The 111,004-nt window shown below is 58.8% G+C and carries 108 protein-coding genes, 3 tRNA genes and 1 pseudogene (2 of these 112 only partly in view); 56 read left to right on the top strand and 56 right to left on the bottom strand.

Going from position 1 to position 111,004, the window contains the following annotated elements; genetic code table 11:
- The 3 genes from FVE67_RS08340 to FVE67_RS08330 form a co-directional block, all read left to right on the top strand.
- Positions 1-66, top strand: partial view of a histone deacetylase family protein gene (locus tag FVE67_RS08340; protein ID WP_168720140.1) — the 3' end only. 966 nt of this gene lie to the left of the window's left edge; 66 of the gene's 1,032 nt are visible here — the last part of the coding sequence; its start codon lies off the left edge, out of view; it ends in the stop codon at positions 64-66.
- Positions 67-162: 96 nt separating this feature from the next.
- On the top strand, positions 163-1,347 hold the full coding sequence (locus FVE67_RS08335; RefSeq protein WP_168720139.1) for a pyridoxal phosphate-dependent aminotransferase: 1,185 nt from the start codon (positions 163-165) through the stop codon (positions 1,345-1,347).
- Between the two features lie 2 nt (positions 1,348-1,349).
- A complete protein-coding gene (locus FVE67_RS08330) occupies positions 1,350-2,615 on the top strand; it encodes a phenylacetate--CoA ligase family protein (protein WP_168720138.1) in 1,266 nt (421 codons plus the stop codon).
- On the opposite strand, the gene FVE67_RS08325 is transcribed toward FVE67_RS08330, so the two are convergent.
- The 12 genes from FVE67_RS08325 to FVE67_RS08270 all read right to left on the bottom strand — a co-directional run bounded on the left by FVE67_RS08325 (position 2,612) and on the right by FVE67_RS08270 (position 15,926).
- Positions 2,612-2,953: an energy transducer TonB gene (locus FVE67_RS08325; RefSeq protein WP_168720137.1), complete on the bottom strand. Its 342-nt coding sequence runs from the start codon at positions 2,951-2,953 to the stop codon at positions 2,612-2,614. The genes FVE67_RS08330 and FVE67_RS08325 overlap by 4 nt on opposite strands.
- Before the next feature lie 385 nt (positions 2,954-3,338).
- Entirely contained in the window at positions 3,339-3,752 is a 414-nt protein-coding gene (locus FVE67_RS08320; protein WP_168720136.1) for an ExbD/TolR family protein, read from the bottom strand.
- Between the two features lie 16 nt (positions 3,753-3,768).
- Complete coding sequence (gene cbiB / locus FVE67_RS08315; protein WP_168720135.1) at positions 3,769-4,674, bottom strand: adenosylcobinamide-phosphate synthase CbiB; 906 nt, start codon at positions 4,672-4,674, stop codon at positions 3,769-3,771.
- Positions 4,675-4,685: 11 nt separating this feature from the next.
- The gene (carB, locus tag FVE67_RS08310) at positions 4,686-7,955 is read right to left on the bottom strand and encodes a carbamoyl-phosphate synthase large subunit (protein ID WP_168720134.1); all 3,270 of its coding nucleotides are present in this window, start codon (positions 7,953-7,955) and stop codon (positions 4,686-4,688) included.
- On the bottom strand, positions 7,955-9,826 hold the full coding sequence (locus FVE67_RS08305; RefSeq protein ID WP_168720133.1) for a SurA N-terminal domain-containing protein: 1,872 nt from the start codon (positions 9,824-9,826) through the stop codon (positions 7,955-7,957). The genes carB and FVE67_RS08305 overlap by 1 nt, the downstream gene beginning before the upstream one ends.
- 33 nt (positions 9,827-9,859) lie before the next feature.
- A complete protein-coding gene (locus FVE67_RS08300; RefSeq protein ID WP_168720132.1) occupies positions 9,860-10,837 on the bottom strand; it encodes a glycoside hydrolase family 3 protein in 978 nt (325 codons plus the stop codon).
- Entirely contained in the window at positions 10,834-11,694 is an 861-nt protein-coding gene (locus FVE67_RS08295) for a molybdate ABC transporter substrate-binding protein (protein ID WP_168720131.1), read from the bottom strand. The genes FVE67_RS08300 and FVE67_RS08295 overlap by 4 nt, the downstream gene beginning before the upstream one ends.
- The gene (locus FVE67_RS08290; protein WP_168720130.1) at positions 11,691-12,797 is read right to left on the bottom strand and encodes a cysteine desulfurase family protein; all 1,107 of its coding nucleotides are present in this window, start codon (positions 12,795-12,797) and stop codon (positions 11,691-11,693) included. The genes FVE67_RS08295 and FVE67_RS08290 overlap by 4 nt, the downstream gene beginning before the upstream one ends.
- Positions 12,797-13,927 (bottom strand): tRNA sulfurtransferase, encoded by a 1,131-nt coding sequence (locus FVE67_RS08285; protein ID WP_168720129.1) that lies wholly within the window; start codon positions 13,925-13,927, stop codon positions 12,797-12,799. Before FVE67_RS08285 ends, FVE67_RS08290 begins: the two co-directional genes overlap by 1 nt.
- Positions 13,920-14,831, bottom strand: a complete 912-nt coding sequence (locus FVE67_RS08280; protein ID WP_168720128.1) for an NAD(P)/FAD-dependent oxidoreductase — start codon at positions 14,829-14,831, stop codon at positions 13,920-13,922. Before FVE67_RS08280 ends, FVE67_RS08285 begins: the two co-directional genes overlap by 8 nt.
- Positions 14,818-15,012 carry a DNA gyrase inhibitor YacG gene (locus FVE67_RS08275; protein ID WP_168720127.1) on the bottom strand — a complete coding sequence of 65 codons (195 nt, stop codon included), beginning with the start codon at positions 15,010-15,012 and terminating at the stop codon, positions 14,818-14,820. The genes FVE67_RS08280 and FVE67_RS08275 overlap by 14 nt, the downstream gene beginning before the upstream one ends.
- Positions 14,997-15,926, bottom strand: a complete 930-nt coding sequence (locus tag FVE67_RS08270) for a universal stress protein (RefSeq protein WP_168720126.1) — start codon at positions 15,924-15,926, stop codon at positions 14,997-14,999. Before FVE67_RS08270 ends, FVE67_RS08275 begins: the two co-directional genes overlap by 16 nt.
- Before the next feature lie 72 nt (positions 15,927-15,998).
- Between FVE67_RS08270 and tpx the strand changes: the two genes are divergently transcribed.
- The gene (gene tpx / locus FVE67_RS09630; protein ID WP_210534591.1) at positions 15,999-17,021 is read left to right on the top strand and encodes a thiol peroxidase; all 1,023 of its coding nucleotides are present in this window, start codon (positions 15,999-16,001) and stop codon (positions 17,019-17,021) included.
- Here the strand turns inward: tpx and FVE67_RS08260 are convergent.
- Genes FVE67_RS08260 through FVE67_RS08245 form a run of 4 tightly spaced genes read right to left on the bottom strand, consistent with a single transcriptional unit; the run spans position 16,979 to position 22,035 of the window.
- On the bottom strand, positions 16,979-18,364 hold the full coding sequence (locus FVE67_RS08260; protein ID WP_168720125.1) for a B12-binding domain-containing radical SAM protein: 1,386 nt from the start codon (positions 18,362-18,364) through the stop codon (positions 16,979-16,981). The genes tpx and FVE67_RS08260 overlap by 43 nt on opposite strands.
- Positions 18,361-20,268, bottom strand: a complete 1,908-nt coding sequence (locus FVE67_RS08255; RefSeq protein ID WP_168720124.1) for a transglutaminase TgpA family protein — start codon at positions 20,266-20,268, stop codon at positions 18,361-18,363. Before FVE67_RS08255 ends, FVE67_RS08260 begins: the two co-directional genes overlap by 4 nt.
- Positions 20,261-21,109, bottom strand: a complete 849-nt coding sequence (locus tag FVE67_RS08250; protein WP_168720123.1) for a DUF58 domain-containing protein — start codon at positions 21,107-21,109, stop codon at positions 20,261-20,263. Before FVE67_RS08250 ends, FVE67_RS08255 begins: the two co-directional genes overlap by 8 nt.
- Entirely contained in the window at positions 21,106-22,035 is a 930-nt protein-coding gene (locus FVE67_RS08245; protein ID WP_210534590.1) for an AAA family ATPase, read from the bottom strand. Before FVE67_RS08245 ends, FVE67_RS08250 begins: the two co-directional genes overlap by 4 nt.
- Positions 22,036-22,116: 81 nt before the next feature.
- Here FVE67_RS08245 and hisF point away from each other — a divergent pair, with 81 nt between their 5' ends.
- From hisF to FVE67_RS08230, 3 genes are all read left to right on the top strand, one after another.
- Entirely contained in the window at positions 22,117-23,694 is a 1,578-nt protein-coding gene (gene hisF, locus FVE67_RS08240; protein ID WP_168720122.1) for an imidazole glycerol phosphate synthase subunit HisF, read from the top strand.
- Positions 23,687-24,214, top strand: coding sequence for a nucleotidyl transferase AbiEii/AbiGii toxin family protein (locus FVE67_RS08235; RefSeq protein WP_168720121.1), 528 nt, complete (start codon positions 23,687-23,689; stop codon positions 24,212-24,214). The genes hisF and FVE67_RS08235 overlap by 8 nt, the downstream gene beginning before the upstream one ends.
- A gap of 134 nt (positions 24,215-24,348) precedes the next feature.
- Positions 24,349-25,665, top strand: a complete 1,317-nt coding sequence (locus FVE67_RS08230) for an amidohydrolase (RefSeq protein ID WP_168720120.1) — start codon at positions 24,349-24,351, stop codon at positions 25,663-25,665.
- Positions 25,666-25,669: 4 nt separating this feature from the next.
- Here FVE67_RS08230 and FVE67_RS08225 read toward each other — a convergent pair whose 3' ends face one another.
- On the bottom strand, positions 25,670-26,929 hold the full coding sequence (locus FVE67_RS08225) for a glutamate-5-semialdehyde dehydrogenase (RefSeq protein WP_168720119.1): 1,260 nt from the start codon (positions 26,927-26,929) through the stop codon (positions 25,670-25,672).
- An 81-nt stretch (positions 26,930-27,010) separates the two neighbouring features.
- Here FVE67_RS08225 and FVE67_RS08220 point away from each other — a divergent pair, with 81 nt between their 5' ends.
- A complete protein-coding gene (locus FVE67_RS08220; RefSeq protein ID WP_168720118.1) occupies positions 27,011-27,505 on the top strand; it encodes a hypothetical protein in 495 nt (164 codons plus the stop codon).
- Between the two features lie 37 nt (positions 27,506-27,542).
- Here FVE67_RS08220 and FVE67_RS08215 read toward each other — a convergent pair whose 3' ends face one another.
- Entirely contained in the window at positions 27,543-28,784 is a 1,242-nt protein-coding gene (locus tag FVE67_RS08215) for a multiheme c-type cytochrome (protein ID WP_168720117.1), read from the bottom strand.
- A gap of 141 nt (positions 28,785-28,925) precedes the next feature.
- Between FVE67_RS08215 and FVE67_RS08210 the strand changes: the two genes are divergently transcribed.
- Together FVE67_RS08210 and FVE67_RS08205 are read left to right on the top strand one after the other, a co-directional pair.
- Positions 28,926-29,696: a slipin family protein gene (locus FVE67_RS08210; RefSeq protein WP_168720116.1), complete on the top strand. Its 771-nt coding sequence runs from the start codon at positions 28,926-28,928 to the stop codon at positions 29,694-29,696.
- Positions 29,693-30,163: an HAD family hydrolase gene (locus FVE67_RS08205; RefSeq protein WP_168720115.1), complete on the top strand. Its 471-nt coding sequence runs from the start codon at positions 29,693-29,695 to the stop codon at positions 30,161-30,163. The genes FVE67_RS08210 and FVE67_RS08205 overlap by 4 nt, the downstream gene beginning before the upstream one ends.
- Here FVE67_RS08205 and pabB read toward each other — a convergent pair.
- Complete coding sequence (gene pabB, locus FVE67_RS08200) at positions 30,160-31,902, bottom strand: aminodeoxychorismate synthase component I (protein WP_168720114.1); 1,743 nt, start codon at positions 31,900-31,902, stop codon at positions 30,160-30,162. The genes FVE67_RS08205 and pabB overlap by 4 nt on opposite strands.
- Before the next feature lie 54 nt (positions 31,903-31,956).
- Here pabB and FVE67_RS08195 point away from each other — a divergent pair, with 54 nt between their 5' ends.
- The 3 genes from FVE67_RS08195 to FVE67_RS08185 are packed head-to-tail and all read left to right on the top strand — an operon-like array spanning position 31,957 to position 35,793.
- Positions 31,957-33,066 (top strand): radical SAM protein, encoded by a 1,110-nt coding sequence (locus FVE67_RS08195; RefSeq protein ID WP_246167884.1) that lies wholly within the window; start codon positions 31,957-31,959, stop codon positions 33,064-33,066.
- 40 nt (positions 33,067-33,106) lie between these two features.
- Positions 33,107-34,663 (top strand): bifunctional aminoglycoside phosphotransferase/ATP-binding protein, encoded by a 1,557-nt coding sequence (locus FVE67_RS08190; RefSeq protein WP_168720113.1) that lies wholly within the window; start codon positions 33,107-33,109, stop codon positions 34,661-34,663.
- Positions 34,660-35,793, top strand: a complete 1,134-nt coding sequence (locus FVE67_RS08185) for a putative DNA modification/repair radical SAM protein (RefSeq protein ID WP_168720112.1) — start codon at positions 34,660-34,662, stop codon at positions 35,791-35,793. Before FVE67_RS08190 ends, FVE67_RS08185 begins: the two co-directional genes overlap by 4 nt.
- 1 nt (position 35,794) lies before the next feature.
- Here the strand turns inward: FVE67_RS08185 and FVE67_RS08180 are convergent, their stop codons facing one another.
- From FVE67_RS08180 to FVE67_RS08165, 4 genes are read right to left on the bottom strand one after another with little or no spacing between them, the layout of a single operon-like run.
- A complete protein-coding gene (locus FVE67_RS08180) occupies positions 35,795-36,118 on the bottom strand; it encodes a c-type cytochrome (protein WP_168720111.1) in 324 nt (107 codons plus the stop codon).
- Positions 36,115-36,723, bottom strand: coding sequence for a ribosome biogenesis GTP-binding protein YihA/YsxC (yihA, locus tag FVE67_RS08175; RefSeq protein ID WP_168720110.1), 609 nt, complete (start codon positions 36,721-36,723; stop codon positions 36,115-36,117). Before yihA ends, FVE67_RS08180 begins: the two co-directional genes overlap by 4 nt.
- A gap of 1 nt (position 36,724) precedes the next feature.
- Positions 36,725-37,672 (bottom strand): DUF362 domain-containing protein, encoded by a 948-nt coding sequence (locus FVE67_RS08170; RefSeq protein WP_168720109.1) that lies wholly within the window; start codon positions 37,670-37,672, stop codon positions 36,725-36,727.
- Between the two features lie 2 nt (positions 37,673-37,674).
- Complete coding sequence (locus FVE67_RS08165) at positions 37,675-38,082, bottom strand: hypothetical protein (RefSeq protein ID WP_168720108.1); 408 nt, start codon at positions 38,080-38,082, stop codon at positions 37,675-37,677.
- Between the two features lie 68 nt (positions 38,083-38,150).
- Between FVE67_RS08165 and FVE67_RS08160 the strand changes: the two genes are divergently transcribed.
- The 3 genes and pseudogenes from FVE67_RS08160 to FVE67_RS09280 all read left to right on the top strand — a co-directional run.
- Complete coding sequence (locus FVE67_RS08160; RefSeq protein WP_168720107.1) at positions 38,151-39,014, top strand: AAA family ATPase; 864 nt, start codon at positions 38,151-38,153, stop codon at positions 39,012-39,014.
- A complete protein-coding gene (locus FVE67_RS08155) occupies positions 39,015-40,826 on the top strand; it encodes a DUF5682 family protein (RefSeq protein WP_168720106.1) in 1,812 nt (603 codons plus the stop codon).
- Between the two features lie 57 nt (positions 40,827-40,883).
- Positions 40,884-41,315, top strand: a pseudogene (locus FVE67_RS09280) (flavodoxin family protein); the annotation flags it as partial.
- 38 nt (positions 41,316-41,353) lie between these two features.
- On the opposite strand, the gene FVE67_RS09415 reads toward FVE67_RS09280, so the two are convergent.
- From FVE67_RS09415 to FVE67_RS08140, 3 genes are all read right to left on the bottom strand, one after another.
- Positions 41,354-42,217 carry an acyl-CoA dehydratase activase gene (locus tag FVE67_RS09415; RefSeq protein ID WP_168720105.1) on the bottom strand — a complete coding sequence of 288 codons (864 nt, stop codon included), beginning with the start codon at positions 42,215-42,217 and terminating at the stop codon, positions 41,354-41,356.
- On the bottom strand, positions 42,214-43,473 hold the full coding sequence (locus tag FVE67_RS08145; protein WP_168720104.1) for a double-cubane-cluster-containing anaerobic reductase: 1,260 nt from the start codon (positions 43,471-43,473) through the stop codon (positions 42,214-42,216). Before FVE67_RS08145 ends, FVE67_RS09415 begins: the two co-directional genes overlap by 4 nt.
- Positions 43,474-43,504: 31 nt before the next feature.
- Positions 43,505-43,590: transfer RNA gene (locus tag FVE67_RS08140), tRNA-OTHER, on the bottom strand.
- A gap of 98 nt (positions 43,591-43,688) precedes the next feature.
- On the opposite strand from FVE67_RS08140, the gene galE reads away from it, so the two are divergent.
- Positions 43,689-44,678, top strand: a complete 990-nt coding sequence (galE, locus tag FVE67_RS08135; RefSeq protein ID WP_168720103.1) for a UDP-glucose 4-epimerase GalE — start codon at positions 43,689-43,691, stop codon at positions 44,676-44,678.
- A 53-nt stretch (positions 44,679-44,731) separates the two neighbouring features.
- Here the strand turns inward: galE and FVE67_RS08130 are convergent.
- The 9 genes from FVE67_RS08130 to FVE67_RS08090 all read right to left on the bottom strand — a co-directional run bounded on the left by FVE67_RS08130 (position 44,732) and on the right by FVE67_RS08090 (position 50,540).
- Positions 44,732-44,807, bottom strand: a tRNA-Ala gene (locus tag FVE67_RS08130).
- 42 nt (positions 44,808-44,849) lie between these two features.
- Positions 44,850-46,397 (bottom strand): glutamine-hydrolyzing GMP synthase, encoded by a 1,548-nt coding sequence (gene guaA / locus FVE67_RS08125; RefSeq protein WP_168720102.1) that lies wholly within the window; start codon positions 46,395-46,397, stop codon positions 44,850-44,852.
- Positions 46,387-46,875 carry a phosphate-starvation-inducible PsiE family protein gene (locus tag FVE67_RS08120; RefSeq protein ID WP_168720101.1) on the bottom strand — a complete coding sequence of 163 codons (489 nt, stop codon included), beginning with the start codon at positions 46,873-46,875 and terminating at the stop codon, positions 46,387-46,389. The genes guaA and FVE67_RS08120 overlap by 11 nt, the downstream gene beginning before the upstream one ends.
- On the bottom strand, positions 46,872-47,477 hold the full coding sequence (pth, locus tag FVE67_RS08115) for an aminoacyl-tRNA hydrolase (protein ID WP_168720100.1): 606 nt from the start codon (positions 47,475-47,477) through the stop codon (positions 46,872-46,874). Before pth ends, FVE67_RS08120 begins: the two co-directional genes overlap by 4 nt.
- 6 nt (positions 47,478-47,483) lie before the next feature.
- The gene (locus FVE67_RS08110) at positions 47,484-48,095 is read right to left on the bottom strand and encodes a 50S ribosomal protein L25/general stress protein Ctc (RefSeq protein WP_168720099.1); all 612 of its coding nucleotides are present in this window, start codon (positions 48,093-48,095) and stop codon (positions 47,484-47,486) included.
- 21 nt (positions 48,096-48,116) lie between these two features.
- Entirely contained in the window at positions 48,117-49,064 is a 948-nt protein-coding gene (locus tag FVE67_RS08105; RefSeq protein WP_246167882.1) for a ribose-phosphate pyrophosphokinase, read from the bottom strand.
- Positions 49,046-49,891 (bottom strand): 4-(cytidine 5'-diphospho)-2-C-methyl-D-erythritol kinase, encoded by an 846-nt coding sequence (gene ispE, locus FVE67_RS08100; RefSeq protein WP_168720098.1) that lies wholly within the window; start codon positions 49,889-49,891, stop codon positions 49,046-49,048. The genes FVE67_RS08105 and ispE overlap by 19 nt, the downstream gene beginning before the upstream one ends.
- Positions 49,888-50,157 carry a DUF1844 domain-containing protein gene (locus FVE67_RS08095; protein WP_168720097.1) on the bottom strand — a complete coding sequence of 90 codons (270 nt, stop codon included), beginning with the start codon at positions 50,155-50,157 and terminating at the stop codon, positions 49,888-49,890. The genes ispE and FVE67_RS08095 overlap by 4 nt, the downstream gene beginning before the upstream one ends.
- A gap of 14 nt (positions 50,158-50,171) precedes the next feature.
- On the bottom strand, positions 50,172-50,540 hold the full coding sequence (locus FVE67_RS08090) for an FmdB family zinc ribbon protein (protein ID WP_168720096.1): 369 nt from the start codon (positions 50,538-50,540) through the stop codon (positions 50,172-50,174).
- Between the two features lie 71 nt (positions 50,541-50,611).
- Here FVE67_RS08090 and FVE67_RS08085 point away from each other — a divergent pair, with 71 nt between their 5' ends.
- The 6 genes from FVE67_RS08085 (at position 50,612) to FVE67_RS08060 (ending at position 56,645) form a co-directional block, all read left to right on the top strand.
- Positions 50,612-51,619, top strand: coding sequence for a hypothetical protein (locus tag FVE67_RS08085; RefSeq protein WP_168720095.1), 1,008 nt, complete (start codon positions 50,612-50,614; stop codon positions 51,617-51,619).
- Positions 51,616-52,362: a rhomboid family intramembrane serine protease gene (locus FVE67_RS08080; protein WP_168720094.1), complete on the top strand. Its 747-nt coding sequence runs from the start codon at positions 51,616-51,618 to the stop codon at positions 52,360-52,362. The genes FVE67_RS08085 and FVE67_RS08080 overlap by 4 nt, the downstream gene beginning before the upstream one ends.
- Before the next feature lie 9 nt (positions 52,363-52,371).
- On the top strand, positions 52,372-53,238 hold the full coding sequence (locus tag FVE67_RS08075) for an SDH family Clp fold serine proteinase (protein WP_168720093.1): 867 nt from the start codon (positions 52,372-52,374) through the stop codon (positions 53,236-53,238).
- 61 nt (positions 53,239-53,299) lie between these two features.
- Positions 53,300-54,712, top strand: a complete 1,413-nt coding sequence (locus FVE67_RS08070) for an aminopeptidase (RefSeq protein ID WP_168720092.1) — start codon at positions 53,300-53,302, stop codon at positions 54,710-54,712.
- On the top strand, positions 54,712-55,482 hold the full coding sequence (locus FVE67_RS08065) for a tRNA (adenine-N1)-methyltransferase (RefSeq protein WP_168720091.1): 771 nt from the start codon (positions 54,712-54,714) through the stop codon (positions 55,480-55,482). Before FVE67_RS08070 ends, FVE67_RS08065 begins: the two co-directional genes overlap by 1 nt.
- Entirely contained in the window at positions 55,479-56,645 is a 1,167-nt protein-coding gene (locus FVE67_RS08060; RefSeq protein WP_168720090.1) for a pyridoxine 5'-phosphate synthase, read from the top strand. Before FVE67_RS08065 ends, FVE67_RS08060 begins: the two co-directional genes overlap by 4 nt.
- A 5-nt stretch (positions 56,646-56,650) precedes the next feature.
- On the opposite strand, the gene FVE67_RS08055 is transcribed toward FVE67_RS08060, so the two are convergent.
- Entirely contained in the window at positions 56,651-56,878 is a 228-nt protein-coding gene (locus FVE67_RS08055; RefSeq protein ID WP_168720089.1) for a hypothetical protein, read from the bottom strand.
- A 99-nt stretch (positions 56,879-56,977) separates the two neighbouring features.
- Between FVE67_RS08055 and FVE67_RS08050 the strand changes: the two genes are divergently transcribed.
- Positions 56,978-57,220: a hypothetical protein gene (locus FVE67_RS08050; protein WP_168720088.1), complete on the top strand. Its 243-nt coding sequence runs from the start codon at positions 56,978-56,980 to the stop codon at positions 57,218-57,220.
- A 28-nt stretch (positions 57,221-57,248) separates the two neighbouring features.
- Positions 57,249-57,325 (top strand) — tRNA-Arg (locus FVE67_RS08045).
- Here FVE67_RS08045 and FVE67_RS09560 read toward each other — a convergent pair.
- The gene (locus FVE67_RS09560) at positions 57,284-58,318 is read right to left on the bottom strand and encodes an Lcl C-terminal domain-containing protein (protein ID WP_168720371.1); all 1,035 of its coding nucleotides are present in this window, start codon (positions 58,316-58,318) and stop codon (positions 57,284-57,286) included. The genes FVE67_RS08045 and FVE67_RS09560 overlap by 42 nt on opposite strands.
- Here FVE67_RS09560 and FVE67_RS08035 point away from each other — a divergent pair.
- The 15 genes from FVE67_RS08035 (at position 58,317) to FVE67_RS07965 (ending at position 72,009) form a co-directional block, all read left to right on the top strand.
- The gene (locus FVE67_RS08035; protein ID WP_246167878.1) at positions 58,317-58,658 is read left to right on the top strand and encodes a PqqD family protein; all 342 of its coding nucleotides are present in this window, start codon (positions 58,317-58,319) and stop codon (positions 58,656-58,658) included. The genes FVE67_RS09560 and FVE67_RS08035 overlap by 2 nt on opposite strands.
- On the top strand, positions 58,651-59,679 hold the full coding sequence (locus FVE67_RS08030; protein ID WP_168720087.1) for an ATP-grasp domain-containing protein: 1,029 nt from the start codon (positions 58,651-58,653) through the stop codon (positions 59,677-59,679). The genes FVE67_RS08035 and FVE67_RS08030 overlap by 8 nt, the downstream gene beginning before the upstream one ends.
- Positions 59,676-61,019, top strand: coding sequence for an alanine racemase (locus tag FVE67_RS08025; protein ID WP_168720086.1), 1,344 nt, complete (start codon positions 59,676-59,678; stop codon positions 61,017-61,019). Before FVE67_RS08030 ends, FVE67_RS08025 begins: the two co-directional genes overlap by 4 nt.
- A complete protein-coding gene (locus tag FVE67_RS08020; protein WP_168720085.1) occupies positions 61,016-63,103 on the top strand; it encodes an urea transporter in 2,088 nt (695 codons plus the stop codon). The genes FVE67_RS08025 and FVE67_RS08020 overlap by 4 nt, the downstream gene beginning before the upstream one ends.
- Positions 63,087-63,956 (top strand): hypothetical protein, encoded by an 870-nt coding sequence (locus FVE67_RS08015; protein WP_168720084.1) that lies wholly within the window; start codon positions 63,087-63,089, stop codon positions 63,954-63,956. Before FVE67_RS08020 ends, FVE67_RS08015 begins: the two co-directional genes overlap by 17 nt.
- Before the next feature lies 1 nt (position 63,957).
- The gene (locus FVE67_RS08010; protein WP_168720083.1) at positions 63,958-64,578 is read left to right on the top strand and encodes a tetratricopeptide repeat protein; all 621 of its coding nucleotides are present in this window, start codon (positions 63,958-63,960) and stop codon (positions 64,576-64,578) included.
- A 5-nt stretch (positions 64,579-64,583) separates the two neighbouring features.
- Entirely contained in the window at positions 64,584-64,859 is a 276-nt protein-coding gene (locus FVE67_RS08005) for a ferredoxin (RefSeq protein WP_425505355.1), read from the top strand.
- 117 nt (positions 64,860-64,976) lie between these two features.
- On the top strand, positions 64,977-65,189 hold the full coding sequence (locus tag FVE67_RS08000) for an HP1242/YdcH family protein (RefSeq protein WP_168720081.1): 213 nt from the start codon (positions 64,977-64,979) through the stop codon (positions 65,187-65,189).
- Positions 65,190-65,204: 15 nt separating this feature from the next.
- The gene (ilvB, locus tag FVE67_RS07995) at positions 65,205-66,911 is read left to right on the top strand and encodes a biosynthetic-type acetolactate synthase large subunit (RefSeq protein ID WP_168720369.1); all 1,707 of its coding nucleotides are present in this window, start codon (positions 65,205-65,207) and stop codon (positions 66,909-66,911) included.
- 9 nt (positions 66,912-66,920) lie between these two features.
- Positions 66,921-67,418: an acetolactate synthase small subunit gene (ilvN, locus tag FVE67_RS07990; protein WP_168720080.1), complete on the top strand. Its 498-nt coding sequence runs from the start codon at positions 66,921-66,923 to the stop codon at positions 67,416-67,418.
- 77 nt (positions 67,419-67,495) lie between these two features.
- On the top strand, positions 67,496-69,445 hold the full coding sequence (locus tag FVE67_RS07985) for a transketolase (protein ID WP_168720079.1): 1,950 nt from the start codon (positions 67,496-67,498) through the stop codon (positions 69,443-69,445).
- Complete coding sequence (gene tatC, locus FVE67_RS07980; RefSeq protein WP_168720078.1) at positions 69,442-70,182, top strand: twin-arginine translocase subunit TatC; 741 nt, start codon at positions 69,442-69,444, stop codon at positions 70,180-70,182. Before FVE67_RS07985 ends, tatC begins: the two co-directional genes overlap by 4 nt.
- 11 nt (positions 70,183-70,193) lie before the next feature.
- Complete coding sequence (locus FVE67_RS07975) at positions 70,194-70,397, top strand: twin-arginine translocase TatA/TatE family subunit (protein WP_168720077.1); 204 nt, start codon at positions 70,194-70,196, stop codon at positions 70,395-70,397.
- On the top strand, positions 70,397-71,089 hold the full coding sequence (locus FVE67_RS07970; RefSeq protein WP_168720076.1) for a nucleotidyltransferase family protein: 693 nt from the start codon (positions 70,397-70,399) through the stop codon (positions 71,087-71,089). The genes FVE67_RS07975 and FVE67_RS07970 overlap by 1 nt, the downstream gene beginning before the upstream one ends.
- A complete protein-coding gene (locus FVE67_RS07965; protein ID WP_168720075.1) occupies positions 71,086-72,009 on the top strand; it encodes an aminoglycoside phosphotransferase family protein in 924 nt (307 codons plus the stop codon). The genes FVE67_RS07970 and FVE67_RS07965 overlap by 4 nt, the downstream gene beginning before the upstream one ends.
- 69 nt (positions 72,010-72,078) lie before the next feature.
- Here the strand turns inward: FVE67_RS07965 and FVE67_RS07960 are convergent, their stop codons facing one another.
- The 6 genes from FVE67_RS07960 to FVE67_RS07935 all read right to left on the bottom strand — a co-directional run bounded on the left by FVE67_RS07960 (position 72,079) and on the right by FVE67_RS07935 (position 79,383).
- Positions 72,079-72,321: a dissimilatory sulfite reductase D family protein gene (locus tag FVE67_RS07960; protein WP_246167876.1), complete on the bottom strand. Its 243-nt coding sequence runs from the start codon at positions 72,319-72,321 to the stop codon at positions 72,079-72,081.
- Between the two features lie 57 nt (positions 72,322-72,378).
- The gene (dsrB, locus tag FVE67_RS07955; RefSeq protein WP_343036325.1) at positions 72,379-73,503 is read right to left on the bottom strand and encodes a dissimilatory-type sulfite reductase subunit beta; all 1,125 of its coding nucleotides are present in this window, start codon (positions 73,501-73,503) and stop codon (positions 72,379-72,381) included.
- 155 nt (positions 73,504-73,658) lie between these two features.
- Entirely contained in the window at positions 73,659-74,957 is a 1,299-nt protein-coding gene (dsrA, locus tag FVE67_RS07950) for a dissimilatory-type sulfite reductase subunit alpha (protein ID WP_168720073.1), read from the bottom strand.
- A gap of 141 nt (positions 74,958-75,098) precedes the next feature.
- Positions 75,099-77,114 (bottom strand): chemotaxis protein CheA, encoded by a 2,016-nt coding sequence (locus FVE67_RS07945; RefSeq protein ID WP_168720072.1) that lies wholly within the window; start codon positions 77,112-77,114, stop codon positions 75,099-75,101.
- A 15-nt stretch (positions 77,115-77,129) separates the two neighbouring features.
- Positions 77,130-78,347, bottom strand: coding sequence for a response regulator (locus FVE67_RS07940; protein ID WP_168720071.1), 1,218 nt, complete (start codon positions 78,345-78,347; stop codon positions 77,130-77,132).
- Positions 78,319-79,383 (bottom strand): response regulator, encoded by a 1,065-nt coding sequence (locus tag FVE67_RS07935; RefSeq protein ID WP_168720070.1) that lies wholly within the window; start codon positions 79,381-79,383, stop codon positions 78,319-78,321. Before FVE67_RS07935 ends, FVE67_RS07940 begins: the two co-directional genes overlap by 29 nt.
- A 74-nt stretch (positions 79,384-79,457) precedes the next feature.
- Here FVE67_RS07935 and FVE67_RS07930 point away from each other — a divergent pair, with 74 nt between their 5' ends.
- The 4 genes from FVE67_RS07930 to FVE67_RS07915 are packed head-to-tail and all read left to right on the top strand — an operon-like array spanning position 79,458 to position 84,074.
- Positions 79,458-79,841: a roadblock/LC7 domain-containing protein gene (locus tag FVE67_RS07930; protein ID WP_168720069.1), complete on the top strand. Its 384-nt coding sequence runs from the start codon at positions 79,458-79,460 to the stop codon at positions 79,839-79,841.
- Positions 79,842-80,456 carry a GTP-binding protein gene (locus tag FVE67_RS07925; protein WP_168720068.1) on the top strand — a complete coding sequence of 205 codons (615 nt, stop codon included), beginning with the start codon at positions 79,842-79,844 and terminating at the stop codon, positions 80,454-80,456.
- Between the two features lie 3 nt (positions 80,457-80,459).
- The gene (locus tag FVE67_RS07920; RefSeq protein WP_168720067.1) at positions 80,460-81,767 is read left to right on the top strand and encodes a hypothetical protein; all 1,308 of its coding nucleotides are present in this window, start codon (positions 80,460-80,462) and stop codon (positions 81,765-81,767) included.
- Positions 81,768-84,074 carry a Wzy polymerase domain-containing protein gene (locus FVE67_RS07915; RefSeq protein WP_168720066.1) on the top strand — a complete coding sequence of 769 codons (2,307 nt, stop codon included), beginning with the start codon at positions 81,768-81,770 and terminating at the stop codon, positions 84,072-84,074.
- Here FVE67_RS07915 and FVE67_RS07910 read toward each other — a convergent pair.
- Genes FVE67_RS07910 through FVE67_RS07880 form a run of 7 tightly spaced genes read right to left on the bottom strand, consistent with a single transcriptional unit; the run spans position 84,071 to position 91,421 of the window.
- The gene (locus tag FVE67_RS07910) at positions 84,071-84,994 is read right to left on the bottom strand and encodes a DUF4340 domain-containing protein (RefSeq protein ID WP_168720065.1); all 924 of its coding nucleotides are present in this window, start codon (positions 84,992-84,994) and stop codon (positions 84,071-84,073) included. The two genes, FVE67_RS07915 and FVE67_RS07910, sit on opposite strands and share 4 nt — an antisense overlap.
- Positions 84,991-87,366 (bottom strand): Gldg family protein, encoded by a 2,376-nt coding sequence (locus tag FVE67_RS07905; protein ID WP_168720064.1) that lies wholly within the window; start codon positions 87,364-87,366, stop codon positions 84,991-84,993. Before FVE67_RS07905 ends, FVE67_RS07910 begins: the two co-directional genes overlap by 4 nt.
- Complete coding sequence (locus FVE67_RS07900) at positions 87,363-88,268, bottom strand: ABC transporter ATP-binding protein (RefSeq protein ID WP_210534588.1); 906 nt, start codon at positions 88,266-88,268, stop codon at positions 87,363-87,365. Before FVE67_RS07900 ends, FVE67_RS07905 begins: the two co-directional genes overlap by 4 nt.
- 46 nt (positions 88,269-88,314) lie before the next feature.
- Complete coding sequence (gene nusB / locus FVE67_RS07895) at positions 88,315-88,734, bottom strand: transcription antitermination factor NusB (protein WP_168720063.1); 420 nt, start codon at positions 88,732-88,734, stop codon at positions 88,315-88,317.
- A complete protein-coding gene (locus tag FVE67_RS07890) occupies positions 88,725-89,747 on the bottom strand; it encodes a glycosyltransferase family 4 protein (protein WP_168720062.1) in 1,023 nt (340 codons plus the stop codon). The genes nusB and FVE67_RS07890 overlap by 10 nt, the downstream gene beginning before the upstream one ends.
- Positions 89,744-90,205 (bottom strand): 6,7-dimethyl-8-ribityllumazine synthase, encoded by a 462-nt coding sequence (gene ribH / locus FVE67_RS07885; RefSeq protein ID WP_168720061.1) that lies wholly within the window; start codon positions 90,203-90,205, stop codon positions 89,744-89,746. Before ribH ends, FVE67_RS07890 begins: the two co-directional genes overlap by 4 nt.
- Positions 90,206-90,215: 10 nt before the next feature.
- Positions 90,216-91,421: a bifunctional 3,4-dihydroxy-2-butanone-4-phosphate synthase/GTP cyclohydrolase II gene (locus FVE67_RS07880; protein ID WP_168720060.1), complete on the bottom strand. Its 1,206-nt coding sequence runs from the start codon at positions 91,419-91,421 to the stop codon at positions 90,216-90,218.
- 43 nt (positions 91,422-91,464) lie between these two features.
- Here FVE67_RS07880 and murJ point away from each other — a divergent pair, with 43 nt between their 5' ends.
- From murJ to FVE67_RS07860, 4 genes are read left to right on the top strand one after another with little or no spacing between them, the layout of a single operon-like run.
- On the top strand, positions 91,465-93,042 hold the full coding sequence (murJ, locus tag FVE67_RS07875) for a murein biosynthesis integral membrane protein MurJ (protein WP_168720059.1): 1,578 nt from the start codon (positions 91,465-91,467) through the stop codon (positions 93,040-93,042).
- Entirely contained in the window at positions 93,017-93,718 is a 702-nt protein-coding gene (locus FVE67_RS07870; protein ID WP_168720058.1) for a GGDEF domain-containing protein, read from the top strand. Before murJ ends, FVE67_RS07870 begins: the two co-directional genes overlap by 26 nt.
- Positions 93,708-94,787 (top strand): chorismate synthase, encoded by a 1,080-nt coding sequence (gene aroC / locus FVE67_RS07865; protein ID WP_168720057.1) that lies wholly within the window; start codon positions 93,708-93,710, stop codon positions 94,785-94,787. Before FVE67_RS07870 ends, aroC begins: the two co-directional genes overlap by 11 nt.
- Positions 94,771-95,289: a flagellar basal body-associated FliL family protein gene (locus FVE67_RS07860; protein WP_168720056.1), complete on the top strand. Its 519-nt coding sequence runs from the start codon at positions 94,771-94,773 to the stop codon at positions 95,287-95,289. Before aroC ends, FVE67_RS07860 begins: the two co-directional genes overlap by 17 nt.
- On the opposite strand, the gene FVE67_RS07855 is transcribed toward FVE67_RS07860, so the two are convergent.
- Positions 95,249-95,491, bottom strand: a complete 243-nt coding sequence (locus FVE67_RS07855) for a DUF4911 domain-containing protein (RefSeq protein ID WP_168720055.1) — start codon at positions 95,489-95,491, stop codon at positions 95,249-95,251. The genes FVE67_RS07860 and FVE67_RS07855 overlap by 41 nt on opposite strands.
- Positions 95,492-95,532: 41 nt before the next feature.
- On the opposite strand from FVE67_RS07855, the gene recJ reads away from it, so the two are divergent.
- From recJ to FVE67_RS07840, 3 genes are read left to right on the top strand one after another with little or no spacing between them, the layout of a single operon-like run.
- A complete protein-coding gene (gene recJ / locus FVE67_RS07850) occupies positions 95,533-97,260 on the top strand; it encodes a single-stranded-DNA-specific exonuclease RecJ (RefSeq protein WP_168720054.1) in 1,728 nt (575 codons plus the stop codon).
- A 4-nt stretch (positions 97,261-97,264) separates the two neighbouring features.
- Positions 97,265-98,629 (top strand): phosphomannomutase/phosphoglucomutase, encoded by a 1,365-nt coding sequence (locus FVE67_RS07845; RefSeq protein ID WP_168720053.1) that lies wholly within the window; start codon positions 97,265-97,267, stop codon positions 98,627-98,629.
- Entirely contained in the window at positions 98,630-99,073 is a 444-nt protein-coding gene (locus FVE67_RS07840) for a DciA family protein (protein WP_168720052.1), read from the top strand. It abuts the gene before it with no gap.
- Here the strand turns inward: FVE67_RS07840 and FVE67_RS07835 are convergent.
- From FVE67_RS07835 to recN, 4 genes are all read right to left on the bottom strand, one after another.
- Positions 99,024-99,761: a tRNA1(Val) (adenine(37)-N6)-methyltransferase gene (locus FVE67_RS07835; protein ID WP_168720051.1), complete on the bottom strand. Its 738-nt coding sequence runs from the start codon at positions 99,759-99,761 to the stop codon at positions 99,024-99,026. The genes FVE67_RS07840 and FVE67_RS07835 overlap by 50 nt on opposite strands.
- A gap of 64 nt (positions 99,762-99,825) precedes the next feature.
- Positions 99,826-100,590 (bottom strand): SAM hydrolase/SAM-dependent halogenase family protein, encoded by a 765-nt coding sequence (locus tag FVE67_RS07830; RefSeq protein WP_168720050.1) that lies wholly within the window; start codon positions 100,588-100,590, stop codon positions 99,826-99,828.
- The gene (locus FVE67_RS07825) at positions 100,587-101,525 is read right to left on the bottom strand and encodes a hypothetical protein (RefSeq protein WP_168720049.1); all 939 of its coding nucleotides are present in this window, start codon (positions 101,523-101,525) and stop codon (positions 100,587-100,589) included. The genes FVE67_RS07830 and FVE67_RS07825 overlap by 4 nt, the downstream gene beginning before the upstream one ends.
- Positions 101,518-103,119 carry a DNA repair protein RecN gene (gene recN / locus FVE67_RS07820; protein WP_168720048.1) on the bottom strand — a complete coding sequence of 534 codons (1,602 nt, stop codon included), beginning with the start codon at positions 103,117-103,119 and terminating at the stop codon, positions 101,518-101,520. Before recN ends, FVE67_RS07825 begins: the two co-directional genes overlap by 8 nt.
- A gap of 356 nt (positions 103,120-103,475) precedes the next feature.
- Between recN and recA the strand changes: the two genes are divergently transcribed.
- The 4 genes from recA to FVE67_RS07800 are packed head-to-tail and all read left to right on the top strand — an operon-like array spanning position 103,476 to position 107,040.
- Entirely contained in the window at positions 103,476-104,501 is a 1,026-nt protein-coding gene (gene recA, locus FVE67_RS07815) for a recombinase RecA (protein WP_168720047.1), read from the top strand.
- Between the two features lies 1 nt (position 104,502).
- Positions 104,503-105,480, top strand: a complete 978-nt coding sequence (gene rfaE1 / locus FVE67_RS07810) for a D-glycero-beta-D-manno-heptose-7-phosphate kinase (protein WP_246167873.1) — start codon at positions 104,503-104,505, stop codon at positions 105,478-105,480.
- A gap of 1 nt (position 105,481) precedes the next feature.
- Positions 105,482-106,750 carry a phosphopyruvate hydratase gene (gene eno / locus FVE67_RS07805; RefSeq protein ID WP_168720046.1) on the top strand — a complete coding sequence of 423 codons (1,269 nt, stop codon included), beginning with the start codon at positions 105,482-105,484 and terminating at the stop codon, positions 106,748-106,750.
- Complete coding sequence (locus tag FVE67_RS07800; RefSeq protein ID WP_168720045.1) at positions 106,747-107,040, top strand: HU family DNA-binding protein; 294 nt, start codon at positions 106,747-106,749, stop codon at positions 107,038-107,040. Before eno ends, FVE67_RS07800 begins: the two co-directional genes overlap by 4 nt.
- Here the strand turns inward: FVE67_RS07800 and alaS are convergent.
- Positions 107,026-109,665 carry an alanine--tRNA ligase gene (alaS, locus tag FVE67_RS07795; RefSeq protein WP_168720365.1) on the bottom strand — a complete coding sequence of 880 codons (2,640 nt, stop codon included), beginning with the start codon at positions 109,663-109,665 and terminating at the stop codon, positions 107,026-107,028. The genes FVE67_RS07800 and alaS overlap by 15 nt on opposite strands.
- A 296-nt stretch (positions 109,666-109,961) precedes the next feature.
- On the opposite strand from alaS, the gene lpxD reads away from it, so the two are divergent.
- Positions 109,962-111,004: the 5' portion of a UDP-3-O-(3-hydroxymyristoyl)glucosamine N-acyltransferase gene (gene lpxD, locus FVE67_RS07790; RefSeq protein ID WP_168720044.1), read on the top strand. It continues 4 nt past the right edge of the window; only the first 1,043 of its 1,047 coding nucleotides appear in the window; the start codon lies at positions 109,962-109,964; its stop codon lies off the right edge, out of view.

Raw genomic sequence — 111,004 nt, 5'->3', positions numbered from 1 at the left:
GCCAAATTCCGAGAATACTTAGAAGACGTTAAGCGCTTTTTCAGCCGTTACTGGCCTCTTTCCTAACCGCAAGACCCGGGAGCTCTCCCCCTCCAGTCTTTATTTTTGCCCACTTTTGTAATAAAAGAACATCCGGAAATCCTGGACCCAAGGAGGAAGCTCGTGATCGCCACCCAGATCAAAGGCTATCTGGAAAGGGCCTCCTGGATAAGGAAGATGTTTGAAGAGGGGGCCCGGCTTAAGGCCCAATACGGGCCCGAACGGGTCTGCGATTTCAGCCTGGGCAATCCCGATGTGCCTCCCCCCCCGGAGGTGCGCAAGGCCCTAGAGGAGATCCTGGCGGAGGATCGTCCGGAACTCCACGCCTATATGCCTAACGCCGGCTTTCCCTTCGCCCGAGAGGCCATGGCCCGCAAGGTAAGCCGCGAGCAAGGGGTGTCGGTCTCTGCGGAAGAAGTGGTTCTCACCTGTGGGGCCGCCGGGGGGCTCAACATCATCTTCAAGACCCTGCTTGAGCCCGGAGACGAAGTGGTCTTCCCCTCGCCTTTCTTTGTGGAATACGTCTTTTATGTGGAAAATCACCGGGGGGTGCCCCGACCGGTAGCCACTCGCGAGGACTTTTCCCTGGACCTGGAAGCCCTGGAAGCGGCTATCGGGAAAAAGACCAAGGCCGTTCTCCTGAACTCTCCCCACAATCCCACGGGTAGACTCTATCCGGAAGAAGACCTGGCGGCCCTTTCCGAACTCTTGCGGGGGAAGAGCCAGGCCCTAGGCCGGCCCGTCTACCTGGTCTCCGACGAGCCCTACCGTAACCTGGTCTTCGACGGAAAGCGTACTCCGACGATCTTCCAGCATTACGAAGCCAGTTTCGTGGTGGGGAGCTTTTCCAAGGAACTAAGCCTTCCGGGAGAACGGATCGGCTTTGTGGCCGTACACCCGGAAATGCCGGGAAAGGAAGAAATTCTGGCCGCCCTCATCTTGGCCAACCGCATCCTGGGCTTCGTTAACGCCCCGGCTCTGGCCCAGCGTATCGCCGCCCGGTGTGCGGAGACCCTGGTGGAAGTCTCGGTCTATCAGCGCCGGCGGGATCTTCTCTGTGAAATTCTGGCCGAAGCGGGCCTGGAATTCGTGCGTCCGGAAGGGGCCTTTTACGTCTTTCCCAAGACCCCGGTGGATGATGTGGAGTTCTGTCGGCTGCTTCAGGAAGAGCTTATTCTGGCCGTGCCCGGACGGGGCTTCGGGGCCCCGGGGCACATTCGCCTGGCCTTCTGCGTTGACGAAAGGGTGATTGAAAGGTCCCGCGAGGGTTTTAAGCGGGCCGTAGAAAAAGCTCGGAAGGGAGGTTAGGGATGTATCAGCCGCGTCTGGAGACCATGCCCCGTGAAGAACTGGAAAGACTCCAACTGGAGCGTCTGCGCCGGACCCTGGCCCATATCCAAAGGAACAATCCCCGCTACGCCCAGAGATTTTCCGGAATAGCCCCGGAGGACCTGCAGGATCTCTCGCAGGTAAAAGAACTCCCCTTCATCACCAAGGATGAATTGCGGGAGGCCTATCCCTTGGGCCTGGCCTGTGCTCCCAAGGAGGCCTTCGTACGTTTTCATATGTCTTCCGGGACCACGGGCACCCCGGTCATTAATCCTTACACCCGGGCGGATGTGGAACAGTGGGCGGAAATCATGGCCCGGTGTCTGGCCGCGGCAGGAGTGACCGCTGCGGACGTGCTCCAGATCACCCCGGGATTTGGCCTTTTCAATGGAGGCTTCGGCTTCCACTACGGGGCCGAACGCCTCGGCTGCTTTGTGGTGCCCATCGGCCCGGGCCGCACCCTTATGCAACTTAAATTCATCAAGGATTTCAGGACCACGGCCCTGGGAGCCATCGCCTCCTACCCCCTGCGCCTTATCGAAGTAGCCCGGGAGGAGGGTTTTGACTTTCGGGAGACCGCCCTCCGGGTGGGCATCTTCGGAGCCGAGGTCTGGAGCGACGAGACCCGCCGTTACATCGAAGAGGCCATGGGCATCGAGACCTTCGATATCATCGGCATGACCGAGACCGGAGGCGTAGGCCTGGGTATAGACTGCCGCGCCCATGAGGGGATCCACGTCTGGGAGGATCACTATCTGGTGGAGATTGTGCACCCGGAGACCGGAGAGGTCCTACCGGACGGAGAGGAGGGGGAAATGGTGGTCACCACCCTTACCCGGGAGGGCCTTCCTCTCATCCGTTACCGCACCCGGGACATCACCCGCATCCTCTCTCGGGAGCGTTGCAGCTGCGGACGCACCATGCTCCGGGTGGACCGCATCAAAGGTCGCACCGACGACATGCTCAAGGTCAAGGGGGTAAACTTCTACCCCCGACAGATCGAAGAAATCCTCATGCGACATCCGGAGACCACCCCCGAATATCTCATCCGCATCGGAAAACGCGCCGGAAAGGACTTCGTGGAGATCCTGGTGGAGTGCCGCCAGCGCGACGAAAGTCTGCGGGAAAAACTGGCCGAAGAGATTTACAATTTCCTGGGCTTCCACGCAGAGGTAAAACTCCTTTCCGAAGGGGAACTTCCCCGGCATCCGGGCAAGGCCAAACGGGTGGAAAGGGTGGAGGGCTAGCTCAGGCCCTCGGGCCGAAAAAGGACCCGGATCTCCAGGGGTCTTCCGGGGGGAGGATAGGGACTGGCCGCCTTAAGGGCGGCCTCCACCGCCCGGTCAAAAAGGGGATTCCCGGAAGAGCGGAGGAAGCGATACCCGAGAAGTTCCCCGGTGGACGAAAGACGCAACACCACCAGGGCCGAAAGATCTCTGCGACCGGAAAGGGAGGCCGGAATTTCCCAAAAGCTCTGAAGATGGGTCCTTAAAAGGGCCCCGAAGTTTTCAGGGATCTCTCTCCCCCCTCCGGAGGCCTCTTTCTGGGAAACCTCCTTCTTGAGCGCTTCCAATCTCCGACGCAAAGAGAGCTCCGCCAGACGCTCCTCCAGGAGCCTTTCCTCCCCGGCAGCTACTTCTGTTCCAGTATTTTTTATTTTTTTTCGTTTATTAGCCCAATTGTGTTTAACTATTGAAGCTTTTTTTGAAATCACTTTTTTTCTTCTGGGGGCCCTTCGGGTCCTTTTCTTTTGGGAGAGGACCTTTTTTCTTTTAAGGGATTTTTGGGGCTTGGAAGGGGGCTTCTTTTCCGGGCGGGAAAGACTCAAGGGAGAGCTTTTCGGAGGAGATTTCACCTCCAGCCGGGCCAAACGTATTTCTACCGTCCGGGGTTGGGGTTTAGTAGCCAGCCCTCGGGTAAAGACTCCCAGAGCCAGGAGGTGGAGGACCAGGCTCAAAAGGAAAAATTTTTTAAGACCCTTCATGCTCCAGGGGTTGGGTCACCAGGGCCACGGAGGTGATGCCTGCGGCCGAGAGTTCTCCCAGGACCCGGGCCACTACCTCGTAGGGCACACGACGGTCGGCCTGGAGCTGGACCTCTTTAATGAGGCCGGCGGAGCGGGCCTCCGCAAGCCAGCGGGAAAGCCTTTTTAGAGAAAGGACCTTCCGGCCCACCAAGATCTTCCCCTCCCGGGTGATCACAATCACCAGAGGCTTTCCGGTAGCCTGCAGTTCTCCCGCCTGGGTCTCGGGGAGGTCTACCTTAAGGCCGGTGGTAAGAAGGGGCGCGGTGATCATAAAGATGATCAAAAGGACCAGCATGACATCCACCAGAGGGGTCACGTTGATCTCGGAAAGGAGTCCTTTTCGGGAAATCCCGGCCATATCTTATAGCATAACCTCAAAAGAAAAAGACCAAAAGCGCCGTAGCCAGGGCCCAAAGGGCCGCTAGGCGAGTGAGCCGCAGGGCGCAAGAATAATCCTCCAGACGGGGAGCCCGCAGCCCTTCCCCGAGCCAGGCCCGCTCCTCCCACCCCCGGGGATAGGGAATGGGGCCTCCCAGGGAAATACCCAGGGCTCCGGCTAAGGCAGCCTCCGGCCAGCCGGCGTTGGGGGAAGGGTGGGCCGGGGCGTCCCGCAGGGCCACCCGCAGGGTCTCGAAAAAGGAACCTCCGCAAAAGGGAGCCGCAAGGGCTAGAAAAACCGCAGAAAGCCGGGCCGGGACCAGATTCAGAAGATCATCCAGACGGGCTATAGGCCAGCCGAAGGCCCGATAAGGACCGTAAGGATAGCCGAACATAGAATCTAGGGTTTCCACCACCTTGTAAAAGGCCGTCCCGGGAAGTCCGCCCACCACATACCAGAAAAGCGGGCCACAGAACCCGTCGTTGAAATTTTCGGCCAGGGTCTCCAGCGCCCCGCGGATCACCCCGGTCTCATCCAGAAGTTCCACCCGACGGGAGACCAGATACCGCAGGCGCTTGCGGGCCGCAGAAAGCCCCTCCCCCTTCAGGGCCTCAAAGACCTGGCCCACCTCTCTTTCCAGAGAGGTCAAGGCCAGAAAATAAAAGAGCCACAGGGGTTCAAGCCAGGGGACCCCCTTTACCGAGCCCCAGACCAATCCCACAAAAAGTCCCCCGCAGAAAAAGAGGGTCAAGAGCCCTCCCAGGGCCCTTAAAGATTTGAAAACCCGGAAGCCCGCTTCTCCTAAAAACCCGATGAGTCTTACCGGATGCCCGAAGGAGGGATCTCCCAACAGGCGATCAAGGAGCACCGCTAGGAGAAGATAAAGGCCCCTTCCTCCCACGCCTGGCAAGCTTAAAGAAGACCCCGGCGGGCGTAGTAACAGTCCGGAATCTCGCGGTAGTAATCCTGAAGGGCCCGCACCCGGAAACCTCCGATTTCTTTGAGGCGGCGGATGGCGCAGGCCATAGCCCGGGCCCCGGAGATGGTAGTGGCGTAAGGGATGTCAAGTTCCATGGCGTAGCGCCGGATGAGATAGGCGTCCTCCCGGCTCACCTTGCCTTCCGCAGTGTTGATCACCAGGTGAATCTCGCCGTTTTTAAGGTAATCCACAGCGTTGGGTCTCAGGCCTTCGGAAATCTTGGGGATCACCCGGGCGGAAAGTCCGCAACTGCGGAGATACTCCGCCGTGCCCCGGGTGGCCAGGATTTCAAAACCCGCCTCCGCTAAGGTCCGGGCTACCTCCACCACCTTGTCCTTGTCCCGGTCTTTCACGGAGATAAAGACCCGTCCCTCGGTGGGCAGCCGCATTCCGGCCGCAAACTGGGCCTTGGCGTAGGCCAAGGGGAACTCCCGATCGATCCCCATGACCTCTCCGGTGGATTTCATCTCCGGGCCCAGCATGACGTCCACCCCGGGAAAGCGCCGGAAGGGAAAGACGGCCTCCTTGACCGAAAGGTGCCGGGGTTCGATCTCCCGGGTAAAACCCAGGCTTTTCAGACTTTGGCCCAGCATGATGCGGGTGGCCAGGCGGGCCAGCGGCACCCCGATGGCCTTGGAGACAAAAGGCACCGTACGGCTGGCCCGAGGATTGACCTCCAGAACATAGAGTTCCCCGTCCTTGATGGCGTACTGCACATTCATGAGGCCCACCACTTGCAACTCCCGGGCCAGGGCCCGGGTGGCCTCCTTGATCTCCTCGATGAGGGGAGAGGGAATATGGACCGGAGGGAGCACGCAGGCCGAATCCCCGGAGTGCACCCCGGCCTCCTCGATATGTTCCATGATCCCGGCCACCACGGTGATCTCTCCGTCGGAGATGGCGTCCACATCCACCTCGGTGGCGTCCTCCAGGAACTTGTCGATGAGGACCGGGTGTTCGGGGTTGACCTGCGCGGCCTCGGCCATATAACGCCGCAGCTCCTCTTCGGAATAGACGATCTGCATGGCTCGGCCCCCGAGAACATAGGAGGGCCGCACCAGTACCGGATAGCCGATTCTTTCCGCCACCTCCACCGCCTCTTCCACGGTAAAAGCCGTGCCGGCCGGGGGCTTCTTGAGCCCCAGCTTGTCCAGCAGTTCCACAAAGCGCTCCCGGTCCTCGGCCCGGTCGATGCTGTCCGGGGAGGTCCCCAGAATGGGCACCCCGGCCCGGGAAAGAGGCACCGCCAGATTGAGCGGAGTCTGCCCCCCGAACTGCACAATGACCCCCTCGGGCTCCTCCTCTTCATAAATGTTGAGCACATCCTCCAGGGTGAGAGGCTCAAAATAGAGGCGGTCGGAGGTGTCGTAGTCGGTGGAGACGGTCTCTGGATTGGAATTCACCATGATAGACTCGATCCCCATCTCTCGCAGGGCAAAGGAGGCGTGCACGCAACAGTAATCAAATTCGATTCCCTGGCCGATGCGGTTGGGGCCTCCGCCCAGGATCATGACCTTGCGCTTTTTAGAACTGCGGGCCTCGTTTTCCACCTCGTAGGTGGAGTAATAATAAGGGGTATAGGCCTCAAATTCCGCGGCACAGGTATCCACCAGCTTGTAGGTGGTTCGGACCTCCAGGGAAAGACGCCGGCGGCGCACCTCTTCTTCCGAGGAACCGGTAAGAAAGGCGATCTGGCGATCGGAAAACCCCGCCTGCTTGAGTTCCCGCAGATCTTCGGCGGAAAGGTCGGAAAGCGCGCGCCCCCGGTAACGATCTTCAATCTCCAGGATCTCCGCCAGTTGCCAGAGGAACCACCGGTCGATCCGGGTGAGTTCATAGATTTCGTCTACGGAAAAGCCGGCCCGTAAAGCCTCCCGCAGGAAGAAGATGCGCTGGCTGTTGGGCCGGGCAAGCTTTTCCACAAGGAGTTCCCGGGGAAGGACCTCTCCCCGATCCGAAGGGGACTTTCCGTCGGCCCCGAACCCGAAACGCCCAATCTCCAGTCCCCGCAAGGCCTTCTGCAGGGCCTCTTTAAAGGTGCGCCCGATGGCCATGGTCTCCCCCACCGAGCGCATGGAAGTGGTGATCTCGTCCCGGGTCTCGGGAAATTTTTCAAAGGTAAACCGGGGGCATTTCACCACCACGTAGTCGATGGTGGGCTCAAAGGCGGCCTTGGTCTCCCGGGTAATGTCGTTGGGAAGTTCATCCAGGGTATAGCCCACGGCCAGCTTGGCCGCCATCTTGGCGATGGGGAAGCCGGTGGCCTTGGAGGCCAGAGCCGAAGAGCGGGAGACCCGGGGATTCATCTCGATGACCACCATTTCCCCGGTCTCCGGATGAATGGCAAACTGGATATTGGAGCCCCCGGTCTCCACCCCAATCTCCCGGATGACCGCGATAGCCGCGGTCCGCATACGTTGATATTCGCGATCGGTCAGAGTCTGGGCCGGAGCCACGGTGATGGAGTCCCCGGTATGCACGCCCATGGGGTCGAAGTTCTCGATGGAACAGATGATGACCACGGAGTCCTTGCGGTCGCGCATGACCTCGAGTTCGAACTCCTTCCAGCCCAGAACAGACTCCTCCAGCATGACCTGATGGATCAGGGAAAGCTCTAGCCCCTGCTCCACGATCTCTCGCAACTCCTCAATGTTGTAAGCCACACCGCCCCCGGTCCCTCCTAGGGTGAAACTCGGCCTTATGATGAGGGGAAAGCCGATCTTGCGGGCCGCGGACTCGGCCTCCGAGAGGCTGCGCACGATCTCGCTCCGGGGGACCTTAAGACCGATGCGGGCCATGGCCTCCCGAAACTTTTCCCGGTCTTCGGCCTTTTCGATGACCTCGGCCTTGGCCGCCAGCAACTCCACCCCATAGCGTTCCAAAACCCCTCGACGGGAAAGCTCAAAGGCCAGATTAAGCCCGGTCTGTCCTCCCAGGGTGGGAAGAAGGGCGTCTGGCCGTTCCTCTTTGATGATCTCCGTAAGGACCTCCGGAGTTAAGGGCTCGATGTAGGTACGGTGAGCCATCTCCGGATCGGTCATGATGGTGGCCGGGTTGGAATTCACCAGGACCACCTCGTAGCCCTCCTCCCGCAGGGCCTTCACCGCTTGGGTGCCGGAATAGTCGAACTCACAGGCCTGTCCGATAACGATGGGACCAGAGCCGATGATGAGGATTTTTTTAAGGTCCGTACGCTTGGGCATTACTTGGGCCACTCCTTCAAGAGTTTTACCCGGGCCTTCCGGCGCAGATCCTCGTACCAGGCCCGATAAAAGGCCGCCTTTTTCTGCTGACGGAGAACGTGTTTTAAGGTCTCAAATTCCTTTTGGTCTATCTCTTTAGGATTTTCGATTCGAAGGACCCTTGCGAAATAGCAGGCCTTCGCCCCGCAGGCCGGCTCTTTCAACCAGCCCCCTTCCCCCCTTCCCAGAAGGGCCCTTCCCAAGGCCTGAGGGAGGTCTCCAGCCAAAAGTTCTTTCCGGCTCAAAGTCCTCTTCCGGAAGCGATATCCCTTAGCCTTTAAAAATCTTTCCGGGGAGCTTCCTTTTAGGGCCGTCTCTAGCAGGTCCTTGGCCTTCTTGCGACAGAGTTCCGCAGCCTTCTCCCTCCTGAAGTCCCGAAGGACCTCCTTGCGAGCTTCTTTAAAAGTAAGAAGCCTTTCGGGGTCCTTCTTTTTGACCTGAAAGAGATAGACCGCCTCCTGGTGCTCGATGGGGGCCGAGATTTCTCCCTCATCCAGGGCCAGGGCCGCCTCCAGAAGGTCCTTATCGGTGAAAGGTTTGGCCGGTTTTTCCCGGGTAAAAAACGGGGTTTCCTTGAGAGAAAGGCCTTCCTTGCGGGCCGCGGCGGCCAGATCCCCAGAAAGTACGGCCTCCTGATAGATCTTGTCCGCTACCTCGAAGGCCTTCTCCCGGGCCTTGCGGGCCAGGAGTTCTTTTCGGAGTTGGGCCTTCACCTTGGCAAAGGGTTTGGGCCCTGCGGGACGAATATCTTCGATCATAAAAAGGTAATATCCTCCCGGGCCTTCCACCGGCCCCACGATCTCTCCCTTGGCCGCAGAAAAGACGGCCTCTTCCGCCGCCGGGAAGAGTTCCCCCGCCTTGACCCACCCCAAAAGCCCTCTGGAGGCCGCCAGAGCCCGGTCTCGGGAGTATTTCCGGGCCAGACGTTTGAAATCTTCGGGGCCTTTGATCTTCTTGAGGAGCCCTTCGGCCTCTTTCAGGGCCTCGGCCTTCTTCCCCGGGCGGGCCCGAACAAAGATCTCCCGCACCTTCCGGGCCTCGGGCTCCATAAAGCGTTCCTTCTCGCTCTCGTAATAGGCCCGCAACTCCTCCTCGGTCACCGAGACTCCCTTTTCGTACTCACGGTAGGGGAAAAGGAGATAGACCAGTTTTATCCGGGAGGGGGCCCGATAGCGACTGCGGTGCTCTTCAAAATAGGCCTTAAGCTCCTTCTCGCTGGCCTTTACTTCTCCTTCACAACTCTCATAGGGGACGGCGGCGTAAGAAAAGGTGAGCTTTTGATTTTCAAAACGATAGCGCTCCTCCACCTCCGGGGTGGGGGCCAGGATGGCCGCGGTGAGAAAGTGTTTGATCCGGGCCTCCAGAAGATCCGCGCGCACGTTTTCTTCAAAGTCCTTGGGAAGCAATCCCAAATCCCGGAGGACCGCCCGGTAACGTCGGAAGCTGAAACGCCCCCCTTCCTGAAAGGCCGGAAGCTGGGCGATGGCCAGTCGCACCTCTTCCGGATGCACCGAAAGCCCCATCCGCTCGGCCGCTTCCTCCAAAAGTCTGCGTTTCACTAGCTCTTCCAGGACCTGCTCCCGAAAGTGCAACTTCTCCAGAAACTCGTCATTTAAAGATTCCCCAAACATCTGTCGGAGTTGACGATAGCGGAATTCGTAGAGGGTCTGGTATTCCCTTACCGTAATGGGCCGGCCGTTGACCGTGGCCAGGACATCTACCCGCGAGGCCCGAAAGGTCCCCACCCCCCAGAAGACGAAAACCAGAATGATAATGGCAAAGAGGATCTTGACCGCGGTAGACTGTGCCCCCTTGCGCAAAAAGTCGAGCATACGGGCCTCCTTTTTCTATGCGGGGTCGGCCTATTATAACGAAGCTTCGAAGGAGGAAAAAGTCTTGAGAAAGCTCTTCTGACGGCCCTCAAGGACCACAAGCCTTTCCCGCAACACCCGGCTGGCCTCCACTTCCCTGGAAAGGGCTTCTAAAGGCTCAATTATTTCCCGCACCTCCACGGCTATCAGCCAGAGGTCGTGCCCGGAAAGGAGGGCCTCAAGAAGCCTTTCGGCGAGCTCCCAAGCGGAAAGGGCCCCCATGGCAAGATCGTCGGTAAGGACCAAACCCCCAAACCCCAAATCCTCGCGCAGGATGCGCAGGGCCCTTTCCGAAAAGGTGACCGGCCTCGGGTCCCAAGCCTCCACCACCAGATGAGTGGTCATCACTAGGGGGACCCCGGCTTCTGTCGCCCGTTTAAAGACCCGGAGTTCGGCCTCCGAGGGGCTTTCCTTTTGCGGAAGTTCCCGATGGGGATCCGGGAAAACCCCGCCGAGGCCCGGAAAATGTTTGGCACAGGGAAGGACCCCCGCTTTCAGGTGCTCCCGAATAAAGACCTCCGCAAGTTCCCCTACCCTTTCGGGGTCCTCTCCAAAGGTTCTTTCCCGGAGCCAGTCCGGGGCCTCCTCTCCGGCCAAATCCACCACCGGGGCCAGATTAACGTTGAGCCCCAGAGCCTTGAGCCCCCGGGCTATCTCCTGGGAAATACGGGAAACCTCCTCCGGCCCCTTTCGGGCTAGCTCATAGGGAGCAGGGTAGTCCGGAAGAAGCGGCGGCCCAATGCGCTGGACTCGGCCTCCCTCCTGGTCCACCATAAAAAACCCCTTAGGCGGCCCCAGTCCCAGGCGACCGAGCTCCTCCCGCAAGGTGCAAATGGCCTCCGCCTCCTCAAAGTGCCGGGAAAAAAAGATCAAATGCCGCAGACCAAAATCTCTGAGGATCTCTCGCTCCTCCGGAGTGATCTCCGCTCCGGAAAGGGTGGGGACCAGAAAGGCGGAAAGTCTGCGGATCATCCCTCAAAACCGTATGAGGCGTAGATCTCCCGAGCCCGAGGGGTAAGAAGAAAGTCTCTAAAAGCCTGGGCCAGGGAATTCTGCGCCGCCTCTCGATGAAGGGCCACCTGGTATTCGTTCTTTACCGCCGCACCTTCAGGAAATTCCACGTAGTCAAAGAGAGGCTCGGCGAAAAAGCGCGGGTCCTGATAGTAGCGGGCGAAATGATAGTAAAGAGGGGCCACGTCCGCCAGGCCGTGATAGAGAAGGGCCGGGATTTCCCGATGATGGATCTGACGACTCTTGAGGGCCTCGCGCTCTATCTTTTGGGAAAGGCCCGGAACATGTCTGAGGGCCGAGATATAAGTCCGGTAAGAATTGACCTCGGTTTCCGGATTGGAGATAGCCAGGCGCACCTCGGGTCGCAGGAGGTCCTCCGGCCCGGAAATCCCCAGGGGATTTCCCTTCTGGACCACCAGTACCACTCCCCGATTGCGGACAAAGGTCCGGGGCTCGGTAATTAGTCCGGCTTCGAGAAGGCCGGACATGAACTCCGGGGGGCCCATGACCACCTGAGGTCTTACGGAAAGCACAAGGTTGCCCACGGCCAGCTCTCCTCCCTCCACCAGGGGGCGAAAACGGGGAGGAGGAAGGGTCACGTAAAAGACCTCTACGGGGCGCCCCAAGGCCTCTTGAAAGGCCCTCAGCAATTCCGGGATGACCATGAACTGATTGCCTTCCATGACTACGATCAGTTCCGCCCGGCAGGGATCGCCGTGAAAGTCATAGACTATGTTCGAGCCCGGCAAAAAGAGTCCCCTTGCGGGGTCCCGTCCTGGATCCAGGGGCCATGGTAGAAAGAGGGCTTCCTTCCTCATCGCAGGGCCTCATTTAATAGGTCTAGAGCCCGGTCGAGATCCTCCCGGGTGGTAAAGCGGCCCAAGGAAAAGCGGATGGTCCCCTGAGCCAGCTCTGGAGGCACTCCCATGGCTGAAAGCACATGAGAGAGGGCCTTTCGGCGGTCGTGACAGGCCGCCCCGGTGGAGGCGCAGAGCCCCTCGGCCCGGGAAAGAATCTCCGAGGCCGCACGCCCGGGAAAGGCCACGGAAAGGGTGTTGGGGAGGGTGCGGTCCGGATCCCCATGACGGACCACTTGCGGTTCGATCTCTTGCAGGCCTTCCCAGAGATACTCCCGGAGGGCCTTCTGCCGTTCGGCCTCTGCCGGAAGGTCCAGAAGAGCAAACTCTGCCGCTGCCCCTAAGGCTGCGCACAAGGGCACCGGCTCCGTTCCCGGACGCAACCCCCTTTCCTGCCCGGCCCCGTGCATTATCCGGGAAAGGGCTATCCCGCGGCGCACATAAAGGGCCCCGATCCCTTTGGGGGCGTACATCTTGTGTCCGGCAAGGGTCAAAAGATCCACCCCTAGGCTTACCGAGACCGGAATCTTGCCCACGGCCTGAGCGGCATCGGTATGAAAGAGGACCCCGGCCTCCCGACAGATCCGGGCGATCTCCGCCACGGGCTGGAGGGCCCCGGTCTCGTTATTGGCCAGCATCACCGAAACCAAAATGGTCTCCGGCTTAAGACGCCGGCGCACCTCCTCCGGATCTACATAACCCTGGCCGTCCACCGGCAGGAAGTCCACGGAAAAACCCTGCTCCAGGAGTCGCAGGGCCGGCTCCAGCACCGAGGGATGCTCGATACGGGAGACCAGGATATGCCCCGAGCCCCGGGAAAGGGCTACCCCCATGAGGGCCAGGTTGTTGGCCTCTGTGCCCCCGGAGACAAAGATGATCTCCTCGGGCTGAGCCCCAAGAAGGTCCGCCACCTGCCTCCGGGCCTCCTCCAGGACTTCCCGGGCCCGGCGGCCGGCCGCATGCCCGGAGCCGGGATTCCCAAAGGCTTCTGTCGCCGCCCGGCGAAAGGCTTCCAGCGCCTCGGGAAGGACCGGTGTGGTAGCGTTATAGTCCAGATAGACCATCAACCTTTCCTTGACAAAATTTTCCTTTCGATCTTTTTAACCCTTTTCCGGATCGCGGGCCAGAGGCTACCCAGGGTCTCCGGACGGGAACGGGGAAGGGTATGGGGATGATCCGGGGCCCAGGGGCAGGCCGGCAGTCTGCGGAAGGCGGCCTCCTTAAGCCCCAGCGCGGAAAGCCTTTCGAAGACCTCTTCCTTGTTTAGCCCCAGAAGAGGGCGCAGAAGGGGAACTCCTGCCGCCCGGGCGGTAAAAAGCAGGGCCGGAAGGGTCTGGCTGGCCTGCTCCCCCAAGATCTCTCCCGTGGCCACCACCGAAAACCCTTCCTGAGAAAGAATCTCTCCGGCCAGACGCAACATGGCCGCCTTGCAGAAAAAGCACCGCTCCCGGGTCGCCACCCGGGAGGCAATGAATTCCAAAGCCTCTCGAAACTCCACCTGAAAGAACTCCACGGCCATCTCCGGAAAGAAGAAGGCCACTTCCCGGACAAGTTCCTGTACCGCCTCCGCCCGGCCAGCCTCTCCGTCGTCGAAAAAGATGAGGGCGGGAAGAAGCCCCCGGCGCAGGAGAAAAAGGGTAGCCAAGAGGGAGTCCGGGCCTCCGGAAAAAAGCACCAGGCCTCGTCCCGAAGCCCCCGGGGGAAATCCCCCCAGGGCCGGCCGAGGATTGATCAGGTAAAAGAGCCGCCACCGCCGGACCTCCAGGCGGATTTCAAGCCGTTCTGGAGGATAATTGTCCCAGGAGGAAAGGTTTCTTCGGGCTTCCTTTTCGAGGAGTTCCAGGAGGGCCCGTTTTTGGGCCAGGGCTTCGGAGAAGGACTCCCGGGGCTCAACCCGATCCACATAGACCACATAGGTAAAGGGCCGCTCCGGAAGAAGCGTCGGGTCCCAGGTCTCCCGAAAATATCCCCAACGACCGAAACCCGCCTGGGTGGCCAGGAGTCTTTCCAGGTCCCGGGGGCCGGAAAGGAGAATCCGGCCCCAAAAGGGTTCTACCTTGGGGGAAAGCCCCAGGACCCCGGCCCGGGTAAGAAAGCTCTTGAGGGTTAACTCTTCCAAGGCCCGACGAGTGGCCGGGGCCTTGATCCCTATCTCCCCGGAAAAGCTTACTAGATAGGTTTCCGTATCAGGCACCGGCGGCCCGTTTCTTTTCCGCCAGCCAATCCGCAGCCGCAAGGGCGGCCACACAGCCCTCCCCTACGGCCTTGGCCACCTGAAAGGGAGGGCCGGTGACATCCCCGGCGGCAAAGACTCCGGGGACATTGGTGGCCTGTCGACGATCAACCTGGATGTAACGCATGTTTTCCGGATCCAGGGCCACGCCCAGGGCGGTGGCCAACTCCAGGGCCCCCTTGGCCCCCTCCTCGAAAAAGACCCCTTTTACGGAGAGCACTTCTCCGGTGGAAAGTCGGAGTCCGGTTACGGATTCCTCGCCCAGGACCTCTTCGGCCCGAGCCCGATGCCAGATGACCGGCGAGGCCTTGAGTTCCCGGCGCAGGGCCTCGGAGACCCGAAGATCTTCCGCTACCAGGTGGACTTCGGAGGCGATCTTCGAGAGGGTAAGGGCTCCATGGACGGCGGCACTCCCCTCCCCCACCACCGCCACCGGCTCGCCCCGGAAGAAAAACCCGTCGCAGTCCACACAATAGGAGACCCCTTTGCCCACCAGAGGGTCTTCCCCTTTAATCTTCTTTTTGCGCCGGCTCACCCCCAGGGCCAGGATAAGGGCCCCGGCCCGAATCTCCTCCCCTCCTTCAAGTTTCACCCGGAAGCCCTCCGGGTCCATCTCCAGGGCGACCACGTCCTCCGGGCGGTGTTCGGCCCCAAAGCGCAGGGCCTGCTCCAGACCCGTGCGCAGCAGTTCCTCCCCGGAGACCTTTCCCGAAAGACCAAAATAGTTCTCCATATGGGCCCGAAAGAGGGCGCTGGCCTCAAGCTTTCCCAGAACCAGGGTCCGGAGCTTGCGCCGGGCGGCATGGATGGCCGCCTGTAATCCTGCCGGCCCGCTTCCCACAATCACCAGGTCATAGTTTTTCATCCTCCACCTCCTCCGGTTCTTCCTCCAGGACCTCCCGAGGCATGGAGATACGATAATCCTCTGAGAGCCAGTGATCCAGATCCACCAGTTTGCAGCGTGCGGAACAGAAGGGCCGGTAAGGGTTGCCTTCCCAGGACACCCGTTTTCCGCAGACCGGACACCGGATCAGCTTACCAGCCATACCGCCCGATCCTTGAGGGTGGCGATGATCTTGGAGGAGACCGACCCTAAAAGGAGGCCCTTAAAGCCCCCTCTTCCCCTCCGGCCCACCACCACCGTGCCGTAGCCTCCCCGGCGGGCCTCCTTTAAGATGGCCGAGGCCGGGCCAAAAAGTGAACGCACAATCTTCACCCGTACCCTCTCCGAAGGAAACCCGCTCTTTTCAAAATGCTCCCGGGCCCTCTCGAAAAAGGCCTGGGCCTCCTCCTCTTCCGCTTTCACCAGCTCCCTTTCCATCTCCTTTAGGGTCTTCGTCCGAGGCCCCGGGCCGGTCCAGGGATAGACGGCATGAAAAAGGGTGATTTCTACTTGAGGATCTCCCGCAAAAATAAAGGACACGTGATCCACCACCCGAAAGCCCGGCCCTCCGAGATCTACCGGGACCAGGACCTTGTGGTTCCAGGCCTTTCCGGCCACCATCCACACCGGACACGGGGCATGCTCGGCCAGCTTGTAAGAGACACTCCCCATGAAACCCTGGGTGGTGCGGGAAAGCCCTCGTCGGCCCACCACTATGGCATCGTAGCGGCCGGATTCCGCCTCCCGAATGATCTCGTAAGCCAGGTCCCCGGTCTGGAGACAGACCCGGAGATCCACCTTCTCTTTGGGAAAGACGGCCAGAAGCTCCCGTCCCCTTTCGGCTACCCTTCGGGCTTGGGCCAGATTTTCGGAGACCGCCTTTTCGAAAAGCTCCTCCCTTTCCAAAAAGGAACGCCCCCCTCCAGACTGCAGGAGATAGGAAGGGGGCTTCCGGGCAATCACGCAGACGGTGATCTCAAAATCTCTCCGGTGGCCGAAGACCTGCCCCAGATACTCCGCGGCCTTGCGGGAGGGAGTGGTGCCGTCATAGGCCAAGAGAACTTTTTTGGGAAGCATCCTTTACCCCTGGCGCTCAAACTCCATCAAACTTATTATGAAAACAAGATCTTTCAAAGGAGGGAAAAGCCCATGGAAAGGGTCCTTATCTTGAGTGCCGATCAGTTTGAAGACAGTGAGCTCCTGGTGCCTTATTATCGCCTCAAGGAGGCGGGCCTGGTGCCCCTTATAGCCTCGGTGGAGAAGAAAAAGATCAAGGGCAAACGGGGCTATGAGGTGGCCGTAGATCTCACGGTGGAGGAGGTGCACCCTGAAGAATTCCGGGCTCTGGTCCTTCCCGGGGGCAAGGCTCCGGCCAAACTCCGGGAGAACCCTCGGGTACTGGAGATCGTCCGGGAATTCGCCCGGCAGGGAAAGCCTCTGGCGGCCATCTGTCATGGCCCCCAGATCCTGGCCGCAGCCGGGCTCCTTTCCGGACGCCGGGTCACGGCCTACCCTAAAATCCGTGAAGAAATAGAGGCCGCAAGGGCGGAATTCGTGGACGCCGAGGTGGTGGTGGACGGAAACCTCATCAGCTCGCGTGTGCCTGCGGATCTTCCGGCCTTTTTACGGGCCCTCATGGAAAAGCTCACCGGAGCCCCGGAAAGGCCCGGGGCGGTAACCTTTCAGGGCCGCCCCCTCACCCTAGTTGGCCCCGAACTCAAGGTGGGAGACCCGGCCCCGGATTTCACCCTGGTGGACCAGGATCTCCGTCCGGTATCCCTCAAGGATTTTTCCGGAAAAATCAAAGTCCTCAGTGTGACCCCCTCCCTGGACACTCCGGTCTGCGACCTTCAGGCCCGGCGCTTCAATCAGGAGGCCGCGGCCCTGAGCCCAGAGATCGTAGTCCTCAATGTGAGCGTAGATCTGCCCTTTGCCATCGCCCGCTTCTGTGCCCAGGCCGGGATCGACCGGGTGCAGGCCCTTTCCGACTACCGCGAGCGGGCCTTCGGTCGGGCTTACGGACTGCTCATCAAGGAACTCCAGCTTCTTTCCCGGGCGGTCCTGGTGTTGGATCAAGAGAACCGCCTAAGGTACTTCGAACTGGTGCGCGAGATTACCCAGGAGCCGGACTATGCCGCAGCCCTTTCGGCGGTGCGGGCCCTGAGTTCCTGAAAGAATTCCCGGTTTTCCTCCTCCCAGCGCTTGACGAAACGCCGTCCCATAAAGCGGAGATAAGCCCCGTACTTGTCTCCCCGGAGGAGGAAACGCAGGGCCTCCCGCAGACTGTAAAACCGGGCATGCAGCTCGGCGGAAAGCTCCTGAAGACGCAGAGGGCTGAGATTCCGGGGCTCGAAGACCACATGATGTCCGTCGTAAAGCTCCCAGCGGTAGTCGAAGATCCGCCCCTCCTTACGATAGTTTTCGAAGAGCTTGGAGCCCGGAATAGGGGTCAGGATGAGGAACTGGGCGGAGTCCAGGCGCACGCGGCGGGCAAAATCCAGAGTGGCCCAAATGGTCTCCTCGGTATCGGTATCAGCCCCAATAACGAACATGCCGTGCACCCGAATGCCGTAGCGGTGCAGGGTCTCCACCCCTTCTAGAATTTCCTGGTAGGTGATCCCCTTACGGAAGGCCTTGAGAGTCTCCGGATTTACGGACTCAAGCCCGATATAGACCACGAAACAGCGGCTGCGGCGCATGAGCTCCAGGAGCTCCCGATCCCGGTAAATGTCGATGCGCACCTGGGAGGACCATTCTCCACGGAACCCCCGGCGCACCATCCCTTCAAGGAGGGCCTTGGTGCGCTCCAGGTTGGCGGCAAAATTGTCGTCATAGATAAAAACGTGCTGGCCGGGCTCGATGCGGGAAAGCTCCTCCAGGACCAGTTCCGCAGACCGGAAGCGGTATTTGCGGCCGAACATGGCAATTACCGAACAGAAGACGCATCCGTAAGGGCAGCCCCGGGAGGTGGCCGTAGGATAGATCCGCAACCTTTCCGGACTCACTCCGGGCACCAAGGAAAAATCGGGAATAGGAAGGTCGTCCAGCGAGGCAAGGGCCTTACGCGGGGGGTTATGGATCTTTTCACCGTTTTTTCGAAAGGAAAGGCCGGCAATACCTTCAAAGCCTCCGCCGTCCTGGAAGGCTTCTACCAATTCCACCAGGGTCTCCTCCCCCTCTCCCCGGACCACGAAATCCGCATAATCCAGGGCCTCATCCGGGAGAAAGGTCACGTGTGGCCCCCCCATGACTACCGGTTTTCGGAATTCCTCCCGAATACGCCGGGACCAGGCATAGGCCCGGGGGGCCGTGGGGGTAATGGTGGAGATCAAGACCAGATCCGCCTCCCGGAGGGCCGACTCCGAGACCGGTCCCCATTCCTCAAGAAAGACCGTGACCTCGTGGCCCCGGTGGCGCAGAATGGTCCCCAGAAGGGGCATGGCCAAACGGGGGAGTTTGAAGGCCGAAAAGACATGCGTGTGCGGATTGCGGGGCTCAATACAGACGATCCTCATAGTTTGAAAGGCCTTTTCTTTTTGAAGGACTTTAATCCCTGAGAGACCTCAATGTCAAGGCGGGCCCGAAGGTTTTCAAGGAGTTCCTGCTGGGCCTTGCGGGTCTTTTCCTGGCCGTAGGCCTCCCGATAGTAAAGTTCCACAAAACGGGAAATTTCTTGAGAAAGGTGGGGGAAGATCCGGCAGAGGCGCTCCGCATAAGTCTTGAGGGTTTCGCCCGGAAGGCGCGCCAGGCCCCTTCTTTCAAAGAGGCACAGAAATTCCTCAACCGGACTCCGGGGCCTGGGGCGGCGCCAGAGAAGGATTCCCAAAAGGGGCAGAACGAGGAGGAGAGCCGCTTGCGGCCAGAGGTGAGGGTGCCAAGCCGAACGGGGAAGGCCCTCAAGCCCCCGGCCCACCTTCAAAAAGAGCCGGCGCTGTTTCAGAAAGTCATATTCCAGGACCCAGTAGTACCACTTGAATTCCAGATAATCCCAGAGGAGACGCCAACGGGAAGGAGGGACTTGGATCCCTCCCGAGGCCGGGGTGGGGTCCACCGAAAGCCAGCCCCGGGCGGGATCAAAGTATTCCACCCAGGTGTGGGCCTGGTTCTGCCGGAGGAGGTAATAGCCTCCCAGGGGGTTCCACTCGCCTCCGGCATAGCCTCCCACCACCCGGGCCGGAATACCCAGGGTGCGCAGGAGGAAGGTGAGCGCCCCGGCAAAATACTCGCAATGTCCCTTACGGGAGGAAAAAAGGAACCAGAGGAGGGGTTCTCCCCGGGGCTTTCCCGGAGAAAGGGTATAAGTGTAGTGTTTCTGGAGATAGGCCACCGCCGCGGCCACGGTCTCCGGGAGGGAGGTCCGCCGCAGGCGTAAAGCCAGCCCTACCAGGGCCCGGCGGATCTCCGGGGGCACATAAAGAAATTCCTCCGGGGGAAGATCTGCGGGATAAGGACCTAAGCGGCCTTTAAGGCGGTATAGGCTTGGCTCCAGGACCTCCTCCCGGGTACGGACCAGTCCCTCGGAAAGCACCTCCGCCTGAGGCCCCTTGAGGGTAGCCACCTCCAAGGCGTAGCCCGGCACAGGAAGCCCCCGCCCGAGGGCCTCCGGGAGGACCTCCACCTCGAAATCCGCGGGCTCGTTTCGCCCCCTTTTGCGCCTGGGAAGCCGGCTCTCCCAGACCCCTTGCCGATAGACATTGTACACATAAATCCGAAAGTAGGGCCTTTGGGGGCGCCTTCCTCGAAGCCAGCGCACCCGGAAGGCCACGGCCTGATCCTCTTTGAGGGCCGAAATCTCCCCCGGAGCCACCCGATCAGAGACCCCGGTGAGACCGCGGCCCCGGGCCAAGGAAAAGAGGGTGAACCGGGCTCGGGGGAGAACCAGGAAATAAAAGCCCGAAAAGAAAAGGACCGCCACCGAGGCCCCGAAAGAAGCCAAGGCCAAGGCTTTAGCGGAGGGCTCCGGAAGTCTCGAGCTCTCCCGGGAGGCAAAGAGGAAAAAGAGCCCGGAAACGGTAAGTAAGACCTCAAGGAAAAAGACTCCGGCATAGAGAAGATCAAAGCGCAGAAGGGCTGCTCCCACCAGAAGGAGGGTATTTAGCAGAAAGCTCTGGAGGAGGTCCCGGGGAGTGCGCGGCCCCAAAAATTTGGCCGTCTGAAGGACCAAAAGAAATCCCGAAAGCACGGGAATCAGGGTCTCCACCGAAAGACGAAGCACGGTATAGGCCAGGGCCGGAAGGGCGAGGAGGGCCTGGATCCTCAGAGAAAGCTCCCGCCGCTCGCGGAAGAGGGCCGCGAGCCCGAGGAGGCCGCAGAAGAAAAAGTAGGCCGGGGGGATCTCCCGGAAGACGAGTAAGCCCGGGAGGAAAAAGCCCGCCAGAGCACAGAGATAGGCTATATTTAAGGGACGGACCTCACGCACAGGCCAGGGCCTCCAGGAGCCGTCGGCGCTGATCCGGACCGCGGCCCGGGGCGATCTCTAGCCCCGGAAGCCTCAAGCCCACGGAAAGCCCCCGGGATAGTCCTTCGAGCACCGCCCCGGTGGCCCGGCAAAGGCCCTCCTCGTCGAAACCCTGCGAAAGATCGAGGACTAGGCTCTCCCCGCCCTCTCCCCGAAATTCCTTGGCCAGGAGGCGTCCGCGAAGGGCCGAGGCCCGCCAGGCGATCCTCCCTGCAGGTTCCCCCTCCCGGAAAGGACGCAGCCCCCAGAGGTCCTCCGGGGCCTCTTCTGGCCCGGAGGCCCCCTCCCCGGAGCCCAGGAAGCGGGCCCCGAAACGGCCCCCTTTGAGCGGACGGGGATAGACCAGAAGATCAAGATCCAGAGGAATCCAGCGGATGCGTACGAAAAAACCCAGGGGATAGGCCGAGGAGATCCGAAGTCCCTTGAGAGGGACCCTCCCTCGCCTGGGAAATTTCAAAAAGAGTTTTCCCTCAAACTGTCGCCGGAAATAGGGACACCGCAGGCCCCCTCCTTCTCCCTGAAGATGCAGAAAAAATACCGGGAAAGGAGGCCCGTAAAGACGGACCCGGAAAGGGGCCGGCAGCCCGGAAAAGACCTCCTCCGGGGGCTCGATCTCCACCCGCACCAGGGCCAGGTTCCAGAAGGAAAGGAGACCGGAGACGGTCATAAGACCCAGGAGGGCCGAAGTGCACAGATAAAGGAGGTTGTTTCCGGTATTGACCGCGGCCAGGGCCACCGCCAGGGTGAAGGCGATAAGAAGCCCGCCGGGAAGAGTGATCCTTACCTGATAGCGCCTTTTCACAGAGGAACCGGCACCCTTTCCAGAAATTCCACCAGAAGGGTCTCCCGGACCTCCGGGGAGAGTTCCTCCCGGGGAAGGAGCCGGTGATAGGCCACCGGCAGGAAGACGGCCTGAACGTCATCGGGCACCACATAGTCCCTTCCCCGAAGAAAGGCCAGGGCCCGGGCCGCAGCCTTCAAGGCCAGCAGACCCCGAGTGGAAAATCCGAAACGGAAGGTCCGACTGCGGCGGCTGGCCTCCCCCAGATTGAGGAGATAATCGAGAAGTTTCTCCGAGACCCGCACCTGACGAGCGGCCTCCTGCAGGGCCCGGGCCTGAACGGGATCGGCCAGAGGTTCAAGCCCCCGGGCGGTCTCGTAAAAGCCATCGGCCGCCAGCACCGCCCGCTCTTCCTCCCGCGGGGGGTAGCCCAGGGAAAGACGCATGAGAAAACGATCGAGCTGAGATTCGGGAAGGGGATAGGTCCCGTAAAGATCGAGGGGATTCTGGGTGGCGATCACGAAAAAGGGTCGGGGAAGCTCGTAGGTGCGCCCGCTTACCGAGACCCGACCCTCGGCCAGGGCCTCCAGAAGGGCGCTCTGGGTGCGGGGACTGGCCCGGTTGATCTCGTCGGCCAGGAGCACATGGGTAAAGACCGGACCCGGACGGAACTCAAAGCGTCCTTCTTCGGCCCGCCAGACCTCGGCCCCCAGGATGTCTGCCGGAAGGAGATCGCTGGTGAATTGCACCCGCCGGAATTCACACCCCAGGGCCCGGGAAAGGGCCAGGGCCAGGGTGGTCTTTCCGGTGCCGGGGAGATCTTCAAGAAGAAGGTGTCCTCCGGCCAGAAAAGAGACCAAGGCCAGTTCCACCTCCCGCTCCTTTCCCCGAAGGATCCCCTGGAGGGTGGTCAAGATCCGATGGCAAAGTTCCTTTTCCTCGGACACGCCTTAAGTTTACCTGCAAAATCCCTTCCCCTCCATAAGATTCCTTGGAAAAGAGGGCCTCTGGAGTTAAAATGTAGGGCCATGCGGGTGACCCTTCTCGACTACGGAGCCGGAAATGTCCGCAGCGTGGTCAACGCCCTGACCAGTCTGGGGGCCAAAGTCCACTTTGTGGAAGGCCCGGAGGACATCCTCTCAGCCGAACGTCTGGTTTTTCCGGGGGTGGGCCATTTCGGAAGTATCATGCAGGCCCTCCGCGAAAAGGGACTTCTGGAGCCCCTGCGGGAGTATCTCCGCTCCGGCCGTCCCTTCCTGGGGATCTGTCTGGGACTCCAGGTCCTTTTTGAGGGGAGCGAAGAAGCCCCGGGAGTGGCTGGCCTGGGAGTCTTTCCAGGCTTTGTGCGCCGGTTCCGGGTAAATCTTCCGGTCCCGCATATCGGCTGGAACGGCCTCCGGCCCCAAAAGCCCTCCCGGCTCTTCCAGGGCCTCTCCGGGGAGGAAAAATTTTATTTCGTGCACTCCTACTATGTGGAGCCCGCAGACCCTTCCCTGGCCCTCACCTTTACCGACTACGGGGTGAGCTTCGTGAGCGCCATCGAGGCCGGCCCGGTGGTGGCCCTCCAGTTCCATCCGGAAAAAAGCGGCCCTGCGGGTCTCAAGATCCTGGAGAACTTCCTCCGGGGGGAGGGGGAGGCGGTGAAACCCCCCAGGGTTCCGCAACGCACCCGCCTGGCCAAGCGGATCATCGCCTGTCTGGACGTGCGTTCCGACGACCAGGGACGGCTGGTGGTCACCAAGGGGCTCCAGTACGACGTGCGGGAGGCCGGCCGCGTACGGGACATGGGGGACCCGGTGGAGCTGGCCCAGCGCTATTATGAGGAAGGAGCCGACGAGATCACCTTCCTCAACATCACCGGCTTTCGACACTTTCCCCTCCAAGATCAGCCCATGCTGGAGGTTCTCCGGCGCACCTCGGAAAGGGTCTTCGTGCCCCTGACCATCGGCGGAGGCATCCGGGATTTCACCGATCGGGACGGACGCTCCTACACCGCCCTTGAGGTGGCCTCGGCCTACTTCCGGGCCGGGGCGGACAAGGTCTCCATCGGCTCCGATGCGGTCTACATCGTGGAGGACTATCTGCGCCGGGGGCCCTCGGGAAGGTCCTCCATCGAGACCATCTCCCGGGTCTATGGCCGCCAGGCGGTGGTCATCTCCATTGATCCCAAAAGACATTACGTAAAGGATCCCTCGGAGACCCCTCATCCGGTGATCGAAACCGCCCTTCCCGGTCCTAACGGGGAACGCTACTGCTGGTTTCAGTGCACGGTTAAGGGGGGGCGCGAGGCCCGGGATGTGGACGCCATCACCCTGGCCCGGGTCTGCGAGGAACTGGGGGCCGGGGAAATCCTTCTCAACAGTATTGACCGCGACGGGACCAACCTGGGCTACGACCTGGAACTCATCCAGGCGGTCTCCGAGGCGGTCTCCATCCCGGTGATCGCCTCGAGCGGCGCCGGCTGCGAGGAACATTTCTACGAGGTCTTTGCCCGTACCCGAGCCGAGGCCGCCCTGGCCGCGGGGATCTTTCACCGCCGTCAGGTAGAGATCCCTGCGGTCAAGCGTTATCTCCGGGAGAAGGGCATCGAGGTCCGCCTTGTTTGACCTTCGGGCACTCCTTCGGACCCTGGCCGAATTTTCTAGCAAAGAAAAAGTTCCCCTCTTTCTGGCCGGGGCCTTCGCCCTCCAGGCCTACGGCCTTTCCCGGGCCACCGCCGACCTTGATCTCTTGAGCGGAAAGGCCTTCCGCCCCAGGGTGACCTCTTTCTTTGAAGGATTGGGCTTTGAGGAACATTCTCAGGCCCCGGGGTTTTCGGCCTACCTTCATCCCCTGGGAGGGAGGGTGGACCTCATCTGGGTGGATGAGGAAACCCTGGAAAAGATCGAGAAAGAAGCTAGACCGTGCCAGCTCTTTTCGGAAGCGGAGTTTCGAGTGCTTTCGCCGCGGCATCTGGCGGCCCTTAAAATCTTTGCCGTAAAGAACGATCCCCGAAGGATTTTTAGAGAATGGCCAGATCTCCTCTGGCTTTTAAAAAACAATCTGGTATCCTGGGAAGAAATGAAAAAAATTGCGGAAAAATATGGGGTGCCGGCAATCCTCCGCAGACTGGATTCCGAACTTTAGGGGGCTTAAGGGGCTGAGGACCCCGCCCTCTCCCCGGCTCACTTTCGAGGAGTACCTTTCTTTTCTGGAGGCCCTGGGTTTTTGGGAAAAGAAAAAAGAGCCTCCCCAAATTTTCAAAGAGGAGTTTCGTCTCGATGAGAGAAGAAAAGTTGATTAAGGCCACCTGGGTCCTTCCGGCCTGGGATCGGGAACCCCTTTACCAAGGGGCCATCTTCATTCGTAAAGAACGCATTATAGAAGTGGGGCCGGCCCAGGAACTTAGGGAGCGCTACCCCGCGGTTCCGGTAGAGGACCTGGGGGAGGCCCTGATCTTCCCCGGCCTGGTGAACGCCCACACCCACGCCTCCATGACCATCTTTCGGGGACTGGCCGAAGACCTTCCCCTTATGACCTGGCTTCACGAATACATCTTCCCGGTAGAAAGCCGGCTCCGGAGCGAATGGGTTTACTGGGGGGCCAAGCTGGCCTTGTGCGAAATGCTCCGGTCCGGGATAACGGCCGTCTGTGATATGTATCTCTTCGAACCCTACGTCATTCGGGCTGTAGAGGAGGCCGGGGTCCGGGCCGCCCTGGGAGAAGGACTTTTTGACTTTCCCTCCCCGGGCTACGGACCGCTGGAGGAGGGCCTGCGTCTTACCGAAGATCTGCTCCGGGCCTTTGCGGGCCATCCCCGCATCCGGGTCATGGTCATGCCCCATGCGGTCTATACCTGTTCACCCGAGACCCTGAAAAAGGCCGCCCGACTTGCCGAACGCTACGGGGCCCGGCTTCATATCCATCTTTCGGAGACCGCGGAGGAGGTCTCTCAGTGCCTTGAACGCTACGGGCGCCGTCCGGTGGCCCATCTAGAGGTCCTGGGTCTCCTTGGGGAAAACCTCCATGTGGCCCATGCCGTGGAACTCACCGATGAAGAGATAGAACTTCTGGCCCGAAAGGGGGTTTCGGTGGCCCACTGTCCGGAAAGCAATCTCAAACTGGGCTCCGGAGTGGCCCGGGTGCCGGAAATGCTGGAGGCCGGGGTAAGGGTCACCCTGGGCACCGATGGTCCGGCCAGCAACAACGATCTTGATCTCCTTTCGGAGATGCGCACTGCGGCCCTCCTCCAGAAGGGCTTGCGGCGAGACCCCACCGTCCTTCCGGCCCGAGAGATCCTGAGGATGGCCACCGAGGAGGGGGCCCGGGCTCTGGGCTTTGAGCGCTGCGGAAGGCTTGAGCCCGGCTACGAGGCCGATCTTGCGGTCCTGGATCTTACCCGGCCCGATCTGGCCCCGGTCCACGACCCCCTGGCCCTTCTGGTCTATAGTGCCCGGGCCGGGGCCGTGCGCGAGGTCATGGTGGCCGGACAATGGCTCATGCGGGAAGGCCAAATCCTTACCCTGGATGAAGAAGAAACCCGCCACTGGGTGGCAGGCATCGCCCAGGAAATCCGGGAATTTCTGGGCAAGAGCTGAGCCCCTATTTCCGGATCTGGCCCTCCCCGAAGACGATGAACTTGAGAGCCGTAAGCTCCTCCAGGGCCATGGGGCCATAAGCGTGGAGCTTGGTGGTGGAGATTCCGATCTCCGCTCCCAGGCCCAACTCCCCTCCATCGTTAAAGCGCGTGGAGGCGTTGACCATGACCACCGAGGCGTCCACCTCGCGCAGGAAACGCATGGCCCGGCGATAGTCCTCGGTGACGATGGACTCTGTGTGGTTGGAGCCGTAGCGGGCAATATGCTCTAAGGCCTCTTCCATAGAGCCCACCACCCGCACCGCCAGGATGAGATCCAGATACTCGGCCTCCCAGTCCTCCTCCGTGGCCTCCTTGGCCCAGGGGATAAGGCGTCGGGTCTCGGGACAGCCCCGAAGCTCCACCCCATGGGCCTTAAAGTCTTCGGCCACCAAGGGGAGAAAACTTTCGGCCACCTGGCGATGTACCAGAAGGGTCTCCATAGCGTTACAGACCCCGGGGCGCTGAACCTTGGCGTTTACCGCGATCCTCCGGGCCATCTCCAGATCGGCGTATTTGTCCACATAGACGTGGCAGACGCCCTTGTAGTGCTTGAGGACCGGGATCCGGGAGTTCTCGGTCACGAAGCGGATAAGCCCCTCTCCTCCCCGGGGGATGATGAGGTCTATATACTGGTCGAGTTTCAGGAGCACATTTACCGCCTCCCGATCCGTGGTAGGGATAACCTGGACGGCTTCCTCCGGGGCCCCGGCGCTCCTCAAGGCCTCCTGAAAGATGCGGGCCAGAGCCAAGTTAGAGTGCAGAGCCTCCGAGCCCCCGCGCAGGAGGACCGCGTTTCCGCTCTTAAAACACAGACCGGCGGCATCGATGGTCACATTAGGCCGACTTTCATAGATCATGGCGATCACTCCCAGAGGGATGCGCATCCGGCCCACCCAGAGGCCGTTGGGCCGGCGCCACATCTTGACCACTTCCCCTACCGGGTCAGGCAGGGCCGCCACCTCTTCCAGCCCTCGGGCCATGCCCTCGATGACCTTGTCCGAGAGGGTGAGACGATCGATCAGGGCCGCGGAAAGTCCTTTTTCTCGGGCGAAGGAAAGGTCTTTTTCGTTTTCCGCCTGGAGCCGGGCCTTTTCCTCCCGCAGACGACGCGCCGTCTCCAGAAGGACCCGGTTTTTGACCTCTGTGGAAAGCGAGGCCAGAGAGCGGGAGGCTTCCCGGGCCTTGCGGGCCATCTCCGTGACCATCTTCTCTATCTCGCTCATTCCGGACCTCCTCCCGGGGAGTTTTTCCTATTTAAACCCGCCCCTTTTCAAAGGCAAGACTTGCGTGCTAGTTTAAAAAAGATGCCCGTTTTCCTCCACCACTTTCTGGTACGGGCTCCCTCCCTGGAAAAGGCCCAGGAGAAAGTGCGCCTCTTTCTCGAGCGCTATGAACTCCTTTCCTACGAAAATCTGCGGTTTCCGGAAGGAGGAGCCCTTCGAGGAGACGCTCCAGATTTCTGGCCCCGCCTCCGGGCACTAGAGGCCGAAAACCGCAAGGCGGTACGCGAAATCCTCTCCGAGATCTCCCGGGAAGGATACCGGGAACTCTTGGAGCTGGCCGATCTCCCCCAGGGCTATCTCTCCAAGCTCCTGCACACCGCGGTCCATATCCTGGACGGTTTCCTGGGAATCGACTCCCGCTTTTACAACCTGGAGGAGGACTCCCATGGAGTGAGCCCGGCCCTTCGAGGCCGGATCCTGGCCGAACCTGCTTCCTGGTGGCTGGTGGCTGCCGAGGGCTACACCCCTTCCCCGGAGCCCATGTTCGAGTTCCTGAGACCTCCCTTCAAAAGATAAAGGGCGGGGCTTCGGCCCCGCCCTCGGCGAAAGAACCCTACTTGGCTGCGTGCCTTTCTTCCATCTCCCGGGCCAATTCTTTGATCTCCGCCAGGGTCTTTTTCATTTCCGCCCAGCCGTACCAGTGGGAGTAGTCCGGATTCATATGGAAGGCCCCCTGGAAGGCACGCATGCGATACTCCATGAACATCATGTAAAGCTTCTGCTCAATCTCGTAAGGGGTGTCGTAGAAGCGCAGGAGGTCCGGATATGGATTCCCGTCAGGGTGTTTGATGATGCCCTTGCGGGCCAGATCGGCCACGATCTCAATAGCCTCGGCCATCACCTGGTCCGCAGCCCGAAGCATCATGTCCGCCTGGTGAAGCTGTTCCTTCACGAAATTCATGTTGTGGCACTGGTGGCAGATCTTTTCCATGCGCTGGCGTTCGGCCTGCCACTCCTCCTTGGTAAGCCGGGCCACCTTTCCGGCCTTGACCACATTAATACGGTCGGTGAACTTGCCGTCCGGGGTAAGTACGTGCAGGGCCTTGAGGATGGAGACCCGCCACTGCCACCACTCCTGGTCATCCTCCGGCACCCGCAGCCCCAGAAATCCCCAGGCGGTCATCACCCGGTGATCCCCGTTGGGCATGTGGCAGGTCTGACACCGCGGCCCCCGGCGCTCCTCAATGGGGATCCCCAGGAGGCGATCTATCTGGTAGGCCGCCCCGTGCTTGGAGGTGGACCACATCTCCCACTGAGGATGGTCAAAGCCCATATGGCAGGTCATGCAGGCTTCGGGCTCCCGGGCCTCTTTCACGGAGAAGGTGTGCCGGGTGTGGCAGTTCTGACAATCCATGGCGTACCTGGGATAGTATTTGCTGGCCTTGGCCTCCTTAGTGGCCCCGAGAGAGTGGCAGCCTCCGCAGCCCTTCCGTCCCTTGGTTACCGGATCGGGCTGCATGTGGATGGTGGGCATGGCCTCCATGGCCACCCAGCCCAGAAAGTGCTTACCGCTCATGTACTGCTTGGCTTGCTTGGCATGACAGCGCTTGCAGGTCTCAATGGTGGGAAGCTTGGCCTTGTCCACATCGGCCTCACTCTGGTGGCTCTTTCCGTGGCAAGAAGCGCAGGTCAGGGTTTTATACATCTTGGAACGCTGGAACTGTTTGACGATCCCCGGGGTGATCTTGGCGTGACATTCCTCACACTTTGAGGGACGAGCCCACAGCTTACCTGTGAGGAAAGGGCCCAAGCCCAAAAACAATAACCACAAAACCACATACCGCGCATACTTCATGTCTCTCACCTCCTCCTGGATTTAACTGAATTTTCCCATAAGGAGGATACCTTCGGCAGGCGGGACCTGTATTTGACTTGAGTCAAATAATCCAGATGGTCCCCGTTCTAGTATAATCTTAAAAAACTCTGGAGGTGCGCTATGCCTTTATCTTTTCCTCTGATAGTTCTTCTGGCCATCTTTTTCCTGGCTTCGGCCCTCAAGGTCCTCAAGGAATACGAACGGGCGGTGGTCTTTCGCCTGGGGCGTTTCATCGGGGTTAAGGGGCCCGGACTGATCATCCTCATCCCGGTCATCGATAAGATGGTCAAGGTGGACCTCCGGGTGGTCACCCTGGATGTCCCCACCCAGGAGGTCATCACCCGGGACAATGTCTCGGTAAAGGTGAATGCCGTGGTCTATTTTCGGGTGATCGAACCGGAAAAGGCGGTGATCCAGGTGGAGGATTACTACTACGCCACCAGTCAGCTGGCCCAGACCACCCTGCGGAGCATATGCGGGCAGGCGGAGCTGGACGAGATCCTGGCCGAAAGGGAGAAGCTGAGCCTAGAGATTCAGCGTATCCTGGATGCGGACACCGACCCCTGGGGGATCAAGGTCTCCAAGGTAGAGATCAAGGAGATCGATCTTCCGGAGGAGATGAAGCGGGCCATGGCTCGACAGGCCGAGGCCGAGCGGGAACGGCGGGCCAAGATCATCAACGCCGAGGGCGAGTACCAGGCGGCCAAGACCCTCGCTGAGGCGGCCCGCATCATGGCCGAAAGCCCCGCGGCCCTCCAGCTGCGCTTTCTCCAGACCCTGCGCGAGGTGGCCGCAGAGAACAATTCCACCCTCATCTTTCCTCTACCCATCGACCTGGTAAGACCCCTCCTGGAAAACCTGGAGGCCCGCAAGGAGATCAAAAGCGTATGATACGACTGGAGATTCCGGGCTTCGGCCCGGTAGAGCTCCAGCACCTGGTCTCGGATTTCACCGGGACCCTTTCGGTGGACGGCCGACTGGTGGAGGGAGTGCGCGAGCGGCTCCTCCGGCTCTCCCAAAATCTTGAAGTGCACATCCTCACCGCCGACACCTTTGGCACCGCGGAAAGGGAACTCTCCGGAGTGCCCTGCCGGTTCCATCGGCTGGCGGAACCGCACCTCGACCGCCAGAAGGAGGCCTATGTGCGGGAGCTCGGTCCGGAAAGGGTGATGGCCTTGGGAAACGGCCTAAACGACCGTCTGATGTTGCGCATCGCCCGGGTGGGCGTGGCGGTGATGCTTCCCGAAGGGGTGGCCGTAGAGACCTTAAAGGCGGCGGATATCCTGGTGCGCAGCCCCCTGGAGGCCCTGGATCTCCTTCTTGAGCCCCGGAGACTCAAGGCCACCCTTCGTTTTTAAAGGAAATAGAGGGCCTCCACCAGGGCGAGCCCCCGGGCGGAATTTCCCAGGTAAAGTCGGCCGGAAAGGAGATCGGTCAGGGTGAGGACGGCCTCCTCGGCCTCTCCCCGGGCCAGAAGCTCCTCCCGCAGGATGCCCGGAAGAAGCCCCAGGGAAAGGGGCGGAGTGTAGAGACGCCCCTGCCTTTCCAAAAAGATGTTGGTGATGGTGCCTTCCAGAAGGCGCCCGGCCTCATCGTAAAAGACGATCTCCGAAAGGCCCAGAGCCTGGACCCGGCGCCGGGCCTCCTCGTACCAGGGCCGATAGGTGGTCTTGTGAAAAAGATAGACCGGATCCGGCACCCGGGGTCTCCGGGCCAATCCCACCCGCACCGGCCGAGGAAAGTCCTCAAGCGGCGCGGTCTCCACCCGCACCTCCGCCCATTCCGAAAGGAGAAGCCTTACCCGCGAAGGACGGGAGAGACCCCGGGTAGCCTCGGCCAGGGCCTGGCGGACCCTGGATTCTGGAAAGGGCCGTACCAGGTGGGCCGCCGAACGGGAAAGCCGGGCCAGGTGCCTTTCCAGGCGCCTCAGACCCTCTCCCGGAGAGAAACGCAGGGTTTCCACCAGATCGAACTCCGGAGGGCTTTCCGTAAGAAAGCGGGCCTTGAGGAGACACTCCCGCCACTCGGCCTCGGGATCACTATCCCAGACCACCCCGGAACCGATCCCGAATTCCCCCCTCCCCTTCCGGATCTCTACGGTGCGGATGGCCACGTTAAAAAGAAAATCCCCGGAGGGTTCCATAAATCCCACGGCCCCGGTGTAGATCCCCCGGGGATGGGGCTCAAGCTCGGCAATGATCTCCATGGTGCGTATTTTGGGGGCCCCGGTCACCGAGCCGCAAGGGAAAAGGCTCCCCAGGATCTCGTAAAGAGAAATCCCCGGGGGGAGCTCTCCTTCCACAGTGGAGATCATCTGGTGCACGGTGCGGTAGGGCTCCACCTTGAAAAGTTCCGGAACCCAGACCGACCCCGCCTGACAGATCCGCCCCAGATCGTGGCGCAGAAGGTCCACGATCATTACGTTTTCGGCCCGGTTCTTGGGATCGCCGAAAAGCCATCGGGCCACCTCTCGGTCTTCTTCCGGAAGGGGCCTCCGGGCGGCGGTGCCCTTCATGGGAGAGGTCCGGAGGAGGGGCCCCTGGCGCCGAAGGAAAAGCTCCGGAGAAAGGCTGAGCACCACCCAGCCCTCTCCTTCCACCAAGGCCGCATAGCGCACCCGTTGCTTGCGCAAAAGTTCCCAGAAAAGCCCCTCCGCAGAACCCTCAAAGGCAAAACTATACTTGAGGGTGAAATTCACCTGGTAAGTGTCTCCTGAGGCGATATAGGCCTTGATCTTCTCGAGGGCCTCCCGATACTCCTCAAAGGTGAGCGAAAGGGCAAGCTCCCGGAGGACAAAAGGCCTTCTCTCTGGGGGCCTCAAGCCCGAAAGCCTATGAGGCTCCTTGAAGACCCCTAAAAGGGCCAGCGGCCAGGCCGGAACTCTTCCGGAAAGCGGCCGGAGTCTTTCCTCCAGGAAATAACCCAGCTCGTAGGTCAAAAACCCGGCCAGATAGAAGCCCTGCCGAAGATACTCCTCACAGGAGGCGAAAAATTCTTGAGGGTCCCCACCCTCAAAGGAAAGGACTTCCACCGGGTCCTCAAAAAGGAGGACTTCTTCTGGCCAATCGTAGGCGTTGACCCACAAGAAGCGCCGCATGCCGGCTCTATTTTGCCCGCCCTGCCCTTCTTGGCAAGTCTCAGAGGGAATAAAATGGGAAGGATGGGGACCTGTCGGCGCTGCGGGAAGGAAGCGGTAACCATCTCCCGTCGTTTGGGCTTTTGTGCTCCTTGTATTCGAGAGCATTTCCAGGAAGTGTGGCCGGAAATCGCCCGGGTCCATGCGGAAAGTCGGCGGGCCTTCGGACTTCCGGAAAGTCCTCCGCAAGGCCCAGGCCTCCCCTGCAACCTCTGTTTCCACCGCTGTCGCCTTCCGGAGGGAGAAAGGGGCTACTGCGGACTCTGGGAAAATCGCGGCGGACGTCTAGTGGGGGCCGGGCCGGAGGAGGCCCGGGTCTCTTGGTATTTGGATCCTCTCCCCACCAACTGTGTGGCGGACTTTGTTTGTCCCGGAGGCACGGGGGCAGGCTATCCCCGTTTTGCCCGGCGTCCGGGACCGGAATACGGCTGTTACAACCTGGCCGTATTTTACGAGGCCTGTAATTTTAACTGCCTCTATTGTCAGAACTGGCACTTCAAGAAGGTCCCTCCGGAAAGACGCCGGGGCAGCAGGGAAATGTTAAAGGCCCTCACCCCGGAGGTGACCTGTATCTGTTATTTCGGGGGCGATCCCGGCCCTCAGGCCCCCCACGCCCTGGCCTTCTCCCGCAGGGCCCTCAGGGAAAAGACCCACCGGCCCCTGCGGATCTGCTGGGAGACCAATGGGGCCGAAAACCCCCGTATCCTCAAAGAAATGTTCCGGCTGAGCCTGGAGACCGGAGGCATACTCAAAGTAGATCTTAAGGCGGCCAGCCCCGAAATCCACCGGGCCCTCTGTGGGGTCTCCAATGAGGCAACCCTTTCTAACTTTCGCGAACTGGCGGCACTCTGGGAAAAGCGGCCGGAGCCTCCACCGCTTACGGCCTCTACCCTCCTGGTCCCCGGCTATGTAGACGAGGAGGAGCTCTGGGCCCTGGCCCGCTTCCTGGCAGAGTTAAACCCGGAAATTCCCTGGTCCCTTCTCGCCTTCTATCCCACCTTCTGGCTCGACGATCTGCCTACCACCTCCGCTCGCCATGCCCGCCAAGCGCTAGAGATCGCCCGGGCCGCAGGCCTGCGCCGGGTCCATTTGGGAAACCGCCATCTTCTGGGCTCTGCCTATTGAACTTGAGAGAGGGAAGCAGGCGTGGTATAGCCTCTCTAAGATGCTCAAAATAGAAGATCTCCTGCGGCCCGAGGCCTATCCCCATCGACCCCAGAAGGTCGAACTCCGTCAGACCCATATTTCTTGGGTCTTCCTGGCCGACCACCTGGTTTACAAAATAAAAAAGCCGGTCAACTTCGGCTTTCTGGATTTTACCACCCTGGAAAAACGCCAATATTACTGCGAGCGGGAGGTGGTCCTCAACCGCCGGCTCTGCCCGGAGATCTATCTCGGAGTAGTCCCGGTGATGGAGACCGAAAGGGGGCTGGTTTTGGAGGCCGAGGGCCGGGTGGTGGACTGGGCGGTAAAAATGCGCCGGCTTCCGGAAGAGGGCATGATGGGACGCCTCATCGCCGAAGGTCGCCTCCGTCCGGAACACATCGATCTCCTAGTACGCAAGCTGGTCCCCTTCTTTCAGAAAGCGGAAACCGGTCCGGAGGTCAACCGTTACGGTTCTCTGGAGACCGTGCGCTTCAACGTGGAGGAAAACTTCGCCCAGACCCGGGATTTTGTGGGTCGGGCCCTCTCCCGCCTGCGCTACGAGCACATCGTCTCCTGGTCGCGAAGGTTTATGGAGGAAAAAGCGGAGCTTTTCGCCCGCCGTATCCGCGAGGGGTTCATCCGGGACGGACACGGAGACCTCTATTCGGCCAATGTCTGCTACGACGACCTGCGGGAGGTCTATGTCTTTGACTGTATCGAGTTCAACGAGCGCTTTCGCTGCGGAGACGTAGCCCAGGATCTGGCCTTCATGGCCATGGATCTCGACTTTCACGCCCTTCCGGAACTCTCTCGGCGCTTCATCGAAGGTTATGTAGAGCTTTCCGGGGATCAAGGACTTTACGAAATTCTCGATTTTTACAAGTGCTATCGGGCCTATGTCCGGGGAAAGATCGGCTGTTTCACCTGGGCCGATCCCGGGGTCCCGGAGGATGAACGGGAAAAGGCCCTGGCCGCCGCCCGGCGTTATTTCGATCTCGCCTATGGTTACGCCGGAGGCCGGCCCTTCCTCCTGGTGGTCTTTGGCCTTTCAGGAACGGGCAAAAGCCTCCTAGCCCGGACGCTTGCGGAAAGACTTCTGGCCGTCCATTACAATTCCGACGTGGTGCGCAAGGAACTGGCCGGGCTTTCCCCCACAGAACACCGCTACGAGCCCTTCGAGTCGGGTCTTTACTCCCCGGAGATGACCGAGCGCACCTACGAGGAACTCCTCCGGCGGGCCGCCAGGGACCTTTCCGCCGGCTGGGACGTGATCCTGGACGCCACCTATCGTTCGCGCGCCCATCGCCAGGCCCTCCTGGAGCTGGCCCGGCGGCTAGAGGTGCCGGTCCTTTTCGTGCTCTGCGAGGCCCCGGAGGAGGTGGTGCGGGAAAGACTGGCCCGGAGGTCCAGGGAGGAGGGAGAACCTTCGGACGCCCGCTGGGAGATCTATCTGGCCCAAAAGGCCCGCTTTGAGCCCCCGGAAGAGCTCCCTCCAGAAAATCTCCTGCGCCTTATCACCCTCGATCCCCCGGAGACCCTCGCCGAACGCCTGGAAGCCCGGCTCTCCCGGCTATGACGCCCTGGGAAAAACTGGAGATCCTGGGTGCGGCGGCAAGCTACGATCACTCCTGCACCGGAACAGGACTTTCCCCGGAACTTCCGGCCACCCTTGAAGGCCGCCGCCGGCTTCCCGGAATCTACTTGGCCCAGACCTCTTCGGGCCGCAAGCTCCCCCTTCTCAAAGTCCTCCTCACCAACCGCTGCCGCTTCCACTGTGCCTACTGTGTAAATCGGGCGGGGGCCTCCGGTCCTCGGGCAGCCTTTGAACCCCGGGAGCTGGTGGAGGTGGCCTTGGAGCTCTGGCGGCGGAGACTCATCCAAGGCGTTTTTCTTTCCGCCGCGGTAGAGCGTTCAGCCGACGAGACCATGGAGCGCATGCTGGCTACGGCCCGGCTTCTCCGCCGGAGCTACGGCTTTTCCGGCTACCTCCACCTGAAGATCCTTCCCGGGTCTTCCCCGGAATTAATAAAAGAAGCCGTACACCTGGCCACCCGGGTAAGTGCCAATCTGGAGTTCGTCCGTGGGGCCACGCTGAGGCGCCTGGCCCCGGAGAAAGAAAAGCGCCGGCTGGTGGCGGCCCTGGTCCAGGCCCGGGAGGCGGCCCTGGAGGCCGGGAAAAGCCCCTCCCTAACCACCCAGGTCATTGTAGGAGCCGGCCCGGAGACGGACTACGACTATCTGCGCCTGGCCCAGAATCTTTACCGTCAAGGGCTCCTTTCCCGCATGTATTTTTCGGCCTATCTCCCGGTGAGCCGCCATCCCGCGCTCCCCTCTCCGGAGACCCTACCGCCGGTGATCCGGGAGCGCCGACTCTATCAAGCCGACTACCTCCTGCGCCTTTACGGCTTCACCTACGAAGAGTTGCTGGCCCCGGGAGAAAACCTCCCCCTGGATCGGGATCCCAAAGAGGCCTGGGCCGAAAGACACCCGGAATTTTTCCCCGTGGATCTGGCCCAGGCCCCCTATGAGGAACTGCTACGAGTCCCGGGTTTGGGTCCCAAAACCGCCCGGCGCATCCTTCAGGCCCGACGGGAAGGGGGCCTCACCTTCGAAGGCCTGCGTCGGCTGGGAGTAAGACTTTCCCGGGCTGCGCCCTACATCCTCCTGCGCGGAAGACGACCCCCCACCAATCTCCACCTCTTCTGAGTTATTTCTTTTTGAAGGTCTCCCAGACGTATTCGGCGATGGCCCGGGCCTCCTCGTCCGAAAGCCTCTTTTCCGAAAACCGAGGCATTCCCGGACCGGGATTCCGCATCTTCTCCACGATACCCTCCGGACCCTGGATACCATTTTTGAGAAGGGTCTCCCGGTCGAGAGTCTTTTTGGGGTGAATCACGTTGCGCCCCCCGGGATGACAGAAACCGCAATTCCGGGAAAAGAGGGCCTTTCCGTCAGGCTTGCCCCCTCCACAAAAGCCCGGAGAGACTATCACCAGAGTAGCCAACAACCCTGCCCCTAAGAATCTTTTCATCTTTTACCTCCCAATTCTTTCTTAATTTCTAGGGCTTCTAAAATTTTATTTTTTACAGATAACACTCCCTCTCCGGTACGACAAGAGGTAAGGAAAATTTTCTCCGGTGGGAGTTTAAGGGTAGCCTCCCAGCGCTGACGGGCCCGGGGGATCTCTGTCTTGCGCAGGCGATCCATCTTGTTAAGGACGGCAATGTGGGGACGCCCTAAGGCCCTCACGTACTCCAAGAGGCTCTGGTCCAGGGCATCCGGCTCCCGCCGCAGGTCAAAGATAAGGACCAGGAGTCTGAGGGGGCGAGGGGCCGAAAGATAGCCCTCCACCAGGTACTTCCAGGCCTGTTGCACCCGGGGAGGAACTCGAGCAAAACCGTAGCCCGGAAGGTCCACCACCAAAAAGCGATGGTCCACCCGGAAAAAATTGAGGGCTCGGGTAAAACCCGGGGTGGAAGAAACCCGGGCCAGCTTTTTCCGCCCCAGGAAGGCGTTGATCAGGGAAGATTTCCCCACATTGGAGCGGCCCAAAAAGGCCACCTCCGGAAGGCCCGGCACCGGAAGCTCCTCCGGCCGAACCACGCTCTTTACGAACTGAATCTCCCGGAAAGACATCCTAGGAAAATTCCTTAATTCCCAAAAAACCGGACCGCAAGCGCAGGAGAAGGCGGCGAAGCATTCCCCGCAGGAGACGCAGGGGATGAAAGGTTACCGGGGAAAGCCTCAAGGGAAGTTGGAAATCCGAAAGATCCGGAAGATCCCCTTCCACCACTGCCTCCTCGGGACGGGCTCCGAAAAGCCGAAGATCCAGGGCCGTCTTCCACAGAGGGACCTTCTCTGGAGAAAGGCCCAGGGCCTGATAGAGGACGGTATCTAAGGCCAGGGGATGGCCGGAAGCAAAAAGGTAGCCTAGTTTCCGAGGCCGCCCCCCGGTGGGACCCTGGCCCTCCATAGCTACCACGGCATCCAGCAGATTGAGCCCCACCGGCAAAAGCTCCGCCACCTCAAGAATCATGCGAAAAAAGAGATCTCCTCTTTCTCCCAGGCGCGCGTGCAGCAGGGGTTTCTCAAGCCCCACCACACAGCCGAAAAGATTTTTCACCGCTGCGGTAAGAAGGAGCTGATTGTGGGCCTTAAGCCGGGGAAGATTCACCAGGAGATCCGCACACAGGGCCTCCCGGGCCAAGCCTACGGTAAGGCCACAGGAAAGGGCCACCCGGACCTTCTTTCGGAAGGAGACCAGACGCACCGGAAGCCCTTTAAGGGCCGCAAGGAGCCCCGCGGCCCGGGCCACGGAGCGGGTGGTGCCGAAGGCCGGGGAGTCCCCTACCCGGACCTCCGCCCCCCGCGCCAAAAGCCCCTCACAGACCGCACGCACGGTGGCCGGATGGGTACAGGAAAGGGAGGCCTGCCGAGGGGCCACCAGATTGGGCTTTACCAGGACCCGAGCCCCGGAAAGATCTCCCGGTAAAAATTGTTCAAGGGCGACCTCCACCGCCCTCCGGAGACTTTCTTCGGTGTAGTCCTCACAGGGGAGGACCAGGACCTTTTCCGGAGCAAGCAAGCCTAGTCTTCCCAGGGAGGGCCGTGCTTACACTTGTGCTTGTGCTTCCACTTCTTGCATTTACACTTGTACTTCTTGAGGAGTCCGGGAGGAATGCGCTTAGGCTCAGCTACCTCCCAAGGACCTTCAAGGCTTGCGGCCATCCACCAGTGGTCTCCCTCGAACTTAAAGAAGAACCCCTCCCAGAAATAGATCCCCTGCCGCCCGATCACCACATAAACCCCGAGATCCCGATCGAACTCCAGCTCCACTCCGCTGGGGTGTTTCTTCCGGTAGCCCCAGGCCGGGGCGTGGGGTGGAGGCCCGGGTTTGACCGTGGGCTGGTTATAGATGACCACGGTCTCCGGAGAGCCAAAACAGCCACAAAGCATCCCCAACAGGAGTCCCCCTACAAGGTAGCGGACCTTCATACAACGCCTCCTCCGAACGGCCTTTTCGCATTATACTATAAAAAATCCCGAAAGAGCCGAGGAGCAAAATGGAGAAAGTAACTCTGGAAGGCGTAACCCTTCATCTGGCCCATCCTGACGAACTTCCCCTGGTATGCGTGGGGCAGGAAGATATTTTGGGACAGATCCTGGCGGCCTGGATGGTGGTGGACGAGCGGGACTTGCCTCTCAACCCCCGCCTGGTGGGCAAACCCGGGGCCGGAAAAACCACCTTGGCCTATGCGGCCGCTAAACGGCTCGGCCGCGAGGTTTATATCTTTCAAGCTACGGTGGACACCCGCCCGGAGGACCTCCTAGTCACCCCGGTAATCTCCGAAGAAGGGCGCATCAAATACATGGCCAGCCCCATCGTCACGGCCATGATTCGCGGGGGAGTGGCCATCATCGACGAGGCCAACCGCATGAGCGAGAAGAGCTGGGCCTCTCTGGCCCCTCTCCTTGACGCCCGGCGCTATGTGGAATCCATCGTGGCCGGGGTCAAGATTAAAGCCCACCCGGATTTCCGGCTCTGCGTGACCATGAACGAGGACGCCTCCACCTTCGATCTTCCGGAATATATCGACTCCCGCCTTAAGCCCATCATCTACGTGGATTTTCCGGAGGCGGAGGAGGAAAGGGAGATCCTGAGGGCCAATCTACCCTTCGCCGAGGAAGACCTCCTGAACTACCTGGTGACCTTTCTCCAGGCCGCCCACCGCCATGGAGAACCCTACAGTGTGCGGGACGGAGTCAACATCGGCCGCTATGCCCTCAAACGCCTGCGGAGCCTTGCCGGCCATCGCACCCTCAAGGAAGCCCTCCGAGAGGCCGTGGTGGCCGTACTGGGGCCCGAGGCCTTAAATTATTTCCCGGGAGAGGAAAGGTCTCAGCCCTCCCGCCTGCGCCCGGTCTAGATGCTCGAACAGACTCTCCGGGGAGCTCGAGTCCGCATCTTTCCGGTGCTCCATGGGCGTCTGGAGTTTGCCCAGGCCGTGCGGGCAGAGTTGCGGGCCTTTCGCCCGGAGGCCGTAGCCCTGGAACTGCCCACCTTTTTCGAAGGTCCTCTGCGCAGGGCCCTCAAAAGACTTCCCCTCCTTTCGGTGATCGCCTTCCGGGACCCCGAGGGGACCGAGGTCTATTTCGTGGTGGAACCTGCCGAGGCCCTAGTAGAAGCGGGACGCACAGCCCTGGAAGAGGGGTGGGAGATCTTTCCGGTGGACGCCACCGCCCCGGACTACCCGGAAAATACAGAACCCCTTCCGGACGCCTATCTGGTCTCGCGCCTCGGCTATGGGCGCTATGTGGAGGAGGCCCTGCAGGTAGACTTTCCGGCCACCGAGGCCGACCACCGGCGAGAACTCTTCATGGCCCGCAGGATTCAGACCCTGGCCGGACGCTTTCGACGGGTGGCGGTAGTCTGCGGGCTGGCCCATGCCCGGAGGCTTGCCGAGCTTCTGTCTCGAGAAGACCTTCCCGAGCCTCTTCTACGGGCCAAGGCCGAGGGCCTGGCCCTTTTTCATCTAAGTGCCGAGAGCTCCCGGGAGGTGCTCTCCGAGCCGGCCTTTTTCCAGGGTTGTTACGAGGAAGCCCGAAGGGAGGATCGGCTCCCTCTAGATCGTCTGGACCTTCAAGAAAGACTGATCGAAGAGGCCGAAAGGGCTTTGGAGCGCGAGTTCCGGGAACGTTTGAGTCCTCAGGCCCGCAGGGTCCTGCGACAGTTTGCCCGCAATCAGGCCCTTCTTTCCGGACGCCTCACCCCGGACTTCTACCAGCTCGTGGTGGCCGCCCGGGGAGCCGGAGGAGACGATTTTGCCTGGCACCTCTGGGAGGTGGGCACCCGCTATCCCTACCAGACCGAAACTCCGGAAATCGTCCCCCTGGACCTGCGCCTGGAGGATCTCCAGCGTCCGCACCGCCGGGTGCGCTTCCTCAAGCGTATGCGCCCCCTCCATCTCCGCCGCCGGCTCCGGCCCCTTAAGCGGCGCCCGGAAAAACGTCCCGGTGAATTTAAAAAGGCCTGGAGGGGAGAGATCATCTGCTCCTTTCCCCCCGAAGACCTGGTTATCGAAAACTTCGGCCGAGAGGCCATGCGCCGGGCCCTGCGCGTGGTCTCCGAAGAACTGCGCCGGGTGGAACCCTTCACCGCCTCTCTCAAAGATGGACCGGATCTGCGGGAGACCATCCGCCGCTGGCATGAAGGAAGGCTCTACGTGGTGGATGCCCCGGTGGCCCCGGGCCGGGCCGGCTCGGTGGTGGTCATCTTCGAAGAGGACGAAGGCCCGGAAGAAAAATATCCCTGGAAACTCACTTGGCACGGAGAACACGAAGAAGAATCCGATATGGCCTTCTACGCCACCCCACCCGGAGAGGTGGTTATCGGCCCCGGGATCTCCCGCTGCGTTTACGGAGGCTTTATGCTCACCTACCCTCCCATGCGGGTCTACGACATCTGGACCGACCCCTTCTTTGAATTCGCCCGCACCAAGGCGGAACGCCTTCTGGTGGCGGCCATTGATTACTCTCTGGAACGTTTCGTGGTCTATGTGGCCCGCAGGCCCCCTTCGGCCCTGGCCAAAAGATTTGCCGCCCGTCAAGGCAAACGGGTCATCTACCTCCCCTTGGGTTCCTTTTCCGCCCTTTACCTGCGGCGTCTGCGTACCTTTCACGTCCTCGAAGGGTATCACGTGCGGACCTACGCCCACGAATACATCGGCGACCGCTCTTAGGCCTTCCCAAGGATCTCCTTTTAGTTTAGAATTTTTCAAAACTTAAAGGAGAGGGCCATGAGGATTTTGGCCTTTAACGGGAGCCCGCGAAGGGGAGGCAACACCGACCTTCTCCTGGCGGCCTTTGTGCAGGGGGCGAAGGATGCGGGGGCGGAGGTCCGGCGGTTTGATCTCTACCAGATGGACTTTCAGGGCTGTATCGAGTGCGGAGGGTGCGACCGTACGGGAGAGTGTGTCCTTGAGGACGATCTCGCGCCCCTCTATCCCGAATTGCTCGCCGCCGAAGTCATCGTCCTGGCCTCGCCTATTTTCTTTTACAACCTTACCTCTCGGACCCAAGCCTTGATCGAACGTTCCCAGGCCCTTTGGGTCCGGAAATATGTCCTGAAGAACCTTCCGGAGGGCCGGCGCCAGGGACTCTTTCTCTCCTTGGGGGCCACCAAAGGGAAAAAGCTCTTTGAGGGCGTCCAGCGGGTAGTGCGCTACTTTTTCGACGCCCTAGGGGCGGAATACCAGGGAGGACTCTTTTATCGCGGGGTGGAAAAACGCGGGGCCATCAAGGAACATCCCTCGGCCCTGTCCGAGGCCGAAGCCTTGGGGCGGGCCGTAGCCGGGGGAGAGCCTCCAGAGGCCTGGCCCACGATCCGCTCTTCAGCCCCATAAAGGGCCGCCCCCAGGGCCCCGGTCATCTGGGGAGCCTCCGGAACCAGGACGGCAAACCCCAAAGCCTCCTCGAGGCCTTTCACCACCGCCTGGTTCAGGGCCACCCCTCCGGTAAAGACCAGCGGGGCCTCCGCCCCTACCCTTTTGAGAAGGCCCAGGGCCCTTTTAACGATGGCGGTGACGATTCCCCGGGCGAGGCGCTCCGGGGCCTCCCCTCTTCCGATAAGACCCACCACCTCGCTTTCGGCAAAGACCGTACAGAGGGCGCTGAGATTCACCCCTTGATCCGCAGAAAGGGCCCATTGCGCAAGCTCCGCCAGGGAGACTCCCAGGGCCGCGGCCATAACCTCTAGAAAGCGCCCGGTACCCGCGGCACAGCGGTCGTTCATCTCGAATTTCACTACCCGTCCGGAATCATCCAGGCGCAGGGCCTTGCTGTCCTGTCCTCCGATATCCAGGATGGATCGGACCTCCGGAAAGAGGTGTTTCACCCCCAAGGCATGGGCCCGGATCTCGGTGAGGGTCTCGGCCCCAAAAAGCTCCCGGGCCAGGTTGCGCCCGTAACCTGTGGCCACCAGACGTTCGAACTCCAACCCCGAAAGGAGGGCCCGCAATTGCTCCGGAAGGCGGGCCGTGGTCTCCTCCCGGTGGGCCTCCACCACCCGCCCCTCTTCCAGCACCACTATTTTTACCGTCCGCGAGCCTACGTCCAGCCCTACCACCTTCATGAGAGCATCTCCAGGAAGGCTTCAATCCGCGTGCGCAACTGCTCCCGATCCTCGGGACTGTAGTCGGTCTCCAGCCGAAGGACCGGAACCGGACTTTCCCTTTCCACGAGGTAGGACTCTACGGTGTAGGGATCGCAGAACTTGAGGGCGTAGTGGATCACCCCCTGGGCCCCGCTCTGAGCGACCATGGAGGCCAGGTGCCGGCGTCGCTCCGGGTTGGGGGTAAAGATGGCACAGTCGATCTTGAAGTATCTCTCGGCCAAGGCCCGCAGGAGCCCCTTTCTGGAGGTCTCAGAGACGGCCACAAGCTCTCCCACATACCGGGAACCCACACAGGATTCCTCTCCCACCACCACCGCCCCGGAGGTTTCCACTAGATGGGTGACCTTCCAGTTGGGAATAGCCATGGGACAGCCGGAAAGGATGATCCGTGGGGTCCCCGGAGGGCAGACTCCCTCTCCAGCCTTTACTCGCTCCTCCAGTTCATCACATAGAGCCTCCAGCCGAGAGGAAAATCTTTCGGGGTCGTCAAAGAAGGCCAATTGATGGATGAGGAGGGCGTCCCGCCCGGAAATAGGAGGAGGATCGTTGAACCGCAAGCGATTCAGCCGCGCCAGGGCCTTTCGTTTGCGATTGATGAGTTCAATGGCCTCCCGCAGCTTTTGAGGCGAAAGGGCTTTCCCCAAAACCTCCTCCAGATGATTCACAAAGCGCCGGATCTCTTCCAGCCAAAGGGTGAAGCTCGCCTCATCCTTACGCTGCGGGACCTGCATCACGTAGAGGGGTTTATAGGCCTCGAAGATCTCGTAGGCCTTCTTCTTACCGTCACAGGTGGTCTCCCCCACCAGGAAATCACAGACCTCCATATAGGGGCAGAGGCGGGCTAGCTTGAAGCCAAAAAAGGCCTTGATGAGGGGGCATAGATTCCGGGGCAGGAGCTCCTCTACCTTTTCTGTGGCCACCTCCACCCCGGCACACAGACCCACACAGGCCCCTCCGAGAGCCCAGATCACCTCCTTGGGCACGAAGACACAAAAGGTTCCCACCACCGGGCGCCCGCTTTCCCGGATCTGCAAAAGCTCCGCCACCCGGGCCCCGTGGATGTCCGCCACCACAGAATCGAAATAACCCATACCTTCCGGACGATTCTCCTGGGAGAGAAAGACCTCCTGGTAAAGGGGACCCAAGGCCTCAAGGAGCGCCCCATGGGCCTCTAAATCCAGTCCCAGAGCTCGCCAAAGATCCTCCCGGTCCATCTCCGATCCCTCCTTTGTCCCTCTTTCAGGCCGGGGCTGGAATCGAACCAGTCAGCACCCCTCTCTCCGGGGGCCCACGGGGTTTGCAGCCCCGGGGGAGCACCAGCCCCCTCTCCCGGGCAATTGATCCCAAATTTTTATTACAGAAATAGACTTTGTCAATAGATATTAGGATCGGTTCCCTTTTCTTTGGGGCAGGGTTATGTTTAGGGACCATGAAGGGCGCAAGGGTCTTGGTTGCCGGAGGGGCGGGCTATATCGGCTCCCACGTGGTGAAGCTTCTGGGAGAGGCGGGTTGCGAGATCCTGGTCTACGATAACCTCTCTACCGGAAAGGAAGAGGCCGTCCTTTACGGCCACTTAGTAAAAGGCGACCTGGGAGACCGCAGGACCCTAGAGAAGGTCTTCCGAGAATTCCGGCCGCAGGCGGTCATGCACTTTGCGGCCTCCATCGTGGTCCCGGAAAGTGTAAAGTTTCCCCTCCGATACTACCGCAACAACGTGGTTCATACCCTAAATCTTCTTGAGGCCCTGGAGGTCTCGGGCTGCAAACTTTTCCTCTTTTCTTCTTCAGCAGCGGTTTATGGAATTCCCAAAGAGATCCCCGTCACCGAGGAGGCTCCGCTTGCGCCCATCAATCCTTACGGAGAGACCAAGGCTACGGTGGAAAGGATGCTGCGGGATCTTGCGGCCTCGGGTTGCGGCTTCCGTTACGTGTCGCTGCGTTATTTCAATGTGGCCGGGGCCGACCCGGAGGGGCGCATAGGTTTTAACTATCCTGAACCCACCCATCTCGTTATCCGGGCCCTCAAAGCCGCCAAGGGCGAAATCCCGCAGCTGGAGATCTACGGAACGGACTACCCCACCCCCGACGGCACCTGCATCCGGGATTATATCCATGTAACCGATCTGGCCGAGGCCCACCTGGTGGCCCTGGACTACCTCCTTTCCGGAGGCGAAAGCGAGGTCTTCAACTGCGGCTATGGCCACGGATACTCCGTAAGGGAGGTGGTGCGCACGGTCAAGGAGGTCACGGGAAGGGATTTCCCGGTGGTGGAGGCCCCCCGCCGGCCCGGAGATCCCCCCATTCTAGTGGCCGATTCCCGAAAGATCCGGGAAAAACTGGGCTGGAAGCCCCGCTACGACGACTTGGCCTTCATCGTAAAGACCGGCTGGGAGTGGGAAACTCGCCTCTCCGCAAGCTAAAAGAAAATCCGGGCCAGATCTGCCTTTGGGCTATAAAAGAGGACATCGAGGACTGGTGGAGCCGGTGGGACTTGAACCCACGACCTCGTGAATGCCATTCACGCGCTCTCCCATCTGAGCTACGGCCCCACGCGTTTCAAAGTTAACCGGCCCCTTTCCCCCTGTCAAGCGCTATTCCCATTCGATAGTGGCCGGAGGCTTGGAAGAGATATCGTAAACTACCCGGTTTACCCCCTGGACCTCGTTGATAATGCGGTTGGAAAGGCGGGCCAGAAGGTCATAAGGGAGCCGGACCCAGTCGGCGGTCATGGCATCCTGACTTTCCACACACCGGATGGCCACTACATACTCATAGGTTCGATAGTCGCCCATGACCCCCACCGTTTTTACCGGTACCAGGACGGCAAAGCTCTGCCACACCTTGTAATACCAGCCGCTTTCCAGCATCTCTTCGGTGACAATGGCGTCGGCCTCCCGGAGGATGGCAAGCCTCTCCTCGGTGACCTCCCCAAGGATGCGGATGGCCAGCCCCGGACCGGGAAAGGGCTGGCGCCAGACCACCTTTTGGGGAAGCCCCAGTTCCCGGGCAATCTCCCGCACCTCATCCTTGAAAAGCTCCCGCAGGGGCTCAAGAAGCTTGAGCTGCATTCGTTCGGGAAGTCCGCCCACATTGTGATGGGTCTTGATGGTGGCCGAAGGCCCCTTGAAAGAAACGCTCTCAATGACGTCCGGATAAAGAGTCCCTTGAGCCAGCCAGCGCACATTTCCGATCTTGCGGGCCTCCTCCTCAAAGACCTCGATAAAAGTGTGGCCGATAATCCGCCGCTTTTCCTCCGGATCGGTCACCCCCCGCAATCTCTCCAGGAATTTCTGCGAGGCATCTACATAGCGCACCTTAAGCCCCAAGGAGCCCATAAGTTCCAGGACCTCTTCCGGCTCGTTCTTGCGCAAGACACCATTGTTTACAAAGATGGGGACCAGGCGCTCTCCAATGGCCCGATGGACCAGGAGGGCGGTGACCGTAGAATCGATACCCCCGGAAAGGGCGCAGACTACCCGCTCCTCCGGCCCTACCTTCTCCCGGATCTCCCGCACGGCACTCTCAATAAAGGATTCCATAGTCCAGGTGGGAGAACAGCCGCAGATGCGCAGGACAAAATTGGCTAGCACCTCCCGGCCGATCTCCGTATGGGCCACCTCAGGATGGAACTGCACCCCAAAGAGGGGTTTTTGGGTATGACGCATGGCCGCATAAGGGGAGTTTTCACTTTCGGCAAGGGACACAAAGCCCGGAGGGAGCTCCTCAAGGCGGTCCCCGTGGCTCATCCAGACCCGATAGGTACGTCCAGGGTCCAATCCATAAAAGAGGTCTTCCGTAGAGAGGATCCGGAGTTGCGCCGGTCCGTATTCTCGCTTGAGACTCCGCTCTACCCGGCCTCCGAGGAGGTGGGCCATAAGTTGCATACCGTAGCAGATCCCCAGGATCGGAACCCCGAGATCGAAGATTTCCGGAGACACGGTGGGCGCTCCCTGGTCGTAGACGCTTGAAGGACCTCCGGAAAGGATGATCCCCTTAGGGGCGAAGGCCCGGATCTCCTCAACCGAGGCCGTGCAGGGCTTGATTTCACTGTAGACCTTGAGCTCCCGCACCCGGCGGGCGATAAGCTGGGTGGTCTGGGAGCCGAAATCCAGGACCAGAATGGCTTCTTCAGGACGCATCTTTTCTCTCCCTCCGACGTCTCCTGAGCATCATCACCGCCCCCACCAGGGCCAGGATGAGGACCCCCACCAGGGCCATTTCCACCAAATAGAGTTTGACCTTTCCCGGACCCACCGCCCCGTGAGAGATCTCAAAGGAGAGAATAAGGAGCCTCCGCACCAGGGCGATGATGGCCACCATAAGAAAGGGCTCCACGCACTGGAGGTGGTACTCCTCCCCAAAGACAATCTGCACTGTGTAGAGGATCTCCAGAAACATGAGGGCAATGAGAAAACGGTCGATGACTTTGAGGACCCCCAGGGCGAAATCTTCATAAGCGAAGGCCTGAAGGAGGGCGTGGTAGCCGTCGTAGATCACCTCCAGGGTGGCCAGGATCAGGCCCACGGCCACCAGGATGTAAAGCACGCGCTCGGCCTTAAGAAAGGTGTCCTGAAACCAGATGTCTAGACGAGATCTTCCCTTTCTTCTGGGGTTCATAGGAACTCTCCTACGCCTTGAGGCCCTTTTTTATTTTGGGGGGCTTCCCGGCGATTGTAAAGACTCATGACCTTGAGAAGGCCTTTTTCCGGAAGATCTTTGAGAGCTGCCAGGGCAAGATGAACCATTCTCTCCACCCGGGCCCATTCCTCCGGCTCAAACTCCGAAAGTACATAATCCCGCACCGGAACCCCGGCCGGGGGACGACCGATCCCGAGCTTGAGACGCGGGAACTCCTCGCTGCCCACCGCGGAGATCACCGAAAGAACCCCCCGATGGCCCCCAGCCCCTCCCTTGGGGGCAAATTTGATACGCCCGAGGGGTAGATCCAGATCGTCGTGGATCACCAAGAGTCTTTCCCGCGGAATAGCGAAATGCTCCAGGGCTGGAGCCACAGCCTCTCCGGAAAGATTCATGTAAGTAAGAGGAAGAAGAAGCCAGGCCCGACCGGGCCATTCCCCTACCAGGGCCTTAAGGGCCGGGACCTCCCTCCAGGAAAGTCCCAGCTCCTCGGCCAGGGCCTCCAGGACTATCCAGCCCAGGTTGTGACGGGTGCGGGCATACTTCGGGCCGGGATTCCCCAGCCCCGCATAAAGCCACATGTCCCCTTAGGCAGATTCTCCGGTCTCCTCCTCGGCGGTCTCTTCGGCTTCGGCCTCCACCTCTACCACCGTGACCACCGGCTCGTCCGGATCCTCGGCAAACTTTACCCCCTCCGGGGGAGTAAGATCGCGCACGTGGAGGGTATCCCCGAGGTCCAGCTCCGAAACATCGATCACGATCCGGTCCGGAATGCGGTCCGGCAAACAGGAGACCGTAATCTCGTGCATGATGATCTCCAGCAGACCCCCTTTCTGCACCCCCTTGGCCTTTCCGGTAATCTCCACCGGGACATCCACCTCCACCGGCCGATCCATACGGATTTCGTAAAAATCCGCGTGAAGGATCTCGTCGGTCACCGGATGATATTGGAGCTCCTTGATCAGGGCCAGGTGCTGTTCCCTTTCTCCGTTCTTCTCCACCGTAAGATTGAAGATCAGCTGTTCGCCCCGGTGACGCTGAAGAACCCGTTTGAGCTCGCTTAGTTTGACCGTAAGGGGTAAGGGGTCGGTCTGGGGCCCGTAGAGGATGGCCGGAACCAGGCCCTGTTTGCGCAATTTCTTGGCCACTTCCTTTCCGGTGCGGGCACGATATTCCGCGGTAAAGGGCACCTGTCTCATGGCTCAAAACCTCCTCCCGTATTAGACAAAAAGCGAACTTACGGAATCATCCGCATGGATGCGGCGAATGGCCTCGCCCAGGAGCTTGGCCACCGAAAGAACCTTGATCTTTTTAACCTTTTTGGCCTCTTCCCGCAAGGGGATGGTGTCGGTGACCACCAGGGACTTGAGGGCCGATTTTTCAATGCGCTCCACCGCCGGTCCCGAAAGCACGGGATGGGTGGCCATCCCGTGGACCTCCTTGGCCCCCCGCTCCTTTATGGCCTCGGCGGCTTTACACATGGTGCCTGCAGTGTCCACCATGTCGTCCAGGATAATGGCCACCTTGCCCTTCACCTCGCCCACCACGTGCATGACCTCGCTCTGATTGGGTCCGGGACGGCGTTTGTCCACGATGGCGATCCCCGCATCCAGACGCTTGGCATAGGCCCGGGCCCGTTCCACCCCACCGGCATCCGGAGAGACGATGACCAGATCTTCGTCCCGGAAGTGCTCCCGAAGGTATTCCAGAAGGACCGGAGCGGCAAAGAGATGGTCTACCGGGATATCGAAAAAGCCCTGGATTTGTCCGGCATGGAGGTCCATGGTCAGCACCCGTCGGGCCCCGGCTACCGTGATAAGATTGGCCACCAGCTTGGCGGAAATAGGGGTGCGCGGGGCGGTCTTCCGATCCTGCCGGGCATAGCCATAGTAAGGAACTACCGCGGTAATCCGTCGGGCGGAGGCCCGGCGTAGGGCGTCGATGATAATGAGGAGTTCCATGAGGTGTTCGTTAACCGGGGTACAGGTGGGCTGGACCACAAAGACATCCGCTCCCCGGACATTTTCTTTGATCTCCACAAAGATCTCTCCGTCACTAAACCTTTTGATCTCCATCAGTCCCAAAGGAACGGCCAGGTACTCACAGATCTTGCGGGCCAGCTCCGGATTGGCCGTGCCGCTAAAGATCTTCAGGTGATTGATGAACATGGGTCTCCCTCCTTAAGGTTGGTGACCACGAAAAAGCGGGCCTCGGGGAATCTTTGCGCCAGTTTTTCCACCGCCCGCTCAGCCTCGGCCCTTTCCCGAAAGGCCCCGAAAAGGGCCGAGCCGCTTCCGGTAAGGTGCGCAGCCAGGGCCCCCGCGGCCTTAAGAGCCTCGGCCAGTTCGGCCGCCTCCGGGTAGGCCTCAAAAATGAGGGCCTCGAAATCGTTCACCAGGCTCTCCCAGTAAAAATTTTCCGGGGCATAATTAAGCGGCCTTTTCCTTTTTGTCAATTTCAATTGGGCATAAGCCCAGGCCGTGGAGACCCGGAAGGAGGGCACCGCCACCACGTACCAGGCGTGAGGGGTGGGCCAGGGGGTAAGCCTCTCCCCCAGCCCCTCCCCCAGGGCTGTGGCGTAGGGGGAAAGAAAAAAGGGCACGTCGGCCCCGAGGCGCACCCCCATCCGGTAAAGGGCCTCCGGGGAAAGATGGCCGGGGTAAAGTCGGGAGAGCCCCTGCAGGACGGCTGCGGCATCGCTGGAGGCCCCGCCAAGGCCCGTTCCCGGGGGAATGCGCTTGCGAAGGCGAATAAAGACCCCGCCCTCTACCGCCGCCTCGCGGAAAAAGAGTTCCGCCGCCCGAAAGCAGAGGTTCTCCCGGCCCCCCGGGGCCTCTCCCTCCACCTCCAAGGCTATCCCCGTAGCCTTAAAAAGCTCTACCTCGTCAAAGAGGGTGATCTTCTGGAAGAGGGTCTGCAGATCATGATAGCCGTCTGGACGGCGGCCCAGGATCCGGAGAAAGAGATTGAGCTTGGCCGGGGCCAAAAGCTTCATCGGGTAAGCTTGATGAAGCGCAAGCGGAGCTCGTAGAGGATACTTTCGAGAAGCCGCTCCTCATCCGGCGAAAGGTTCCCCCGAGTCTTTTCCTTGAGCATATCCAGGGTGTCAATGGTATGCTTGGCCAGGGTAAGGTTGACCTCCTTGCGGTTGGTCTCCGGATGGGGAATCTCCCCCAGATGGATGAGGGCCGTGGCGTTAAGGGAAAGAATAAAGGTGCTGAAGGTTACCGGAGGCAGCCAGTCACATTTCTTTTCGTCCATCCTTTCTCTCCTGGTCACTTTTCTTTCTTCTTGGTGATCACCAACTCCGTTCGAGAAACATAGCCTCCTTTTAGCGGCTTTCTTTCGGAAAGGGCCTCATGGAGGCGCTTTACAGCATCGGTTTTCACATATTCCTTGGCCATAGAGAGAAAACGCCGGGCATCCCGGACCTTTCCGTCAATAAGATAATCCCGAGCCCGTTTGAGGACGGCTCTTTCCCTCTCGCTGCGGAAGCCGGAGGCGTCCTGAAAACCAAAAAGGGAGGGCAGTTTCATGACCCGGGTCTCCCCGCAACGGGGACAGGGAGGAAAGTCTTCGCCTATCTTCATCAAACGTTCAAAGACCTCTCCACAGATCTCGCAGCGGAATTCGTAAAGGGGCATGGCTTTTCCCGTACCAGTCTTTGTGGTAAAAATAAATTTAACACTTTCCCAGAGGAAAGAAAGGGGAGGTCATGCCGCTTTTGGCCCTGGATTGCGAAGGTCCAGTAACTTTGAACGACAACGCCTACGAATTTACCGCGGCCCTCCTTCCGCAGGGTGGGGAGTTCTTCGCCCGGATCTCCCGCTATGACGACTATCTGGCGGATGTGGAGCGTCGCCCGGGCTACAAGGCCGGAGACACCCTGAAACTCATCCTTCCCTTTCTTAAGGCCTACGGGGCTACCAATCGGGCCCTGCGGGAGTTCTCCCGGAAGACCCTGCGGGTGCTGCCCGGGGCCGCGGAAACCCTTAAGTTCCTCAACCAACTTCTTCCCACCTTTATCATCAGTACCAGCTATCGGCCTTATCTCGAAGCTCTCGGTGAAGTTTCCGGTTTCCCCTTGGAGCGAGTCTTCTGCACGGAGGTGGACTTTGAAGCGGTGAAAATCCCGGAGGCCGAGGCCCGTCTTCTCCGAGAATGGGCCGAAAAGATCCTGGAACTTCCTCTGATCGAAATCCCGGAAGGGGCCCGAGGGTTTGAGGACCTTCCTCCCGAAAGCCAGCGGGCGGTGGAGGTCCTGGAGGAGATCTTCTGGCGGAAGCTTCCGGAAATGGAAGCCGGGCGTTTCCTGGAGGAGGTCAATCCGGTGGGCGGAAAGGAAAAGGCCCGGGCCCTGGAGACCGCCCTCTCGGAGACCGGATTCTCTCCTTCAGAGGCCCTCTATATAGGAGACAGCATTACCGATGTGGAAGCCTTGGAGCTCGCGCGGGAGGGCGGAGGAGGGGCCGTGGCCTTTAACGCCAATCGTTACGCCCTGCGGGTGGCAGAATTTTACGTCCTTTCCGAAAGGGCCACCCCGGAGGCGGAACTAGCCAAGGCCTTTATCGAAAAAGGGAAAGAGGGGCTGATCGCCTTGGCCCGCAAGGAGGCCAAAGACTACGAATTGGGCCTGGTGGCCGAGGCCGGAAAAGACCTGGTCTCCCGCAGCGAGGCCTTTCGCAAAGGGGTACGAGGGAAAGCCATAGGGGCCTTAGGATGATCCCCATCCAGGATATCCTCCCTCGTCGCCGGGTCCCCCTCATAACTTGGGGACTTATCGCCGTAAACGGCCTGGTCTTTTTCCTGGAGGTATCTCTTCCCCATCACAGCCGGGAACTCCTTTTCCAGTATCTAGGACTCATCCCGGCCCGCTTCACCCATCCCGATTGGGCTGCGGCCCAGGGTTTTCCACCCGGGGCCTTCCTCACCCTTTTTACCCATCTCTTTCTTCACGGAGGCTGGGTACATTTTCTAGGAAACATGTGGACCCTCTGGATCTTCGGGGATAACGTGGAGGACCGCATGGGCCACCTGCGTTTTCTCCTCTTTTATCTCCTCTGCGGGCTGGCGGCGGCTCTCACCCACCTTTTTATGCACCCCGACTCCACCGTCCCCACCATTGGGGCCTCGGGGGCCATCTCTGGAGTGCTGGGGGCCTACTTCGTCATGTTCCCTTTCGCCCGGGTCATTGTCATGGTCCCCGTCTTTTTCTTTCCCTTCTTCTTTGAAGTCCCGGCCCTCCTTTATCTGGGCTACTGGTACCTCTTGCAGGTCTTCTCCGGCACCCTCTCTCTGGCCCTTCCAGGAGAGATAGGGGGTGTGGCCTGGTGGGCTCATGCCGGAGGGTTTCTGGCCGGAGTCCTCACCCATCGCCTCTTCTGTAGGGCTTCCTGTGGATATTTCAAAGACGAAGAGGTCCCCTGGGGACCGGTGGTTTCCTATTTTGATCGGTTAAACCGTTAGGAGGCCTCTATGAGCGGATTTGACCTTTTTTTCTTCTTTTTCATGCTGGCGGCCCTTCAGCCGGTCCTCCGCCAGAGGTTGCTCGAGGCTGCCCGGCAGCGCATGATCTCCCGGATCGAGAAGGCCCGGGGCTCGCGGGTCATCCTTCTGGTCCATCGGCAGGAAACCATGAGTCTTCTCGGCTTTCCCATCATGCGTTTCATCGACATCAACGACTCCGAACAGGTGATCCGGGCCATTCATCTCACAGACCCCGAGGTCCCCATCGATCTCATTCTCCACACCCCCGGGGGGCTGGTGCTGGCGGCGCTCCAGATTGCCCGGGCGGTAAAGAAACACCCGGCCAAGGTCACGGCCTTCATTCCCCATTACGCCATGAGCGGAGGGACCCTCATTGCCCTGGCCGCCGACGAGATCGTCATGGACGAGCACGCGGTCCTGGGGCCGGTGGACCCCCAGCTGGGACAATTTCCTGCGGCCTCCATCCTGCGGGCCGTAAGGGAAAAGCCCCGGGAGCACGTGGAGGACCAGACCCTGATTCTGGCCGATGTGGCCGAAAAGGCCCTGCGTCAAATGAAAGAAAACCTTCGAGACCTTCTTTCCGGAAAGTATCCTCCGGAAAAGGTGGACGAACTGGCGGAACTCCTCACCCAGGGCCATTGGACTCACGACTATCCCCTCACCTTTGAGGAGGCCCGCAAACTGGGCCTTCCCGTACGCACGGACATGCCCCACGAGATCTATCAATTAATGAGTCTCTTTCCGCAACCCGTGCGTCAAGCCCCTTCGGTAGAGTTCACTCCGGCACCGCGGAGGGCCCCGGCCGGCTCTCAAAATGGGGCCTCTATGAGCCATCTTTTGCGGCATCTTTTTTGAGTTGACCTAGACGGACCTCCGGGCTAACTTTGCCGCAGGGATTCTGGCGAAGGAGGTGCTCATGGCCCGGCGCAAAAAGGACGAACTCAAGACTCTGAAAGAAAAGTTAGCCTATCGCCCCCGTCCGGTCTGGGATCAGCTTGCGGAAAAGGATAAAAAGGCCCTCGAGAGGCTGGCGGAGGACTACCGCAAATTCCTCTCTTTGGCCAAGACCGAGAGGGAATGCGTGGAGGCCATGGCCGCCCTCCTCAAGAAAGCGGGCTTCACCGAAAAACCCTCGGCCCGCTATTTTACTGTCTTTCGGGAAAAGACTTTGGCGGCCATGGTGGCCGGAAAAAAGCCCCCTTATTATGGGGTGCGCCTCATCGCCACCCATATCGACAGCCCCCGTCTGGATCTCAAGCTCCACCCCCTCTATGAAGATCTGGAAATGGCCTTTTTCAAGACCCACTATTACGGAGGGATCAAGAAGTATCACTGGGTGGCCCGGCCGCTGGCCCTCCACGGGGTAGTGGTCAAGCCGGACGGGACCCGGGTAAAAGTGGTCCTCGGAGAGGCCCCGGGTGATCCGGTACTTACGGTCTGCGATCTTCTGCCCCATCTGGCCCGTAAGGTTCAGGGAGAAAAGAAGCTCTCTGAGGCCATCCCCGGAGAGAAACTCAACGTGCTCGTAGGCGGACTGCCTCTTCCCGGGGAGGCCGAAGAAAAAGAGCGGGTAAAGCTGGCCATTTTGAAGCTCCTTCATGAAAAGTACGGGATCACCGAGGAGGATTTCGTGAGCGCGGAATTGGAGGTGGTCCCCGCCGGCCCCGCGGTAGAGGTGGGGCTTGACCGGGCCTTTATCGGGGGCTACGGACAGGACGACCGCATTTGCGCCTTTGCGGCCCTGGCGGCCCTCCTCGAGCTCCAAGAACCGGAATATTCCACCCTGGTCCTCTTTTTGGACAAGGAGGAAATTGGCTCTGACGGAAATACCGGAGCCAAGAGTCGGTTCCTCGAAAAGCTCATCTACGACTATCTCAAACTTTGGGGGGTCACCCCTCAAGGAGACACGGTGCTGGAGACCCTGCTGCGCACTCGGGCGGTCTCCGGAGACGTCACCGCAGGCATGGATCCTCACTACCTGGAAGTTCATGAGAAGTTAAACGACGCCCGCATGGGCTACGGGGTGGTCCTCACTAAATATACCGGCCACGGAGGAAAGTATATGGCCAATGATGCCCATGCGGAATATGTAGCCTGGCTGAGGCGTATCTTTTCGGAGGCTGGAGTGATCTATCAGGCTGCCTCCATGGGCAAGGTGGATGAAGGGGGAGGAGGCACGGTGGCCAAGTATCTGGCGGCCTACGGGATGGACATCGTGGACCTGGGCCCACCGCTTCTCGGTATGCATTCTCCCTTTGAAGTAGCCCATAAGGCCGATCTCTATATGACCTATCGGGCCTATAAGGCCTTTCTTTCCGCCGGGGATTGATGGACGGGATCATCCGGGAAGGGGATCTTCTGCTTCTCCTGGCTCCCGGAGGGCATACCTATCTTCTCCCCGCGGAAGCGCGCGAGTTTCACACCCACCGCGATGCGGTAGATCTGGGGGCCTTTCTGGGAAGACCTTGGGGAAGCAGGATTCTAGGCCGGAAGGGCCTTCCCTTTTACGCCCTGCGCCCCACCCTCTACGACCACCTGATGAAGGTCCGTCGGGCTACCCAGATCATCTATCCCAAAGAGATCGGTCTTATCCTCCTGAAACTCGACGTACGCCCTGGCAAAACCATACTGGAATGTGGCACGGGCTCCGGGGCCCTCACCCTAGCCCTGGCCGCCGCCGTAGGCCCCGAAGGACGGGTGATCACTTACGAAAAAGAGGCCCGGTTCCGTAAGGTGGCCCGGGAGAACTTGGCCCGGGCCGGGTTGCTGGAACGGGTCATCTTCCGGGAAGGGGTGCGAGAGGACTTCGGCGAAAAGGAGGCCGACGCCCTTTTCTTGGATGTGCGCGAACCCTGGGAGCTTTTACCTGCGGCCTGGAAGGCCCTCAAGGGGGGCGCGCCCTTTGGGGCCCTGGTCCCCACGGTCAACCAGGTCTCCCGCCTGCTAGAGGCCCTGGAGGGTCTTCCCTTTGTAGCCCTCGAGGTCCAGGAGATCCTGGAGCGGTTTTATAAGGTAAATCCCGAAAGACTGCGTCCGGAAGACCGCATGGTGGCCCATACCGGCTACCTCATCTTTGCGCGCAAGGTGCAAGAAAGGTGAAAGACTATCTCCAGAAAAAACTGGCCCGGGCTTTAGAGATCCTGGGGCTTCCGGAAAAGAGTCTAGAAATTCATCTGGTAAACGATGAGGCCATCGCCGAGATCAACCGGCGGTATCTGGGCCGTTCCGGCCCCACCAACGTTATCTCCTTTTCTTACTGGGAAGGGAAGCGCCCCCCGCAAGCCCCCTTTTTAGGGGAGATTTTTCTTTCTCAGGAAACCGCCCGGAGGGAGGCCGAGATTTATGGACTACCTTATCAGGCTTATCTTTTGGCCCTGGCCCTCCACGGCCTCCTCCATCTCTTAGGTCATGAACACGAGGGAGGCGGGCTAGCTGCAGCCCGTATGGCCGCCCTTGAGGCCCAGCTCCTTGAAAAATTGGCCCCAAAAGGGCATAAAAAGGTGGTAGAATTCTTAAAAAGGAGGGAATTCATGCCGGCCAAGCTTGCGGTAAATGTGGATCATGTGGCTACGGTGAGAGAGGCCCGCAAGGTGCACTATCCCGATCCGGTGCAGGCCGCGGTGCTGGCCGAACTCGGAGGGGCCCACGGGATTGTGGTTCACCTCCGGGGTGATCGCCGACACATCCAGGAGCGCGACGTCCGCCTTCTGCGGGAAATCGTAAAGACCAAGCTTATTCTGGAGATGGCGGCCACGGAGGAGATGATTCAGTTCGCCTTGGAGGTCAGGCCGGACCAGGTGACCCTGGTTCCGGAAAGAAGGACAGAGATCACCACTGAAGGAGGACTCGCGGTCAAGGGACGCACCAAAAAGGTGCGTCAAGTGGTGGAGCGGCTCAAAGAAGGGGGGATTTTCAAGGTAAGTCTTTTTATCAATCCCGATCCCGCAGAGCTCAAGGCCGCCGCTCGCACCGGGGCGGATGTGGTGGAACTTCACACCGGAAACTACGCTGAGGCCCCGGCCGGGGAGGAAAGGGAAAGGGAGCTCGCCCGGTTGGAAGAGGCGGCCCGGGTGGCTCGGGATCTAGGCTTTGAGGTGCATGCCGGCCACGGCCTTTCTTACGAAAATATTGAGCCGGTAGCGGCCATCCCGGAGGTGGAAGAATTCAGTATTGGCCACGCCATCGTGGGCCGGGCCATCTTTGTGGGTATGGTGGAGGCGGTACGCGAGATGTTGAGACTGATCGAGAAGGCCCGCCGGTAAAGGATCTACTGGGTCTGCCCCTCGGTAAGCTTGGCCTCTTCCAGGCGCTTGAGGGCCTCTTCCAGGCTCATCAGACCCTTGGCCACGGCGTAGGCCACATAAGGATAGACCCGGGGGTCATAACCTTCCGGGCGCGGGAAGAGTCCCTTGGCCCGCAGTTTGGCCAGTTTGGCCCGGCGACGTCTCCGGCGTTCGATCTCCCGCTGGCGTTCGATCTTTTTATGTCTGGCCATAAGGTCCACCCCTTGATTTTCGTTGATCGCTCCTTTATATAAAGGCTGCTTCCGATCTCGTCAAGGAAGCTTATATTTAAGACCACCGAGGGGCGGGATATGCAGTGTCAAAGGCTAAGGAGCTTGGCCCGGGAATGGTTCCTCAAGGTGCGGGAGGACGCCCTGGCTCCGGCCCGGATGATGGAATTTATCCATCGCCACATCCGCCAATGTGAGACCTGTCAGCGGGACCCGGATCTCCCGCAGGAGGTGGAAAAGATCCGGGAATTCATCCGGGCCCCGGAGGTCATCCCTCAAGGGGAAAGTTCTTCGGAGGAATGGGAAGAAGAGGCCCTTGCCTGAAGGCCGGCTTGTGTCAAAATTAATTGAAGCCCCCGTAGCTCAACTGGATAGAGCAGCGGACTTCTAATCCGCAGGTTGGGGGTTCGAGTCCTCCCGGGGGCGCCAGGGTCTTCCCCGCACGGCCCAGACATAAAAGTGGGGGCCGTGTTTGAGTCCTATCCCCACCGCCCCCTTGGCCAGATAAAGGGCCCAGGCCCAGAGGGGATCGTAAAAGCTGGTGGTGGAGGACCAGTAATATTCTCGCACCTCCTGGAAGGGATGATCCCTGGGCAGGGCCGGAGAGTGATACTGCGCATCCACCAGGCTTTCCAATTCGTTGATGTTGGGAAGGCGCCAGTCGGAAAATCCGGAAAACTTGCGTCGGTTAAGCTCCACCACCACCTGAAAGGCCTCTTCCCAGGTGACCCTCCCCGGGGCGAGATCCGCCAAACGGGTCCAGAAAAGACCGGTCAAACGGTCAAAGACCGCTTCAGCACGGAGTTCAAATCGGGGCTCTGGCCAGGGCAGCCCGGAACGGATCTCACCGTCCTGTCCGGTCCCAGAGCAGGACACAGGGTTCCCCAAAGTGTTGTAGCAGGTGTGCTGTCCGGTGGCGGGAAGACGGAACCTTCCGCGCACCGGCCAAACCATTCTTTCGTCCTCTTTGTGACTGTAAAACATGCGTCCTCCCCCGAAATGTACATTCCAGGCATAACGGGGGTTGATGACGGCCGTGGTGGAGGTCCAATACCAGCCATGAAAGAGGTTTTCAAAGGGGTGCCCCGGGGGAAGAACCGGATTTTTGGCCTGATAAAAGACTAAACTGCGCAGCTCCCGCCGATTGGGAAGTCGCCAGTCAGAAAAACCCAGAAAATTTTCGCGATTGAGCCTGGCCACCGCCCGCAAAGCCTCTTCCCAAGACATGGGGAATTCAAAAAGCGCGGCATTCTTGGGCCAGAAAAGCCCGGTAAGGAGATCTTCCACCAACTCCCCCTGGACCTTAAACCGGGGAAAACCCGAAAGCCCGAAACGCCACTGCCCATCCTGGCCGGTTCCCTGGCAAGGGATCTCTCGACCCCGGGTGTCATAGCAACGGTCCTGTCCGGTGGCCAGAATCATGGAAGCTCTCCTTAAAGTGAAAAGTAACTTGGGCTATTCACTATTCAAAATATATCTGCTAAACTACATTTTAAACTACCTTTTAGCCATGAAGCTTTCTCGACTGGCCATAAGCGACGAGGGATTCGTCTTTGACCCTGAGACTGGAAACGCTTACACCGTGAACGAAACCGGACTTCTGGTCCTCAAGGCCTTACGGGAGGGGAAAAGTCCACCGGAGATTGCCCAAGCCCTCAGTGAAAAATATGAAATTTCCCCGGGAGCTGCGCTCAGAGATATAGAGGAGTTTTTGGAGATATTGAGGCGATACCATCTTTGGGAAGGGAAAACCGATGGTTAAGGTGGCCGTCTCGGGGATCAACGCGGTAGACAATCCCGGACCGGGGCTGGGGATCATTAAGGGCCTTAAAGAGGGGCCAAGGCCGGTTTCCGTAGTAGGCCTGGCCTACGATGCCATGGAACCCGGGATCTATCTCCCTCACTTGGTAGACCGGGCCTACCTAATGCCTTATCCCTCTGAGGGGGAGGCCCCTTTTTTGAATCGCCTGCTTTATATCAAGGAAAAAGAAGGACTAGAGGTCGTGATTCCGTCCTTAGATGCCGAGCTTCCCCTTTTTATCGATCTTCAGGCAAAGCTTTCGGCTTATGGCCTAGCCAGCTTTTTGCCCACCAGAGAACAATTCCGTCTAAGGGCCAAGGACCGCCTGCCGGTGGTAGCCGAAAACATCGGTCTCAAGAGTCCGGTAAGTTTCGCCGTCTCTTCGCAGGAAGAACTCCTGCGGGCCCTCACTCAGCTCCGATTCCCGGTAATGATCAAAGGTCTATTTTACAAGGCTCTGCGGGCCTACACTGAGGCAGAAGCCTTCCACCACTTTCAGACCATCGCCGCCGAATGGGGTTATCCGGTGATCGTTCAGGAAGTAGTGGAGGGAGAAGAGGTAAATGTAGTAGGGTTGGGTGATGGAGAAGGGGGACATTTCGGACTCCTGGCCATCAAAAAGCTCTGGATTACGGCCCTGGGAAAAATCTGGACCGGAGTAACCATTACCCTTCCCCGGCTGCTAGAGGCCGCGGAGACCTTTGTTCAGAAATATCGGTGGCGAGGGGCTTTTGAATTGGAGGTTATCTCCCACGAAGACGAACTTTATCTCATTGAAATCAACCCTCGGTTCCCGGCCTGGATATACTTTGCCGTAGGAGTAGGGGTCAATCTTCCAGAAAGACTCCTGGCCGCAGCCCTAGGGGAAGAGCCCGAGAGAGACTGGAACTATCCTGCTGGCAAACTCTACATCCGTTTCACCGACGATTTGGTCACCGACCTTGAGGTCTTTCAGTACATGGTGACCCGAGGAGAAAGATGAAGAAAAAAGCCTACCAAAAACCCGCCATCACCAAGCTCCAGGTCGGGTTTTTACGCGACAAGAGCAGCACCCTCTCCAGTTTGGTGCGCAAGGAAATAGACGGAGTTCCGGTAAAGGACCTCCTGCGCCGCTATGGTTCGCCTCTTTTTGTCTTTTCCGAAAAAAGACTGCGAGAACAAATACGCTATGCCCGCCGGATCTTTGAAAGCCAGTATCCTCGGGTGGAATTCAGCTGGTCTTACAAAACCAACTATCTGGATGCCATCTGCCGCATCTTTCATCAGGAAGGGGCCACGGCGGAAGTGGTCTCGGATTTTGAATACGAAAAGGCTCGACGCCTGGGAGTACCGGGAGAGAAGATCATTTTCAACGGCCCTTACAAGCCCAAAAACATCCTGCGCCGGGCGGTAGAAGAAGGCGCCCGCATTAATGCGGATTCTCTAGACGAGATCCTGGACCTGGAAGAAATCGCCTCGGAACAGGGGCGTAAACTCTCCATAGGCCTGCGGATCAATATGGATACGGGAATTTATCCTCGCTGGGATCGGTTCGGCTTCAATCTAGAAAGTGGAGAGGTCCTGCAGGTGGCCCAAAGAATTGCTGCGGGAGGGAAACTAGAAGTGGTGGGGCTCCACTGCCACCAAGGGACCTTTATCCTCGAGCCGGAGGCTTACGCTAGGGCTACGGAAAAGCTTTTGACCTTGGCCCGGCAACTGGAAGAAAAATTTGGCTGGAACATAGAATATCTCGACCTGGGTGGGGGCTTCCCTTCCCGCAATCGCCTAAAGGGAGTCTATCTTCCTCCAGAGGTGGCCGTCCCCCCTTTGGCAGACTATGCTGAACGCATAGGGCGGGTCCTTCTTTCCCGTCTCCAACCGGGCGAGTACCCCCTGCTTATTTTAGAGTCCGGTCGGGCCCTGGTAGATGAAGCCGGGTTCCTCTTGACCACCGTGCGGGCTATAAAGCGTCTGCCCACCGGTCAGCGGGCCTACGTACTGGATGCCGGGGTAAATCTCCTTTTTACGGCCTTCTGGTACAGCCTCAAAGTAGAGCTAGGGGACGAAATTCTGGGGCCGCCGGAACCCTGCGTGCTTTACGGCCCCCTCTGCATGAATATCGATGTGGTAGAGGAATCAATCCTCCTTCCCCCTCTACCCCGGGAAACCCCTCTAGTGATTTCTCCGGTGGGCGCTTACAACATAACCCAATGGATGCAGTTTATTACCTACCGTCCCCCGGTAGTCCTTATCACCGAAGAAGGGCATCCAGAAATTATCCGGAAAGCCGAAACCCTGGAAGACATTGTGCGTCTAGAAAACCTCCCTGAACATCTCCGATGAGAGACTTCCGTCACATTCCCCGATCGATCCTCAACAGCTATGCCGGGGTCCTCTTTCTCTCTCATCCCGGAGCCGGACTGTTAATCCTTCTCCTTACTTTAATCTATCCCAATCTAGGGTTTTCAGCCCTGGCGTGCGCGCTGGCCGCTTACGGCTTTGCCCGAATACTGGGTCTAAAAGAAGAATTTCTGCGATTGGATTTCTATATTTACAATCCTCTCTTGGTAGGACTTTCTATCGGATATTATTTCAAATTATGTTTGCTTAGTCTTGTTTTTCTCGTCTTAATGGGTATTTTCACCTTTGTGCTCACTTACACCCTCTACAGCCTCTTTTCTTATTATTTGCGACTGCCCATCCTCAGCTTACCTTTTGTCCTGGGAAGTCTTCTGGCTGCCTTGGCGGCTTATCAGTATTCCGGGCTCTTCGTAGAAGGTCTTTATCCTCGGATCTCTCTGCCTGCTCCAGCCTTTCCGCCCCCCCTTATGGGATTTTTTCGGGCCCTAGGAGCCATTTTCTTTTTGCCCTATCCTTTGATAGGTTTGGCCCTCTTCCTCATGCTTCTTTCCTTTTCTCCCATCCTCTCCCTGTTGGCCTTTTTAGGGTATTTTTCCGGTACGGCGTTGGCCATTTTCTTTACCGGATCAGCCTCTCAGGCCTTTGCAGACCCTGGTCATTTTAATTTTATTCTGGTGGCCCTGGCCCTCGGGGGAGTCTTTCTTTTGCCCTCTCGCCGAAGCTATCTTCTGGCCCTCCTGGGCTCGGCGGTAGCTTTTCCCCTTACGGCCGCCTCACAGGTCTTCTGGAGAAAGTTCGGTCTGCCGGCCTTTGCCCTGCCTTTTAACCTCACCACCGTTCTTTTTCTTTATACCTTGAGGCTTTCTGGATCCCGGGATCTGGTCTCCTATTACCGCGGAACTCCGGAAAAGACCTTGGACTATCACCTCAGTCTGGGAAAAAGATTCCCCACAGGAGTTTGGGATCTCGAACTTCCGGTAAGTGGCCGGTGGACGGTTTGGCAAGGTCCGGAGGGGCAGTTTACCCACAAGGGCCCCTGGCGCCAGGCCTTGGATCTGGCTATCACCGATGAAAGGGGTCGCACCTATCGAGGGGAGGGGATGGTCCTAGAAGATTATTATGCCTATCGTAAGCCCATATTCTCCCCGATTACGGGACGGGTGATAACCCTGGTGGATGGCCTTCCAGATGAGCCTCCGGGATCGGCCAACACCGATCAGCCCTGGGGCAATCACCTGATACTTTATGATCCTCGAGGTTTTTATGTGGTGTTGGCCCACTTCAGCCCCGGAACCTTCCGCGTAAAAGAAGGAGACTGGGTAGTTAAAGGGGCTCTTTTGGGGCTTTGCGGAAGTTCGGGCTACGCCCCCGAGCCCCACCTGCATCTTCATGTCCAGCTACAACCGGAAATAGGGGCCCAGAGCCTACCCTTCGTCTTCCGCGCTTATCTTTCGGACGGGAAGTTTCGGGACTTTTCTCTTCCGAAGGAGGGAGAAACCCTGGAGGGCCTCCCTCCGGACAAGCGTATCCGACACACCATGAATTTTCTTTTGGGAGAAAAGCTGATCTATGAGCTTCTGGGAGACAACCAACGGCTAGATGAAGTGGAAATTCGGGTAGAAATGGCCCCGGACGGCACTTTCTACCTTACAGATGGACGGGCCAGGCTTTACTTCGCCCTGAAAACCGGGGCCTTCTATTTCCTGAATTTTGAAGGCTCTCGAAAATCCCCCCTCTACTATTTTTTAATGGCCGCCCCCAAAATCCCTCTGGGGTTGCGCCCGGGGCTTTCCTGGGAGGACCGTCTTCCTCTGGAGATCTTCTTCCCCGCCTGGCGCAAAAATTTAGAACTTTTTCTGCTTTCCCTGTGGCCCCAAAGATGGCGCCCCATTCTTCGTTACCAAGCCCTTTCTCGTCTTGACTTCGAAGGACATCTCCGGTGTAATGAAAAAACAATTTATACTCGGGTGCGATTGGCTGAGGATCGGGGGTTTGAAAAGATAGAAATGCGCCTTTCCCAAGGTTATCTTTGTATAAGGAGGTTAGGCTATGAAAAGGGGGTTTAAATTCTGGATAATAGTAGGGCTTTTCTGTCTTTTTACTGCAGAGGTCCAGGCGGAGGGCCTGAAGAAATATTTAGCTCTTTACGGCACTTATCTCAATTATGGCAACTCGGCTATTAAGGAAGACGGTTATGCAATAACGGTTTATGGCAGTATAGGAGACGGGAAAAAGCAAGGGCTAGAGGCGGCCCTTTCTCAATTACATCTCAATTACGAGTCTCCATATTCCGACTTGGATCAAACAGATTACACCTTGGTCTATACCTATACTGCGGGGCTTCATCCTAATCTTTCCTTACGTCTGGGAGGCCACTATATCTCTAGCGACGATAAACTTACCGACGAGGGCTGGATTCTTCTGGGAGACCTCACCTATTTTGTACCTTATCGCTGGAATATAGGGCTAGAAGTGGACTACTCCAATTATGATCAATGGGTAAATCTAGAGGTCTTTCAATTTTCCCCTCATGCGGGCTACTTCCGCCGCCTGGGAGCGGACAGTCTATACCTAGAAACCCGGGCCTATTACATTCATGTGGATGAAAGCAAAAGCATAGGCCTCTCTTTAAAGAATTACTATTCCCTTGAACTTTCGGCCACCTGGACCCGAGGGCCTGTGAGTTTTAAGATCTTGGGATGGGCGGGGCAGCAGGTGTTCGCCGTAAAAACCGGGGGATTCGTGGTCTATAATCTCACCGAAAAATATCGGGGGGGAGCGGGAGCCGAGCTCACCTATCGTTGGGAAAATAAGTACCTGCTCGGATTACAGACGCACTGGAACACCTATGAAGAAATTTCTACGGGAAAGAACGTAAATCAGACAGTGGTTACCGCCTCTGTGGGGTTCAACTTCTGAGATGCGAAAAATCACCCTTTTCCTCTGGCTGGGGATAGTTTTTAGCGGCACGACCTGGGGTCTTTCTTATGAAACGGTCCGTCAGGCCTATTACGACTCCTACCGATATGAAAGAGAAGGAAGGTTCAGCGAGGCCATCCGGGCCTTACAAGTCGTATTTCGAGCTTATCCCCAGGATTATACGGTAAATTTGAGGCTGGGCTGGCTTTTTTATCGGGCCGGGCGCTATCGCGAAGCCATCAAACATTACGAAAGAGCCCTTTCGGCCCAACCGGAGGCTGTAGAGCCTCTTTTAGGATTGAGTTTGCCTTATTTAGCCCAAAGAGATTGGTCTCAAGTGGAAAAACTCATGTATCGGGTCCTCAAAATCGACCCCTTCAATTATTATGGCCGTTTACGCTTAAGCTTCGCCTTAAGGCAACAGGGGAAGTATGCCCAAGCGGAGGCTGTGTGCCGGAAGATGTTGGCTCTTTATCCTACCGATATAAATTTCCTGGCCGAATTGGCCCTAAATCTCTACTACTTGGGGAAAAAAGAAGAGGCTCGAAGGGCCTTTAGAGATTTATCTATCTTGGCTCCCCAAAATCCCTTGCTTAAAAAGTACTTCCCAGACCAAAGATAATCTCCTTGACTTTGATCAAGGTCGTCTCCGGAGTCCGGATTTATTCTAGAAATGAAGGTCAAAAAATCCAAAAAAGGAGGTCAGCCATGGCTCGCTTGGTGGTCAACCAAGAAGAATGTATCGGTTGCGGAACCTGTGTGGAGATATGCCCGGAAGTCTTCGAACTGGACGAAAATGAAAAGTCCTATGTCAAGAATCAGGAAGGATGCCAGTCCTGTGACTGTCAGGAGGCCATTGACAGTTGTCCGGTAGGAGCCATCTCCTGGGAAGAAGAGTCTTGACGAGCCCCTTTTCGGTTAGCTAGCATAGTTAGCGTGGAGAGATTTAAAGATCCCTCCTTTGAGATTTTTTTCACAATCCTTGACAACCCCCTCAAATCCCAATAAAAGGAGAGGCCTATGGACAAGGAACTTGTGAAACAGTATGCGGAAAGGCATCCGGAGATTCGGGAACTTTTTGAGCGGCATCAGGCCTTGGAGCGGGAGCTCGACGAGCTGGTGCGCAAGGCCTACCTCACTGCGGAAGAGGAAGTGCGCAAGAAGCAGATTCAGAAGGAAAAGCTGGCTCTTAAAGACCGGATTTACGAATTAATAAAACGCGAAGGGGGTTAAGCAGTGGGCAAAGAGATGACCGGGGCGCAGATGATCGTGGAGGCCCTGAAACGCGAAGGGGTAGAGGTGATCTTTGGTTATCCCGGAGGGGCGGTGATCGATATCTACGATGAGCTCTACCGCACCCCGGAGATCAAGCACGTCCTGGTCCGCCACGAACAGGGTGCGGCGCATGCCGCCGATGGCTACGCCCGTTCCACCGGGAAAGTGGGGGTGTGCCTGGTGACCTCCGGCCCCGGGGCCACCAACACCGTAACCGGCATCGCCACGGCCTATATGGACTCCATCCCGGTGGTCATCCTCACCGGTCAGGTGCCTACCAAGCTTATCGGAAACGACGCCTTTCAAGAGGTGGATATCACCGGAATCACCCGTCCCTGCACCAAGCATAATTTTCTAGTCAAGCGCACCGAGGACCTTCCCCGTATCTTGCGGGCGGCCTTTCACATCGCCCGCACCGGGCGCCCCGGTCCGGTCCTGGTGGACCTTCCTAAGGATGTCCAGCAGGGCAAAGCGGAGTTCTACTGGCCGGAGGAGATCCGGCTCCGAAGCTACCAGCCGGTCTATGACCCTCATCCCCGTCAGGTGGAAAAGGCTTACCGGCTGCTTGAAAGTTGTACCCGACCGGTGGTCCTGGTAGGAGGGGGGGTAATCTCCTCCGGGGCCCACGAAGAGGTGCGGGAGCTAGCCGAACGCCTCCACCTTCCGGTGACCATGACCCTTATGGGGCTTGGGGGTTTTCCGGGAAGTCATCCCCAGTCCCTAGGAATGCTCGGCATGCACGGTACCTACTACGCCAACATGGCCGTGGCCAACAGCGACCTCATCCTGGCCGTGGGAGCCCGTTTTGACGATCGGGTCACCGGTAAGGTGGACGCCTTTGCCCCTATGGCCAAGATCATCCATATCGACATCGATCCCACCTCTATCCAGAAAAATGTCCGGGTGGATGTACCCATCGTGGGAGACTGCAAACGGTCTCTAGAAAAACTCCTTGAGATCGTAAAAGAGGTGGCCCGCCCGGAAAAGATCTGGCGCGAACAGTTCAAGGAGTGGTGGGAACAGATCGAGATCTGGAAAAAGCGTTATCCCCTCTCTTACAAACAGGAGGGCGAGTACATCAAACCGCAATTCGTGATCGAAAAGCTCTATGAGCTTACCCGGGACAAGGCCCAGAGCGGGGAGATCATTATCTCCACCGAGGTAGGTCAGAATCAGATGTGGACGGCCCAATTTTACAAATTTGACCGCCCCCGAACCCTCATCACCTCCGGGGGACTGGGGACCATGGGTTTTGGCTTTCCGGCAGCCATCGGGGCCCAGATGGGCCATCCCGGAAAACTGGTGGTAGACATCGCTGGAGACGGCTCCATCCAGATGAACATCCAGGAGATGGCCACAGCTATGGAGCAGGGCCTTCCGGTTAAGGTAATCATCCTCAACAACGGCTATCTGGGCATGGTCCGCCAGTGGCAGGAACTTTTTTACGAAAGGAGATATTCGGCGGTCAAATTCCAGGTCATCCCCGACTTCGTGAAATTGGCCGAGGCTTACGGGGCCCTGGGTCTGCGGGCCACCCGGCCGGAAGAGGTGGAACCCGTTTTAAAACAGGCCTTGGAAAGCGACCGTCTCACCCTGGTGGATATCCATATTGCCCCTGAGGAAGGGGTCTTCCCCATGGTGCCCGCCGGAAGGGCTACCACGGAAATGATTTTGGTTTAGGAGGCGGCGATGTCTGAGAGAAAACACACCCTTTCGGTGCTGGTGGAAAATACTCCCGGGGCTCTGGCGCGTATCGCCGGCCTTTTCAGTGGGCGCGGCTTCAATATCGACAGCCTCTGCGTGGCCGAGACCCTGGATCCCACCCTCTCCCATCTCACCCTGGTGACCACCGGGGACGACCTCATTATTGAACAGATCATCAAGCAGCTGCGCCGGCTAGTCGATGTCTACAAAGTGGTGGACGTCACCGAGGAGGGGGAATTCGTGGAGCGGGAGATGGCCCTTATCAAGGTGCGGGCCGAAAAGGAGACCCGGGCTGAAGTGCTCCGTATGTGCGATATCTTCCGGTGCAAGGTGGTAGATGTGAGTCCTCGTACTTACACCATCGAGGTTACCGGACCTCAGAGCAAACTCCAGGCGGTCATCGAGCTCCTCAAACCCATCGGCATCAAAGAAATCGTACGCACCGGCGTAATCGCTATGCGCCGGGAAAAGAAAAACCCTTAAATCCAGGGGCTCCTCCTCTTGCAAACTTCCACCAAGAGGTTATAGGTCTCTAGTCGATTCCAACGGGAGGGCCCCTGATGCGCAAACTGAATCCCGAAGTCCTGGAACTTTCGGCCGAGGAACGGCAATGGTTTGAGGAGGCCTTTCGGCGTTGTGCCCGGCGGGTGTTACTGGCCACCACCCTGGCTGGCTCCGGACACCCGGGAGGCTCCCTTTCGACCCTGCCTTCTCTTCTCATGGTCTATGCCCTGGCCCGGGTGAATCCGGAGAATCCGCGGGATCCGGAGCGCGACCGGGTAGTGATAAGCCACGGGCATATCAGCCCCGGGGTCTACAGTGTGCTGGCCGAATACGGGTTTTTCCCTGAGGAACCCTTTCTTCTGGAATTCCGGCGGGCGGGCTCGGCCTTTGCCGGACACGTGGAGCAAGCCGTTCCCGGAGTGGAATGGAACACCGGAAACCTAGGGCAGGGGCTTTCTGCGGCCTGCGGCATGGCCCGGGCCGCCAAGCTCAAGGGGAAAGCCTTTCGGGTCTTCTGCCTCATGGGCGATGGCGAGCAACAGAAGGGTCAGGTGATTGAAGCCCGACGTTGGGCCGTAAAGTTCGGGCTTAACAATCTCTGTGTGATCGTAGATGTGAACGGTCTCCAGATCGGCGGAGACACCTATCAGGTCATGCCCCAGGATCTGGCCGCGGAGATCGAGGCCACCGGCTGGAATGTGCTCGAGGTCAACGGTCACGATTTCGAGGCCCTCTATCGGTCCCTGCGGAATTTTCTCACGGGGGAGGTCCCCCGGTCGGATCGGCCCACGGCCATCTTGGCCCGCACGGTCATGGGGCACGGGGTCTCCTTCATGGAGAACGACGCCCGCTGGCACGGCATGCCTCTTCCGCCGGACCTCTGTCGTCAAGCCCTGGCAGAACTGGGGTTTGACCCCGAGGAACTGGATCAGTGGCAGGAAAGGCGGAAAAATCACCCGGTCTCCTTTCCTCATCAATCTCACGATCCGGAGCCGGTGGAAATCGATCCCGGAGAACCCCTTCTCTACGGGCCGGAGGTTAAGACCGACTGCCGCTCGGCCTACGGTAAGGCCCTTCTTTCTCTGGCCGAAAGGAACAACCTCCCCGGTCGTCCTCCAAAGATCTTAGGGCTCACCTGTGATCTTGAGGGCTCGGTCAAAATGACCGCCTTCCGGAAACATTCTCCGGCGGCCTTTCACGAATCCGGCATCCAAGAGCATCACACCGCGGCGGTCTCCGGGGCCCTTTCCCGGGAGGGCTTTCTAGTCTTCTTTTCTACCTTCGGGGTCTTCGCCGTGGACGAAGTCTACAACCAGTTGCGTCTTAACGTCCTCAACCGCACGGCCCTCAAGATCGTGAGCACCCATCTGGGAGCGGATGTAGGGGAGGACGGTCCCACCCACCAATGTGTGGATTATCTGGGGCTTCTTTTGAGTCTCAAGGATTTTGAAATCTATCTTCCGGCAGATCCCAACCAAACCGATCGGATCGTCCGTTTCGCGGCTACCCGTCCGGGAAATGTCTTTGTGGGCATGGGGCGTTCCAAGGTTCCGGTGATCCTGGACGAAGAGGGGCGCCCCTTTTTCGGCCCCGATTACCGTTTTGAACCCGGTCAGGGCGACTGGATTCGCCAGGGAGAACACGGGACCTTTGTGACTTACGGGACCATGGTCTCCCGATGTCTGGCCGCCCGGGAGATCCTTTCCCAGAGAGGTCTTTCGGTAGGGGTCCTCAACCTGGCCTCGGTCAGACCCTTCCCGCGCGAAGATCTCTTGCGGGCCGCGGAGATCGGGCCCATCCTAATAGCCGAGGATCACCTGGTGGAGACCGGTCTTGGGGCCCGATGTGCTCAGGAGTTGGCCTTGGCGGGAAAGGCGGTCCGCTTGCGCCTCCGGGGTTGGGAAGAATATCCCTCTTCGGGAAAACCCGATGAACTTTTCGCCCGGGCCGGATTGGACCCGGAAAGCCTAGCCCGAGAAATGGAGGCTTTGATACGGAGCGCGTGATCCAGAAGAGCCCGGAAGAAGACCAGAACCTTCCCTTAACCGCCCATCTGGTTGAACTCCGGGAGAGGCTTCTAAAGAGCCTGGTGGCCTGGATGGCGGCCTCGGCCCTTTCCTATTGGAAGCTTGAACCTCTTTTGCGCTTTCTTCTTAAGCCCCTCCGGGCCGCTCTTCCTCCCGAAGGCAAGATCATGTTCATCGCTTATCAGGAGGCCTTTTTTACCTATCTCAAGATCGCGCTGGTCTTCGGGGCCCTCTGGGCCAGCCCTTATATCCTCTATCAGGCTTGGGCCTTCGTGGCCCCAGGGCTTTACCCCCACGAAAAACGCTTCGCCCGCCCCTTGATCCTGGCCTCCTGTGTGGCCTTTCTGGGAGGGGCCGCCTTTGCCTATTTTCTGGTCTTTCCCCGGGCCTTTCCCTTCCTGGCCCGTTTCGGGGGGGAGCTCCTGGAGTTTAAACCGGTGTTCCGGGACTATGTAAGTTTTGCTTTGAGGATGCTCGTGGTCTTCGGGCTCTGTTTTGAAGTCCCGGTGGCCCTAGCCGTGGCCGGAAAACTCGGGGTGGTAAAGGCCCGGACCCTATCTCGGGCCAGACCCTACGCCATCGTAGGGGCCTTTGTGGTGGCCGCCATCCTTACCCCCACCCCGGATGTGGTCAACCAGCTCTTCCTGGCCCTGCCCCTGGTCTTCCTTTACGAGGCCAGCATCCTTGTGGTATGGTTATTGGAGCCCAGAGCGTAAAGGAGGTCGCCATGTTTGGACTCGGCACGCAGGAACTCCTAATCATTCTTTTCATCGCCTTTCTTCTCTTCGGGGCTAAGCGCCTTCCCGAGATCGGGGCCGGCCTAGGCAAGGGCATTCGTTCCTTCAAGCAGGCCTTGCATGAGGCCGATGTAAAGGAAACCGTAGAAAAACTGGAAACCCCTCAAGAGGAGACTCGGGCGCAGAGCGCCTGATGCGGGCCTTTGTGCTCTGTGCCGGACGTGGCGAGCGCCTGCGCCCCCTTACGGATCACCTTCCCAAACCCCTCTTGCACCTGAAAGGCCGTCCTTTTCTGGAGATCACCCTAGCGCGCCTCCTTGAGGAAGGGTTCACTACTGTAGGACTCAATACCTGGCATCTCCGAAACGAAATCCTAGCCTTTGCCGAGGGATTTTCGGCCACTCATCCGGAAATCACCCTGGAAGTCTTTGAGGAACCTGAACTCTTGGGGACCTGCGGGGCCCTGCGCTATGCCGCCGCCTTTTTTACCGAACCCACTTTAGTTATAAACGGCGACATCCTCACCAACTTTCCCCTGCGGGTGGTCTACGAGGCCTTCTTGCGCCGCGGGGGCCCTTGCCTTATGTTCTGTCACCGCCGGCCAGGGTTGAACCGGATAAGAATCCAGGAGGAAAGGGTGGTAGGTTTTGGAGAGGATCACCCGGAGGGTTTTGCCTATACCGGCATCCAGGTGGTCTCCCCAGAATGGGTTGCTGCGCTCCCGGAAGAAAGGGACTTAGTGCCGGCCTACCAAAAACTCATCCAGAAAGGGCTTCTCCCTCAGGCGCTAGTGGCCACAGGTTTTTACTGGCGAGACCTCGGTACCCCGGAAAGTTTCCGGGAATTGCTCTCGGAGATCCGGAAAGGAAAACACCCCTTCCTATGAATTTAGAAGCCCTTCGGGAAAGGCTCCGTTCCTGGTGGGGGCTTGTCGTCCAGAGGATCGAGCCTCTGCCCGGGGACGGCTCCGCGAGGACCTTTTTGCGCCTCCATCTTCAAGACCGCGAAAGCCTCATCCTCATCCTTCCTCAGCCTGGAGACTTTGGCCTCCGCGAGGCCCGGAGCTATTTTCTTCTAGGGCGCTTCCTCTGGAGCCACGGAATCCCGGTCCCGGAAATTTTGGCCTATCAAGAGCCAGAAGGGGTCCTCCTGGTGGAAGACCTGGGAAAGGTGCGCCTCTGGGAACACCCGGAAAGAAACCACTTTTATCCGCAGGCCCTAGAGATCCTGGTTGCTTTGCAGGAGCTGGCCCCTTGGTTCCCCAAGGAGGCGATCCTCGAAACCCCCTTTTACGATGCCCGACTTATTTGGGAAAGAGAGATCCTCTACTTTGAGACCTGGTATCTTCAGAGATATCGAGGCCGCAGGTGGCTTCCGGAAGAGAGGGCCCGCTGGCAAGCCTTCCTTAATGAGGCCCTTTTTCATTTCACCGATACCGTGGTTCTTCACCGGGACTTTCAGTCCCGCAACCTTATGATCAAAGGGGGACGGCTTTATCTAATCGACTTTCAGGCTGCCCGCCTCGGCCCTCCTTCCTACGATCTGGCCTCTCTCCTTTACGACCCTTATGTAGAAGACCTTCCCCGGAAAAGGCTTCTCGAGATATATCTCCGACTAAGCGGCCGCGACCGAGAGACCCTTTTTTCGGAAATGCACTACACGCGCGTCTTTCGACTCCTGCAGGCCTTGGGAGCCTTTGTAAAACTCAGCTGCTCCGGGAAACCGGGCTTTAAAGAATATATTCCTCGGGCGGAAAAAAGGCTCTGGAAAGTCCTCTCCGAGGACCTGAAAGAAACCCTCCCTTAGGATAGCCTAAAAACACAAAAGGGGGGACCATTCCCCCCTCAAAATAAAAAGCACGAAAAATGGCAGGGTTTAGTCCTTCTGTTCTACCGGCTGGCCTTTTCCAGGGATACCGAACATTACCGTAGAGCCGGTGGAGAAGTACTCCAGCTTTCCTTCTCTTACCAGCTCGTTGGCCGCATTTTTGATCTCCCGGGGAGAGGCCTCAGGAATGGCCCGCTGAAGGTCCTTGAGATAAATCTTGGATTTGGCCCCGGACTTCTTTTCCATAAATTCCATAATCTTCTTTTTGAGTTCCTCTTTATCCATAGCCATCTCGTAGTCCCTCCTTTCTCAAAATTGGGGAGGGGCTGAGCCCCTCCCCTTTTCTCCTTACATGGGCTCCACGTGGCTGGTGAACTTAAAGTGGAGCGAGGTGCGATAGGTGTCGTAGGCCAGACGGTAGTCGTCAATGCTCTTTTCGGTGAAGGGAATCTCGCAGAGTTCAAAGAAGCGCTCCCAGCCAATCCGTTCGGCCCACTCACCCAGCCGCTCGTACTTCCGGGCGTGCTGCGCATAGGTCTCCAGGATCTTCTTGACCCACTTCACGGTAGTGGGCCAGCGCGGAGGCTCATTGGGGATGTAGGGGATCACCAGCTTGGAGAACTTGGGCGGGGAGATCCGGTTGGAGATCTTTCCGCCCACCAGGATGGCGATCCCGTCGCCCTCACCATCGGCCAGGGGCATGGCCGGGCACATAGTATAGCAGTTCCCGCAGAACATGCAGCGGTCCACATTGACCCGCACCGTCTTCTTCTTCTTGCCTTCGATCTCCACCGTGGCGGGCTTAATAGCCCCCAAGGGACAGGCCGCCACCACCAAAGGAATCTCGCACACATGCTCCAGACGATCGTCTTCTACTAGCGGGGGCTTCCGGTGAATGCCCAGGATGGCGATGTCCGAACAGTGCACCGCCCCGCACATGTTCAGACAGCAGGCCAGAGCGATCCGCACCTGAGCCGGAAGCTTGTGGCTTCCGAAGTAGTCGAAAAGCTCGTCCATCACCGCCTTGACCACCCCGGAGGCGTCAATGGCCGGAGTATGGCAGTGCACCCAACCCTGGGTGTGCACGATGTTGGTTACCGAAGCCCCGGTGCCACCCACCGGGAACTTATAAGAACCGTTGGGGAACTTCCGGCCCTTGAGGTCGTCCAGAAGGGCCCGGAGCTTTTCCTCATCGGTTACGTGGAACTCGATGTTGTTTCGGGTGGTCCAGCGTACATAACCGTCACAGTACTTGTCCGCGATCTCGCAGACCTCCCGCACCAGATCCGTGGTGATAAGTCGGGCACAGCCCACGCGCACCGCATAGACCACATCCCCGGTCTCGCTGGTGTATTTGATAACCCCGGGCTGGACAATCTCGTGGCTTTTCCACTTCCCGTAGTTCTTCTTAATTACCGGAGGGAAGAACTGGGCATAGTGCGGGGGACCAATATCCGTAATCCGGTTTTCCATGGGCTTCTGGGGGTTAAAAAGCTTTTCCGCAAGCTCCGGATCGTAAGGCTTGCTGTAAATCTCATCCAGCTGCGTGTTTTGAATTTCCTCATAAATCTTATCAGACATCTCCAACCTCCTTCATTCTAATTTTTTAAAACTTGCTAGACACCCGCTTAGGCCGGGTGACGCTTACGGAACTCGGCCACATCGCGCTGCCAGCCGCCTTCCACCTCTTCTTCCTTCCAGAAGACATAAGGGTTGGAGCGCGGCTCACGGACGTGCTGCGGAATGGGCTTAAGCCCCAGGACATCCACGATAAAGCGGTTGAGCCCCACCCGCTGGATGAGCTCGCCCAGACGCTCCCGGTTCTTACCATTTTCCATCCAGAAATCCCAGGTCTTCTCGATGAGCTCCTTGAGATTGTCGTAAGGAGGCTCAAGCCGCATGAAAGGCACAATCACTGTGGAAAGCTGAGCCCCCTCCAGAATTGGAGCCTTAGCCCCCATAAGAATGGTAGCCCCGGTATCCGTCCCCGGACGCAGGGCCTCGGGCATTACGTTGATGCAGTGCATGCAGCGGTTGCACTCCTTGTTATTGATGTAAAGCTTCTTTTCCTTCTCGTCCCAGTACATGCACTGGGTGGGACAGAGGTCGATGACCTCCTTCTGAATGTCAAAGGGACCCCAGTCGCGATCGGAGTGGGCCCCGGCATTGGGCTTAAGTTCTCCACCCACATAGGCCCTTACGGCCTCCTGATCAATGCGGATGTCGTCGATCCAGGTCCCGATGATGGAAAGGTCGGCCCGGGCGATGGCCGCCACACAGTCGTTGGGACAACCGGAGATCTTGAACTTGAACTTGTAAGGAAAGGCCGGCCGGTGCAGCTCGTCCTGATAAGTCATGGTGAGATCGTAGGTCAGGGCCTGGGTATCGATACAGCTCCACTCACAGCGGGCCTTCCCCACGCAGCAAGAAGGCGTCCGCAGGTTGGATCCGGACCCTCCCAGGTCCATGTTCATCTGATGGGTAAGATCGTAGAAGATGGGCTCCAGTTGCTCGGTCACCGTACCGAGAAGAACCAGGTCCCCCGTGGAACCGTGGGTGTTAAGCATCCCGCTTCCCCGATGATCCCACATGTCGCAAAGCTTGCGCAGGGCCGAGGAATGGTACCACTTAGAGGCCGGCTGATTCACACGAATGGTGTGAAAGGCCCAGATAGCCGGAAATTTGTCCTGCTGGTCGGAATAGCGTCCGATCACTCCTCCGCCATAGCCGAAAACCCCCACGATACCGCCGTGCTTCCAGTGGGTCTCCTTGTGCTTGTAGGAGAGCTCGAGCTGGCCCATCAGGTCAAAGCAGGCCTGTTTCTGGTGCTTCTCCGCATAGCTATAAATGTCATCTACGAAACTCGGCCACGGACCACTCTTTAATTCATCCACCATAGGTGTGTCATGTTTCTTAATGTCGGCCATCATTCCCTCCTTCCTATGAACAGATTTTTTAACACTTCTAGGGTAGCTTGAGGCTATCGATTATCCCCTCAAATGTCAAGGAAAATTTTGGGAGGTTAGAGGGCATTAAAGGAAAAAAACCTATTAAAGGATAGCCTTCCCTTAATTATTGGCCTCGTGAAAGCCGGAAGAAGAGATCTTAATCCCGCGCTTTAAAAAAACCTCTAAAGCCTCTTGACTTCGATGATCTAAAGCATAGGCTACCCCACCTCCTGCAAGAAGGGCCAACCCGAAAAAGGGCCCCATAGCTCGGAGACTCTCTGGAAAGGGACGGAGAGAGGCCTCCTGTTGCCCCAGAATCTGGGGGACGGCCAGGGCCCAAAGCGGACGACCGGCCATAAGAAGGAGATAAAAAAGGGGACGCTCAAGGAGCCTCTCCTCTAGAAGAAGAACCCTTACGGATTCTCCCCTATGATTGTAGATGACGCCTCCTTCAGTTTGGGAAAGAAGGGCTGGAGAGACGCGTTTGACTTCGGAGAGGGCATAAAAAGGAATAGCCCAGAGATTCTGCCCTACCCTCAGGAGAAGCACGCGGTTAACCGCTGCCGAAAGGGGTAAATGTAGAATTACCTGCGTCCCCTGTCCCCTTTCGGAGACCAACTCTACAAAGCCCCGCAGGGCTTCCACCTTCTTCTTAACGATGTCCAGTCCGAAACCCCGTCCGGAAAGGGCGTCGGCCTCCCCTTTGGTGGAAAATCCGGGCTGAAAGAGGACTTCTTCCAAACGCTCCCAAGAAAGGCCCTTCTCCCGGGCCCGGCTTTCTACTTCTTCCCAGGCTATACCTCGTCCGTCATCGGCCACCACAATCTTGAGCCAGCCCTCCTCGCTTTCAAAGGCTACCCGCAGGCGCCCTTTACGGGATTTTCCCACGGCCTCCCTTTCTTGCGGCGTCTCCAGGCCGTGGTCAAAGGCGTTTCGCAGAAGATGCACCAGGACCGGCCAGATTTCCTGCAAAAGCACCCGATCCACCCGGAGATCGTGTCCTTCAAAGAGAAGTTCGGCCTCTTTTCCGGTAGATTTCACCAGGTCCCGAAAGAGTCTTTCCACCCGAGGGGAAAGAATATCTACCGGAACCAGCTTGAGCCCCCTTACTTCCTCCTCGAGGCTTCGGGAAACGGACGAAAAACCCAAAAGGGCATCTTCCATCTGCAGACGCAAATCCCGGGGGAGATAATCCTGGGCCTCTTGGAGGACCTCCTGCAGGCGATACCCCACCATGCGCAGCTCATCCACCAAAGAAGAAACCCGAGAGACCCTCTCAACCTCTACCCGCAAGAGTGGTTCCGGAAGACGTTCCTCTAACCGGGGCTCTGGAGGGGGCGCCGGTCTTTCCTCCGGGAAAGAAGGTTCCTCCCTCGAGGGCTCCTCCGCCTTTTCTTCCTCCTCGAAAAGGCCCTCCTTAGGGGCATAGCTTTCGGTTACCTGAGAAAGGGCCTCGATCTCTGAAGAGAGTTCCCCTAAAAATTCTTCAATTTCTGAAGGAATTTCCTTTTGAGGGGAGAATTTTTCCAATATTTTACCATATTTTCTAAGCTGTGTTTCTTTTCCTTCTACGGAAAGTTCGGCCTCTTTTTCCAGGACCTCCAGAAACTCCACCCAATCTTCCAGATTGAGGTAGCGGGCCGAGTTCCGGATCCTTTCGAGATCCTCCTTGAGTTTCGGAAGCTGAGAGGGCTCAGGATTTTCCACGAAGAATCTGATAGAAGGGAGCTTTTCTTCTAAAAGTTCCATAAAGGCCCGGTAGAGATCTTCGTCTTCCTTCCGAAGTTCCTCAAGAGCCTTTTGAAGGCTTTCAAAATGGATTTCCTCTTCTCCCGGAAGCTCTCCCCTTTCCTCAAGCTCCAGAAGAAGGGCCTTGATCTTGTCTAAGTGAGAGAAAAGATCTTCCCGGCCCTCCTCTCCGGGCTTTTCCAGTTTTTCTTCTATCTGATGGGCCAGATCCGCAATCACTTGATAGCCCATATAGGCCGAAATGCCTTTGAGGTTGTGGGCGGCCCGCAGGGCCTCCTGCCGAGCGGCCTCTTCCTCTGGAGTCTTTTCCAGTTCCAAAAGGAGCTTCTCCAGTTCGTTGAGATATTGGAAGGCCTCAGCCAGATATTCTTTAAGGTATTCCGACATGGCTCGTCTTCTCTGCTATCCTCGAGCGTCCTTAAAAGATTCCACACTTTCCAGGGCCTCAAAAGAGGCCGGAAGATCGGGGGCGGGGGCCGTCCGGGGATCGCGAATTTTTACCCTGAAAGAAGGAACCTCCTCCAATTCCAGCCTCCGGGTGCCGGAAAAGACTTCTACCTCTAGCGGAAGATCTGCCGACCAGAGGGCCTCTGGAGAAGCCTCTACCGGGTCAAGGACTGGTCCCCGACGCAGGGCCGGAAAGGGGCGAGAGAGGTAAAGTCCTCCGGCCAAAAGAATGGTGGTCGCTCGGGGAAAGTGGACCGGCCAAGGGACTCGTCCCTGAAGCACCCTGGCCAACCCCTCCAGGGCCTCAGGACAGCCATCCAGCACCCAGATCAGGGCCTCTTCGGCCAAGAAGGGGCGATGGGAAAGATACTCTAGGACCTCCCCCATGCCTCCCAGACCACTTAGAATCACGGTCAAACGGCTGGGCCTTTCCTGCGAAGCCCTCTCCAGAGGCCTCTCTTTCCAGAGATATCTCCGAAGGCGTTCCACCTTCACCCGGCTAGCCTCCTTAAGGAGAGAGGCCAAATGTTCCCTTTGTCCGGGACCTTTGAGACAGAAGGCCGCAGCCCCCAGGGCCAAAAGAGAGAGGGCTTCCTCCCCCAGGGTGGAGCTGGTCAAAACCACCGGGGCCGGGCTCTTGACCATGAGATATTTGAAGGCCTTAGAGCCCGAAAGGCCCGGAAGGTGAAGATCGAGTAAAATTACATCCGGGTGATATTCCGCGGCCGCCCAGAGGGCCTCCTCCCCATTGGAAAGCACTTCTAAGAGGTGGAGATCCGGGGAGGTCTCGATAATTTCAGCCAGAGTCCGGGCCGCAAGCGGCGAATCTTCCACCAAGAGCACCGAGAGGGCCCCCTCTCGGCCCTTTTCGCTGTGATAGGTGGCCGCCTCCATAAGGAGGGCCTCAACCGTATATTCCGAAGGTCCAGGATCAACGGGTTGGGGAGAAAATTCCATCTCTCCCTCTTTCCAAGAGAGGAGCTCAAAGACGGCCTCTTTACCCTCTCCTTGAGGGGCCCGGGCCTCTACAATACGCCCTTGATAAAGAGAGATTTGCCCCTCTCCTTGGGGTCCAACAACCCGCAGGACCCCCGTTTGTCCGGAAAGCCCTAAAGCCTGAAGGAGGGCCTCCACCCCCAGGGTCTCAAGCCTGCCCTTTAAGTGCTGAGACATCCCTTTCCCCCCTCTCCGGCCACTTAGAAAGGAGCTGACCCGCGGTCTCCAGAGAGACCTCGGGATATCTTCCACCCTCCGCAAAAAAGATAGGTCCTTCCGGGTAAAGACATATCTTTCGATGGAGGACGATCACTTTCCCTCCCGCAGCCTGCACCTCCGCTACCCCTAGTTTCCCCTTCTCCAAGCGCCCGGAACCCACAATAACCATTACTCTGGGGCCCAGAAGGGTAACCGCCTCCAGAATAAAAGCATCCAGAGCCTCTTCTCCCGAAACATTCCGAGGCCTTTCACTCTTTTTGACTATCAAGCGCCCCTCATGATCTTCTTCCAATTTCAACCATTTATCGGTGCTTGTAAGATAAAGAAACCCTTCCCGAAGAACCTCTCCAGAAACCAAGGCCTTGACCGGAAGGGCACACTCGGCAGCCAGGTATTCGGCAAAGGCCTCCACCAGAGCCTCAGGGAGATCCAGATACCACACCTGAGGGGCCCGGACCTCCTCCACAAAACTCAAAAGACGCAGAAGAAGGGTGTACATCCCCTCTTTGCCCAGCCCGACGATTAAACTTCGAGCGGGACGAGCCTCGGCCAGGGGCCTCTTCTTAAGGCTTTTCCGGGTGATAAAACGAATGGCCGATAGATCCACCGCCGAGACCCGACGGAGCTTGTCCTGGAGCACCTTTTCAAAGGTTCCTCCGGCTTCCCAAAGCCCTCCCGGCTTGGTTAGAAAGTCTAAAGCTCCGTAACGCAAAGCCTCGAAGGCGGTTTTGGAACCCTCCTTGGTAAGGGCACTTACCATCAGGACCGGCATGGGCCTCCTTACCATGAGCTTCTTGAGCAAACTAAGACCGTCCATGGCCGGCATATTCACGTCCAAAGTACAAAGGTCTGGCTCCAGCTTTTCTATAAGGTTCAGGGCCTCCACCCCGTTGGCCGCTTTGCCAACCGGAAGAAAATCCGGGAAGGAAATAATGGCCTTTTCAAGGATCCGACAGATAAGAGGAGAATCATCTATGATCAAAACCTTTTTCATCTTCCATTTTGAATCTTGATTTTTTCCCATTATGCATATTATCCTAGTCCTTGTCAAACTAAGGAGGCTTAAAGATGGGCGCTCTAATTTTAACGCCCGAAAAGGTAACCCGCCTAGAAAAACTTTTGGAAGATTATCTTATTTCCGCAGGGGTAAGTCTGGCCCTCCTCATCGATGAGGCAGGAAACATTCTGGTCTCTCAGGGAAGTAGCCGAGAGGTGGATACCACGGCCTTGGCGGCCCTGGCCGCGGCCAACTTTGGGGCCACCAACCAGATTGCCAAAATCTTAGGAGAGGAGGACTTCTCCATCCTTTACCACAAGGGGAAGAAAGACAATATCCATCTAAGTAAGATCCGGGAGGACCTTATCCTGGTGACGGTCTTTACCGACGAGGTCCCCCTGGGCTTGGTGAGGCTTAAGGTAAGCCAGTTGGCCAAGGAGCTGGAGAAGGTCTAAATGGCCCTTATAGACCTCAAAAAGCGAGAAATTTACTGTAAGATCGTCTACTATGGTCCGGGAAGGTCCGGGAAGACCACCAACCTTCTCTACATTTATAATGCCCTGCCCGACAAGTTCAAAGGTAAGCTCCTGACCATTGAGACCAAGGGAGAAAGAACGCTTTTCTTTGATCTTTTGCCTCTAAGCCTCGGGAAAATCAAAGACCTAGATATTCGCCTCCAACTTTACACCGTGCCCGGCCAGGCCATCTATAAGCCGGCCCGCAAGGTGGTCCTCAAGGGAGCCGATGGTGTAGTTTTTGTGGCTGATAGTCTCCGTATCCGACGGGAAAAAAACAAAGAAAGCCTCCAAGACCTCAAGGAACACCTTATGGAATGGAATATGGATATTCACGAGATTCCGCTGGTCTTTCAATATAACAAACGGGATCTGGGAGAGATGGGTATCCCTATCCTTTCTATTGACGAGCTTCAAGCAGACCTTAACGCCGAGCTTCAGGCCCCTTACTTCGAGGCTATAGCTCCCAAAGGGGTAGGGGTTTTTGAGACCCTAAAAACCATCAGTAAAATGAGTGTAAGGTACATCGCCGAAAAATACCTCAAACAGGGGTAATCTATGGCCGAAAAAGACAAAATAACTGAAGAACTGGAACAAGAGGTGGAAAAGGCCCTAGAGAGCATTTTTAGCGCCGCCAAAAAGACCGAGCTAAAAGAGGAAGAAATTGAAGGTTATTCCCTCTTGGAACCCATAGTAGAAGGAGAGGAGGCCCTCAAAAAAGAATTCGAAGAGCTGATAGGAGAAATCCTCACCATCGAATGGGAAATCATTCCGGAGATTACGGAAAAGGCCTACCAAAAGTGTCAAAAACTGCGTGCGGCTGAACTGGATCGTACCAACCAAAAGCTCCTAGAATTTCTGGAAAAAATCCTGGAAGAAATCCGCTCTCCGGAAAAGATAGAGGCTCTTCATCTGGATCTCCTCAAGAAGACCGGAAGCCTTCTTTATCAGTACAACTTTGAAGGCCTGGCCCAAGAAAAAGTCCTTCATGAGCTCAAAGAATTGGAAAAAACCCTGGAAAAAGAAAAAGAAGAATTGAAACTCGAACTAGAAGTGGAAACCGAAGAAAAACCGCTTCCAGAAATCTCGGAGACTCCGCAAGAGGTCCTTCACGTGGAAGACCATCCCCCTCTTAGTCCGGAGGTCGAACCCATCCCTGAACCTCCTCGACCTTCAGCTCCGCCCCCTAAAAGAAAAGAGATGCCGGAGGATCATCTTCTCCAGCAACTTCTACGCACCTATGAAAGGCTGGTAGCCATAGAGGCCCTCCTAAAACAGGGAGCGCTTAAGGGCTCGCGCAAACTCCTTCTCAAGGCCCAAAAAGAAATTCGGGAAATTCTAGGGGAGAAATATCAGGAAGAACTAGAGCGTCGGGAAAGGGAAATCTTGGCCTTTCTTGAGAAACAGGAAAAAGAAAAGGTCCCGGCCCTGGAAAGGGCCCTTTGGTGCCGGACCCTTTCTCGGGAACTCCTCATTCCTCTTGAGGAGGTGGCTTTTTACGGGGAAATTCAGGATCACTGGCGCAAATCCCTGAGTGAAGGCCTTTTTCCTTTAAAACTTCTTAAAGGGCGGGGGCTTTTCAGCCGTTGGTTCGGAAAGATCCGTCCCAAGCTCCAAGGAGAACTGGCCCAAAAGCCGGAAAAAGAACTCGAGGGGCTTACCTTCAAGACCAACAAACTCCTCACCACCGAGACCAAGCTGGTCCTTCTCTGGAAGGAGGGCCAGGGCTTGGCTCTTCTGGCAAACGATTATAAAATTATTCAAGTAGATCCCAACATAGAATGGTTGCCGGCCAATCCGCCCTTTTTGGGAAGGGCCTTAATGAATGGGACGGAGATTTATATCTTTTCGGTAACGCGCCTATAAATGAACGAGGATCTGCGTAGTTACATTGAGAACCGTCTCAAAGAGGCGGAACTTTACGCCAAGCAGGGTCTGGTGGACGAGGCCCTAGAAGTCTATCGGGATCTGCGTAACCTGGTCTCCGAGGAAGAAAACGGCCTTAAACAGGAGATTCAGAAAAGGATCTTCGAACTGGAGGCCTTTAAGGGGGTGGTCTCGGAAGAAGAAACCCCGCAAGACTCCTTTGAAGAGAGACTCAAAAAGGCCCTCATCCTCAAAGAAGGAGCCTTTTATCAACAGGCCATAAGGCTCCTTGAGGACCTGGCTCAGGAAAATCCTAACCCGGAAGTCTATCGGCATCTGGCAGAGTGTCTTGCGGCCTTGGGACAACACGAAAAGGCGGCCAATTGTCTAAAACAGGCTCTACGGCACTTCCCCTTGAGCCCTGAAAATCGCCTGGAATTCGTGGAACTTCAGAAAAAACTGGCTGAAGAGCTGGAAAAGGCCTATGAATTCGAGCAGGCCTTGCTGGTCTATCAAAAATTGAAGGAAGAACTCCTGGGAGAAGAAAAGGTTCAGGCAGAAGAAAAGATCGCCTTCCTTCAGGAACTGGTCCAGGGAGCGGCCCAACTCAAATTCCTTTTTAAGGAAAAGATCCTTACCCCCTCCATCGGTAAAGAAGCCCTGGAGATTGCCCGGGAGACCGGAAGCAGTGTAGAAAGCGTCCTTATCGAAAAATTCGGGATTTCCAAGGATCTCATCGGTCAGGCCCTTTCGCGCTTCTACAATTGTCCGTTCTGGGAGTTTAAAGAAGACCTTCTTTTGGGAAAGCCCCAGTGTCTGGAGGGTGTAAAAGAAAGTTTTCTGCGACAACTTCTCGTGGCTCCCCTGGCCAAAGATGACGGGCGTCTGGCCCTGGTAATGGCCAATCCCTTCGATCTAGGGGCCATAGAGCAGGCTAAAAAGATCCTCCAGGTCAAAGAATTTGAGATTATGGTGGCTATCCGGGAAGATATCCTGAAGCTGTTAGATTACTACTACGGAAAGCTCGAATACTTCGAGGCCCCGGAGCTAGAAATTCTTCCTGAAGAAGAACCGGTGGAAGAGGAGGAAGAGCTTCCCGAAGACCAGGAAAGCGTTGTGGTCCAGTTTGCCAACTATGTGCTGGAGGAGGCCTACAACCGGGGGGCCTCGGATATCCATATTGAGAGCCTCACCGGAAAACGTGGGGCCCAGATCCGCTTCCGTATCGACGGGGAATGCATCCCCTTTCAGACTGTACCCTACCACATGAAGCGCCCCTTGATCTCCCGTTACAAGATCATGGCCGGTCTGGATATTGCGGAAAAGCGCCTCCCCCAAGACGGAAAGATCAAGTTTCGCACCCGCACCGGCAAGGTCTTTGAGGTCCGGGTGGCCACCATTCCCACCATCGAAAACAATGAGGATGTAGTCATGCGTATCCTGGGCGGGGTCCAGGCCCGAACCCTGGAAGAGATCGGCCTGCGCCCTGAAGTCCTGGAGCAGTTTCGGCGTATCCTGGAGATGCCCTACGGGCTCATCCTGGTCGTAGGGCCTACCGGCTCCGGTAAAACCACTACTCTGCACGCGGCCCTGCATTACATCAATCGGCCCAGCAAGAAGATCTGGACCGCAGAAGACCCGGTGGAAATTGTCCAGGAGGGCCTGCGTCAGGTTCAGGTCCACCACAAGATCGGCCTGACCTTCGCCCGGGTCTTACGGGCCTTTCTGCGGGCCGACCCGGACGTGATCATGATCGGAGAGACCCGAGACGAAGAGACGGCCCACGCCCTTATCGAAGCCTCCCTTACCGGACACCTGGTCTTTTCCACCCTACACACCAATAGCGCCCCGGAGACCGTAACCCGACTCCTGGGTATGGGTATTGACCCTTACAACTTTGCTGACGCCTTACTGGGCATCCTGGCCCAACGCCTGGCCAAGCGTCTTTGTCCGGACTGCAAAGAGCCCTTTACCCCTACCGAAAAGGAGATTGAAGAGCTCATTTTCGAATACGGGAACCATCCCCTCCGGCCTTTAACCGAAGAGGACATCCGTCAGGCCACTCTCTATCGGCCGGTAGGTTGCCACCGTTGCAACCAGACCGGTTACCGAGGACGGGTGGCCATACACGAACTCCTCACCCCCAATGACGAACTGCGGGAACTTATCGTCAAGGCCGCCCCGGTGCACGAAATTCGGGAGGCGGCCCTGCGCAACGGAATGTTCACCCTGAAACAGGACGGGATCCTTAAGGTCCTTACCGGAGAGACGGACCTCAAGCAGGTCCGGGCCGTCTGCGTACGCTAAAAGAGCGTTTCGATTTTTTTCCAGTCCTCAGCCTTTACCCGGAAAAGATAAGGCCCCCGGCGCACAAAAACCACTTTTCCGGAAGGGGCCACCTGCAATTCCTCTTCCCGCAGAGAGGTTTTTACCACCAGGCGAAAGCGTGGAGGGATCTTCTTTGGGGGCACCACCTCCTCCGCGAAAAGAGGAAAGACCTCGCGCAGCCGTTTTTCCACCTCCTTGGCGGCGAGTTTGCGGGTCTCTTTTCCTCTTTGCCAGACAAACCCTTCTTCTTCGCGCTGGAGACGAAAGACCTCCTTCCCTTCCCGGTAAAGGACCAGGGACTCCAGCCCTGAAGGCGCCGGGGAAAGCACGGTAAGGTCCACCCAAGGGTCAAGCTTAGGGGGCTGCGGGGCCTCCTTCCAAATCTCAAAGCGAGCCAGAAGGTTTTCCGGGGAGAGATAGATGACCTCGGAGCCCTCCAGACGGAAAAAGGTGCTTTCCCAGTAAGGTCCGCGTTTGCCGAGCAGAAGGGAAAAAAGTTTTCGTCCTTCCCGTAGGCCTTCGAGATGGAGGGCTGTTTCCGGGGTAAGAGCCACCCGCGCAAAATAATCCCTCCCCTCCATGCGTCTTTCCCCGGAAAGTTCGGCGAGATCCTTAAGGAGGTCCCGGACCAGTCCCTCCTTGGCCGGCCGCGGAAACCCCTTTCCTTCAAGAGGGAGAACCTCCCAGCGTCCGTCTCCAAAGATCAGCCGAAAGCCTTGCCTCCTCTCCTTCCCGAACCAGACCCGTACCTCGTCGGCCCGGGACCAGTCCGGCTGCCCCACCCGCACAAAAACCCTCCCTTTGAGGGCCTCCGGGCGCTCGGCCCGCTGAGCGATCACGTACATGAGGACCAGGAGGAGAAGGAGGCCGGAGAGGAAAAATAGATTTCGCGGACTCATGTCCGGCCTCCCATAGATCTTTCCCGACTCCGACGCCGGTACCAGAAAAAGACCCCTCCCCAAAGGGCCCAGAAAAGGGACGGAACTCCTAAAGAGAAAAGACGCCAGAAGAGCTTCTCCCCGGTCGCCACCTCCCGAATATAGCGCACCGGCCGCAGGCGGGCTCTGAGGGCCAAAAGATCTCCGGAAAGCCCCAGGGCCTCCGAAAGATTGGCCAGGAAGAGGGCGTTGTCGAAGATCTCAATAAGGCCGTCGGCAAACATGGCCCCGGAGCCCACCACTACCAGCTTTCCCGGTTTGGCGACTTCCCCGGACTTTTGCCGGGAAGGATCCCCCTTCCCTTTAGAAGACTTTTTGCCCGGCCAGGGCGGGGCCTTTCCCCCAAAAGGTAGCGGAAACTTCCCTTCGACCAGGGCGGCCAGGAGATACCTCTGACGCTTGGCCGGAGGGCGAAAGTCCTCCTCGGAGAAGGCCCCGAGCTCCACCTTCTCCGTCCAGGCCTTAGGAGAAGAATAAAAGAGGGGGAGGAGTCGGAGTCCTTCCTCTTTCAGACGCGCCCTTTCCACCTTCAAGGGGCTCCCCCAGAGGAAAAGCAGAGCATCCAGACCGTGGGTCACCGGGAGCCGACGATTCATCTGGGAAGAGAGGACCTGGACCTGCATGGGAAAGTTCACCGGAACGTGCACCAGGGCCCGAAAGATTCCCAGTTCCCGTTCCTGGGAGACGGCCATGGTCACCCGCTGCTCGTCGCAGAGGATGGCCTTCTTGAGGACCAAACCATACTCCTCAAGGAGCTTGTTTACGGAAAGGTCTTCCGCAAGGGGGGTGGCCAAGATGCGGCCGTCCGGGGCCGAGTGATAGGAAAAACGGGCCGCCGAGGCCGCAAGAAGCACCGCCCCTCCCCGATGCAGAAAGCGGCCGATCTCAAAGAGCTGCCGGTCATTAAGCTTTCCCGGAGAGAAGATCACCAGAAGACGGGCCTTTTTCGGAAGGGGATTTTCCCGGGTGAGGGGAGTGCCCTTGACCTCAAAGCCCAGCTCTTCAAGGATCCTCCGGGCCGTCTCATAGGTAGGCCTTCCGAAGGCCCCGGGAGGTTCGAAAATGGCGACCACCGGTTTTTCCTTGAGCGTGAGCTTGTAAATGCGGGAGACCAGATCGTACTCCAGGGTGGAAAGGGAGTCCGGAACCACCTGGGGGATGACCTCTTCGGGCTGGTCGAGATAGGAAAGAGCCAGGGCGCTATAGACCCGACGGAGACTCACCCGATCCCGCTCTACGGTCTGCACCGCAAAGGGTTCGATGCCTCGATCCCGGAGTTTGCGGGCCAGATCCGGATCGCGCTCCGGGTCCACCACGGCGTACCTCACCCGGGGGTTTACCGCCTGCAATTCCTCAAGCAGGGCCCGTACCTCCTGAGAGAGATTGCGCATCATCGGAGGAAGTTTTTCCCGGGCCGAGACGTAATAGGTAATCCGTAAGGGGCCCTCAAGCCGGGCCAGCACTTTACGGGTTACCGGAGAAAGGGTGTAGAGCTTTTCTTCGGTGAGATCCAGCCGGGGAAGGCGCACCTCTGAAAGAAGGGCTCCGGCAAAAAGACCGCACAGAAGGAGAAGAAGGACCGTGGGCGCAAGAAGGGGGCGCCGGGCATAACGCAGGTAATAGGCCACGGTGAAATGGTTGAGGAGGAGAAAAATCCCCACATAGACCAGGAAAAAGAGGACTCCGGAAAGGGGGACCACCCCTTTGAAAAAGGGGGCCAGATGGGGACCCAATCCCAGGGCCTCCCGCAGAAAACCCCCCACCCCGGGAAGCCAGGACTCCAGCGAGGAAGACACCAGATCCGTTCCCAGGAGATAGGCCCCAAGGCCAGCCACCGCTGTGACCACAAAGGCGGCGATCTGTTCGGTGAAGAGTCCGGAGACGAACTGCCCCAGGGCCACATAGAAGGCCAGAAGGAGAAGGATCCCCAGATAACCTGCAACCAGGGCCCCTCCGTCCGGATCCCCCAGAAGGGAAAGCATCAGGGGCAGGACCAGAGTGCCGGCCAGAACCACCGTCCCGAAGACCAAGGCCCCTAGAAACTTTCCCAGCACGGTATAGGCCGGAGAGAAGGGAAAACTCAGGAGGAGACCCAGGGTTTCCCCCCGGCGTTCCTCGGCCCAGAGACGCATGGTAAGGGCGGACACAAAGACCAGAAGGAGAAGGGGCAAGAGCTCAAAGAGGGCCCGCAGATCGCAGACCCGAGCCAGAAAGAAGGTGTTAAGATAGAGGCCGTTGGCCACCAGGAGGAAGGCCACGGCGAAGATGTAGGCCAGAGGGGAGCGAAAATATCCCCAAAACTCCTTCTTAAAGACCACCCAGAGCGGCCTCAAGCTCCACCTCCCACCAGACGCAGGAAAAGTTCCTCGAGAGATAGCCTTTCCGGATAAAGGGCCCGCACCGCAACCCCCTTCTCACAGAGGGTCCGAAAAAGATCCTCTCCCTGAAAGACCACTCGATAGCTCTCCTCCCCCACCCTCTCAGACTCCAGCACCCCGGGAATGCTTCCCCAGTCCGGGGCCGCTCCCTCCACCTCCACCCGGAAGACCGGCCGGGGAAAGACCCGCCGATAGATCTCTTCCCGGGTTCCGGAGGCCACTTCCTTTCCCTGATTGAGGATAAGGACCCGATCGGCCAGGGCCTCCACCTCCTGCAGGATGTGCGAGGAAAAGATCACCGCCTTTTCCCTAGAAAGTTCCCGGATCAGACTCCGCATTTCCTTGATTTGTAAAGGATCAAGTCCGGTGGTGGGCTCGTCCAGGATGAGAATGGGGGGATCGTGGATCAGGGCCTGGGCCAGCCCTACCCTCTGACGATATCCCTTGGAAAGCTCCCCCAGGGGCTGGCGCCACACCCCGGAAAGTCCGCAGGCCTCCACCACCCAGGAGGTCCTTTCCTGAAGGCGCCTTCCGGAAAGGCCCCGGGCCTCTCCCACAAAATGGAGATATTCCCGGACTTCCATGTCCAAATAAAGCGGTGGGGTTTCCGGAAGATAACCGAAAAAGGCTCGCACCTTTTCGGGATGGGCCTTGGCGTCCTCCCCGTTCAGATAGACCTCTCCCCGGGTGGGGACGATCTGGGTGGAAAGGATGCGCAGAATGGTGGTCTTTCCCGCTCCGTTAGGCCCGAGAAGGCCCAGGATCTCCCCCAGGGCCACCTCCAGAGAGACCCCTTCCACCGCCCGGAGCGTTCCATAGCACATGGTAAGCTCTCGGGCTCGGACCAGGGTCGCCATCCCGGCCCAAACATATAATCCCTGCCCCCAGGGGGAGCAAGGGGCTCTAAGTCTCTCGGGGCCGGACCTCGTGACGGTAAATGGCGTCCAGGATCCCGTTCACAAAGGCCGGAGAGTCCTCGCTTCCGAACTCCTTGGCCAGCTCCACGGCTTCATTCAGGCTGACCTTGGGAGGGATGTCCGGCCGGAAGAGGAGTTCGTAGGTGGCCAGACGCAGGATATTACGATCTGTGGCCAGCATGCGCTCGAGGCGCCAGTTCCGGGAATAGCGGGAAATGAGGGCGTCGAGTTCGTCCTTTTTTTCTTTCACCCCCTCCACTAATTCCCGGGCGAACTCGAAGGCCTCGGGGGAGGGGTTGAGGTGCTCCCGATAGGTGGCCAAGGCCTCGGCCAGGGGTACCCCGGCCACATCCCACTGATAAAGGACCTGAAGCGCGATCTGCCTTCCCTTGTGTCTCACACCCATGAAAGCTCCCGAAGATATCCCTCGAGTCTTTCCCGAAAACGGGGAAAAAGGTATTCCTGCTCCAAAATCTCCCGGCCCTTCTCCCCCAGTCTTCGGGCCAGATCCTTATCCGTTAATAATCTTCGCAGGGCCTGCGTCAAGGCTTCAGGGTTGCCGTAAGGCACGAGAAGCCCGTTCACCTGGTGTTGGACCACCTCCGGAATTCCTCCGGCCTCGGCCCCGATCACCGGTTTCTTAAAGGCCATGGCCTCTAGAAAGGCGATGCCGAAGCCTTCTCCCCCACTGGGAAGCACAAAGATATCAGAGACCCGATAAAAGGGAGCCGTCTTACGCCTTTCCCCGAAAAAGTGCACCCCGGAGGAAAGGCCCAGCTTTGCGCTCCGGGCGAGATATTCCGGAAGAAGATCCCCTCCCCCCACCACCAGATACTGGAGAGTGGGAAACTCTTCCTTAAGGCGGGCCAAGGCCTCAAGGACCAGGTCCACTCCCTTGTAAGAGGCCGAGCGCGAAAGACGGGCCACGGTAAGGAGATAGGGTCCGGGGGCCGAAAGCTGCAGGGTCTCGCTCTGGTCTTCAAAGGCGGGATCCAAGGCCGGAGGCAGGTGAAACCACCTGTTTTGGAGGCGGTTTTCGGCAAGAAAGCGCCGGGCCGTATAGTGGCTCACGGAAAAGAACCCCTGGGCCTTTCGAAAGACCCAGCGGGCCAGGGCCGGATACCTCCGCCAGGCCTCCACCCCATGGAGCACAAAGAGATAAGGTTCTCTACGCAGAAGAAGAAAAAGGGCCTGGGGCCAAAGGGTAAGACGGTTAAAAAAGGCCGGCCCTTTCATTAAAAGGCGCTTGCGAGAGAAGGCGCGGGCAAAGACATAGCCTTCGTCCGGGGATTCCGGGACCAGGGTGTAGATACGGATCTCCGGGAATATTTCGGCCAGAGCCCGGGCCAGAAGCCGGGCGTAGGCCGCTTCTCCGCTTATCTCCCGAAAGAAAGAAGGGGCAACAAGGGCCGGACTCAAAGCTGGGCCAGGAGATCGGCCATTTCCAGAGCGGCCATGGCGGCCTCAAAGCCTTTGTTACCCGCCTTGGTGCCGGCCCTTTCCACGGCCTGCTCGATGGTATCGGTAGTGAGAACGCCGAAGATCACCGGGACCCCGGTCTCCAGGGCCACCTGGGCCACACCCTTGGCGCATTCGGAGGCCACATACTCAAAATGGGGCGTAGCCCCCCGAATGATCGCCCCCAGACAGATCACCGCCTGGTATTGACCACTTGAGGCCAGTCTTTTGGCCGCAAGCGGTATCTCAAAGGACCCCGGGACCCAGACCACGGTCACATCTTCCTCCCGCACCCCATGACGAAAGAGGGCATCAAAGGCCCCCTTGAGGAGTTCCTTACTGATAAAAGAATTGAACCGTCCCACCACGATGGCCACCTTAACCCCTTCGCCGCGATAACGCCCTTGGATCTCTTTCATGGGCCGCCTCCTAGTAGTCAAAAAAACTCAAAAGATGCCCCATCTTCTCTTTCTTGCACTTGAGATAGCGGTAATTTTCCTGATGGGGCCGGATCTCAATAGGCACCCGTTCCACCACCTTGAGTCCGTAACCCTCAAGACCTACGATCTTTTTGGGGTTATTGGTCATGAGCCGCATACGCCGGACCCCCAGATCACGCAGGATCTGGGCCCCGATACCGTAGTCCCGGAGATCCGCCTTAAAGCCCAAGGCCTGGTTGGCCTCCACCGTATCCTTACCCTCGTCCTGGAGCCGATAGGCCCGCAATTTGTTGAGCAGTCCGATCCCCCGACCCTCCTGACGCAGATAGAGGAGAACCCCCCGGCCCTCTTCGGCAATCATCTCCAGGGCCCGCATGAGCTGCGGCCCGCAGTCACAGCGCAGGGACCCGAAAACATCCCCGGTGAGACACTCCGAGTGGACCCGCACCAGGATGGGGTCCTCGTTGACCTCCCCCATCACCAGCGCTACATGGGTGAAGGGATCCACCAGGTTGGTATAGGCATAGAGGCGAAATTCCCCCCAGGGGGTGGGCAGGCGGGTCTCTACCTCGCGCCGGACCAGGCATTCGTTGCGCAGACGGTAGGCAATGAGGTCTCGGATGGTGATGATCTTGAGGCCGTGCCTTTCGGCGAATTTTTCCAGATCCGGGAGACGGGCCATGGTCCCGTCGTCTTTCATAATCTCACAGATCACCCCTGCCGGACGCAGACCGGCCAGGCGGGCCAGATCCACGGAGGCCTCCGTGTGCCCGGCCCGCACCAGGACCCCGCCCTCCCGGGCCCGGATGGGAAAGACATGGCCCGGGGTCACAATGTCCTCCGGGCCGCTTTGGGGATCGATGGCCACCCGAATGGTGTGGGCCCGATCGTGGGCCGAGATCCCGGTGGTCACCCCGTAGCGGGCCTCGATGGATACGGTGAAGGCCGTGTCAAAGCGGGTCCCGTGCCGCCGGGGCTGAAGGGGAAGCTGAAGGCGCTCCACATCCTCCGGGGTAAGCGTAAGGCAAATGAGCCCGCGGCCGTACTTGGCCATAAAGTTAATGGCCTCCGGGGTGACCTTTTCGGCAGCCATGACCAGGTCACCCTCGTTTTCCCGGTCCTCGTCATCCACTACAATGACCATGCGCCCGGCCCGGATATCCTCTAGGGCCTCCTCAATAGTGGCGATGGGCATCTCTTTCCTCCCCAAAAAGGTGTTTTTATTATAGCCTACAAGCGTGAGGTCTCGAAGGCGCCGTCCGGAAAATTCCGGTCAAAAGATAGCCCGTCGGGCCCGATCTGTCACGGCCGCGGTTATCCTGAGCCGTCTTCTGGGGCTGGTGCGGGAACAGGTGCTGGCGGCCTTTCTGGGGGCCGGTCGGGAGATGGACGCCTTTGTAGTGGGCTACCGTATCCCCAACCTCCTGCGGGATCTCTTTGCCGAAGGGGCCCTGGGAATGGCCTTCACCCGGGTCTTCAGCGCCACCCGGGAAAGGGAGGGAGAAGACGCGGCCTTCGAGGCCGCCCGGGAGGCCCTTACGGTCTTCGGGATCCTGGTCCTGATGGTGGTCCTCTTGGGGGAGATCCTGGCCCCCCATCTCGTGGGCCTCATCGCTCCGGACTTTAAAAACCTCCCGGAGAAATTCTCCCTTTCCGTTCTTCTTACCCGCATCATGTGGCCTTTCCTCTTTTTCATCAGTCTTTCGGCCATTCTGGCGGGTATGCTCAACACCTTTGGGGTCTTCTTCTGGCCGGCGGCCTCCTCCGCCCTTTTCAATCTCTCGGCCATCGTCGGAGGTCTGGTCCTTTACTTTTTCTTCCCCTCTTTAGGGCTTCCTCCGGTGGCCGGATTCGCCACCGGGGTCCTTCTCGGCGGGGCCCTGCAGATGGGCTTTAACGGCTTCTTTCTGGCCCGCAAGGGCTTTTCCTTTCGTCTGCGGCCGGCCTTTTCTTCTCCGGCGGTGAAAGAGACCCTACGCCTGGTGGGGCCTTCGGTCTTGGGGCTCTCGGCGGTCCAGATCAATGTATTTCTGAACACCTATTTTGCCACCTCCTGTGGGGAAGGGGCGGTCTCCTGGCTGGCCTACGCCTTCCGACTGATGTATGTGCCTCTGGGGCTTTTCGGAGTGGGCCTTTCCTTGGCCCTCCTTCCCACCGCCAGCAGAGAGGTGGCCCGGGGTGATCAGAGGGCCTTGAGGGAAAGCTTCTCTTCCTCCCTTTTGGTAGGCCTCAGCCTTTCCCTGCCCTCGGCCGCGGGACTGGTCATCCTCTCCGAGCCCATTGTACGGCTGATCTTTGAACACGGACGCTTTCTTCCCTCGGATACCCTGCACACCGCGCAGGCCCTTTCCTTTTTCGCCCTAGGGCTTCCCTTTTACGGGGCCACCAAGGTCATGGTCCCGGTCTACTATGCCCTGGGCAACACCTTAATCCCGGCGCTCTCGAGCGTGCTCGCCGTAGGGGTAAACCTCCTGGTGATCCTCCTCACCCTCCCCCTTCTCAACTTTAAGGCCATCGCCCTGGGGACCGCGGTTTCTCTGGCCGCCCAGAGCATTTTTCTCCTGATTTTTCTCCGGGCCCAAATTCCGGGCTTGATTCCTCGAAAATTTTTGCTAGGATTGTTCAAAATTTTGACAAAAACCCTTTTGATGGGTGGACTTGCTTTTATATTACGGGAGCGATGGCCGATCTGGATCCTGATCCCACTGTGTGGAGCCTTTTTCCTTCTTCTGGCCCGGCTCATGGGTCCGGAAGAAGCTTTATATTTTTGGAGATTAGGGATGCGAAGCCGTGAATCTAGCCAGCGATCTTCCTGAAAAGGCCCTTTTTGCCCTTAGAGAACTCTATCAAAAGGTAGAAAACCCTTCTTTTCGAGAGAAACTGGATCTCATTAGGCAAGCCTACGAAGTCCTTTACCAGGAATATTCCAAGGATTTTTTGACCGGACTTTACAATCGGCGAAGTTTTGAAGAGGCCCTAGAGAAGGCCATTGAAAGGGCCCGGAGGGAAGAAATTTCCTTTACTCTCTTAATGCTGGATATCGATCACTTTAAAAAGATCAACGACACCTACGGACACGACTTCGGCGATCAGGTCCTGCGCACCATCGGCCAGATCCTTCTTAAGACCCTGCGCAAGATAGATTTTCCTGCCCGTTACGGAGGGGAAGAGTTCACAGTTATCCTCCCCGGCACCGGACCTCACGGAGGTTTCGGAGCCGCTCGGCGCCTCAAGCGGGCTATTGAATCCTATCCCTTTGAGGGCCCCCAGGGGCGGGTCAAAATCACGGTAAGTATCGGAGGGGCCACTTATCGTCCCTACTATCGTTTGGGAGCCCGGGAGTTTTTGCGTGAAGTGGACCGCTTGCTTTATTCGGCTAAAGAGGCCGGACGAAACGCCATCGCCTTTAAGGCCGAGCTAGAGCCCGCCCCCGAGGGTCTGACCCAGGCCGAAAGGGCCCTCCTTTTCCGGGGCTTCAAAGATGAGCGGTAACACCTGGGGAAGGCTCTTCCGGGTAACCACCTTCGGAGAGTCCCACGGGCGGGCCCTGGGAGCGGTGATTGACGGCTGTCCTCCGGGCATTCCCCTTTCCGAAGAAGACATCCAGCAAGACCTCGAAAGACGCCGCCCCGGAAAACACCGGGGAGAGAGTCCCCGCAAGGAACCAGATCGGGTGGAGATCCTTTCGGGGGTCTTCGAAGGGCTCACCCTAGGGACCCCTATCGCGCTGGTCATTTGGAACAAGGATCCCCGACCTTCGGCCTACGAGCCCCTAAAAGATGTTTTCCGTCCCGGCCATGGGGACTGGAGCTACTATTGGAAATATGGCCGGAGGGACTGGCGGGGAGGAGGTCGAGCCAGCGGGCGGGAGACCGTGGCCCGGGTGGCTGCCGGAGCGGTAGCCCGAAAGGTCCTGGCCACTTATGGGATAGAGGTTCGGGCCTACACGGTGGCCCTGGGGGGCATCCGGGCAGAAAAGTGGGACCCGGCGGAGGCCGAACGCAACCACCTTTTTTGTCCCGACCCCGAGGCCTACGAGAGGATGTGTGCGCGGATCGAGGAGGCCCGCCGGGAGGGGGATAGCCTAGGAGGGGTGGTGGAGATACGGGCCACCGGGGTCCCTCCCGGACTGGGAGAGCCGGTCTTCGACAAACTGGATGCCGAGCTGGCCAAGGCCCTCATGGGTATCGGGGCGGTAAAAGGGGTGGAGATCGGGGCCGGCTTTGCGGCGGCGGAAAAGAGGGGCTCTGAAAATAACGATCCTCTCACCCCCGAGGGGTTCCTTTCCAATAACGCGGGAGGAGTGCTGGCGGGAATCTCCTCCGGCCAAGAGATCATTTGCCGGGTGGCGGTAAAACCCATCCCCAGCATCGCCAAAGAGCAAAAGACCATCAATGAGCGCGGAGAGCCGGTTACCATCCGCATCGGTGGCCGACACGATGTCTCGGCCATCCCCCGCATTGTTCCGGTCTGCGAGGCCATGGTCCGCTTGGTGCTCACGGATTTCCTCTTAAGACAACTGGCCCTCAAGGCCTTCCGCACCCATGAACCGTTACCTTAAGACCTTCCTTCTCCTCTTTTTGGTCTCCGCGGTCCTGCTTTTGATCCTCAAATGGACCGCGGTTAAGAACTTCTTGGTAAACCTTCGCCAGCCTTCTGGAGAGAGCCCCTCCATGATCCGGGCCCTGCCCTTTGACGTGCTTAAAGAAAGATCCTCCCGCAAGGCCTTGGAGGACCTCCGTAAACGGCTCACCCCTACCCAGATCCTCATCGAAGACATTGTGGCCTCCCCCCGAGGGGCCCCTCCGGGAAGATATGTAAGGGTAAGCGTGGTGGTGGAGGCCCCAGATATGGATTCCGCTCATTACTTAGAGGCCCATCGGGGAAAATTGGCCACTTTGATCTTGGATACCCTGCAGTCCTTTCCTTATGAGGAGCTTAAGCGCCGGGACGGGGTAAAACTTTTCAAAGAGGCCCTGGTGCAAAAGATAGAATTCTTTTATGGCCCCCAGGTAAAAGAGGTCAGTCTGGTAGAGTTTGAGTTTCGGCGGGCTGGCCGTTGACCCAAGGAGCAAGGTCCTCCCAGAGGGCCTTCCAGCGTCCCTCCTCTCCTGGAGAGACCAAGAGTTCCACCAAGCCCTCCTTTCCCGAAAGAGTGACCGGAAGGGCCAGATGACCACAGCCCTCGAGCACGTACTTCAAAAAGGCCAAGCGTTCCGGACGCACTCGGACCCTTATGCGCCTACTTTCCTGCGGGAGCCCCATCTCTTGACAGGCTACCACGGATCTGCCAGGCTTGAGAAGGGATGTTGAAGGTCTGGCGCTGGATCTTTCGCCTTCCCCCGCCGGAGGCGGTAGAAGTTCTGCGGCGGGAGGGAGGGTTCCCCCGTCTCCTGGCGGTCCTTCTGGCCAATCGCGGACTGACCGACCCTTCCGAGGCCTGGGCCTTTCTCCATCCTCGTCTTACGGACTTTGCCGACCCCTTCGAAATCCCGGACATGGTCGAAGCCGTAAAGCTCTTGAGCCAAGAGATCGAAGCCGGCCGTCCCATAGGCCTTTACGGGGACTATGATGCCGACGGTCTCTGCGGAACAGCCCTTCTCCATACCTTTTTGCGAGAAATTGGGGCCCGAACCACCGTCCTCTTTCCTCATCGGGAACGCGACGGCTACGGGTTTCACGCCCACCTCCTGCCTTTTTTTCGGGAACAGGGCGTAAGGCTGGTGGTCACCGTGGACTGCGGGATTGCCGCGGCGGAAGCCGTAGCCGAGGCTCGACGCCTGGGCCTTTCGGTAATCGTGACCGATCATCACGAACTTCCCTCCCGGCTCCCTCCGGCCGAAGCCGTGGTCACCGGAAAGCGCACTCCCAGGGGCTCCCCCTTTTATGATCTCTCTGGAGCGGGTATGGCCCTGGCCCTGGTGCGGGCCCTGCGCAAGTACCTTTATGAAAGGGGCTTTTTTAACCAAAGACCTATCCCCAACCTTCGGCGCTACCTCGATCTTGCGGCCCTGGCTACGGTGGCCGACCTGGTCCCTCTTTACGGGGAAAATCGCCTGATCGTCTTTTTCGGGCTGCAGGAACTTTCACAGACGGAACGACCCGGACTGAAGGCCCTAAAAGAGGTGGCCGGATTAAACGGGGCCGTGGGGCCGGAGGAGGTCTCTTTTCGTCTGGCTCCGCGTCTCAACGCCGCCGGACGCCTGGGAGAGGCCACCCCGGCCTTCGAACTCCTGGTGACGGAAGATCCGACCCGGGCCCGAGAACTGGCCCGGGAACTTAATCGCTTAAACGGAGAACGCCAGCGGGTGGAAGAAGAGGTGCTCCGCGAGGCCCGGGAGAGACTGCTCGCTCTCCCGGAGATCCCCCCGGCGGTGGTCCTTTCTGGAGACTGGCCCCTGGGAGTCCTGGGGCTGGTGGCCGGAAAACTTGCCGAGGAACTTTACCGCCCGGTGGTCCTCCTTACCCGCAAGGGAGAGATCCTCAAGGGCTCGGGAAGAAGCATTCCGGAAGTGGATCTCTATGAAGCCTTCTGTCGGGCGGGAAAACATCTCCTTTCCTTCGGAGGGCATCCGGCAGCCGGAGGGGTAAAACTCTCTCCGGAGAAGAAAAAGGACTTTGCCCAGGCCTTGGGAGCTGCGGTAAGGGAAATCCTGGCCGAAAAGGGCCTTCGGCTTTCGGATCTTTCTCCCTGGTTAGAGCTTGAGGCCACGGCCCGGGTGGGGGAACTTCTGGAGCCGGATTTTCTGGAAGCCTTTGAGCGCCTGGGACCTTTTGGCCCAGGAAATCCGGAGCCGGTGCTGGCCCTTTCCAATTTTGAAGTCCGGGGAGCCCGACTCCTGGCAGAAAAACATCTGCGTTTTACCCTCTGGCAGGAAGGGGCCGGGCTTTCCGCCGTAGGGTTCAATCTGGGGGAGAAGGCCTTATCTTTAGTGGAAGAGGGTGGGGTCTGGGTGGCCGCAAGCCCGGTCTTTTCCGAATTTCAGGGCCGGCGCTATCTGGAACTGCGCATAAAGGATCTCAAAAGGAGGTAAGCTCATGAAAATAAATCCTTACATCTTTAGGGAATACGACATCCGGGGAAAGGTAGGGGAAGATTTCACCCCGGAGGTGGTGAGGGCCATAGGTCGGGCCTACGGCACGGTCATAAAACGGCGCGGAGGGCGAAGGGTGGTCTGTGGCCGGGACGGTCGCCTCTCCAGCCCGGAACTCCAGGAAGCCCTCATAGAAGGTATCACCTCCGCCGGGGTCTCGGTGGCCAACATCGGCCTAACTCCTACCCCGGTCATGTATTTCGCTCTGCATTACTTCGAAGGCTATGACGGAGGTATCCAGGTCACCGGCTCCCACAACCCCCCGGATATGAACGGGCTCAAGATCTGCGTGGGAAAGGAGACCATCTACGGAGACCAGATCCGAGCCCTCTACACCTTGATCGAGAAGGAGGACTTCGAGAGCGGGCAGGGCTCGGTCACCGAGCTTGAGGCCCTCGGGCCATACAAGGATTATCTGGTGCAAAATATCCGCCTTTCTCGACCGCTCAAGGTGGTGCTCGATCCGGGAAACGGGGTCTGTGCCCTTACGGCCCCGGAGGTCTTCGAACGCCTGGGCTGTGAGGTCACCTGTCTTTTCTGCGAAGTGGATGGGACCTTTCCCAACCACCATCCCGACCCCGTGGTTCCCGAAAACCTTAAGGCCCTGCGGGAAAAGGTGGTAGAAACGGGAGCGGACTTCGGAGTGGGCTACGACGGAGACGGTGACCGCCTGGGGGTGGTGGACGAGAAGGGGGAGATCCTCTGGGGAGATCAACTGATGATCCTTTTTGCGGAGAAGGTGCTTTCCGTACATCCTGGAGGCCTCATTATCGGAGAGGTCAAGTGTTCCCAGGTGATGTACGAAGAGATCGAACGCCTGGGGGGACGGCCCCTGATGTGGAAGACCGGCCATTCTCTTATCAAGGGCAAAATGAAAGAGACCGGGGCCCTTCTTGCCGGAGAGATGAGTGGCCACATCTTTTTTGCCGATCGCTGGTTCGGCTTTGATGACGGGGTTTACGCCAGTTTGCGCCTGGCGGAGATCGTTTCCGAGCGTTCCGAACCCCTTTCGGCCTGGCGGGCCCGCCTTCCTCAAACTTACAGTACCCCGGAGATCCGGGTGGAGTGTCCGGACGAAATCAAGTTCCGGGTAGTGGAGGCCCTCACCCGCCGGCTCAAGGAGGAGGGTCTTCAGGTTATCGACGTGGACGGAGCCCGGGTGGTCTTTCCCGACGGCTGGGGTCTGGTTCGGGCTTCCAATACGCAGCCGGTCCTGGTCCTGCGTTTTGAGGCCAAGAGCCCGGAGCGCCTGACCGAGATCCAAAATTTTATCGAATCCCGGCTCAAAGAGGTTCAGGAGGCCTTCTAATTGGAGACCCTGGGGAGGATACTCCATCGCCTCTTTTTACTTCCGGGCTGGCGGGAGCGTTTGCGGGCCTGGGAGATCCTATGGGACTGGGAGGAGATCGTAGGGGAGGAAGTGGCCTCCCGCACCTGGCCCCTTTCCTTTGCCCAGGGGAGGCTCACCCTGGGGGTCACCGACTCCACTTGGGCCAGTGCCCTGCGCTTTGAAGTCCCGCGTCTTCTCGAACTCTTGAACCAGCGGGCGGGAGAGCGCCTCTTTCGGGAAATCCGCTTCCAGATCACTAGACCCCCGGGCAAGTCTCGCCCCCGAAATCCCCGGCGTCCCCTAACCCCGGAAGAAAAAGCCCGCATCGAGGCCTCGGTCCAGGTGATCGAGGACCCTGAACTGCGGGAGGTCTTCAAGGCCTGGGGACAAGCCCTTCTTCGGGCCGGGCGAAAAAGTGCCTGAGCTCTTCGGAATATTCCCCTCCCGGGACCTCGTGGATAAAGAGGGGAGGCTCCAGTCGGGCCTCGGTGCGTCCTCCGGCCACGGCCTCGGCCAGAAAGAAGCGGGCCTCCTTTCCCGGGGCGGGATACACCGGACGTATTCTCCGCGGAGAAAGATCCTTCTGTCGCATTTCCGAAAGGACTTCCGCCAATCTCAAGGACGTATGGACCAGAAATAGACGGCCTCCGGTCTTGAGGGCCTGGCGGGCGGCCCGTAAAAAATCTCCCAGACTGGCCCGGGCCTCGGTGCGGGCCAGAAGATGGGACTCTTCCGGAGGAAGACGCCCACTCTGAGGAGGTTTAAAAGGAGGGTTGCTCACCACCACCTCAAAGACTCCGCCTTTCAAAGGCAGTCTCCGCAGATCTCCTCGTAGCGGGAAGACTCGTCCCTCCAAGGCGTTTTCCCGCACCGTACGCCTCAGGGCCTGGCATAGGATCTCCTGGATTTCCAGGGCTACTATCTTTGTCCCCGGATAGCGCAAGGCCAGTACCGCAGCAATCACCCCGCAGCCGGCCCCTAGGTCCAGCACCCGCTCCCGGCCTCGAAGATGCACAAATCCGGAAAGAAGGAGGGCTTCCAGGGAAAACCGATAGCCCTCCCGGGGTTGAACAATGCACAGCCTCCCCCCAAAAAGACGAGAGCTCTCCATAAGATTCCCCGTTTTTGCCCCGGATTGGTCGGTTGAAGCCGGCAAACCGCCCTCCTCAGGAAAACTAGAATAGGACCAGAATCTCCGGCTCGGGGCCGAAAACTTCCGCAGCCGAACCCCGGTTTACGGCGATCTCCAGAAAGCCATCGCTTCCCCAGAGGGCCAAGGGGTGCCCCTCCGGGACCTCCGCGTAGGTCCCTGCGAAGGGGATCTCACGCCCGGCCACCAACACCCTGAAACCCCTTTCGGGAAGATGCTCCCGGGTGGCGGCGGTGATGAGATTCCCGAAGCGGTCTACCCGCAGGACCGGGACCTTAAGCCCTCCGGGCCGAGGCTCCGGACGGGGCCAGAGAAGGAGGACCGGATCGGAAACGCGAGAACCGCATTCCTCAGGGGGAAGCCCGGAAAGGAGGGCCGCGGCGGCCGGGGCAAAAAGGTCCCGGCCGTGAAAGGTGCGGCTGGGCTCCGGGAGCAGAAACCGCTCTACCTCCAGCGCGTAAAGTTTGAAGTGGCGGTGGGAAAGGAAAAGGGGGGTAAAAAGGCCATTGTCCGGCCCGAGGAAGAGATACCCCTCGGTCTCAAGAAGAAGGGCCCGCCTTTCGGTTCCTACCCCGGGATCCACTACACAGACAAAGAGGGAGCCTTGAGGAAAATACCGGTAGGAGACCCAAAGTTCGTAGGCCGCAGTGCGCACATCCTGGGGCGGGATCTCGTGGGTAAGATCCACCAGGACCGCCTCCGGGACCCGGGAAAGGATAACCCCTTTCATCACCCCCACATAATGGTCCGCCAGCCCGAAATCCGTAAGAAGGACCACCGGGCCTTTCATGACCTCTCACGAAACTCTTCCAGTTCCACTTCTGAAAGGTCCCGGGCCTTGGGGGTGTAGCGCTTCAAGATCTCCTTTACTTTCTCGAGATCCCCCTGACCCTCCACCAGGAGTCCGGTGGGCCCTGGCACTCCTCTTATCTTGAAAAGCCGATCCTCCGGCCGGGCCAATTCCGCCAGTCGCCGGTTTTCCGCCTCCTTGCGTCCCACCACCAACCAGAAACCCTCTTCCACAAAATGTCTTCCGAGGAGGGCCAGCTCTGCCTCGCGCACGGAAAGACCACCCCGGAGCTCCAGCAACCTTAGAATCCTCTCTCCAATGGTGGGATCGGTGAGGATGCAACCCCCGGCCGGGGTGGGATAGTCGGTAATCCCGAACTCCCGAGCCAGCCGCATCTGGGGTTTGCGCCCTCGGCCGCGGAAATCGTAGAGTTTTTCTCGGTCCACCAGCCCCTTCTTCTCCGGCTCTGTGGGCGGAAGATGTTTGGCGCAGAGAGGGCGCAAAAGGATCCCCTCTACCCCGGCCTCCTTTTCAATATGGCGCATAATGTGGCGACGCTGACTCATAGGGCGCTGGCCCACCACCTCTCCGGTGGCCAGAAAGTCCGCCCCCACTTCGGACATTACTTCCCGGGCCTTACGCAACATAAGGATCTTGCAGTCGATACAGGGATTGGCTGCGGAACCATAGCCGTGAGGCGGGGCCTTAAGCATCTCAAGGTATTCTTCACTAATATCCCGGACAATCCCCCGAAAACCGTATTTTTCTCGCATCAGTCGGTCAAATTCTTCTTCCCGTCCCCGCCAGCCCCAGTGAAAAAAAGGCGTAATAAAACGCACGGCCCAGACCTCAATCCCCTGGGCCTGGAGGACCTTTCCGGCAAGCAGGCTGTCCAGCCCCCCGGAAAAAAGAAGAAGACCCCGGGCCCTAGACATGCTCTTCCCCCAGCATCCGTAACCACTCCCTCTCCCTTTCTTCCCCAGAGAGTTCCCGCACCCGGGTGAAGGCCTGCGCGCCCAGGACCTCTTTTTCCACGACGAAGTGCCGATCGGCCAGACGGGCAATCTGAGGAAGGTGCGTGATGCAAATCACCTGATCCCTCTGGGAAAGCTCCCGGAGTTTTTCCCCTACCCGGACTGCGGCCCTTCCCCCCACTCCAGAGTCCACCTCGTCGAAGATAAGGCAGGCGGCCCGATCCCTTTCGGCAAGGGCCCCTTTGAGGGCCAGGAAGATACGAGAAAGCTCCCCCCCGGAGGCCACTTTTTCCAAAGGCCGCTCCGGGGTCCCGGGATTGGTGCGCACCAGAAATTCCACCCGGTCGAGCCCCTCCGGGCCCAGGGCCTCGGGCCGAACCTCTTCCCGCTGGACTTCTACCCGGAATTCCGCCCCGGTAAAGGCCAGGCCAGAAAGCTCTTCGGTCACCCTCCGGGAGAGTTCCGCCGCCGCCCGAATCCTTTCTGAAGAAAGCTCAAGGGCCAGCCCCAAGGCCTCCTCGGCCAGCCGGCCTTCCTCAGCCACAAGATCCGCCAGGCGATCCTCCCCCCCTTCCAGTCTCTCTCTCCGGGCCTTAAGTTCCACCAGGGTCTCCAGGATCTCCTCCACCGTGCTCCCGTACTTGCGTTTGAGATTCTGCAAGCGGGCCAGCCGGGCCTCCACCTCTTCCAGACGGGAGTCATCCTCCGGGAGGGAGGTCAGACGCCCTTGGAGCTCGCGCTCCCCCTCCAGGACCTCATAGTAGGCCCCCTCAAGGCGCGCCAGGAGGCCCGAAAGTCCCTCCTCGAAACGCGCCAGCCCCCGGAGGGCGGAGAGGGCCTGGGAAAGCTCCCTTCCGGCCACAGAAAGGGCCCGCACCCCCTCGGAAAGCCCTTCTTTAAGCCGGGTCAGGTTCCGCAGGACCTCTCTTTCCCGCTCTAGTTCCTCATCTTCCCCGGGACAAAGGCCGGCCTCCTCAATTTCCCGGATCTGAAACTCCAGAAAGTCCCGCTCCCGGGCCAGGCGGGAACACTCTTCCTCTAGACGCCGGCGTTCCTCCCGCAGCTTGCGCAGATGGGAGAAGACCTCCCGATAGCGACGCCGAAGATCTTCTGTCCCGGCAAAGGCGTCCAGTAGCCGCAGGCGATATTCCGGAGAAAGGAGGGCCCGGAACTCATGCTGTCCGGTAAGGACTACCAGGCCTTGGGTAACACGGGCAAGCATTTTAAGGGGCACCGGAGCCCCGTTTACGAAAATGCGGGAGCGCTCCGGGGTGATTATCCGCCGCACGAGGATCTCCTCCGCAGGCTCAAGGCCCAGGGAAGAAAGTCTTTTCGGAAGCTTCGAAGAAGCTAAGAGGGCCTCCACTACGGCCTCTTTGGCCCCGGGACGCAGGTATTCCGGACCGCCTCGCTCTCCCAGCACCAACCGCAGGGCCTTGATCAGCAAAGACTTTCCCGCCCCGGTCTCCCCGGTAAGCACCGTAAAACCCGGCCCCAGAGACAGATGGGCCTCCTCAATAAGAAGAAAATTTTGGAGCCGCAACTCCAGAAGCATACTTAATTATTACCGAGTATACAGAAAATCCGTAAGGGGAAATTTTACCCGGGGCCCCAAACTGTAGAGAGCCACCCGGAAAATTTATCTCCGGCGTCTTTGGGATCGGGATGGGCTTCCCGATCGTAGGGAAGATAGAGGGCCGAGCCACCCTGCCCTATAACTTGCAAAATGCGTTCCCCGTCTTTATCCGCAGGTCCCCTGCACTTCGAGCTTAAGCAAAGGGTCCACCCGAACTTCCGCCTTCCAACCGTAAATCATGTGCGTCCCAAGCTTCTTGCGCCGGTAAAGATCCAGATGAAAAATCTTCCCTCTTTGTGCTAAAATTATTCCCTGAAAAGTTACCGGAGGAGGATATGGCTTTAGACAAGAAAAAGGCGGTAGAGGCGGCTATCGCCCAGCTGGAGAGACAATTCGGCAAAGGGGCCATCATGCGCCTGGGGGAGACCGACCGGCGCATCGAGGCCCGGGCCATTCCCACAGGATCCCTTTCGCTGGATATCGCTACCGGCATTGGAGGGGTGCCTCGAGGCCGGATTACGGAGATCTTCGGAGCAGAGTCTTCGGGAAAGACCACTCTGGCCCTCCATATTGTGGCCCAGGCCCAGAAGGCCGGAGGGGTGGCGGCCTTCATCGATGCTGAGCACGCCCTGGACGTGCACTATGCCCAAAAATTGGGGGTTAAAGTAGAGGATCTGCTGATCAGTCAACCCGATACCGGAGAGCAGGCCCTGGAAATTGCCGAGGTCTTGGCCCGAAGCGGGGGGGTGGATGTGATCGTGGTGGACTCGGTGGCCGCCCTGGTCCCCCAGGCCGAACTTGAAGGGGCCATGGAGGATCAGCAGGTAGGGCTTCAGGCCCGACTCATGTCCAAGGCCATGCGCAAACTCACCTCCGTGGTGGCCAAGACCGAGACCGCGGTCATTTTCATTAATCAGACCCGGATGCGCATCGGCGGATTTTCCTACGGAGGCCCTCAGGAGACCACTACCGGAGGCATGGCCCTCAAATTTTACGCCACCCTGCGCATGGATATCCGCCGTATCGGACAGGTCAAGGACGGACAGGAACAGATCGGAAACCGCACCAGGGTCAAGATCGTCAAGAACAAACTGGCCCCGCCCTTCCGGGAGGCGGAGTTCGAGATCCTTTACGGGGAGGGTATCTCCCGGGAGGGAGAGTTGATCGACCTGGGGCTGGCTATGGGATTGATTGAAAAGAGTGGCTCCTGGTTTTCCTATCAGGGAGAACGCCTGGGACAGGGCCGGGAAAACGTAAGGAGACTCCTCAAAGAAAAACCGGAGCTGGCGGCAGAGATCGAGGCCCGCATCCGGGAAATGGCCGGGTTGCCCACCCGGGAGCCCACCGCCGAGGAGGCCTAGATTGGACCCCGAAACCCTCCGGGAGGCCCTCAAGGGGCTTTCCATCCTGGTGGTGGGAGACCTTATGCTCGACCAGTATTTCTGGGGAGAGGTCTCCCGCATCTCCCCCGAGGCTCCGGTTCCGGTCTTTGATCTCCGCGATATCTCCCACAGCCTTGGAGGCGCGGCCAATGTGGCCGCCAACCTGGCGGGCCTAGGGGTGCGGGCCGAACTCTGTGGACTGGTGGGGGAAGATCGGGAGGGAGAGGTCTTTTTGGAGCTAGCCCGGAGGGCTGGGCTGGGCACCCGGGCCGTGGTGCGAGACGGGGGGCGCCCCACCACGGTCAAGACCCGGGTCATCGCCCAGGCCCAACACCTCCTGCGGATCGATACCGAACGGCGGGCCTCCCCTACCCCGGAGATCCGGGAGACCCTCAAGGCCCGCCTGGAAGAGCTTCTCCCCCAGGTAAAGGCGGTAATTCTTTCGGATTATGCCAAAGGAGTCCTGGCTTCTTCCGGTTTTACCTCCTGGTTGATCGAGGAGGCCCGGCGCCAGGGTCTTCCGGTCTTTGTAGATCCCAAGGGGCTGGAGTGGCAGAAGTACGCCGGGGCCACCTGTGTAACCCCCAACCGTAAAGAATTTAGGGCTATACTGCCCACCATGGGCATTCTCGAGGAAGATCTGGAAGGAGGGGCCCGGAGGCTGGTGGAAAAGCTGGACCTCTCCTTCATGGTGGTTACCCTGGGCCCGGAGGGGATGTTCCTTTATCATCCGGAGGAGGGCTCCTGGCACTTTCCCGCGCGGGCGCGGGAAGTCTATGATGTTTCCGGTGCCGGGGACACGGCCATCGCCGCCCTGACCGCCTTTTACACCGCGGGGCTCCCCCTCAAAGAGGCGGTCTCGCTGGCCAACCTCTGCGCCGGGATCGTGGTGGGCAAGATGGGGACCAGACCGGTCTTCTGGGAGGAATTAAAAAAAGCCTTACAAAAAGGAGGGTAACATGGGAGAGATCGTGGTGGTCCATGCCAGAGAGATCCTGGATTCTCGGGGCAATCCCACGGTAGAGGCGGAGGTGCATCTGGAAAGCGGTTTTTCCGGACGGGCGGCCGTGCCCTCCGGGGCCTCCACCGGGACCCACGAGGCCCTGGAGTTGCGCGACGGGGACGAACGCTACGGAGGAAAGGGGGTCCTTAAGGCCGTTCAGCACATAAATGAAATCATCGGACCCGAACTGGCGGGCCTGGAGTCCACGGATCAGGCGGGAATCGACCGTCTCCTGATCGAGCTCGATGGGACGGAAAACAAAAGCCGCCTCGGGGCCAACGCCCTGCTGGCGGTCTCCATGGCGGTAGCCCGGGCCTCGGCGGCGGAGGCCGGCCTGCCCCTTTTCGCCTATCTGGGTGGGGTGGGAGCCCGGGTGCTTCCGGTACCCATGATGAACGTCCTCAACGGTGGAGTCCATGCGGACAACCCCCTGGATATTCAAGAGTTCATGATCGTGCCCTGCGGTTTTACGAGCTTTACCGAGGCCCTCAGGGCCGGGGCCGAGACCTACCAGAGCCTCAAAAAGGTCCTTAAGGAACGGGGTCTTTCGGTGGCCATAGGAGACGAAGGGGGCTTTGCTCCCCAGTTGCGCAACTCTCGAGAGGCCTTGGAGATTCTTCTGGTAGCCATCGAGCGGGCCGGCTATCGCCCCGGAGAAGAGATCGCCCTGGCCCTGGATGCCGCAGCCAGCGAATTTTATCGGCAGGGGCGTTACCATTTCGAAGGCCAGGAGGTCTCGGCCGAGGAAATGATCCGTTTTTACCAGGACCTCCTGCGGGACTTTCCCATAGTCTCTCTTGAGGACCCTCTGGCCGAAGACGACTGGGAGGGCTGGGAGGCCCTCTTCCGGGAACTGGGGGATCGGGTCCAGATCGTAGGCGACGACATCTTCGTGACCAATGTAAGACGCATCCGGGAGGGGATAGAGCGCAAGGTGGCCAATGCGGTCCTCATCAAGCTCAACCAGATCGGCACCGTCTCCGAGACCCTGGAGGCCATCGAGCTGGCCCATCGCACCGGCTGGCGTACGGTGATCTCCCACCGCTCCGGGGAGACGGAGGATACCTTTATTGCCGACCTGGCGGTGGCCGTAAACTCCGGACAGATCAAGACCGGGGCCCCCTGCCGCAGTGAACGGGTGGCCAAATATAACCAACTCCTCCGGATTGAGGAGATGCTGGGCCGAGCGGCCCGCTTTGCCGGCTGCGACCTTTACCGCGGATGAGATTCCAGGAGCTTGAAGCCCGTCTCTACCGAAGGCTGAAGGCGGCCCGGGTCATAAAGTCCCGGGCCGAAGTGCGCACCCTCCTGGCGACCTTTTTAGAGATCCTCTCCGAAGGTCTTCTCCAGAAAAAGAAAGTCCTCCTTACCGGGTTTGGAAGATTCGAGGTCACTCAGGCCGGCCCTCGGCGAGCCTATGATTTTCGTACCGGCCGTCCTTTGGAGGTCCCCGCCAGAGCCCGCATAGTCTTCCGGGCTTCGCCCCGGCTCAAAAAGGCCCTATCCGGAAAGTAAACGCCGGATCTCGGAAAGCACGGCTTCCTTAAGCTGGGAGACCGCCTCTGGCCGGTTTCCCCCTCCCTGGGCCATCTCCGGCCGTCCCCCTCCCCGGCCTCCCACCACCGGGGCTACGGCCTGAAGGAGCTTTCCGGCCGGAATCTTTTGAGCCAGATCCTTGGTCACCATAGCCAGAAGTTGGACCTTCTTTCCATTTACCGCGTAAAGAAAGACCACCCCGGAGCCCAGTTTGTCCCGGAAAAAGTCACCCAACTCCCGCAGCTCTGCCGGATCCCGGGCCGGGACCTCGGTACACAGGACCTTCAGCCCGGAGATCTCCTGCGCCTCGGAAAGCTTTTCCTCCAGGATGCGGCGCAATTGCCCGCTCTTGAGCCGTCGCACCTCGGCCTCCAGTTCCTGGACCCTCTCCAAAAGCCGCTCCACTTGCTTTGCGATTTCCACCGGAGAACAACTAAGGAGCGCCCCCAGGTGACGCCTTTCGTCCTCAAGGGCAAAGACCCACCGCAGGGCCGGCTCCCCGGCCAGGGCCTCTACCCGGCGCACCCCGGCGGCTACACTGCTTTCCGAAACAATTTTAAAAAGGCCCAGTTCTCCGGTATGCCGCACGTGGGTCCCTCCACAGAGCTCCAGAGAAAAGTCTCCGATGCGCACCACCCTTACCCTCTCTCCGTACTTCTCCCCAAAAAGGGCCAGAGCCCCCATGGCCTGGGCCTCCCGAAAGGAAACCACCCTTACCTCTACCGGAAGGTCCTCCCGGATGCGGGCGTTCACCAACTCCTCTACGGAACGTATTTCTTCCGGGCTCAAGGCCTCAAAATGGGTAAAATCGAAGCGCAGCCGATCCGGGCTCACCAGGGAGCCCGCCTGACGCACATGCTCTCCCAGGACCCGCCTAAGGGCTGCGTGCAGAAGGTGCGTGGCCGTATGGTGCCGAGCGGTAGAAAGCCTGCGGTCGGCAAGGACCTCCAGCTTGACCCGCTGCCCCTTACAAAACCGGCCCTCGAGCACTCGCAGCCGATGGAGGATCAGATTCCCGAAACGGCGTACCTCCAGCACCTCGGCCTTGGCCCCGCGGGAAAGTACCAGGCCCTGGTCCGCCACCTGGCCTCCGCCCTCGGGATAAAAGGGAGTCTGGGAAAAGATGACCAGGGCCTCTTCCCCTTGAGAGATCTCCGAAACTTCCTTTTCTTCGACCACCAGGGCCAGGATTTCGGCCTCCGTGGAAAGGGTCTCGTAACCTACAAAGGGGGTTTCGGCGAGGCTTTCCGAGAGGCGCTTCAGGATCTCCGGGGCCCGGGAAAGGGTTCCTTTCCAGGACTCCCGGCTGCGGGCCCGGGCCTCGGCCATGAGACGCTCAAAGCCTTCAAGGTCCAGCTCAAAGCCCCGGGAAAGGGCCACATCCCGCACAATATCCTGGGGGAAACCGTAAGTGTCGTAGAGCCGAAAGATGACCTCCCCGGGCACACGGCGCTCCCCCTTCTCCGAAAGCTTGCGAAGCTCCTCTTCCAGGATTTCCAGCCCCCGGGAAAGGGTCTCCAAGAAACGGCTCTCTTCAATCTCCAGAATCTTTTCTGCAGCCCGTTCCGCCCGCTGGAGCTCGGGATAGAAGTCTCCATATTCCTCCACCACCCGAGGAACCAGACGAAAGAGAAAAGGGTCCGTAAGGCCCAGGAGCCGGCCAAACCGCTGGGCTCGCCGAATGATTCGCCGCAATACATAGCCCCGGCCCTCGTTTGAAGGGACCACTCCGTCGGCGATGAGAAAGATCGAGGCCCGCAGATGGTCGGCAATCACCCGAAAGGCGGTGGTAATTTCTCCCCCTTCCTGGTAAGTGCGGCCGGAGAGTTCGGCAATCCCGGCCATAATGCCGGAAAAGAGATCGGTGTCATAGTTGGAGGAGACCCCCTGGATCACCGCGGTAATCCGTTCCAGGCCCATACCGGTATCGATGGAGGGACGGGGAAGGGGCCTTAAGGCCCCGGTCTCATCCCGCTCATATTGCATAAAGACCAGGTTCCAGACCTCGAGAAAGCGATCACAGTCGCACCCGGGGCCACAATCCGGGCGGCCGCAGCCCACCTCCGGCCCCTGATCGTAGATGATTTCCGAACAGGGTCCGCAGGGGCCGGTATCTCCCATAGCCCAAAAGTTATCTTTTTCTCCCAGACGCACGATGCGCTCTGCCGGCATTCCGGCGATCTTTTGCCAGAGCGTGGCCGCCTCGTCGTCTTCGCGGAAGACAGTGACGTAGAGCCTCTCCTTGGGAAGCCCTAAGCGTTGAGTAAGAAATTCCCAGGCGTACTCGATGGCTTCGGCCTTGAAATAGTCTCCGAAGGAGAAATTGCCCAGCATTTCAAAAAAGGTATGATGCCGGGCGGTATAACCCACATTTTCTAGATCATTGTGCTTGCCCCCGGCCCGCATGCACTTCTGACAGGAGGCGGCCCGTTTGTAGGGACGCTCCTCCTCCCCTAAAAAGACCCTCTTGAACTGCACCATCCCGGCGTTGGTAAAAAGAAGGGTGGGATCGTCTGCCGGAACCAGAGAACTTGAGGGCACGATCTCGTGCCCCTTCTCCGCGAAATAGTCCAGAAAGGCCTTTCGAATCTCCTTGCCCTTCATCTTCTCCTCCGTTCTCAACTTCATCGCTCTATCAACCTCCCCAACTTAAAACGCCCTCTCCCCCCGGTCAATTTACCTTCTTGAAAAATAGGACCTTGAAAAATAGGATCGGATCCTATTTTTTATTTCAAATTTTAACATTAATATCGGAAGTTATTTTAAAAGGCTTTTCCAAAATGAAGAGTGGATAAAGTTTTAGATCCTTTATAACTTTTGTGGATAGAGGGATAAAATAGGATCGGATCCTAATTTTTAAGGGGGTTTTCTTTTGGGGAGAGGGTTTTTAAGATAGGTCTATGCCTGAGTATTTCCTTTCGGAGATTGCCCGGAGGATTGGAGCCGAATTTCGGGGAGAGGATCGAGAGATTCGCGGGGTCTCCTCCCTGGAGCTTGCCGGAGAAGAAGAGCTCTCCTTTGTGGAGTCCCGGGCTTATCTGGAGGCCGCCCGCCGAACCCGGGCGAAAGCACTCCTTGCTCCTCCGGCCCTGGCCCCGGAACTCCCCAAAGAAAAAAGCCTCCTTCTTGCGGAAAATCCCCGGGCGGCCCTGGCCAAAGTGGCCCAACTCTTCTGGAGGCCCCCCCACCCCGCCCCGGGGATAAGTCCCTTGGCAGTAGTGGAGGAAGGGGCCGAGATCGAAAAGGACGTCTCTATAGGCCCCTGGGTCTATGTAGGCCGAAAGGCCCGGATCGGGGCCGGAAGCATCCTCTACCCCGGGGTCTTCGTGGGGCCCGGAGCTCAAGTAGGCCGGGAGTGTGTACTCTATCCCTATGTAGTGCTTTACCCCGGGGTAAAACTGGCCGACCGGGTCCTCGTGCACGCCGGGGCGGTAATCGGGGCCGATGGCTTCGGCTATGCCCAGGAGATGGGCCCCGCAGGGCTACGACACCTCAAGATCCCCCATTTCGGTACGGTAGAGATCGGGGAAGAGGTGGAGATCGGGGCCGCAACCTGTGTGGACCGGGGGACCTTCGGGGCCACCCGCATCGGGGCCGGGACCAAGATCGACAACCTGGTCCAGATCGGGCACAACGTGGAGATCGGCGAAGGCTCCATTATTGTGGCACAGTGCGGCCTAGGGGGGCATGCCCGGCTGGGGCGTTTCGTAATGATGGGAGGACAGGTGGGGGTGGCCCCCGGGGCTGAAGTAGGCGACGGGGCCCGTATTGCGGCCAAAAGCGGGATCTCCGGGCGCATAGCTCCGGGAGAAGAAGTGGCCGGTATTCCGGCCATTCCGGCCCGCCTCTGGCGCAAGGCCGCCGTGGCCTTTGCCCGCCTTCCGGAGATGCTTAGAGATTGGCAAAGGCTCAAAAAGCTCCTTTCCGAAAACCAAAAGCGCGA

The organism is Thermosulfurimonas marina (assembly GCF_012317585.1).
GTDB classification, from domain to species: domain Bacteria; phylum Desulfobacterota; class Thermodesulfobacteria; order Thermodesulfobacteriales; family Thermodesulfobacteriaceae; genus Thermosulfurimonas_A; species Thermosulfurimonas_A marina.
Note: the sequence above shows the minus strand (reverse complement) of the source record. Positions and strands in the feature narration are given on the sequence as shown.

What these genes read in the sequence shown, in the direction of transcription:
- FVE67_RS08330 (WP_168720138.1), top strand. Translation starts at nt 1,350, where the DNA reads ATGTATCAGCCGCGTCTGGAGACCATGCCCCGTGAAGAACTGGAAAGA.
- FVE67_RS08320 (WP_168720136.1), bottom strand. Translation starts at nt 3,752, where the DNA reads ATGGCCGGGATTTCCCGAAAAGGACTCCTTTCCGAGATCAACGTGACC.
- carB (WP_168720134.1), bottom strand. Translation starts at nt 7,955, where the DNA reads ATGCCCAAGCGTACGGACCTTAAAAAAATCCTCATCATCGGCTCTGGT.
- FVE67_RS08305 (WP_168720133.1), bottom strand. Translation starts at nt 9,826, where the DNA reads ATGCTCGACTTTTTGCGCAAGGGGGCACAGTCTACCGCGGTCAAGATC.
- FVE67_RS08300 (WP_168720132.1), bottom strand. Translation starts at nt 10,837, where the DNA reads ATGATCCGCAGACTTTCCGCCTTTCTGGTCCCCACCCTTTCCGGAGCG.
- FVE67_RS08295 (WP_168720131.1), bottom strand. Translation starts at nt 11,694, where the DNA reads ATGAGGAAGGAAGCCCTCTTTCTACCATGGCCCCTGGATCCAGGACGG.
- FVE67_RS08290 (WP_168720130.1), bottom strand. Translation starts at nt 12,797, where the DNA reads ATGGTCTATCTGGACTATAACGCTACCACACCGGTCCTTCCCGAGGCG.
- FVE67_RS08280 (WP_168720128.1), bottom strand. Translation starts at nt 14,831, where the DNA reads ATGAAAAACTATGACCTGGTGATTGTGGGAAGCGGGCCGGCAGGATTA.
- FVE67_RS08275 (WP_168720127.1), bottom strand. Translation starts at nt 15,012, where the DNA reads ATGGCTGGTAAGCTGATCCGGTGTCCGGTCTGCGGAAAACGGGTGTCC.
- FVE67_RS08270 (WP_168720126.1), bottom strand. Translation starts at nt 15,926, where the DNA reads ATGCTTCCCAAAAAAGTTCTCTTGGCCTATGACGGCACCACTCCCTCC.
- tpx (WP_210534591.1), top strand. Translation starts at nt 15,999, where the DNA reads ATGGAAAGGGTCCTTATCTTGAGTGCCGATCAGTTTGAAGACAGTGAG.
- FVE67_RS08260 (WP_168720125.1), bottom strand. Translation starts at nt 18,364, where the DNA reads ATGAGGATCGTCTGTATTGAGCCCCGCAATCCGCACACGCATGTCTTT.
- hisF (WP_168720122.1), top strand. Translation starts at nt 22,117, where the DNA reads ATGCGGGTGACCCTTCTCGACTACGGAGCCGGAAATGTCCGCAGCGTG.
- FVE67_RS08230 (WP_168720120.1), top strand. Translation starts at nt 24,349, where the DNA reads ATGAGAGAAGAAAAGTTGATTAAGGCCACCTGGGTCCTTCCGGCCTGG.
- FVE67_RS08225 (WP_168720119.1), bottom strand. Translation starts at nt 26,929, where the DNA reads ATGAGCGAGATAGAGAAGATGGTCACGGAGATGGCCCGCAAGGCCCGG.
- FVE67_RS08220 (WP_168720118.1), top strand. Translation starts at nt 27,011, where the DNA reads ATGCCCGTTTTCCTCCACCACTTTCTGGTACGGGCTCCCTCCCTGGAA.
- FVE67_RS08215 (WP_168720117.1), bottom strand. Translation starts at nt 28,784, where the DNA reads ATGAAGTATGCGCGGTATGTGGTTTTGTGGTTATTGTTTTTGGGCTTG.
- FVE67_RS08210 (WP_168720116.1), top strand. Translation starts at nt 28,926, where the DNA reads ATGCCTTTATCTTTTCCTCTGATAGTTCTTCTGGCCATCTTTTTCCTG.
- FVE67_RS08205 (WP_168720115.1), top strand. Translation starts at nt 29,693, where the DNA reads ATGATACGACTGGAGATTCCGGGCTTCGGCCCGGTAGAGCTCCAGCAC.
- pabB (WP_168720114.1), bottom strand. Translation starts at nt 31,902, where the DNA reads ATGCGGCGCTTCTTGTGGGTCAACGCCTACGATTGGCCAGAAGAAGTC.
- FVE67_RS08195 (WP_246167884.1), top strand. Translation starts at nt 31,957, where the DNA reads ATGGGAAGGATGGGGACCTGTCGGCGCTGCGGGAAGGAAGCGGTAACC.
- FVE67_RS08190 (WP_168720113.1), top strand. Translation starts at nt 33,107, where the DNA reads ATGCTCAAAATAGAAGATCTCCTGCGGCCCGAGGCCTATCCCCATCGA.
- FVE67_RS08185 (WP_168720112.1), top strand. Translation starts at nt 34,660, where the DNA reads ATGACGCCCTGGGAAAAACTGGAGATCCTGGGTGCGGCGGCAAGCTAC.
- FVE67_RS08180 (WP_168720111.1), bottom strand. Translation starts at nt 36,118, where the DNA reads ATGAAAAGATTCTTAGGGGCAGGGTTGTTGGCTACTCTGGTGATAGTC.
- yihA (WP_168720110.1), bottom strand. Translation starts at nt 36,723, where the DNA reads ATGTCTTTCCGGGAGATTCAGTTCGTAAAGAGCGTGGTTCGGCCGGAG.
- FVE67_RS08165 (WP_168720108.1), bottom strand. Translation starts at nt 38,082, where the DNA reads ATGAAGGTCCGCTACCTTGTAGGGGGACTCCTGTTGGGGATGCTTTGT.
- FVE67_RS08160 (WP_168720107.1), top strand. Translation starts at nt 38,151, where the DNA reads ATGGAGAAAGTAACTCTGGAAGGCGTAACCCTTCATCTGGCCCATCCT.
- FVE67_RS08155 (WP_168720106.1), top strand. Translation starts at nt 39,015, where the DNA reads ATGCTCGAACAGACTCTCCGGGGAGCTCGAGTCCGCATCTTTCCGGTG.
- FVE67_RS09415 (WP_168720105.1), bottom strand. Translation starts at nt 42,217, where the DNA reads ATGAAGGTGGTAGGGCTGGACGTAGGCTCGCGGACGGTAAAAATAGTG.
- FVE67_RS08145 (WP_168720104.1), bottom strand. Translation starts at nt 43,473, where the DNA reads ATGGACCGGGAGGATCTTTGGCGAGCTCTGGGACTGGATTTAGAGGCC.
- galE (WP_168720103.1), top strand. Translation starts at nt 43,689, where the DNA reads ATGAAGGGCGCAAGGGTCTTGGTTGCCGGAGGGGCGGGCTATATCGGC.
- guaA (WP_168720102.1), bottom strand. Translation starts at nt 46,397, where the DNA reads ATGCGTCCTGAAGAAGCCATTCTGGTCCTGGATTTCGGCTCCCAGACC.
- FVE67_RS08120 (WP_168720101.1), bottom strand. Translation starts at nt 46,875, where the DNA reads ATGAACCCCAGAAGAAAGGGAAGATCTCGTCTAGACATCTGGTTTCAG.
- pth (WP_168720100.1), bottom strand. Translation starts at nt 47,477, where the DNA reads ATGTGGCTTTATGCGGGGCTGGGGAATCCCGGCCCGAAGTATGCCCGC.
- FVE67_RS08110 (WP_168720099.1), bottom strand. Translation starts at nt 48,095, where the DNA reads ATGAGACAGGTGCCCTTTACCGCGGAATATCGTGCCCGCACCGGAAAG.
- FVE67_RS08105 (WP_246167882.1), bottom strand. Translation starts at nt 49,064, where the DNA reads ATGTTCATCAATCACCTGAAGATCTTTAGCGGCACGGCCAATCCGGAG.
- ispE (WP_168720098.1), bottom strand. Translation starts at nt 49,891, where the DNA reads ATGAAGCTTTTGGCCCCGGCCAAGCTCAATCTCTTTCTCCGGATCCTG.
- FVE67_RS08095 (WP_168720097.1), bottom strand. Translation starts at nt 50,157, where the DNA reads ATGGACGAAAAGAAATGTGACTGGCTGCCTCCGGTAACCTTCAGCACC.
- FVE67_RS08090 (WP_168720096.1), bottom strand. Translation starts at nt 50,540, where the DNA reads ATGCCCCTTTACGAATTCCGCTGCGAGATCTGTGGAGAGGTCTTTGAA.
- FVE67_RS08085 (WP_168720095.1), top strand. Translation starts at nt 50,612, where the DNA reads ATGCCGCTTTTGGCCCTGGATTGCGAAGGTCCAGTAACTTTGAACGAC.
- FVE67_RS08080 (WP_168720094.1), top strand. Translation starts at nt 51,616, where the DNA reads ATGATCCCCATCCAGGATATCCTCCCTCGTCGCCGGGTCCCCCTCATA.
- FVE67_RS08075 (WP_168720093.1), top strand. Translation starts at nt 52,372, where the DNA reads ATGAGCGGATTTGACCTTTTTTTCTTCTTTTTCATGCTGGCGGCCCTT.
- FVE67_RS08070 (WP_168720092.1), top strand. Translation starts at nt 53,300, where the DNA reads ATGGCCCGGCGCAAAAAGGACGAACTCAAGACTCTGAAAGAAAAGTTA.
- FVE67_RS08065 (WP_168720091.1), top strand. Translation starts at nt 54,712, where the DNA reads ATGGACGGGATCATCCGGGAAGGGGATCTTCTGCTTCTCCTGGCTCCC.
- FVE67_RS08055 (WP_168720089.1), bottom strand. Translation starts at nt 56,878, where the DNA reads ATGGCCAGACATAAAAAGATCGAACGCCAGCGGGAGATCGAACGCCGG.
- FVE67_RS08050 (WP_168720088.1), top strand. Translation starts at nt 56,978, where the DNA reads ATGCAGTGTCAAAGGCTAAGGAGCTTGGCCCGGGAATGGTTCCTCAAG.
- FVE67_RS08035 (WP_246167878.1), top strand. Translation starts at nt 58,317, where the DNA reads ATGGAAGCTCTCCTTAAAGTGAAAAGTAACTTGGGCTATTCACTATTC.
- FVE67_RS09560 (WP_168720371.1), bottom strand. Translation starts at nt 58,318, where the DNA reads ATGATTCTGGCCACCGGACAGGACCGTTGCTATGACACCCGGGGTCGA.
- FVE67_RS08030 (WP_168720087.1), top strand. Translation starts at nt 58,651, where the DNA reads ATGGTTAAGGTGGCCGTCTCGGGGATCAACGCGGTAGACAATCCCGGA.
- FVE67_RS08025 (WP_168720086.1), top strand. Translation starts at nt 59,676, where the DNA reads ATGAAGAAAAAAGCCTACCAAAAACCCGCCATCACCAAGCTCCAGGTC.
- FVE67_RS08020 (WP_168720085.1), top strand. Translation starts at nt 61,016, where the DNA reads ATGAGAGACTTCCGTCACATTCCCCGATCGATCCTCAACAGCTATGCC.
- FVE67_RS08015 (WP_168720084.1), top strand. Translation starts at nt 63,087, where the DNA reads ATGAAAAGGGGGTTTAAATTCTGGATAATAGTAGGGCTTTTCTGTCTT.
- FVE67_RS08010 (WP_168720083.1), top strand. Translation starts at nt 63,958, where the DNA reads ATGCGAAAAATCACCCTTTTCCTCTGGCTGGGGATAGTTTTTAGCGGC.
- FVE67_RS08000 (WP_168720081.1), top strand. Translation starts at nt 64,977, where the DNA reads ATGGACAAGGAACTTGTGAAACAGTATGCGGAAAGGCATCCGGAGATT.
- ilvB (WP_168720369.1), top strand. Translation starts at nt 65,205, where the DNA reads ATGACCGGGGCGCAGATGATCGTGGAGGCCCTGAAACGCGAAGGGGTA.
- ilvN (WP_168720080.1), top strand. Translation starts at nt 66,921, where the DNA reads ATGTCTGAGAGAAAACACACCCTTTCGGTGCTGGTGGAAAATACTCCC.
- FVE67_RS07985 (WP_168720079.1), top strand. Translation starts at nt 67,496, where the DNA reads ATGCGCAAACTGAATCCCGAAGTCCTGGAACTTTCGGCCGAGGAACGG.
- FVE67_RS07975 (WP_168720077.1), top strand. Translation starts at nt 70,194, where the DNA reads ATGTTTGGACTCGGCACGCAGGAACTCCTAATCATTCTTTTCATCGCC.
- FVE67_RS07970 (WP_168720076.1), top strand. Translation starts at nt 70,397, where the DNA reads ATGCGGGCCTTTGTGCTCTGTGCCGGACGTGGCGAGCGCCTGCGCCCC.
- FVE67_RS07965 (WP_168720075.1), top strand. Translation starts at nt 71,086, where the DNA reads ATGAATTTAGAAGCCCTTCGGGAAAGGCTCCGTTCCTGGTGGGGGCTT.
- FVE67_RS07960 (WP_246167876.1), bottom strand. Translation starts at nt 72,321, where the DNA reads ATGGCTATGGATAAAGAGGAACTCAAAAAGAAGATTATGGAATTTATG.
- dsrB (WP_343036325.1), bottom strand. Translation starts at nt 73,503, where the DNA reads ATGGAAAACCGGATTACGGATATTGGTCCCCCGCACTATGCCCAGTTC.
- dsrA (WP_168720073.1), bottom strand. Translation starts at nt 74,957, where the DNA reads ATGGCCGACATTAAGAAACATGACACACCTATGGTGGATGAATTAAAG.
- FVE67_RS07945 (WP_168720072.1), bottom strand. Translation starts at nt 77,114, where the DNA reads ATGTCGGAATACCTTAAAGAATATCTGGCTGAGGCCTTCCAATATCTC.
- FVE67_RS07940 (WP_168720071.1), bottom strand. Translation starts at nt 78,347, where the DNA reads ATGTCTCAGCACTTAAAGGGCAGGCTTGAGACCCTGGGGGTGGAGGCC.
- FVE67_RS07935 (WP_168720070.1), bottom strand. Translation starts at nt 79,383, where the DNA reads ATGAAAAAGGTTTTGATCATAGATGATTCTCCTCTTATCTGTCGGATC.
- FVE67_RS07930 (WP_168720069.1), top strand. Translation starts at nt 79,458, where the DNA reads ATGGGCGCTCTAATTTTAACGCCCGAAAAGGTAACCCGCCTAGAAAAA.
- FVE67_RS07925 (WP_168720068.1), top strand. Translation starts at nt 79,842, where the DNA reads ATGGCCCTTATAGACCTCAAAAAGCGAGAAATTTACTGTAAGATCGTC.
- FVE67_RS07920 (WP_168720067.1), top strand. Translation starts at nt 80,460, where the DNA reads ATGGCCGAAAAAGACAAAATAACTGAAGAACTGGAACAAGAGGTGGAA.
- FVE67_RS07915 (WP_168720066.1), top strand. Translation starts at nt 81,768, where the DNA reads ATGAACGAGGATCTGCGTAGTTACATTGAGAACCGTCTCAAAGAGGCG.
- FVE67_RS07910 (WP_168720065.1), bottom strand. Translation starts at nt 84,994, where the DNA reads ATGAGTCCGCGAAATCTATTTTTCCTCTCCGGCCTCCTTCTCCTCCTG.
- FVE67_RS07900 (WP_210534588.1), bottom strand. Translation starts at nt 88,268, where the DNA reads ATGGCGACCCTGGTCCGAGCCCGAGAGCTTACCATGTGCTATGGAACG.
- nusB (WP_168720063.1), bottom strand. Translation starts at nt 88,734, where the DNA reads ATGGGTGTGAGACACAAGGGAAGGCAGATCGCGCTTCAGGTCCTTTAT.
- ribH (WP_168720061.1), bottom strand. Translation starts at nt 90,205, where the DNA reads ATGAAAGAGATCCAAGGGCGTTATCGCGGCGAAGGGGTTAAGGTGGCC.
- FVE67_RS07880 (WP_168720060.1), bottom strand. Translation starts at nt 91,421, where the DNA reads ATGCCCATCGCCACTATTGAGGAGGCCCTAGAGGATATCCGGGCCGGG.
- aroC (WP_168720057.1), top strand. Translation starts at nt 93,708, where the DNA reads ATGAGCGGTAACACCTGGGGAAGGCTCTTCCGGGTAACCACCTTCGGA.
- FVE67_RS07860 (WP_168720056.1), top strand. Translation starts at nt 94,771, where the DNA reads ATGAACCGTTACCTTAAGACCTTCCTTCTCCTCTTTTTGGTCTCCGCG.
- FVE67_RS07855 (WP_168720055.1), bottom strand. Translation starts at nt 95,491, where the DNA reads ATGGGGCTCCCGCAGGAAAGTAGGCGCATAAGGGTCCGAGTGCGTCCG.
- recJ (WP_168720054.1), top strand. Translation starts at nt 95,533, where the DNA reads ATGTTGAAGGTCTGGCGCTGGATCTTTCGCCTTCCCCCGCCGGAGGCG.
- FVE67_RS07845 (WP_168720053.1), top strand. Translation starts at nt 97,265, where the DNA reads ATGAAAATAAATCCTTACATCTTTAGGGAATACGACATCCGGGGAAAG.
- FVE67_RS07835 (WP_168720051.1), bottom strand. Translation starts at nt 99,761, where the DNA reads ATGGAGAGCTCTCGTCTTTTTGGGGGGAGGCTGTGCATTGTTCAACCC.
- FVE67_RS07830 (WP_168720050.1), bottom strand. Translation starts at nt 100,590, where the DNA reads ATGAAAGGCCCGGTGGTCCTTCTTACGGATTTCGGGCTGGCGGACCAT.
- FVE67_RS07825 (WP_168720049.1), bottom strand. Translation starts at nt 101,525, where the DNA reads ATGTCTAGGGCCCGGGGTCTTCTTCTTTTTTCCGGGGGGCTGGACAGC.
- recN (WP_168720048.1), bottom strand. Translation starts at nt 103,119, where the DNA reads ATGCTTCTGGAGTTGCGGCTCCAAAATTTTCTTCTTATTGAGGAGGCC.
- recA (WP_168720047.1), top strand. Translation starts at nt 103,476, where the DNA reads ATGGCTTTAGACAAGAAAAAGGCGGTAGAGGCGGCTATCGCCCAGCTG.
- eno (WP_168720046.1), top strand. Translation starts at nt 105,482, where the DNA reads ATGGGAGAGATCGTGGTGGTCCATGCCAGAGAGATCCTGGATTCTCGG.
- FVE67_RS07800 (WP_168720045.1), top strand. Translation starts at nt 106,747, where the DNA reads ATGAGATTCCAGGAGCTTGAAGCCCGTCTCTACCGAAGGCTGAAGGCG.
- alaS (WP_168720365.1), bottom strand. Translation starts at nt 109,665, where the DNA reads ATGAAGGGCAAGGAGATTCGAAAGGCCTTTCTGGACTATTTCGCGGAG.